Consider the following 115343-nt stretch of genomic DNA (forward strand, 5'->3'; position numbering starts at 1 on the left):
CAGCTGAAGAGCAATTTCCACCTTTTCTGTGCTGGTTAAGCTAACTCCTGGTGATTGCTCTCCATCTCTTAACGTTGTGTCCAACACCCATATTTTGCGCATACAGATACCACCTTTGGTTTGATTTTAGGAGATGCTCAAGTAAAAGGTTCAAAGATCATTATATTCATCTGATCATCTGATGTTTAAGGATAAAAAAATTATGAACTTCCCATATGCTTTTGCAGCTCCAGCTTGGTGCCGTCCAAATGTTGAATGCTATAAAGTTCGGCAGCCTTGCCATCCTGATCCCGGATTGCTTCATATATTTTTTCGTGCTGCAGAGTAAAATGATTTTGCATCGCTGGATCGGTAATGAGATTGTTCAATGCCTTGCGAATGGCCTCTACAAAGCTGCCATATACGTCTGTAAGCACCTTATTGCGTGTAGCTCCGGCAACAGCCAAGTGAAAAGTGATATCCGCATCTAGGTACCCAGTCAAATCTCCAGCGGCCAAAGTTGCAGCACGACGGTCCAACGCCGCACGCATTAAGCGTAAATCCTCGTCATTACGACGTAATGCAGCCAATCTGGCAATCTCTAGTTCCAACACACTCCGCACTTCATAAACCTCAATAATTTCAGCACGGCTTAGACGGTAATCCAATGGCTCTTGAGAAGTCGTCGGTTGGCAGACAAAAGTTCCGTGTCCTTGCTTTTTCTCTAATAGACCGGCATGCACCAGAACGCTAACCGCTTCACGTACTGTAGATCGCCCGACTCCGAATAGCTTCATGAGCTCAGGCTCGGTTGGAATCTTAGTGCCCACATTCCATTCACCAGCAGCAATTTTTCGTTGCAGCTGTTCAGCCACTTCATCGGCGATTTGCTTGCGTTTGACGGCTTGAAAAGGAAAATTCATCTGATCATCTCCTGTTTCGTATCATACTACGACTGCTTGTCATTCTGCAACCTTTTTCGTCCTCCTTCCCCATTGGTCCTTACCTATGCTTACATACCCAAATAAAGCCTGCACCGTTGGACACGATGCAGGCCTATAAGGATAAATTTAAATGTTAGGATTTCGATTTATTAGGTGTAATACAATACAAACGACTGGTTGCTTCAAAAATATGGCCTGGAGCCAGTGCAATCAATCCGATCTCCTCCGCTGGTAGGTCCGGACGATTCGGTGCATTGATCATGTTCATTTGCGGCTCAGGACAGATGAATTCCTTGTTCGCTTTGTTATTCCAGATCATCCAATGCTTATAAGCTGTGCCTACATCGTATACGAGGGTAGCACCTGTCTTACTGTGTGTCAGTTCCATGTAGTTGCGTCCATTTTGCGGAGCTGCCGTGTAATGATTATCCATAGAGGCAAAATAAGGACTAACTCCCGTCGTCTTAAGCAGTTCCTCTTCCGGAGATAAAGGCTGGAACTGACCTGTGGCCAACAACCGTTCCGTCAGCTCACGACGCTCACCGATTGTGACCTTAATCTTGTAATCCTCAGGCGAGCTATCGGGTACGAACGGAACGCGAATCGCTGTGTGAAAGGCAAATAAGTTGGGGATCGGTTGATCGCCCTCGTTATGGATCACATAACGCTGATGCAGGCCAAATTCGTCCAGGCTGTAGGTTAACTTCATGGTAAAGGTGAAGGGTAAATAGCGGAACATGGGATGTCCTTCCCTTACATGCTGATTCATTACCACATAGCTACCTTGCTCCCCAGAACCGTAGTCCTCAACCTCCCACCGAACAGTGTGTAAAAAGCCGTGCAGATGGTTGTGGGTCGCCTCTTCATTTATCGGCAGCTCATATGTAACACCATTCCACAGGAATTTTCCATCCTCATACCGATTCGGAGGGAACAGGAAAGGAATTCCGTAAACGGACGGGCTTTGCTTAAAAGCCTCTATGCTCTCAGCATCTGGCTCACGCAGAAAAGAATATCCCGTTTCATTGTCACGAAAAGAAATCAGATTTGCGCCGTTTCCCGGCAGGGCAACTGCTTCATATCGTCCAAATTTAAGACGAATCGCCGGTATTCCATAATAAAGATCACCAATTGCAGCATGTTGTTGTGTCATCAAAAAATCCTCCTTGATGAAATGACGATGTTTAATGAAAGCGTTTAGCTTTTGGCTTGACTATACCATGCTGAGCAAAAAAATTCCACGTCCACACAAAAAACGATGCCCCGCAAGGCATCGTCCTTCACACATTACTACACATAACGGCCCTGTTTGGGTACAGCCATGTGCTCAAAATCTCCCGCCAGTCGCTCCAGCTGATCTGTCAGCTCAGCACCATGCATGTAATGACCATGTCCTGTGACTGCAATCTCAGGCTTTAACTTGGCCAGCATTTCCACCGAACGCTGCGCAGCTTGCCAATCTGTCGTAAAATACGCAGGAGGCCCATGTATTTCTTTTTCCTGTAAAATAACGGCCAGTGCCGATTCCTGTTTCACCGTAATAAAAGCGTCACCGGCCACCATTAACCTTCTTCGCTCATGAAAAAGCGATACATGACCAGGTGTATGTCCTGGCGTATGCAGCCACTTCCAACCAGGGGCACCGGGGACACTGCCATCTAGGGGCAGTGATGTGATGCGATCATCGAGATCTATAGCATCATTAGGGTATAAGAAGGAAATGCCCGACATTAAACCTCCCCCTACACTAGGGTCAGGTTTTTGATAATCCTTCATTCCCGTCAAATAAGGTAATTCCAAAGGATGTGCATAAACAGGTGTACCCCAATGCTGTACCAACTCAATAACCGAACCTACATGATCAAAATGACCATGTGTAAGCACAATAGCGATCGGAGGGCCAGTGAACCGTTCCTCTGCCAGGCGTATAATCGAGTCTGTAAATCCTGTCATCCCCGTATCCACCAGCACCCAGGAACGGCTTCCCGGCTCCCCAATAAAACACATATTTACAAACAGCGTCCGTAAGCTCAGGAGATCGGGAGCAGCCTCTTCATTTGCCGTCATTCCTTCGGTGAACAGATGATTTGCCAAAGCTTCACCCTCCTATTCACATGGAATTTCCTGTTAACATCGACCTTTAGGCTTCCCCCATGTCAGCAGATTATGCGGACACTGCTAAATATAATCCGCTTGTCACGAAAATAGACCATGTTTACATTACTCGGGTAATTTGCTCCATGCCGTATCTAGCAAATAGTCGAACAAATCATCGTTCTCTTCAATCCAGCTATCCATTTGCAGCATCTCTTCCTCCACCCGTGGCTCTCCCGCAAAATGGAGACTGTAATCCCATTCCTTTCCCCTTTTGCTGTGGAATGTGATTTCATATACAGAACTCTGTCCCTCTACTTTAAATACCACTTGGCCCAGATAAGCACCATTCTCATCTTTTGTCATTTGTGCCTGTTGAATATGTACTTCTTTCACTTCCTGAGGTGAATTTTGCTCTGTCATTCATCTATCCGCCCTTTCATTTTCACTAAATAGTACCAAAACTGATTTGTGAACCTTTTCGTTACATTGTACAATATATAAGCTATGTGTGGAATTTGCAAAAAAACTGTGCAAGTTACCCAAGCCTTGTTTAAGGCTTTTCGTGAAATGGAGGAAAGTTACATGTCAGATTTTCAACAAAAATTGCAAAAATATGCCGAGTTAGCCGTTCGGGTTGGCGCCAATGTCCATCCTGGGCAGACACTCATCGTTCATGCACCAATTTTGTCCGCCGAACTCGTGAGACTTATCGTCAAATCAGCGTATACTGCTGGGGCCAAGCTAGTTACAGTAAAATGGAGTGATGAGACTATTACTCGATTACAGTATGAACTAGCTCCTGATGAAACTTTTAATATTGCTCCCAAATGGTACGCAGCCGAAATGACTGAAGAGGTCGAAAATGGCGCAGCAGTACTGCATGTCATTGCAGAAAATCCGGATTTGCTTCAGGGAATTCCGTCCAGCCGAATTACTGCTGCCCAGCGTGTGCGGTCACATGAATTACGTCAATATCGTGAGTATCAAATGGCCGACAAATTCAGTTGGTCTCTGATTGCTTATCCTTCAGCAGAGTGGGCTGCCAAAGTATTCCCTGATCTGCCAGCTTCAGAGCAAATGGATAAACTGTGGGATGCCATTTTCAGCACCGTGCGTGTGGATCTGGATAACCCTGTGGAGGCGTGGAAAGAGCATTTGAAAACCCTTTCCAGCAAAGCTGATATTTTAAATGCCAAACGCTATAAAAAGCTGCATTATCTGGCTCCAGGCACAGACCTCACCATCGAATTGGCAAAAGATCATCTGTGGGTAGCAGCCGAAAGCGTCAACCAACAGGGACATACTTTTGTAGCCAATATGCCTACCGAGGAAGTGTTTACAGCTCCGCTCAAAACGGGAGTGAACGGTAAGGTCAGCAGCACCAAGCCACTTAGCTACAGCGGAAATATCATCGACAACTTTTCATTGACTTTTGAAAATGGACGTATTGTCGATGTACAGGCAGAAACCGGTTTGGAAACTCTTCAGCATCTCGTAGAAATGGATGAAGGTTCACACTATCTGGGGGAGGTTGCTCTCGTACCTCACAAGTCACCTATCTCTGATAAAAATATTTTATTTTATAATACGTTGTTTGATGAAAATGCCTCTAACCACTTGGCCATCGGTAATGCTTATGCATTTAACCTTAAAGGCGGCAAGGATATGACTCAAGAGCAGTTGGCTGCCAACGGCCTGAATTCCAGCCTGACTCACGTCGACTTTATGATCGGTTCAGCTGAAATGGACATTAACGGCGTTACCGAGGACGGTACTGAGGAACCTATCTTCCGTAAAGGAAATTGGGCGATCTAACACGGCAAAAAAGGCTCCCACCGCTTTATGCGTGAGAGCCTTCTTGCTTCTTCCTATAGGCTATGTTAGATCTATTTTACAACGTGTTAATCCAAGAATTCGCTGCAATTCCAAAAACAATTTGTATCACGCTGATGATGAAAAAGACAATAAGACAATTTACAACTCTTCGATTGGTGGTTTGATGCATGGATAAAGATGATTTCACGTAAAACATGCTGCCCAATATTCCTATACACACACCGAAAATCCCCGAAAATAGCAATCCTATAACCAAGCTGACCACGACAAAAGCCCAACTCCAGCCCGGAACTTTACTCACAGGAACATAAGGTTGATTGGACCCAAGATATACACCTTATAACATAAGTTGCAAGTTAAAAAATGGAAAAAAGGTCGCTGATCAGCGACCTTTGAATCTACTTTATTTCGTATGAAGTTAGCTTTAATGTCCAATTTTAGCCTTGTAGGCAAGTGAATATTGGTCAGCCGCTAAAATCGCATCAAGCACATCATCCGCTGTGACAGCAAATGGTAGATTGTGAGCAGTTTCGCCTTCTTTGGTAGCAGCCTGGGCTACCCTGTACAAATCCTCTCGGGAAGCTTCCTGTAGCTTAATGTCTTCCAGCGTGACAGGCAGATCGAGTTTTAGATAAAAGTCAATATACCGCTCCATCTCGGACAAAGGTCTTTTTTCCAAAGCAAGCTGGACTAAGGTGCCAAAAGCTACCTTCTGACCATGTGTCAGGTGATGAATATCCCCTTCCAGAACGGTAAAACCATTGTGAATCGCATGTGCGCCTGCCAAACCGCCGCTTTCAAAGCCCAAACCGCTTAGCAACGTATTGGCTTCGACAACCGCTTCAAGCGCAGGCGTGACGACTTTGCGTTTCACGGATTCATAAGCCTGCAGACCGTAATCGAAAAGAACTTCCTCACACTTGGACGCAATGGCTTCTGCCGCCAAGGTTGGCAAACCACCAGCCATTGTCGTTGCGCGAGCTTCAATGACCGCACGGACCTCAATCCACGTTGCCATGGCATCTGCAATGCCTGAAGAGAGGAACAAGGGCGGCGCTTGAGAAATGACTTTCGTGTCCACCAGGATCAGGCTCGGATTTTTACTGAAAAAGGTATACGTATCAAATGCACCCTCATCGGTGTACAAAACAGATAATGCACTAGTAGGGGCATCTGTAGAAGCAGTCGTTGGAATAATCACAACTGAGGAACCGAGTAGTTCATTAACGGCTTTGGCCGTATCCAGCGTTTTACCACCACCTACACCAATGACAATATCGACCTGGGCGCTTCGTCCCTGATCCGCAATACGGTTGACTTCATTTTTCGATGCTTCCCCTTGAAACTCAATTTTAACCGCCGGAATATCAGCCTGTTCCAGACTTTTTACTACGCGGTCGGCTGCGATCTCCCAAACCAGCTTGTCCGCAATAACCAAGGCGGTATGACCTAATGGCTTAACATACTCACCTGTTTTATCAATCACATTTTTCCCTTGCACATATTTACCTGGACTAATAAATACTTTTTCGCTCATCGTTTAACTCTCCCTTCCAAGTTTGTACAATTTCTATTATACGGTTGAAAGGGCACACATCTCAATTTCGAAACCAAGATCTTCAATCATTTGATGATCAAATGTGACCTCCTGGCCTTCTGTCGTTAAATAATCTCCTACAAAAATTGAATTCGCTGCATACAGGCAGAGCGGTTGTAATGAGCGTAAATTCAACTCTCGTCCACCTGCAACGCGTATTTCTTTGGATGGACAGATGAAGCGGAACAGTGCCAGCACCTTCAAAGCTTGGATAGGTGATATTCGCTTTGCCCCTTCCAACGGGGTTCCAGGGACTGGATTCAAAAAGTTAACCGGAATAGAGTCAGCATCTAACTCCCGTAAGGCATAAGCCATTTGTACGATTTCCTCATTCGTTTCCCCCATCCCGATAATAACGCCAGAGCATGGAGACATTCCATGAGATTGAGCCATTTTCACAGTTTCGACGCGTTGATCGTATGTATGTGTGGTTGTTATCGAAGGATAGTTGGCCTTACTTGTATTTAAATTATGATTGTATCGATGTACCCCAGCCTCTGCCAACCGCCGTGCCTGATCTCCCTTGAGAATCCCTAAACAGGCGCAAATTTTGAGCGGCATCGTGCGATTAATTTCTTGTACTGCCTCAATCACCTGATCCAGCTCTCGATCTGTTGGACCTTTGCCGGAAGCTACGATGCAATACGTCCCTGCTCTCCGCGCTACTGCTTCCCTAGCTCCAGCCAACAGTGATTCCTTGTCCAGCATACTGTACTTGCTCACAGGCGCCGTGGATACGATAGATTGTGAGCAATAACCGCAATCCTCCGGGCACAGGCCACTTTTGGCATTGATGATCATGTTGAGCTTTACTTTTTTTTCATAAAAGTGATGTCGCACCTGAAATGCAGCTTGCATAATCGGTAATAATTCCTCATCGTCGGCTTCCAGTACCTCCATACCTTCTTCCAGCGATATACGGCTGCCTTGGATCGCTTTTTCAGCCAACAAGCCCCAATCTATAACCTCGTTTAGTAAATTCATACTTCTTGCCTCCCAAAATTTAATGATCATGTAAATGGATAAGATTTTCAACGTAGAGGAAGTTCTTTTTTTATTGTCAACCCAAGCGATTGTGTTTAGGTTGACAATAACACGAACATCATATCAATTCATGTCCTTTCTGTAAAGGAGGCAAATTAAAAAGCGACCCCACATCGTTCAAGGTCGCTCTCAAGATTTATTCCGTATTCCGTTATGAGACTCCTGCTTCTTCCAAGATAATAGGCTGTTTTGTCAGCCGAATACGTGAAATCCGCTTGTTTTCAACTTCTTCTACCGTGAACATACATCCCTCAAACACTACAGTCTGGCCAGGCTGTGGAGGAATAACCTCGACATGTGAGTATAGCCAGCCCCCTACCGTATCATAATCCTCATGATCCAGATCCAGTCCAAAGCGATCGTTCACTTCATCAATTAATAACATGCCGTCAATGGAAAATTCCTCGTCATTAATCTGCTCACAACTCGGACGTTCCTGATCGAACTCATCCTGAATTTCACCAACGATTTCTTCCATAATATCTTCCAGTGTTACCATACCCGATGTACCGCCATATTCATCAATCAAAATTGCGATTTGCGTCTTGCTACGCTGCATGCGTTTGAGCAGATCACTAATTTGCGTAGATTCCGGGACAGCAAGAATCGGTCGAATCATCGTACGGGTATCCAGTGTGTTCGCCCGTAGAAGGTCCTTAATATGGATAAAGCCGATAATATGGTCCTTATCTTCGGCGCAGATTGGATAACGGGTTCTCATGCTTTCCGTCGCAATCGCGAGATTTTCTTCTGTGGACTCATTACTGTATAAGCAGATCATCTCAGTTCGCGGAATCATGATTTCCCTGGCGGTCGTGTCGGTAAAATCAAATATATTATCAACAAGCGCCAATTCCGTATTATCAATTAGTCCGCTCTTATTGCTTTCTTTCATCAGAATGCGTATTTCATCTCCGGTATGCGCGGAATCGTCATTTTCAGATACCGGCTCCAGACGGAATAAACGCAGCAGGCTGTTCGCCATTCCATTTAACGCCCATATGAATGGATACATCAACTTGTAAAACCAAGTCATCAGCATGGCTGAATACAGCGTAATGGTCTCAGATTTACGAATAGCTATCGTTTTGGGCGCCAATTCACCCAACACAATATGCAGAATCGTAATAACAATAAATGCAATAACCACGGCAGTACCGTGCACGTATACCGCTCCTAATCCAGCGGCTGTAAATACAGGTTCGATCAAATGTGCGATGGCCGGCTCTCCGATCCATCCTAGTCCCAACGATGCTAGTGTAATACCCAACTGGCAGGCAGACAAATAAGCATCCAAGTTGTGTAACATATTGGCGGCGTACACGGCCTTTTTATTGCCCGCTTCCACCAATGTTTCAATACGGCTGCCTCTGACCTTCACCATGGCAAATTCCGCAGATACAAAAAAACCATTCAATAGTACTAATGCAAAAACAATAAATAAGTTAAACATACTCGGTAAAGGGTCACTCAATATGCTCCCCATCAGCCGTCATTACGGCAGACAGGCGCACCTCCTTCGGATAGTTTCATCATAGACAGAACGGTAACACATCATAAGCAGCGTCAACTTCCCAACACATTCACTCCCTCCGGCTTCCAAAGCCATATTCCGCATAAATGATTAGATCATTCATCAGCTTATATTTAATTATATAACTATACTCTATACAGTCAAACCACAAGCAATGTCAGAAAAAACAGCCCCCCTATCATTTAGGTCATAAAGCTCTCGTTTTCGCCGCTTACCATCAAGAAAGCTACTATATTTGAGAAAGATTATAAACAAAATACATCCCCTGCCGTCTGGCAGAGGATGTAGACTCATATATATGAAGGCATCAGCGAACCGGGGATGCACCCGGATTCCCGATGACGCCGGGATATTGGTACAACAATGGCTCATCAAACGTTGCATAGTCCAGGTTTAGCATCAGCAGAATGGTCCGTTTGCCTGTCGCCGGATCACTAATAATAATGTGATCCCGACCTGCTGCTTCCAGAATGCCTTTGAATATTTTCGCATTCCATTCCCGGTTATTTTCATAGGTCATATAAAAGGTTCCCGTTTTGCCTAAGTTCAAGCGTAAAATATTTTCGATGTATGATTGCTCGTATTGCGGAGTCTGAACCTGCACTACGGTACCCGTTGGTGTCATAGGGCTGCCACTACTTACTTGAGGTGGAAAGCCAGTCATAGGCTGCGGCTGCATGGTTCCCATTGGAGCCATCCCTCTTGGCCATTCGGGATATCCGTTGCCGGAAGCATAAGATACGGGACGGTAAGCTTGCTGTGAAATCATGTAAATTCCTCCTAAAATGGTTTTAATTTAATTCTTCAAGCCATTCTGTAAAGTGTCTAATATACATTAGGACAATCCTGTACAGACGGGCTAAAAAAGCAGTGGGCTTTAAAACGTCCGGTATTGGTCTGGTCATACCAAGTGCCCGGACAGTTTCCTGCTGGTCTAAAAAACCATAATGCATTGGATGCCGGATGTAGCTTTTCTCCATTGATTACACGCTGGGCAAGTCGAATGTCCCGATCACGGGCTTTCTGATAAAAATACCCCTTCTGAGTGGCTTCAAAACCTCCGGGGCTTTGAAACACCATGTCATTCATAAGACGTATCCCCCGGAAATCTAGGCAATTGGATAAAATTCGGTTCACACCGACATTGCCAACCATGAGCATACCCATCTCGCCTTCACCTTCAGCCTCAGCCCGCATCAGCCGGGCGAGGGTCCTTACATCTTCTGAGTTGGTCTTGATTACAGCCACCGCGTCCCCTCCTCGCTTCTCCATCACATACCCTATCGTATGGTACAAATGCCCAATGGGTGACAGTCCAGAAAAATAAAAAAATAGCCCCAAGACTGGGACTACTCATTCAGGCTTTTATTATGGCTCATAAATCATTTTACGCGTCATGCCACCATCTACTACCAGATTCGTGCCTGTTACAAAATCATTGCCGGGTTGTGTCAAATACAGACAAGCCCGTGCGGTGTCCTTAGGGGTTCCTACTCGCCCAGACGGATGCTGTTGATGGTCTTCTGCACGCAGTTGCTCATAATCCCCGGTTTCAATCCACCCTGGACTGATGCAATTGACCTGAATCCCGTCCTTTCCTAGCGATATGGCCATCGCGTGTGTAAGGGCCGCAATCGCTCCTTTGGATGCCGCGTAGGCTTCTGTATCCGGCTCTGACATGAAAGCTCGTGTAGAGGTCATATTGACCACAGAGCCACCTTCTGCGTTTCGTTTCATCACCTTAGCTGCTTCCCTAGTGGCAATAAAACAGCTGCGTACGTTTGTATTTAGAATGTCATCCCATTCTGCTATCGTTAACTCATAAGGAGATTTCCATTTGGACACGCCAGCGTTGTTAATTAGCGTATGAATCGTACCGTATTCTTCTTCCGTGGCACGGATTAGCGCTACAATATCTTCTTCCTTCCGCACATCACAAGGAATAAAAATGGCCTGATAGCCCTCGTTCCGGGCCGCTGCAGCGGCTGCTGCACCCTCCTCCTCATTGTGGTCGGCAAATACAACATGGGCACCCTGAGCAGCGTAGGCAAAAGCGACTTCTTTCCCGATGCCATGCGCCGCTCCTGTTACAATAACAACTTGTCCCTCAAATGACACAAATCATTCCTCCTCTGAACTACACTGTTCTAGTATATATGTACCAAAATGTGCTGTACAAGAAACATCTACAGCCCTCTACCCTGGCATCTCGCAGAAGGCTGTAAATGAATCCAAAAAATAATTAGACTGAATTCTACATTTTAACCTGTTCCAAGCTATAGCGATTAAGACGCTGAAACCCGATATACCTTGTACCCTGAAAAGTAAGCCGTCCCTCATCCCCTTCAGCGCATTGACCATATTCTTCCCCAGATACCTTAAACTCCATCCGGTCGCCACTTTCCACCTCGAAGGTTACGTAATAGAAAGTATAGGTACGAGTCCCTTGTTCCTCCTGCCGCCTCTGTTGGAGATGTGTCCTTCTGGCTGTAATTCGGGAACCGACCGTCAATACAGGCTGCCTTTTATTCCGACTCCATTCCATGACTTCCCTGCCTGCAGACAACACGACAATACCCAACACGACAACGAAAAATACGGGCAGTACCGTGCCCAGCCAATCGAACATCCATAATGACTCAAAACCCATGCACCGCACTCCTCTCCGCCAGGCATTTCACAGGGAAACTACCGGGCATCCTGACCTAACCTAAGCTTTCTATAACAGTATATGTATGTTCCTGCCCAAATTTGATAGCAACCCTTAAGAACGCCAAGAGCCCCCACGGAATTATCCGGGAGGGCTCAAGATATGGCGATATCAGAATGATGCATCGATTTACACATGTACAAGCTGGAGATAACGTTGTGTTTCATCCAGAACTTCATGATTTTCGTCTTCAGCGTAACGCTCTGCACACTGCTTGCAGTCCTCTTCAGTCGTGCAACCATAGGCATCCTGGCAAGTATAACAAAATTGAAGGTAGTATTGGGTTAACATATGATCCTGATTCGCTCTCATGATTATCACTCCTATCGTTGTTTACAGGTTTAGTATAACAGCGGCTTATTTGTTAGTTTGTGATTTTTTTCACATATAGTCGTATAAAATTTAAATTTTTTAAAAATAAAACGCCCTGGGAAAAACACCCCAGGGCAATCACCTTTATAGCGATTATAAAATTCTCCAGTTCGCACCGCCGTCCGTCGTTTTCAGCAGCAGTGACTTTTTGTCATCAAGGCGTTCCAAAAGAAGCCAACCCACCGAAGAAGAAGCGAAACGGAGCTTAACCGATCGTGGGTAGTCTTTTAGCTTCAAAGGTAGCATTTTGTTGCCTGTGAGACTTGTCCACGTCTTCCCCCCATCCATTGTACGGCTCATTCCGGTCTCGGTTATGATCCACCCTTCCTTTTCATTTAGAAACGTACGGCCAGGGATAATAGAATTAATGTTGCTACTCAGACCCAAAGGCACACCGTTCCATTGTGTCCCTGTATCGTTTGTAAACAGTCCGTTATATTTTATGGCCTTATCCCCATAGCAAAGAACCGGAATCCAGTACGAGGCACTGCTCCCTTTCAGAGACTGCTGGGCTTCTGCTTTTGCCTGAGGACAGCCCTGTATTCTGTTAGCTACCGGAGTCCAGGTTTTCCCTTGATTCAAAGTCTTGTACAACTTAACACTGTTATCCAGATTGATCGCTACAAACCCCTGATTGTTGGAAGAAAAGCTCATCCCCGCCAGGCTGCCCCGATCGGGTAAACCTGAGCCTGATTTGTTGGATGTCATACTCGAACTTTGCGCAACTTTATTCCATGTGGCTCCCCCGTCAGTGGTGTGATACAACAGTTTTTGTTGATCCTGCTCATTCAGATTTACATATGCCATGATCCAGCCAGTAGTTGGATTTACATATTGAATCGAGCTCACATGGTCCCCACTTGGAAGCGCTGAAACATCCCAGCTCTGTCCTCCATCTGCTGTTCTCAGAATGACGGTTGCTGTTTTGTCCAAATTTTGACGGACAACCCAACCGTGACGAGAATCAGTGAAACTGATGTCCTTTCCATATTCAAGCTTGTCTTGAAATTGGACGTTTTCGGAGGGGGAAATATTATTCCATGTCTTTCCGCCATCATGAGTATCATAAAGCCGAAGCTCATTATGGGTAACTCCCCAAACTAACCCTTTATTGTTATCAATTAAATGAAAATCCGCTATTCGCGTCTGTACTACATATTTGGCGTTGGGATCGCCCACCTTTGGAGTCACTGGTGGATTAATAGTAATCGTCTGACCCTGGTCATCAGGTTCCTCAATCGGAGGTTTAGTTAACGTATCTGGGGCTTCAGCAGAACAGGCAGTCAGTAGAATTCCCGTCAGCAGCAGTACTCCCCCCAAGAGCGCACGCCAGCGCAGTTTCATTTAAAATCCTCCCTCGATGGCATGCTGTAATCACGTGCCAAAAGCTTATCTGAAACAGAATTATACCATAAACGACTCTATGTGACACTTTTCGCGTAATGGCAAAAAAAACCGGACCCTTCACAAAAGTGCAGGATGCCGGCTCTTTTTATACTAGAATTTATTAAGATTTACGGTTTAACAAACTTTTGTGGTATCCATAGAAGAAATAGATCAACAATCCAAGCAGGAGCCACACAATGAATCCAATCCAGGTGCTAATATGAAGCTGAAGCATCAGACCGATGCAAACCAAAGCACTTAAAAGTGGGAGCAACGGAACCCACGGCACGGTAAAGCCTCTTTTCAAATCAGGGCGTTTCTTGCGCAGAACGATAACTCCTACCGATACCACAGCAAAAGCGAATAGGGTTCCAATACTCGTCAGATTGGTCAGTGCATGTAACGGGAACAATCCACTAGCCAATGCGATAATGCTGCCCACCAGCCAAGTGCTTCGAATTGGCGTTTGAGTTTTAGCATTTATTTTAGATAAAAAAACGGGTAAAAGGCCATCACGTGACATGGAGAAAATTAACCGCGTTTGACCATACAAGAGCACCAATAAAACGGTCGTCATCCCCGCAATCGCACCGACTGAAATCAATCCGGCTACGAAATCCTGATGAATAAAGCGGAGAGCAAACGCAACAGGATCACTTACCCCCAACTGCGTATAAGGTACCATTCCCGTTAGCACAACTGAAACCGCAATATACAGTACTGTGCAGATCGCTAGAGAAGAGATAATACCGATGGGCATATTCCGTTGCGGATTGCGAACCTCTTCGGCTGCAGTTGAGATGGCGTCGAAACCCAGATAAGCAAAAAATACGATTGCCGCAGCACTCAAAACACCAGAAAATCCATAAGGCAAAAATGGTGTCCAGTTGTCAGGCTTAACATAAAAGATACCGATCCCAATAAATAGCAATACAACTCCGACTTTAACACAAACCATTATTAAATTGAATCGGACCGTCTCCTTGGCTCCGAGACTCAGTAACAATGTGATGAGCATAATGATGCACACGGCTGGTAGATCAATAATGGTTCCCTTGGTCGAATCGAAGGCTGCGGTTAAAGCCAGCGGTAAATGTACATCAAATCCAGCCAGCAAGCCTTGAAAGTAAGCAGACCATCCACTACTCACAGAGGCGGCCGCCACTCCATATTCCAGAATTAGGTCCCACCCCAGTACCCAGGCCAAAATTTCTCCAAATACAATATAACTATACGCATAAGCGCTCCCAGCTGCGGGAACTGTAGATGAAAGCTCCGCATAGCACAAGGCTGCTAGTACGCAGGCAATACCTGCAATAACAAAGGAGAGCATCAATCCAGGACCTGCATTTTCTGCTGCTGCCTTGCCAGTAATAACAAAAATCCCGGTACCGATAATACATCCTACACCTAGCATGGTGAGATCAAAGGCACCCATTGTTCTCTTTAAGCGACCTGTAGATCCGCTTTCCTCATGCGGGAGCAGTCCTGTTTTTTTTCGAAATAAGTCCATATGCCGAATCCTCTTTCCATAATTTCATGCGTCAATATCGGTGCTGCAACGCTTTAGTGCGTGTTCTTATCATTCGATTAATTATTAGCGAGCTCGCCTTTGAAGTCAAGGAAAAATGTCATATTTCTTTGCGGTGGGTTAGTATATAGGGTACACTGAGTTGGAAAGATAAATTTTTAAGTAATATCCCAAAATGAAAAGGTATACAACCCGAGAAGGAGATGAGGATTTTATGAGCTTAAAACCTTACAAACGAAGTAGAGTGGCCATTGTCGGCATGGGAGCGGTTGGCACAACAACCGGCTATACCCTACTTCTGCGCCAACGCATGTCAGAACTTGTCTTTATTGATGTCAACGTCAAAAAGGCGAAGGGGGAAATGCTCGATATGAATCATGGGCTTCCCTTTCTCGGTGGTGTCAAAGTGTGGGCAGGTGATTATGAAGACTGCCGTGATGCAGATATCATTATTGTTACAGCGGGCGCTTCACAAAAGCCGGGAGAAACGCGCATTGATTTACTGAAGCGTAATGCCGAAATTTTTGAAAGTATTATTGATAATATCGTCAAGGTCAATACACATGGCATTTTGCTGATCGCAACCAATCCAGTGGACATTCTCTCCTACATCTCTTGGAAACGCAGTGGTTGGCCTTCAAGCAGAGTCATTGGATCAGGAACGTTGCTGGACAGCGCACGCTTCCGCTATCTGATCGGGAAGCAAAAGGGCATCGATCCACGAAGCATCCACGCCCATATTATTGGAGAACATGGTGACTCTGAGTTACCTGTATGGAGCACAGCCAACGTAGCTGGAACTCCGCTGGAACTGGGTGAAGAAACGAAAAATGAAATTTTTGAAAATACCAAGAATGCTGCCTATGAAATTATAGATGCTAAAGGCGCAACTTCTTATGCTATAGGGCTGGCTCTCGACCGAATCGTAGCCGCCATTCTCGGGGACGAGGGGTCGGTACTTAATGTGTCCACCTTGCTGGAAGATTATAACGGAGTATCTGACGTATATTTAGGTGTTCCAAGTATCGTAGATCACAATGGGGTACGTGAAATTTTGGATCTTCCGCTCAATGACGAGGAACGTGCCAGGTTGCTTCAATCTGCGGACAAGCTGAAAGATCAAATTAGCAAAGTTCATATGTAGATCGGGAACATAAAAGCTAAACAAAACTGGCCTCCACAGCGGTAATATCCGTTGAGAGGCCAGTTTTTTAGTCATTATAATGTAAAAGTTCAATTGGTCGTCTTGCTTTGCATTCGAATTACCAAGGTGGCGTATCGCCATCCTCATTTTCATGCTGGCGTTTCTCTTTTAGCCGCTCAGCCACCGTTTCAAACGATTCAGGTTGGAGCAGCTCAATCGGTGAAAATCCCTTTTCAAACGTAAATGCATCGCCTTCAATAATAAGTGCATATCTATCATGAAGTTTCGTGATGTGCAGCTTGGCGCCAAAGTCGGACAGTAGCCCACGCACGGCCGTATCATCTAGTTTGAAACGAACTTCAATTTCTGGTTTCAGCTCGACAATATGCTGTGCAGCCTCTACGACCTGAAGGGGTTCCCATTTCCCTTGCAAATCCCGTTTTTCGCTAGCCGCCCACAATTCCAGATCACGCTCTTCCTGTTGTCTTTCCTCATTAGATGCATCCGGCCATTTGGTTTCTACATAGTTCTGAACGAAGCCCATGACATGCTCATTGACAATTTCGGGCATGGATTGCTCATAGGTCACGAATTTCAAAAAATCTTCAAAATACCGGGCATGCGAAGACTGGTGAATTTTAAGCTCCCACTCATCGTTCATCCCCTCCTCAAGCATGTAAGGATACATGATGGATTTCATATTACGGGCAGAAATAGCCATTTCGACCTCACTCACCAGACTGCTTTCAGTAATTCTGGCAATTTTAGGTTCAAAATCACATTTAAGCACAAAAATAAACGGATCATCCGAGTGTGTATTCAAGGTAGCCTGTACAATGATCAGCGCTCCGCCGCGTACTGCGCTCGTATCCAGATACATCCGCACCAGATCGTCACAAGCATTTTTAAAATCTTCCTTATCCTCTGCTGCCCGCAGTCGGGCGAACATATTGAAATTCGGATTACTGCTCAATTCATGCTCCGGTTCGACGATAAAGCGGCCGATTTTGGTCGGTGCCTGCTCTGTGCTGGGATTTTTTTCAACCTTCCGCTTGCTAATACGAGTAAATTCCCCGTCCAAAAATTTTTTAACATCGCTTTCGTCATAATCGTAGTCGTCCATTGTAGCGTAATGCTTATAGGACTTACCACCCTGTCCTTCTTTTCCATCTACCTGAATTACAAAAAAAGATAAAAAATCCACTTGAAAGTTCATTTATGTTCCATTCGCTCCTTTTCAGGCATGTACGCGTAATTATATCACTATGATTTTAAAAGGTACATCGGATTCAGAGCCCTATTATTAGATAAGTATTTAGTTAACATAATATATATTATGTTAATATTTTTTTGATTAGATATTATTACCAACTCACAAGTTTAAAGTGAGTACTTTTATCACTATTCTAATTCACGTCCTTAAGGATCATTGGCCTCTTTTTTTCCATGCTCTACTTTCTTCTTGGTTTCAAAAAAACATTTGACTAAACAATAGTTAATTTATTATATTATCTATTATTATCTAGACAAAAATAAATTTTGTTTATTTAAAATGTTTTTCAAAGGGTTTGCGCCCTGAAAACAGGAAAGGAGAGTTTGTTGTTGTTTAAAAATCCATATATAAGGACCATTATCGCTTCCAATGCGCTGCTAAATTTGGGCATTTGGGTGCGCAACTTTGCCATACTGTTGTATGTAACAGATTTGACTCATAATGATCCCGTCTACGTATCGCTCATTTCGGTTGCTGAATTCATGCCTATTTTTCTGTTCGCTATCATTGGAGGAACATTTGCGGACCGTTGGCGGCCCAAACGGACTATGATTAGTTGCGATTTGCTATCCGCGGCCTCTATTTTTATTGTCTTGTTGGCATTATGGTACGGGTCATGGCAGATGCTTTTGCTGTCTACTTTCTTTTCGGCCATTCTATCTCAATTTTCTCAGCCGTCTGCAATGAAGATATTTAAGCAGCATGTAGCACCAGACCAGCTTCAGGGAGTGATGGCCCTTTTTCAATCTCTCATGGCATTATTTATGGTTATCGGTCCTGTTATCGGTACATTTATTTATCAACACTTTGGAATTTTCATTTCAATGTCTATAACCGGAATATTGTTTCTCATTTCGGCACTTGTCTTGACTCGTATTCCCCAAGATGAACAAGCACTTGAGATAGATGATCAACCCACTCATTTCATTCAAGAGCTTAAAGAAGGAATACGTTATGTATGGAATAACCGCACACTTCGCACGCTTGGGGGAACATTTACTGTAATTGGACTGGCGGTTGGACTTATTCAACCATTAATGATTTTTGTCGCCATCGAGAACCTTGGACAAAACAAGGAATTCCTGCAATGGCCATTAATGGCGAACGGAGCGGCTATGCTGGTGGGAGGCGGCCTGATTATGGGGGTTGCCAAAAAAGTACAGCCGCAATTGCTGCTGGTAGCCGGACTCTTGGTCAGCACACTGACAACCTGTGGTGTCGGATGGTCGCACAATATTGTGTTGACTATGGCACTACAAGTTTTCAGCGGCCTATTTTATCCTTGCATTCATATCGGTATCAACACGATGATGATGAAAAATGCCGAAGCTGCTTTTATCGGCCGCGTCGGTGGTGCCCTCTCTCCCCTGTTCTCCGGGATGATGGTCGTCGGTATGAGTATCGGCGGAACACTCAAACACGAATCCTCCCTGAACACTGTATATACCGTGAGCGCCGGTTTATTTTTGGTCGGAGCGATGCTGTTGTTACCATTGCTTCGTGACAGGCAGCCTGTACAAGCTGTCATAGCCGATGATTCTAAATAACAGCACAAGAAACCGCCCCTGGAGATATGATATGGCATCCTCCGGGGGCGGTTTCTTAATGTTTGTATCATGATTTCATACAGATTATGACTCTCTTTCTTCATGCTCTTGATTACAATTATAAGGATCATCATTCTCATTTAAAAAACATTGATACTGGGTATACATAATATACATTATGTTAATCTTATGATCCTCATTGTATCGAATTAAAGAAGTCGGCCTTGACTTCAACGCCTGTCCAATCGTATAGTATGGTTATATCTTCAATTAAGGGAGAGATTTTGATGTCGGTGAACGTTCTTAACTAAGCAATTGCATATTCAGGGAGTAACACCAGGCGCTTGCACCCTTCGGGGACAGGTTTGTTTCTTGCTGTGTTGTTATCCTGATATTAGTTAAGAACATGCGGATATCATAAATCGCCTTCGGGATTATCTTCATCCAGGCCTTATTCCGTGCTGTGTTCAGCACGGTTTTTTGTTTTCAGATTTTGTAACTTCCCTTTTAACGTTTCCATTCGATCCAAATAGCTTAGCAAAGAGCTGTTGCGTGAATGAATTGGAAACACGGAACTCGGAACTACAAAAGCTGTATTACAGGCTTATTTGTTGATAAATTCCCTCTTTCCTTAAGGGCGGAGAATGAACGTTTTGTTCATTCTCCGCCCTTTTTTATTTTAATAGCAAGTTTTCCAAAATCCTGACTACACAACTAAAGGAGAGATTTATTCATGAACGAAACTACAATGCTGCGTTTGGAATATGATCAAATTAAAACAAGAGTTTCCGAATGTGCTTTTTCTTACCTAGGTAAGCATCACGCTGCTTCTATGTGCCCAATTACTGATATCCGTACCATTAAGATTCGTCTTGACGAAACCAACGAAGCGTTACAGATCATTCGCCACGGAGCAAGCGTCCCTGTTCCTTCGTTGGAAGGAATGGAGCACATTCTTCAACTGCTCGGAACCGGGTATATGTTCAGCGAGCGTGATTTTTCTCATATGGCTCAATTCATTCGAAGCTGCATTCAACTCATAAAATATATGCATTCCAAGGCGGACGCTGCTCCAACCGTCAGCGCTTATGCATCTTCCATGTATAGCATGGAGCCACTTCTATCCGAAATCGAAAGATGTATTCATTCGGGACGTGTGACGGATATCGCCAGTAAAGAACTAGCTAAAATTCGCAAAAAAATTGCGGTTACTGAAGAACGCATCAAGAGAAAACTTGACTCTCTCACAAGCCGTCACCGATCCATTATGCAGGAAAATATGATTAGTCAGCGCAATGGCCGTTACGTGCTTCCAATCAAAAAAGAATTCCGTAAACAAGTGAAAGGCAATGTACTGGATGAATCGGGAAGTGGTCAGACGGTTTACGTTGAACCTGCCGAAATCACGAATCTGCAATTCGATCAGAGCGCAAACATGGCAGAAGAATCTAAAGAAGAAATGAAAGTGCTGGGAGACCTGACGGCAATGGCTGAGTCATACAACCGGGAACTAAGCATCAATACAGAGACTGTAGGTGTACTGGATTTTTTATTGGCAAAAGCCAAATACGCCATGACTCTGGATGCTGTCCCTGTCGAACTTAACCTTGACGGGATTATAGACATCCAAGGTGCACGTCACCCATTGATGTCCAATACTATGGTGCCGCTTGATTTCTCAATTGGTGAAGGATATTCCTCACTCATCATCACTGGACCGAACACAGGCGGAAAAACGATGGCCCTTAAAAGCGTCGGTCTATTAACACTAATGGTGCAATCTGGACTACTGGTACCTGTTTTGCATGGTAGCCGAATGGCTGTATTCGAGGAAATTGTGGTAGATATCGGGGATGGACAAAGCATTGAACATGCTTTGAGCACCTTTTCTGCACACATCCGCAACATGATTAGCATTTTAGAAACAACAGGCAACTCTACTCTGATTCTGATTGATGAAATGGCATCCGGCACCGATCCAGGAGAAGGAGTAGGCCTCTCTATCGCATTGCTAGAAGAATTCCATCGCCGCCGAGCGACAGTAGTGGCTACAACGCACTTTAGCGAAATCAAGCATTTTGCTGAAAACACACCGGGATTTCAGAATGCTCGTATGGAGTTTGATACCGAAACGCTACAACCTTTGTACCGACTTCGCATTGGAGAGGCCGGAGAAAGCTATGCATATGCAATTGCCTTGAAGCTGGGCATGTGGACACGTATTATCGAGCGTTCTGAGGCCATTTCTGCAGGCAGAGCGTCTCGGAATACACAGGAATCGTTTGTTATTCCCCCTTCTGTAGATAATGAAAAGTCTGATGATGCAAATAAGCCTTTCCCTAAAAAAGAGGCTTTAGACCAGACAGTCACAAAACGGGGTAAACAAGAAATTCCTCTCAAAACCAAGCCTTTTGCCCTTGGCGATAGTGTTTATGTAGGCTATCTGGATCGAACTGGAATTGTATACAAAACCGAGGATGAACGGGGTAATGTCGGGATTTTGATCCAAGGACAGAAGCTAACCATGAACAAAAAGAGGCTCGTCCTTCACATCGCTGCTACTGAATTGTATCCTGACGACTATGATCTGGATATTGTTTTAGAAACCAAGGAAAACCGCAAAAAACGAAAACTGCTGGGACGTAAGCATGTCGAAGGACTGATGATTGAATCTCCCCCGGAAAATGAAATATAGACGCATGCGTATATTCTCAACTGAAAAATAAGCTATTTTATATTGTCAGTGAAACTTGAATCTGCAAGTGGACACTTGATAAGAGTGATTCACTTGCAGATTTCACCACACTAAAAACATAATATATATTATGTAAACTATATGCTTCCTTATAGACAGGACAAGATAAATCAGACATCGAAATATAACTTTTGTTATCAATCAAGATGATAGGTTTGTTTGTAGTTATATATAGCACCTAGCAAATTCGCTTCATTGCCTAATTTACTTTGCTCAATATCTGCACGCACAAAATTTAAGATCGACTCTAGATAAAGTTGCTCTAGTTCTTCTTTAATAGTAATAACCAGCAAAGGATTTGCAGATATGCCTCCCCCAATTACAAACTTTTCAGGGTCAAGAATCGTTTGCAAATTAATAATTTGTGTTGCGATGTTCCTACAGTATTCTTGAAAAATCGCTTGGACCGTGTGATCACCTTCTTCAATGAGCTTGAATACTTTTTCACCTGTCATAGAATCTGCAGGAAGCCCTTTAGCTTTGGCAACAGTTTTAGATAATACAGAACTACTCCCTTGCATACCAAGCAAATAATCAACATTGTCTGCATACTCATTGTTAGTTCTGATGAAGGAGAATTCCCCAGCCGATAAATGATGGCCTTTCAGCAATTTACCTTGAGAGATGATTCCACCGCCCATTCCGGTTCCAACGACCAGAACAACACCATCAGCGATTCCCTGTAATGAACCACACCATGCTTCTCCCAGAGCAGCGCATTTTCCATCATTTTCAATTGCTACGGGTAAATGAAACGCTTTCTTAAAAACTTCGATCATATTTATATCATTTATATATCTTAATGAACCGCCATGCACCATGTGACCGCTTGCTGAATCCACAATACCTGGCATGCTGACAGCTATACCTTCACATTCATCTATAAACTGATTATGAATTTGCTTCAAAGCTACAAGTAGATTCTCAAGTGAGTCCAATGGAGTTTTAACTTTCCCCTTACACATAAACTCACCTTGAAAATACAAACTAAATTTAATAAAAGAGCCACCAATATCAAAAACCAGTATTTTATTTTTCATGCTACGTATAGTCCTTTCATGATGCAATTTGGGGTCTTCTCAATAACGATAATTAACATTATTGCTTTTGTAAATCCATCATTTTTTTATCGTTAATAAGACCCCGTTTTCTTCGTTGGATTTAGTGATAAAACTGGCTGCATTTTTAGTGTTCTCACATGCGTTTTTCATAGCAAAACTATATTTTGCTATAATCATAAGTTCCACATCATTTTCACCATCTCCAAATGACATGGTCTCATCCTCAGTAATCCCTAATATCTCTTGGAGTTTTCTTACCGTCTCCCCTTTATGGGTATGAAGTGCTGTAATATCCAGCCAATTTGCTTCAGAATCAACGATATAAATTTGACCCAGTAGAGTCTTTTCAACATGTTTTCTTAATAAGGGACTTCTTCCAGCTGGATCATATACAGTTATTTTAAGAAAGCTACTGTTGATTTGATCAAATGAATCAATCTTAACCACTTCTTTATACGAGCCTTTCACAATTTTATAGTATTCGTCTTGAATATGAGAATGAACAAATGCTGCTTCCGTTGTACATGCTATGATAATAAAATCATTGGAAAAACTTTCGATATCTCTTATCGCTTGTAATGCTAGATTGTGTTCAATCGTAAACTCTTTGACGACGACTCCATCCTTTTTAATCCGCGTAGCACTGTCCCCTAAGATCCAGATCCCTTTTCCGTGCTCGCCAAACAATTCTTCTACTCGTTCACATTGTTTACCTGTACAGGCTACAAAAGAAATATTATTTTCTTGCATTTCTCGATACACCTGATTAAATAATTCGACATCGAAAGTGCCACTATTATTCAGAAAAGTACCATCCAGATCACTTACCACCAGTTTAAACATATATAAATCCTCCCTTAATATATAAGCTCTTTATTAGCCAAGTTTAATTTACGGCTTTTCATTTTCTTTCCGTGGATCAACATCAAAATCTCTATTAAAATCTTCAAACATTCGTGCTGCAAGCTTTTGAACATGAGGAGAATGAGCCAAACTACTGATCATGAAGTACATAATAATTAAAATTATGATACATGAGATACCTTCTATCGCCCACACAGTCGCACCTCCTTTTTCCGTAAATCCAACTTAGTGCCAGAATTTGATCCATTTAATAGGTGCATTGCATATTCTGCATTCTGCACACTTATTAAATTAATTAATTAAACATGTTAATAAAGCGAGTAAAAAAAGCTTCTTTATTAAGTGGACATAGAAAGTTATTCAAAAAAATCATCGATGGAGCGGTAAGGTTTTACTTCCCTAGGCTGCCCGGATAATACTAAGCACCAATAAGTACCAACCCATATAACTGAGCAAAGTAAAATCAGTGAGATCATAGAGTGCCCTCGCTTTCTCTTTTAGGTTACACGTTTACTTTAGCTGATGAAACGCGTTTCAGGTCAAGTGATAATTTCTATTAACCCTTCATAATTCTCTTTTTCAATGTACGATTCACTTGCTAGGAACTGAACAGCATAAAAAGAAGGAAACAATGACGGCAATCGGGGAAAATCTATGCTTGCCTGAGAAGTTATAACCCCAAAAACGGGAGGGAGTAATGTTGTTCCTGCATAAGCAACTGCCATTTGATATCCCATGAGTTTGGAAGAACTCTCTTTACCAAACCGAGTTGGCGTTTCATGAAGAAGTCCAGGGTAAATCGGTGCAAGTCCTAACCCAATAAGAATAAACCCATTTCTCTCCTCCTCTCCTCTCTTCACTACACATATATACATTATTTAAAGACAATGATCGGACGTTCCAATTCTTTTAGAGTTAACCCTCTCAACCCTGTTTTAAAATCTTCATAAAATAAATCTGAGAGTATAACGTCAGGATACAAAGGCATCTTATGCTTAGATTTGTAGGATTCTAAAAAATGAAAGAAAGACACTTCTTCTGTATTCTCTCTATAGATCACAATTCGGTCAGGATCAAATACAGATTGTAATATTCGGATAATTTCACATATACTATTAAAGAAAACTTCCGTTCCTTTGCTTTCATCCCAAACTATCGACGGAATGAATTTGATTTCACCAGCCAATCCATGTTTGCCTTTTAACACCCCATTTCGCAAATAAATTCCCATCCCTGGTGGAGAATTCTCAGGAAAATAAATAGCCAGCACACATTGATCTTCTTCTATTTGTTCTCTATAGACGTATCCACATACAGCGGCATTTACGTCATTCTCCACAATAACCGGCAAACCAAATTTGCTTTGCACATCCTCTGCCAACCGAATTCCATTTAACCTTTCATGACTGCTGACTGTAATTTCTCCATTTACAGATTGTCCCGGGATTCCTATACCAATAACTTTGATGGAGGGATAGTGAGAAATGATGTCTTGAATCGTGGAATAAAATTGTGTAGGATTAAAAATTTGAAAGGGATGCTCTTCTTTCATTAGAACGTCCTCATTTAAATTAACTACCGTGGTATTGACAACATCCGTCCCTTGTTTTTCATTAATATGTATGATCAGTGCTAGACTATACTCATAATTAAAACGATAGGTTAACGCATGCCTGCCTCCGTTTGAAGGGACAATTTCATCTTCAAATATTTCTCCATTATTAAGCAATTCCTGCATAAGCGTATTGATAGTTACCACACTTAAATCAGTTAATGCGGCTAGTTGGGGTTTTGTTGTCTTATTGATCTGTTTCAATACTTTTCGAACCAGGTTCAGATTTATTTCTTTAATTAAATTTGTATTAGCTTTTTCCATACATAGCACCTTCTTTCTATAAAATCATGAAAGCACTTCATAAACCATGTTTATAAAGCACTTTTACTAATTTTGCAGCAAAATATTACCTTAGTCAAGGCAATATCGTACTAGCCTTTATTTCACCATTGCTTTCCAGCTTATTCTGAATTATTCTAATGCTAATCATAAGACGATCGCTAAAATAAGGAGGCTAATCAATTGAAGAATGCTGTTGAAGAACTGGCAAGGATCATCGAGGATTATGAAAAAGAATTTTTTTCGATCACAGAACATGAATTTAATGCCAAACCGTTCTCGGAGAAATGGTCCAAAAAAAGAAATACTGGGACATCTGTGCGACTCCGCTTCTAAAAATCAGCGAAGATTTATCATGATTAAGCATTCAACATCCCCTATCAAAATTGAATCGTATGCGCAAAATGAATGGGTGGCAGCTAATCAGTATCAGGAAGTGTTCTCTTACGTGGATGTCATACATCTATGGAAACTATTGAATAAGCAAATCATAAATGTATTAAACTCATGTACATCATTCGATTCTAAGAAAAGATTTCAAAAAGATGACCACTCCACCGAAACATTACAGTGGCTAGTCGACGATTATATTCAGCATTTGCGGCATCATTTGGAGAAAATCATTCAAAAACAAGACTAACGCTATGAAAAAGAATACTACGTTCATGATCGTAATGACCTAAAGCCGTTGATGTGATTTTCAAGTCAGGATGTAATTCTGCCCAATGAGTTTACATAATAATTATTATGTAAACTCATTTTTATTTAATCTCAACTTTCATGTTATACTCACAATCCTGATATTGGTATCTGAATATCCAGCTTATCCATTGCTTTTTCTTTTTCCCGATCAGTGACATGTGTATATACTGTGGTTGTCTGAATGGATGAATGCCCCAGTAGCTCCTGCACGGTACGCAGATCTGCTCCCTTACGTAATAGCATTGTCGCAAATGTATGTCTCAGCTTATGGCTGGAATATGCCTCCCGGCGTTCCATACTCTTATCTTGCTGGAATCGTTCGAACGTTTCTGTAGCGATCTGTTGAATGGTGCGCACTGCCAGACGGCGGCCTTTTTGGGATACGAACATCGCATCCTCTTTACCTCTCCACGGCGTCAATCTTTCCTCCAACGCATGCTCTACAAAATCACACACGGCTTCTGGTACCGGGAGAGTACGCCACTTACGTCCTTTACCGAACACATCTAAGGTACGTCTTTCTCGGCTGTAATCCGAGACATTCAATGAATGAACCTCCCCCACCCGCAATCCCATGTAGACCATCAGCAGAAAAATAGCCATATTACGATTTGCATATTTCCCCTCCACCGCGAGCAAAAACGGATGAATATCCTTTTCATCCAGATAGACGGGCATACGATTCTTTTCAGTCTTTGCTTTTTTAATTCCCGCTGCCGGATTTGTGCTGCATAACTCAAATTCCTGTAGCGCTTTAAAAAAACTATTCACCGCTGCATGCTTCCGGTTCCGCGTACTATCTCCGGCGCCTCCCTCCCGCGCTTTAGACAAATACGACATAACATGAATCTTCTTCACCTGATCGAGTGGTTTTTCACGCAACGTCCGTAAAAACTGCTTCACATCCCCCATATAATTTTTTTGCGTATGTATCGTATATCCTGCATCCTTCATCCAGATCAAAAAAGCTTCCAGCTCCTCAGTATATATTTCATCAATTTCTTCAGTTGTATCGAGCTCCACATGTCGCATCTCTTTTTTCATCTCGCTCGCCTCCAATTCAGTTCATATTCCGAAATATACTGTAAAACGATCATTTTCGTCTGATTTTTATCGACAATCCAATCGACATCTTATGCAGGAGGGATTCTAAAAGTCGTTTTAAACCTAAACAGCGTATAATTTATATTATACGCTGTTTTTTTAGTGCTTTTCAAGGGCAAATAGAGCGTTTTTCCTCTTGTCCAGCCTAGTATCGCCTTCAAGCAGACATTTCAAAGCACTTAACGGCGTGGCATAGGATCAGAGGGGGTCGATCCCACAATGTAGACAAATTAAAACACGCTCAAGAAAAGTTCACCTAATGTAATTCATTCATATCCAAAACAAAACTAAATAGCCAATAGTCTTGCATGCGGCACCATTTCTCCAAGTTGGGGGCGCTGCTCTCGATCGGTAGCAGTCAAAATCGCCATAGTGGCCAAAACATGAATATCATGCGCAGCTTCCAACTCGCTATCCGGATCACCTTCCGGTGCGTGCACCATCTCCATATGATAGCCTGCTAGCTGATTGTAATTTTCACCCACTAGCAGCAGTGGATCACCAAGAATTTCACCGATTTTCGAGATGATGACCGTGTGATCCAGCTTCTGGGCAAATTTCGAGCAGAGCGTATAAACAGTCTTGTTCACAGGAAAAGCATGAACTGGCCTGCCTGACGGCAAATTTCTGCTGGACGCCTACATGCCTTTTCATTTAAACTATTAAAAAATTAATTTTCGAAAGAGTGAGATTACAACGACAGCACGAGGCTTCAGCACCCGGAGCTTACAAACGAAAATACAAACATCACTTTCCGTCAGCCGAAACCTCGATTAATAACTACATAATAATTATTATGTAAACTACGATTGGAGGATGATTGTATGATTAACAAATTGTACTGGTTACCGATCGGTCAGCTTGATATTGATCGCTCCTCACTCAACCATCATGCACAGCCCGGGGCACTGGTGCGCCTGCAAATCTGGTCGTATCTACTGGAGACAGATCACGGTCCGATTCTCATTGATACCGGTATGCCGGATTCGTTTATCGACAATCCAAATTATTTTAAAAGCACACCGTTTGAAGGGCGCTTCATTCCCCATATGTCAGCCGATGATAGTATCGTGGCTGTACTGGATCGGATCGGCTATCACCCGGACGATATCCATGCCATCGTAATCTCTCATATGCATATGGATCATGCCGGAGGCAATCCGCATTTTCCGAATACACCGATTTATGTGCAGCAGACCGAAGCAGACGCTGCGATCGGTAATCTGGAGTATGCGCCACGGGAATGCGTGCAGGCGGACTTGAATTATCGACTGCTTCAAGGGGATCATGAGCTGGTTCCAGGTTTGCAACTGTTCTATACTCCGGGGCATTCGCCGGGTCATCAGTCCGCGCTGGTCACAACAAAGGAATCGGGTCCGGTCATGCTGACGATTGATGTTGCCTACACGCAGGAGAATTACGCAAACGACGTGCCGTTTGACGGTTTTAACCGTGAACAGGCACGCCAGTCAATCGCCCGCATTCAGCAGATTGTGCAGGAGGTTAAGCCGAATCTGTTGTTCTTCGGTCATGATCCTGAGCAGGTAGTCGTTCAGCCGGTATATCCACAATACAAATAATGTTGATAAAGCAGCTATTTCTCCACCATTCCGGATCTTTTCGGTCCGGGGTATGAAGAAATTGGTATTATGAATGCACACAAAATAGACGTATCCGGAGCCGTGCTTCATTCGGATCACGGCTTCCAGTATACGTCTACGGCGTACAACACACGACTTGAAAAGTTCGGCCTCAAAGGCAAGTGGTGCGGACTGGCAGAATAGTCGTAATTCGGCCAGTTCCCCCATGATCTCAATTTCTTCATTCGATTTTTAAATAATCATTATTGTATCTCCCCACTTCAAAAATGTTATAGCCTCTTAATCTTTTCTTTTCATTAGGTAGTTGTAATGACTCCGACATTTAGAACTGCAAAATTTGGTTAACTGAGCTCGCTAATATGGAATAAACCAATGATTGCATTGAATACAACTTTGCAGTTCTAGTTGCTCCCCCCCATAGCTTTCAGCAAACTGATAAGTGATTCCATATACATTCGCTTTAACTGTTCGGGTTCATCTATAAATTCAGTATGTAAATGCTGATCTTCAGAAATCCAGCTAACTTTTAAGCGCACAAATTGATTTTCTGCAAATACACAATTGATCCTTTGTATTAACTCGCTATTAAGCCCCTGCTTGTTCAGAACAGCCTGAGCAATATCCAATACGCTCCTTACTGACAAATATTCCAAATGGATTAATACACTTAATCCGTTTATATCAAAAAAACAATTATATACATGAAGTTAATTACGCCTAATCCCCTGTTATCGCTAGCATCAGGAAGTATATCTAAGAACTCATGGGGTGAGTCGCTGTCGACACGGCATGGATGATGAGAAAAAGCAATTTGCTGTCTCGCTCCGTTTTCCCTTGATCATCCAGCACGATATACTTAAAGAAGTCGAAAGGCAAACTTAAATTCAGCCTATGCTCATTTCAAAAATGTAGGTTTATTCATGACAAAGGGAGTGTTCATTTATTTATGAGTACCGAAATGCTGGAACGTCGAAGTGAAATTCTAAAACGAAACATCCATCAGTTGCTGGTTCAGGAAAATCAACACGGCGTGACACGTCAGGAAAATTACACGTTGCATAAAATGATCAGAGAGCTGCATCAAACCTCTCATGCCTTGAATACTTCCCGTTGAGATGAAAGGCTGCTAAATTAAATGAAACAAATAACCTTCAGCCCCACTTCCTTAGTGGTGTTGAAGGTTATTTGTTTGCGTAGCCTTTAATTGACAGGTGGTACTCTTTCGTGACGTTACCCTTTGGAGCGACTCAACAGGTATAAGAAGTATGGCGCACCAATGATGGCTACAATTAAACCTGTCGGGATTTCTTTCTGTAAAGGTAAGGATCGTGTGATCGTATCCGCTACAAGTACCAGGAGTGCTCCGACTAAAGCACAGGTTACCAGCAGCATTTTATGCTTCGGCCCCACCAGCTTTCTCGCCAAATGTGGAGCCACCAAACCTACAAAGCCGATACCGCCACTAACCGAAACACTAGAACTGGCCAATCCAACCGCAGCAGCGAGAAGGAGAATACGTTCCTTTTCGATAGCTGTACCCAACCCCGATGCCGTCTGATCTCCCAGATTAAGCACATTCATCACATTTGCTTTGTAGTATGCGAAAGGAAGCAATACAATCAGCCAAGGCAACAGAGCCATCACGAATTTCCAGTTTGAGCCCCAGATGCTTCCTGCTAACCAATTAGCTACAAACGTGTAACTTTCGGGTGTCAGCTTAAGAGTCATAATGATCATCGCAGCACTGATACCCGCCGCTACGCCAATTCCGCTCAGCAGTAGCCTTGTCGGAGAAATTCCTTCACCTTTCTTGTAAGAAAGCGCGTAGATGAGAATAGCAGCTGCTCCTGATCCAATCAGTGCAAGAGCGGGAAGTAAAAACAATGAATTCGTAGTTTGCATAGATGGAAAAAGCAATACAAACAGCATGACCATCAACCCGGCGCCTGCATTAATGCCTAGAATACCAGGGTCCGCTAGGCCGTTACGCGAAACCCCCTGCATGATGCAGCCAGAAACAGCGAGACCTGCACCGATAAGAAGGGAAATAACCATTCGTGGCAATCGGAATTCAAATAGGATTAATTCCTGCTGTGGAGTCCCTTGTCCAAACAAGGTTCTAAATAGCTCCATTGGCGAAAGCCGGATGGTTCCCGTATTCGCACTTATGGTGAACGCAGCAATGAGCAATACGAGTAGAATGACTACAACCATCCAATCATGGATTTTTTTACGATGACTAGCTTTGGCAATAGCCCCATTCGTAACGTTATTCATCTTACAGTGCCCTCCTTTCTTTACGCGCCAGATAAAGGAAGAACGGAACCCCAATTAAGGCAATAAGTACGCCCACCGGTGTTTCCTCAGGTGCGTTAATCATACGGGCTGCCAGATCGGCAAACACAATGAGTAAAGCTCCCATAATGGCCGAGCATGGAATAATCCAGCGATAATCGACGCCAACCAGCTTGCGGGTTATATGGGGAATAATCAATCCCACGAAACCTATAGAACCCACCAACGACACCGCTGCACCCGCCAAAATCAGAACAAGAATCATTCCAACTACCTTTACCACCCCAGTTCGCTGACCAAGGCTCAACGCAATTTCGTCTCCCAAACTGAGCAACGTAATGGAGCGCGACAACATGAGAGCACCGATAAAAGCTGCCACAACCCAAGGCAAAACTATACCGAGCTGAACCCACTTGGTTCCACTAAGCCCTCCGGCATACCAAAAGGCCAAATCCTGTCCAACATCAAAGTACAAACTGATCGCATCTCCTAAGGCAGACAGCAATGCTGTGACAGCTGCACCCGCCAATACAAGACGAACTGGCGTAAGACCTGATTTGGATATGGAGCTTGTACCATATACCATCACAACAGCCAGAGCTGCACCAACAAAGGAATACAACATTAACTGTAAAAAGGAAGAGCCAGGAAAAAGGGCAAAGCAAATTGCCATCGCCAAGCTGGCTCCCGAGTTCAGTCCAAGCAAGCCCGAGTCAGCAAGCGGATTCCGGGTCATTCCTTGCATAATTGCACCTGCAACAGCAAAGCAAACTCCGATTAGAACTCCACCCAGAATCCGAGGTAAACGGATTTCCCAAATAATCTGATGGTTTTGCAACTCGGGTTTAAAATGAAAAACGGCGTTCCATACCTCTTCCATCCTAATTGAGGCTGCACCAAAAGATAGGGATAGCGCGATACCGAACGCTAAAAGTCCAAGCCCAACTGTCAGGATAAGCGAAGCCGCCCAAGGTCGCGAGTGGAATTGAGTCGGCGACTGGTTATGATTACTTTGAGCGGGGCTATCCGATGATTCTGATAATTTCATAACTATTGTTCACCCTTACTGTTGAATAGTATGTAGCTATCACGAACTGTGTTGAAGATGATGTTGATAATGAGAATTATTATCATGCAATCTTTACTATTGTAAATTAATGTGGCAACGGCATCAATAGCAAATTTCGAGGAATGCCTAATACTCTGCCCTATTGTGAACAAATAAAGCCCTTCGGCATAAATACCAAAGGGCTGCCAACAACACCGAAGCGACTACTTCTGTGTGGCGTTCTCTTTATTCCGCTGGACGATCAAATCTGCGATTTCTTCAGCTTGCCCTACAATGGCAATGGGATCGAAGTACCAATATCGATCCTCCTGGAGCTCAAAAACCTTACCTTGCCGGACTGCATTCAGTGATTTCCATATGCTGTCTCCTTCGTAACCGCTCAAATCCTTGTTAACCGTCAGAAAGATATAAGAGCCAGCATATTGATTAATGACTTCTTTTGACACCGATTTCCATTGAGTCTCACCAAATAATTCTTTTTGGACAAGCGGCGGAGGTGTCAAATTCAGTCCTTTGTATACCGCCTGTCCTCCTCTGCCAAAATTATCGCCATATACATAGTATTCTTTTTCCGAAGCTTCCATTACGGTGAAAGTATCTCCAGGCTGAACAATTCCCTTTAGCTTGTCACGTGCAGCCTGCATCCGCTGATCGTATTGCGCAAGCCATGTTTTGGCTTCCTGTTCTTTTCCGAGCAGTTCACCAAAAGCTGTCAGTTCCTCATGCACATTCTTGTACGTTCCATATGGAATGACGATGGTCGGAGCAACTTTACTATATTTTTCATAATCAGAAGCATCTTTGGAACCAATCAGAATCAAATCAGGCTCCAGAGCCAATACTTTTTCAATGGATACGCTGCCGCGATCTCCAATGCTTGCAATGCCCTGCACAAGCTCCTTCGAAAACGGATTATCCAGATAATATTTAACACTTCCCACAGGTTTAATTCCTAGTGCTAATAAATCATTCTGGTACATATCTACTACAATCCGCTGAGGGTGAACCGGTATTTTAATATCTCCATGAATCGTTTTGACTGTTTTCATTTCCTCTGACTTTTGTTCGCTAGATATTTGATTCTGCTTTTCATCCGCTTGCTTTACATTTCCACCACAGGCGGTAAGAGCTAAAATGACTGACAGAAGCATCATTACAATCCACATTTTCTTTGTCAAACCTGTTCATTCCTCTCTCTATTTACGGTGTCATATTGGCCTATTTACGTTCCATATTGAGCTTGGTGCAGGCGGCTATATGCCCCTTTTACTGCCAATAACTCTTCATGTCTGCCTTGCTCGGCAATCCCTTGATCTGCAACTACGATAATGCGGTCAGCATTTTTGATCGTTGCCAGACGATGCGCGATAACGAGTGTCGTACGGCCTTGGGATAGCTCTGTCAGCGCTTGCTGAATCGCGGCTTCTGTCTCTGTATCCAATGCTGATGTTGCTTCATCTAAAATGAGAATTGGCGGATTTTTAAGGAACATCCGTGCAATAGACAAACGTTGCTTTTGACCACCAGAGAGCTTCACACCTCGCTCACCGATCATTGTATCCAGACCATCAGGATATGAGCGAACAAGGTCTTCAATCTGAGCTCGACGAGCAGCATCCCAGATTTCTTCTTCCGAAGCATCCAGCTTACCGTAAGCAATATTTTCACGAATCGTTCCATCAAAGAGGAATACATCCTGCTGAACAATTCCAATCATGGATCGCAGCGATTCCAGCTTCATTTCACGGATATCCATTCCATCAATAGTAATGCTACCTTCCTCGACATCGTAGAAGCGAGGCAACAAACTGCAAAGTGTCGTTTTACCTGCTCCTGAAGGACCCACAAGTGCTACGGTTTCACCCGCATGGATAGATAGGTCCACTTTGCGTAATACCTTATCTTTGTTTTCGTAACCAAACGTTACACCTGCAAATTGAATATCTCCATTAAGATGGCTAACCGCCTTGGCCCCAGGCAGATCTTCTACATCCGATTCACTTTCCAGCAAATCCAGGTACCGTCGGAAGCCAGCAATCCCTTTCGGATACGTTTCGATGACAGAATTAATTTGTTTAATCGGCCCCAGGAATACATTAGACAGCATCACAAATGCGATAAATTCCCCGTAGGTCATCTGTCCTTCGATAACAAACCATGTTCCACACACAAGCACAAACAATGAAACCAGCTTCATTAGTATAAAACTAATCGAGGAATTCCAGGCCATAATCCGGTACGCGATCAGCTTCGTTTTACGGAAACGCCCATTATTTTCAGCAAACCGTTCCATTTCATGTGCTTCGTTGGAGAACGCTTGAACAACACGAATCCCGCTTACATTATTTTCAATACGAGCGTTATAATCCGCAATATCAGAAAACATACGATGGAATGCAGCAGACATTTTACGGCTGAAATAAAGAGACAAGTAAATCATGAGGGGTACAATGATGAAAGTCAGTACAGCCAGCTTCCAGTTAATACCGAGCATGATACCAAAGGCTCCCCCCAGTGTCATCAACGCGATGAACAAATCTTCGGGTCCGTGGTGGGCAATTTCCCCAATATCCATTAGATCGTTGGTCATACGTGAAACGAGATGCCCTGTTTTGTTATTGTCAAAAAAACGAAAAGATTGCTTTTGTACCCGATCAAACAGCTTTTTACGCATGTCCGATTCGATGTTAATGCCCAGCTTGTGTCCCCAATAGGTGACCACGTAATTCAGTGCAGCACTTATGACATAAATACCGAGTAGAGCCAGACAGGCATATAAAATCCATTTCCAGTTCCCGCTGGGCAGCAAATCATCGACCACCCGGTTGACTGCAAGCGGAAAAGCCAACTCCAGCAGTGCAGCCAGCAAGGCACAAGAGAAATCAATGATGAACAAAGTCCGGTAAGGACGATAGTATTCAAAAAATCGTCTAAGCATGATTATGACTTCTCCTCTCTTATTTCAATTGAACTGATCACTTCGGATCAACGGAAAACATTTTAACAGCCTCATCGAGTGATTGGTCAACGGCTAGCGGTGAGTAGGTAAACCACGGATCGGCTTTGATGAAATACACTTTGTGGTTTTTGACAGCCGGGAGATTTCTCCACAATGCACTTTGCTCAATTTGCTTAAGCATTCCGTCCTTGCTCGCTTCATCATAAACCAGCATAATAATTCGGTCTCCGGATAGTTCAGGTAACTTTTCCATTGAAATAACATCATAGACATAATTAAATCTCGGGTCCTTCGCCAGCTTCTGACGTATGTACTCAGGAGGATTCAATTCCAGTGAACGGTAAATAACATGTCCTACATTCCGCGCTCCGTATACCCTTAACACATTCTTATCGTAGGCCATATAAATCGTAACCGTTTCATCTTTTTTGAATTTTCCAACCAGCTTCTTTCGGCCTTCCTCAGCCTTTTTGTTGAAACTAGCGATCCACTGCTCGGCTTCCTTGTCCTTACCCAGCACGGCTGCGACATTCCGCAGTTGCTCAAATACATCGCCTTCTCCAAACGAAACGACTACGGTTGGAGCAATTTTCTCTAGCTGCTCCTTCACTTCGGGCGTGGTATATTCTGTTGTGATGATCAGGTCCGGTTGTAACTCCAGCACCTTTTCTACATTTGTCGGGTTCCCAATATCCGCAACTCCGTCAATCTTGCCTTTTAAATAGTCGCCTTCCAACAAATGGGAAGCAGCGCCTGCAGGCTTAACTCCCAAGGCCAGCATAGCATCCAAATATTGTGTCGTGACAACTCGCTGTGGATTTGCAGGGATACTGATCTTATTGCCAGTGGCATCAGTATATTCGCGCATGACAACCGTCTTGGATTGCCCGGAAGGATCATTAGTGCTGGTCTTGTCGTTTGTCTGGTTGTTGCTAGCTGCGTTTCCACATGCACTCAATACAACCATCAAAAGAACCACAAGACAAAGCGTGGATTCCCATTTTAATCTGTACCTTTGTTGCACAATATACGTCCTCCTTAGATATATACAATTCATAATATGATAGTGATTCTCATTATCATACAATTGTTATTCTATCTTTTACTGTCTCTTCTTACAATACAAAAATAAAAAACTTCCATTTATGTGTATGTATCGTCATCGTAGAATAGCCAAAAAAAAAGGACTGATGCGCATTACAGCATCAGTCCGAATAGCTTAATATGTTGGGCCAAGCGCCCTTTTTATTTCGATTGATCCACTAACTCCAGCTTAGCGGGAATTGATGTTTTCACGGTTTTACCTTGAAGTACATCCTTGGCTGCCTGCACCGCCAATTGACCAATAAGCTCGGGTTGCTGAGCTACGGTGGCTGTCAGTTTCCCTTCCTTAATTGATTTAAGCGCATCCTCGTTACCGTCAAAACCGATGACTGGAATGTTCTTACCTGAGCTTTGGATTGCTTCGATCGCACCCAACGCCATTTCATCATTGTGGGCAAATACTGCCTGAACGTCCGGGTTGCCTTGCAGCAGATTTTCCATCACGTTCAAACCTTTGGTCCGATCAAAATCGGCCGATTGTTTGGCTATGACTTTCAGATCCTTATCTGCTACTTCATGAAATCCTTTTCCGCGTTCACGGGTAGCGGATGCTCCTGGAACACCTTCCAGCTCAATCACCTTGGCACCTTTTCCAACTTGATCAATCACATATCTGGCAGCCATTCGTCCTCCCTCTACGTTGTCTGAAGCGACGAGTGCTTTTACATCGCCTTTGTCAGCAGAACGATCCAGTGTAATAACCGGGATGTTCAATGCATTCGCTGATTGTACCACAGTGGAGATGGCCGACGAATCTGTCGGATTAATGAGCAACGCGTTCACTCCCTGTTGAATCAGATCATCTACGTCATTACTTTGTTTCGCCGAATCATTTTGTGCATCCACAACAATGACCTGCATTCCTTGTTTTTTGGCCTCTGCCACAACTCCGTCTTTGAGAGATACGAAGAATGGATTATTCAGTGTTGAGATCGACAAGCCGATTTTGATGTCCTTCAGGTTCGCGGCCGCTTTAGGCTTCGCCCATTCGGGCGGTTCCAAGGAACACCCTGTCATGAGCAGGAGCAGCAATGCAGTCATTATTAATGTAAGCTTTTTCATATTTTTGTGTCTCCTTCTACGCAGATTAGGTGTATTATGCGGATTTTTTACGGTCAATCAATACTGCAATAGCGATGACTATCCCTTTTACTACCATTTGATAAAATGAGTTAACCCCCAGCAAGTTCAAGCCATTGTTTAGTGTACCGATGATAAGCACACCAATTAACGTACCTACGATTCGTCCGCGTCCTCCTGAGAGACTTGTTCCACCTAATACGACAGCCGCAATGGCGTCCAATTCATAAGAAGTACCTGCTGTCGGTTGCGCCGAGTTCAAACGTGAAGTCAAGATAGCTCCCGCCAATGCGGAGAGCATTCCAGCCAGAGAGTAAATCCAAATTTTTACACGCGGTACTTTAATACCAGATACAATCGAAGCCTTCTCGTTACCACCAATGGCATACGTTTTACGTCCGAATGGTGTTTTATGCAAAATGATCCATAGGACAGCAAAGGTAATAAGCATCGTAATCGCTGGAACCGGAATACCGAACTGATAGCCACGACCGAACAATTGAAATACCAGACTGTCCCCGAGTCCTGTAATAGGGTTACCATTGGTATAAACGAGTGTCAATCCTCTGAAAATGGTCATGGTTGCTAGTGTAGCGATGAACGGAGCCATTTTACCCTTCGTAATCATCAAGCCGTTGACCATCCCCATCACGCCACCCAATGCACAGCCGATGATAATCGCCAAAATAGGATCGAACCCGGCCAGCATCATATTTGCGACAAACGCACTGGATAGTGCTAATATGGAGCCGACTGACAAATCTATTCCGCCTGTGAGAATAACGAAGGTCATACCGAACGCAATCAACGCATTAATGGATACCTGGCGCAATAAATTCAAAATATTAAGCGGTTCCAAAAAGCTGGGATTTAAGACCGATACGATAATCACCAAAATAATGAGTCCCAACAACGGACCAAGCTTCTGTGTGATTTGTGACATTTGAAAGCCTTTGCTGCTTTTTGATTCATTCATAGTTGTCATATTACTGTCCTCCTGTAGCTAGCGTCATAATATTTTCTTGTGTGGCTTCTTCCCTGCTCAGCTCTCCGCTGATCTTTCCCTCGTGCACCACGACAATACGATCGCTCATGCCGAGTACCTCAGGGAGTTCCGAGGATACCATGATAATCGCGACTCCACGTTCGGTCAGCTCGTTCATCAACTGGTAGATTTCCCGCTTGGCTCCCACATCCACACCTCTCGTCGGTTCGTCAAGAATGAGTACATTTGGACCAATACCTACCCATTTGGCAATAACCACCTTTTGCTGATTACCACCTGACAAACTGCGAACCGTTGTTTCACCCGATTGAGTTTTAATTTGTAAGCGCTTAATTACAGTGTTAACAAAATCCAACTCTTTTTTACCTGAAATAAATCCTTTTGAGGTAAAGCTAAAGAGATTTGGCAGCACCATATTTTCCCGAATGGAAAAATCCAGAACCAAGCCCTCATCTTTTCGGTCTTCTGTAATGAAGCCAATCCCTAGTTTCACCGCGTCATCCGGCTTGCGAATAGTCACCTTTTTTCCACGTACATGGATCTCACCACGATCCAAAGCATCCAGTCCAAATAACGCCCTCATGATCTCGGTTCGTCCCGAGCCCATCAAGCCTGAAAAACCTACAATTTCACCAGACCGCACAGTAAAATTCACATTTTCAAACAAGCCTTTATGCGTGGCATTTTTGACCTCCAGCACCACTTCTCCCAAAGCGGGCGTTCTTACCGGATAGCGTTCAGTCAGCTCTCTACCTACCATTTTCCGTACAACTTCATCAAAATTCGTATCGGGAATCGCCTGAGTATCCACCGTTTTCCCGTCACGCATGATGGTAATCCGATCACAGATCGCGAATATCTCCTCCATCCGATGTGAAATATACACGATCGAAACACCATCTTTTTTCAAAGAAGTAATAACCTCGAACAGCTTCTGAATTTCACGTTCGGTTAAGGCGGCTGTCGGCTCATCCATCACGATAACTTTAGCATCCGTCATGAGTGCTTTGGCTATTTCAATCATCTGCTGTTGACCCACTGAACACTCGCCTGCTTCACCGTTTAATGGAAGGTTTACCGAAAGCTTGCTGAATTGCTCATTTGCTAACGCTTTCATTTTAGAGCTGTCTAGTAAGCCCCACTTGGATGTCATTTCCTTGCCGATAAACAGATTTTCCAGCACGGTCATCTCCGGCCACACATTCAGTTCCTGGTGAATAAAAGCAATTCCTTTTTGCTCCGCTTCTTTGGGGTCGGCAAAATAGGTTTCCTGGCCGTCAATGATGATCGTTCCCTCATCTCGCCGATGCAGTCCGATTAAAATATTCATCAGCGTTGATTTTCCTGCACCATTTTCACCCATGAGGGCATGTACTTCTCCTTCACGAAGATCAAAGTCAACACCACTCAGTACCTGATTGGTTCCAAAGGCTTTGTGAATTCCTTTCATTTGAATCTGCATGCTGTACCCTCCTTTTTATTCAACATTGATTTATCCAAAATGAACTCCTGCCTGCAAAATACAATTGGCAAATGGCTTAGCCTCTCCTGTACGAATGACCGCCTTCGCATAACGGGTCAGCTCCTTGAATTGTTCATGAGAGCAAAACTCAATGACGGCAGTCTGCTTATTAATCTGTGGATGTTCTAATTGCTCCCCTGCAAAGTTGCGCATAATATACTGCAATGCTTGTTCATTTTCTTGTTTGATTTCTTCGGCCAGCGTTACTTTTTCGATCACCATATCTGCTGCAATGACATCAACAACGTCCTGAAAGGATGGAACACCCAGTTTAAGGGCCAAATCAATTTTGGTAACGCCTTCAGGAACAGGTAAGCCGGCATCAGCCACGACAATATAGTCTGTGTGGCCGAGATCCGCCAGTATTTTGGATATATGACTGTTTAGGATTCCATGTTTCTTCATATTATAATTGCTCCTCCACTTCACGACGGGTTGGCATTCCACCTTGGGCTCCAAATTTGGTTACGGACAATGACGCAGCACGATTAGCAAATTTCACACTGTCGGCCAGCGATTTTCCTTCGGCCAGTGCCACTGCAAAAGCAGCGTTAAACGTATCTCCTGCACCTGTTGTATCAACGGCTTCTACTTTATAAGTAGGAACCACGACTTCCTGTTCCCCGTCGAAAAATCGTACACCATTGCTGCCCTCAGTCACAAACAGCTTGTTGGGATATTTACGCAACGCTTCTTGCAGGCTCATATCCTTAAACATAATGGCAGCTTCATGCTCGTTTGGCGTAATGTAGGTCGCATTCGCAATTACGCTTTCTTCCACTTCACGAGCCGGGGCTGGATTCAGCAACAAGGGTACCTGGTACTTCGCACAAATTCCGCTTACATAAACAACCGTTTCCGACGGTATTTCCTGTTGAATTAGCACAATATCCGAACTTCGGATGACGTCAAGCGCTTCTTCCACATAGGCGGGTGTCACTTCATTATTTGCTGCTTTTACCACGACAATACTGTTATCACCTTCAGCGAGTACAATATGCGCTGTACCGCTTTCCATATGTGTAACCGGTTTCACATAACCAGTATGAACATGATTTTCTTCAAAATTTCGTAAAATCTGTTCTCCAAAATGGTCATCTCCTACACGTCCAATCATCGTAACGTCTGCTCCGAGTCGTGCTGCGGCTACTGCCTGATTGGCTCCTTTACCTCCAGGTACGGTTGTAAAGCTTTCACCCAATACCGTTTCACCAGCACCGGGACGTTTGGACGAAGTAACTACGAGATCCATAGAACTGCTTCCGATAATCGAAATTTTAGCCATCATAATCCACCTTTCTCGTCGTTTCCCGTTCTATAAATTTGACGGGCAATTGTATGCTTGAATAGGTAAGTACTTTCGAATGAAGATTAGGTACGCTTGACTTCGTTACTTGCGACTGCTCAATCAACTGAATGAGTAGTCCTGCTGCTTCCCAGCCCATTTCATAAGCAGGTTGTCGGATCGTTGACAAAGGCGGGAATAACAAACTGCTTAATGGTATATCATCAAACCCGATAATTTGAACATCATCTGGGATTTTCTTTCCTAATCTATGTGCCTCATGCATCACCGCTGTAGCCACGATATCGTTACTTGCGATAACTCCGTCCGTATCCGGGTACTTGCTAAACAGCTCTTTGGCCCACGACTCGGCCTCCTTGAATGAAAAGGAAGTTGTCTCGACCACATGGTAAGCAATTCCGGATTGCTGAAGCTCTTCAACCGCCCCGCGAAAACGGTCTTGTGCTGGACGAATATGTGCAGGGCCCTGCATGACTGTAATTTGTTTGCTGCCGCGGGCAACCATTTCTTGAGCAGCCAAGCAACCGCCATGGGCTCCATCCGCATATACGGAGAGACTGTCACTGGAAGTTCGATCGAGAAAAACGACCGGGATCTTCAGTTTGGCGTAACAGTCGGCATCGGGATCATTGGTAGAAGAAATAACACCAACGACATTATTTTGAACAAAAGTATCCATGTAATCCAATTCTTTTTGGCGATCTTCATCACTATTACCGAAAATAATCCGAAAATCATTTTCCTGCATTCGATCCTCCACCCCACGAGCTAACAAGGGAAAGTAAGGGTTCGTAATATCCGGCAGCAGCAGGCCGATTAATCTGGATTTCTTTTTATACAGAGAACGTGCAACTTCATTGGGCTTGTAATTTAACTTCTTCACAGCAGCCTCAACCTTTCGCCGTGTATCCTCATGTACATATCCAGTTTCATTAATAACTCTGGATACGGTCGCTACGGAAACACCTGCAAAGCTGGCGACTTCTTTAATTGTTGTCATAGTGTAGGTTCAACTCCAATGTGTAACCGGTTACACATATAAAATATCATAGCATTAATTTTTTGACAAGCATTAATTATTTGCACGTTGAATGCTTTAGCTTTATAATTCTTATTGTAACTAATGAAGTTCCACCTTTATGCACATTCTAAAGTGGGGAGCACCTCTCCCGGTTACTCAATAAAATACGTATACATGGAGGCTTTTTCCTGATGAATATTGAAGTATGGTCTGATTATATGTGCCCATTCTGTTATATTGGCAAACGCCGTTTGGAGCAAGTATTACAGCAATTTCCACATCGCAATGAGGTGCAATTGACATTCAAGAGTTTCGAATTGAACCCGGATGCTGTGAGAGATAGCGGTAAAACGATCAATGAAGAACTATCCGCTAAATATGGGGTCAGTCTGCAAGAGGCTCAGGCTATGAATGATCGAATGAACGAAAACGCACGCTCTGCGGGTCTTGATTATAATATTCATGCCATGGTGCCGACGAACTCTCTTGATGCTCACCGCTTAACACTTTGGGCTCAAACACAAGGCAAAATGCTGGAGCTGAGCGAGCGTTTATTCCAGGCTGTATTCATCGAAGGCAAGCATACAGGGGATCATGAAGTGCTGGTAGCGCTGGCTACTGAGGTTGGTTTGGATCAAAAGGAAGCGGCTGCTATATTAGCCAGTGATCGTTTTACCGACGAAGTTAGAGCTGATGAATCCGAAGGCGCTGAGTTAGGTGTTCAGGGTGTGCCATTCTTTGTATTTGATCGAAAATTTGCTGTTTCTGGTGCCCAGCCGGAGGAAGTATTCCATGATGCGCTTCAAAAAGCATGGGATGAACGCTCACCTTTCACCATGATAAGCGGCAGCTCGTCCAAACAAAATGAAGGTGGTATATGTACCGATGAGGGTTGTGAGCTTCCAGGCCGTGAGGGCTGAACAGTCCGTGAATAAAGATTTTCTACTTCCTAAATAAATTTTTAAAGAAGCGTGCCAGCACCCAATTAAACCTGAGGCTGGCACGCATCTTTATTTTATAACGATTTAATCATTCCGCCATCCACAAGGATGGTGCTCCCTGTCAAATAGGATGAAGCTGAAGACGCCAGAAAAGCAACAACTTTACCGAACTCTTCAGGCTCTCCATACCGCCCCAATGGAATGCCCTCTTCTGCTTGTTTACGAACCTGATCCGTCGTTTGCTGGGTTTTCTCAGCTCGATGCTCGTCCAAGCTACGCACGCGATCGGTTGCAATTCTCCCCGGTGCTACAGTATGTACCAGAATATTATGAGGAGCTAATTCCAGAGACAATGTTTTCGCCAATCCAGCGACTCCAGTACGTAGCGTATTTGAAATGATTAACCCCGGAATTGGCTGTTTAACTGAGGAAGAAGCAATATTTAAAATCCTACCGTTTTGTTGTTTTTTCATATAAGGTAACACCTCACGGATCAACCGGATATGACTAAGTAAATTTTGTTCAAAGGCCTGCATCCACACTTCATCTGTAAAATCATCAAAGGTACCGGCAGGAGGCCCACCCGCATTGTTAACCAAAATATCAACGGTGCCAAACAAGTCAGCTGTACGGCGGATGGCCTGGGAGATATGTTCTGGTTTTGTTACATCGCAAACTACATATTCAACGCGGCCACTCGCTGTTTCCAGTAATTCCGCCTGCGTCCGCTGAAGCTCTGCTTCGTTCCGTCCTGAAATGACGACATTCGCACCCTCGCGTGCCAGCTCCCGTGCGCTTGCCTTGCCGAGTCCTTTACTGGAACCTGCAACAAAGGCTATTTTTCCCGTTAATCCTAAATCCATCTATGACACTCCCTTTTCTCAGTGTTCTCTATTTAATTGTACACATGACCAACACATAATGCGAATAGCTTGGTAGTATCATGAATACGTAATCATTAATTGCAAGGTAAAACAAAAAAGGCCTGACATTTAGTCAGGGGCCCTTTTTGCTTTCAAAATTTTGTTTGTTTACAACACGTTATGATGTTGATGTAGTAGTTGTTGTTGGCTGCTCGTATACAACAACGGACTGGCTTTCAGGCTCCCATTTAACATTTGTCCCCAAGGCCTCTCCGATTACCCTTACAGGTACCATTGTCGTCCCATCCACTATGGATGCTGGCTGCTCGATAGAATACGGCTGACCGTTAATATATGCTTTCGGACTGTTAACAAATAATTTGACGGACACGCCGTTACGGGTGACTGTAACAGCCTTTTCTTTCGGATCCCAGGAAACCTTTGCATCCAAAGCTTCGGAAGCTGTTCTAAACGGAACAAGTGTGGTCCCCTTGCGGTTAATCGGTTTGGCATCGTATTCTTCACCATTCACGAACAGCTTCATACCCGACGGCCGTCCGGCCTTCTTCGAGAATTCACCCAGCTTTTTGTAGCTGTCCAGGTCGGACACATTAGCCAGTACCGCCTCCTCCTGCATGTATACGGCATCTGTCACATTTCCGTTTTCAGCCAGTAGCTCAGCTGCCTCAGTCAGTGCTTTACCAGAATTCCGGATCAATTCAAGTTCAGCAACCTGCTCTGGAGTCAAACGGTCCGGGTATTTCGTAAGCAGCAGATTCGCAATAACCGCTCCTGCCGGCTTATCCTTTGTATTTTCTACCGCGTGAAGCAGACCCTTGTAACCGTTGCGTCCCTTGTGACCATTATGGCCTTTGGACTCCTCGTACGTATCATCCGTTACTGCAACAGGTTCGGTTTTTCTGATTTCTGCGTGTTTTTCTTTTTTACTGTTTTCATCCTTTTTATCGGATGCTTTGTCCTTTTGTTTTTTGGACTGATCATTGTCTGAGTCATGGGGATTGATTAGCTCTTCCCCGCTCTTTTCATTCCCGTCTTTAACAGACGTCTTTGCTTCCTGTTTGCTCTCCTGATCATTTCCGCGTCCCTGCTTGGCCTCAGCGGTTCCCGCTGCCAATCCCAAGACCAGTATACACGCTAGTAAAGCTGTCCAAGTGTTTCTCATGATGCGATTCCTCCTTATAGTAAAAGACCGGGCTCAAATGTCCCTAGATGTATTAACGGCTTCTCTAAGCTGATTTTTTATCTTTTTTTACATAATGTGTGAAACACCACTATAACTGCAGTCCAGATTGCCAACATACTATAAAATTTTGTTATACGCCTAACCTATTTACACAGTATAATGAGAATTACACATGCATTTTTAAGTATCAGCCTTTACATTCGCATAATAGAAAGAAGATGAAACAGATATGTTCGGCACCATTCTTTTGGACGTTGTTTTACCTATTTTTGTACTTATCGGTTTTGGTTGTATCATGCAATATTATTTTCGACTGGATTTGTATACCTTAGCTAAAATCAATTTTTACTATATCACCCCCGCAGTTGTGTTTACGGGTCTTTATAACTCGGAAATTTCTTTAATGCTCATGGGTGAGGTTTCACTTTTTTATGCCTTGTACATAGCTATTCTGTACGTAATCAGCACTACCGTCGCCAGATCTCTGAAATACAGTCCCGGAATGCGTGGAGCTTTTACAAATAGTGTAATGCTAGATAATTCAGGAAATTATGGTCTGCCAATCAATCAGTTGGTGTTCAAAGGTGACCCTTTGGCCATTTCCGTTCAAGCTCTGATTATGACCTTTCAAAGCTTTGTCACATTTACATACGGCACTTTTGTTGTGCAAAACGGCAAGGCCAATACTCGAAAAATATTAATTAATTTTTTAAAAATGCCTGTTCCCTATGCGCTTGCGCTAGGTTTGCTCCTAAATCTGCTGCATAGTCCATTGCCTAATTTACTGGCTGAACCTTTGAGTTATATTAGTCAGTCGATGGTTGCCGTGGCTCTGCTTACTTTGGGAGCACAAATTGTGCAATATCCCTTTCGTTTGCGCCGGACAGCCGTGTACATCAGTATGGTACTACGCCTGATTGCTGGTCCAATAGTCGGTTTTATGCTCGTCTTGCTGCTGGGTCTTAAGGGGATTCCCGCTCAAGCTTTGCTCATTGCATCGGGTATGCCTACCGGTGTTAATACAAGTATTTTGGCGGAAGAATATAAAAATGAACCCGATTTTGCCGCACAAACAGTATTACTTTCCACGATTGTGAATGTCATTACGATGACCCTGTTAATTTCAGCATCCCGGCATCTTGTTTGAGGTGTATGATCAATATAAAAAATGGATTAGAGACGCTTTTTGTCTAAGGACAGGAGCGTTTCCTTTCAAGATAAAAGAACATATGTTCCTATTCAGTATTTCCTTTTTCTACTTACAGTGGTGTGTTTGTTTTGTGGATATCGTATGCGAGAAAGAGTTTTTAACTATTATGAATTTTTCATATAGTGAAATAATTATACTATTTAATTTGAATCTCTATTATCTGCCTGTTTTCAATTTGTCGTTACTTTTTCCCCAAAAAAAGAATGCGGGACAACAAGGTCATCAAAAATAAAGCCAGCTCACTCATTAGAGTGGCTGACTTAGGATTATCCTTATTAAGGTTTAGGGCTCAATTCCCCATTGCTTGCTTCCAGACAGGTAAGCGGTTATTTTAGCAGAATCTTGTAAACTGTTTGCTGTGGGATTAAATGAATAATCATCGGTTTGTGTGTAACTGCTCCAGTCCTCTTTGGATATCCGGGTTTGCAACTCCATACTTTGACCGGGCTTTAAAGAACCCGCAGCCGATTTAAACCCGATTTCTGCATAAGAATCTGCCCCTGGCTTCGCATTGGATAATGTTTTGAAGCCAGCAATCACATTCCCTGTACCGACGCTCGACCAATCCGTGAAGAAATTTTGTGCTTTCTCCCCGTTAATGGTGTAATAATAACGCAATGTCACGTCTGCTAGGGAAATTGATGAGGTTCCCGTATTGGTTATTTTAAATTTGGAACTGATTGTATTGCTTGTGGCGGATACATTCCCATTGAAGGCTCGCACCTTCAGAACGCCCTCGCCTGTTCCCGGCTCACTTGGCGTATCCCCTTTCGCCGTAATCGTGAACAACGCATCAGTACCTGTACTAAAATGGAAGTTGAGCGTGGTCTCTCCTTTAGGAAGTTTCGATAAATACTTGTTAGTAAGAACGACCGTCTCTTCACTAACCAAATAATCTTCACCCTTGTTCAGCACCACGATCCCCTGCTTGATCGCTTCTAGCGTATTACCGTTAAGTGTAAGCTTGACAGTAATATCGGTATTGCTGTTATCTACTCCATAGGTTGCAGTCGTTGGTGTAATACTTGCTTGCCCGGTAGATGGCTGATCACCACCCACACGATCTGCCACCAGAATGCCGCGGCCATTCGTTCCCAGATAAGCACGTCCGTAAACCCGAGGGTCCCCAATAATTTTGGTCACTCGAGCATATTGATGCTTGTCATCATTAATGCGCGCCCAGTTTGCGCCAGCATCGTCCGAACGGTAAAATCCACGTGTACCATCAATTTTACCAACGATAAATACCGCTGCATTCGTACGGTTCGGCGCTGCCTTACCAAAGCCTACAAAATCCGCTTCCTGCACATTAGAGAGCTTGGTGAACGTAGCGCCAGAATCCTTGGAATGCCATAAGCCATATGGCCCTCCATCCTCGGAGCCTCCGGCGAACCATACATCTCCTTCTGCTCCTCGTACAGCATCAATATCAGTATTGCCTGCTGTCGGTAAGCCAGTTACCGCTGATGGCGTAAAGGATACGCCTCCATTGGTGCTCACATATATTTTCCCGGAGGCAAATGCGTAATATTTATTAGGGTTCACTCGATCAGAGACGATCTTTGCATTCGCTGGAATCCCTGTGCTTGCTGTCCATGCGTTGCCGCCAGTTTTGGAGTAGAACACACCTTTGTCCGATGTACTCCACAGCAAGCCATTCCCATCTGCCGCTACGGCGATGCTGCCTCCTCCTGCTGTACCGGAAGGCTCGCTATTTGCCTTATACCAGTTGGTTCCGCCATCATTAGAAAAACCGATGGATTTGGCATTTGGATCTTTTTTATAATCTGCTTTACCTACCCGGGCCATAAAAGAAGGACTCAACTCGGCATAATCGATGCTTTCGCTGCTTGTAAAGGTCGGATTATCCAGCATTTTAGCTGGAGCCTTGAACAGATCGTCATGCCTGAAACCAGAGACATCACCTACTGCGCTCACCAAAGGCGCGCCAACTGGAGGGCTCACCAAATCCAAAATCGCTGTTTCCTCTACCCCTTTAGCGGCTACCGAAATATCCAGTTTTCCACCTTTATCCCAATTGGTCAGATTTTTAGAGCCATAAATCGTAGCTCCCGTGCCGTACAGCATATGGTCTGAATTAAACGGATCTATCTCCAGATCTCCGATCATCCACCCTAGCTTGGGCGATACTTCCGGTGGAGCAGGATTGGCATTGAAAGTCAGCCAAGGCGCACCGCTTATATCCAGATTGTATTTCAGCTTGCGAGACGGATAACCATCGAACTCCCAAATAGGACTCCAGGTTGCCCCACTATCCGTGCTGCGGTAAATCGTTTCATCCGGCCACCAGGCATTCAAGGTAGCAACCATAAGTGTACCTGGCTTCTGGGCATCCACCGTCAGTCCACCATATCCAAAATGATTGTCCGCGCTGCTGCTACCAATAGGGCTAATGTTAGTCCACTGCCCGCTTGCTGTATTCAATTTCCACAGTTCACCCTTTGTTCCGTCATATGGACCAGCTCCATCGCTATAAGAAATATACAAGTTGCCGTCCGCTGATAAAACGCCGTGATGTGGCAAATAGCCCGTAGGCTGTCCCGCTATAGCAGACCAGGTTGTCCCGCCATCTGTACTGCGATAGACACTTTGCTTTTTATCTGCAACACCTACATAGATCGTCTGCGTTGCTTTACTGGAAGATCCTGTTTTTTTATCAAAGGTAATCCAGGCCAAACCGACAATGTCGCTGGTATATTCATTGGAAGGGTCCTGTACATACGTCCCTGGATTCGGGAAACTGCTAACCTTGCTCCAAGTTGCTCCGAAGTCAGAGCTTTTCCATAGTCCATTACCACTTCGAGCTCCAAAGAACAAAATATTATTCTTATTTGGATCAATCGTCAGACGTTCACCCATTGAACGCCCCGGCATATTGCCCCCCACCTTAAAAGGAAGCTTGGTTGTCTGCCACGTATTGCCCCTGTCCGTGGAACGCATAATTTGCCCGTTTTGTTTATCCCATGAATTAGTATACGTACCTGTAGCTATATATACACGATTCGGATCAACAGGATCGGTCGCCAGTGCATCGACACCATTTTTGTTCCAATCCTCCCAGCCCACAGAATCCGTCAGCGGAATCCAGCTCTCATTGGCAGCATTCCAGCGGTAAGCTCCTCCAATATCTGTACGGGCATAGATTAGGTCTTTTTCCGTTTCATTAAAAATAATGCCAGGTACAAAACCACCACCTCCACCCGTAACGACACTTTTCCAACTGTAATCGTCACTTGGAGCAGCATGAGCCGGTGCTATCATTCCTGTCCAGGAAGCACCCGCTACCACAAGCGCCAAACAAGCAATTCTCAACCTGTTTTTTGCCTTAGTCAATGAATTCAACCTCCTTCTTCAATATCATTTGAATATGCGAGTCATTTTGAAATCAAAGTAATCAGCCGATTCTGAATACGTTCCTATCGTTATCGTTGCCTCTCACAAATCTGACAAATGTTTTCTCAGGCTCACCCCCATTCAACCAATATATACGGTGCGATACTCGTTTTGTTAGCGCTTACATTGGTGTCTTGCTCAATAGATTCGTCATCTTTTTCTCATTTCCTTGTGCGAAAAATCAAGATAATGCAATATTATCTCCTGCTCCTCAGCTTATAATATGAGGTTTGGACTTCCTTCAGAGTTAACATCTTTTATTTAATTCTATTATGAATTTTTCATATAATGAATTAATTACTTCATTTTCATTCTTTATGGATGTCAAAATACTTTGATTTACAACAAAAAACCGCGCTATGCGCGGTTCCAGCTTAAATTGCTTCCGTTAATACTGTCGTCAGTCATAAACATATGCATATTATTGCAAGTATTCAAGCGCCAGAGCTAAAAAAATATGTCCTGAGACGAGCAATGCTCGCTCATCAAAATCAAAGTGAGGATGGTGATGAGCAAAATGCGTTCGTTCATCCTCATTGCGTGCACCCACATGAATGAATGCTCCCGGTCGCTGCTCCAAATAATAAGCAAAATCCTCTGCTCCCATGACCGGCTTCAAATTCAAAAAAGCGTCTGCTCCATACAGTCTGCCAATGAGCTCGCGTACACGTTCCGTTTCGGCTTCGGCATTCACCAAAGAAGGATAGCCATTCAAATAGTCAATTTCGTATCCGGCATGATAAGCCTCAGTCAATCCCTTGACGATACTGCGAATTTCATTCTCGACTTCCTTACGCACTTCCTTATTGAACGTACGTACAGTCCCTTCAATTTTGGCCTTATCTGCAATCACATTAAAAGCAGTTCCAGCTTGAAATACCCCAATCGTTAACACTGCTGATTCAATAGGGTCCACCCTGCGACTAACCACCTGCTGCAACCCGTTCACAATTTGACTGCCGATAACAATAGAGTCCACCGTCTGATGCGGTCGTGCACCATGCCCGCCTTTACCGTTGATCTGGATCGTAAACGCGTCGACAGCCGCCATCGCAGGCCCACTCTTTAATCCAATTTTACCAAGCGGAATTTCAGAGGCGAGGTGAATACCGTATACCGCCTCTACCCCATCCAGACAGCCATCCTCAATCATAAACTTGGCTCCACCAGGCGGTTTTTCTTCTGCATGTTGAAAAATAAACACAAGCTTTCCCTTCAACGCCTCACGGTTATGGCTCAATACGCGTGCCACTCCAAGTAACGCAGCCGTGTGACCATCATGTCCGCAGGCATGCATAACACCCGGAACGGTCGATTTATAAGGCACATCCTTTTCATCCTGAATGGGAAGCGCATCAAAATCAGCACGAAATGCAATCGTTCTACCTGGCTGACCGCCTTCTAAAAACCCGAGCACACCGTTTCCACCCACATTCGTTCTTACCTCAATGCCAAAAGAGCGCAATTGATCGGCGATAAATGCAGACGTATTCGTTTCTTCAAAAGAAAGCTCGGGATGCTGATGTAGATGTCTTCTCCATGCAATCAGCTCTTGTTCACCATCTTTTAATTCCTGAACCCATTTTTCTAGCATAATACCCTCTTTTCCTATTGAATTTATATACTTCTTCCTTATCTTACCATGAACGGCCTATAGAATGTAGTTCTCTTATCATGCCGATAGTAGATCAAAGGGGTGTCTTGAACCTAGGACGGGTAATGACAAGCGGCATAATGTCCTGTGCTAATCGCTGTCAGTTCAGGTACTTCCTCACGGCAACGCGAGGTCGCTAGTGGACAGCGGGTATGAAAACGACAGCCGGATGGAGGCTTCGCAGGCGAAGGAATCTCACCTTGTATCGTAATTAGCTCCCGGCGGTTTTTCGGATTTGGATTAGGTATCGAGGCAACAAGCCCTCGGGTATACGGATGGGCAGGATGCCTGAACAACTCATCACTTGGCGCAATTTCTACAAGTTTTCCCAAGTACATAACCCCTATCCGATCTGAAATATGGCGGACTATATGCAATCCGTGTGCGATAAACAAATAGGTCGTATCCAGCTTACGCTGTAAGTCCTGAAGCAGATTGACAATTTGCGCCTGAACGGAAACATCTAAAGCCGACACTGCCTCATCCGCCAAAATAAACTGCGGTTGCAGAGCAATGGCACGGGCTATCCCGATTCGTTGGCGCTGTCCTCCCGAAAATTCATGCGGAAATCGCGTAACTAGCGAAGGTGATAATCCAACAGCGCTCAAGAGTTCCTCCACCCGTTCCTGCTTTGCCTTGCCATTCAGCCCTTCATGAACTGCAAGCGGCTCTCCTATGATATCTCCTACACTCCACCGTGGATCAAGAGATCCGTAGGGGTCTTGAAAAATCATCTGCATATCACGACGAACGGATCGCAACTCAGAATTTCCTAAACGTGTTAGCTCCTGATTCTGGAACCATACCTGCCCCGAGGTCGGACGTTCCAGCTGCATCAGCATCCGGCCTAAAGTAGACTTACCACTGCCGGATTCTCCGACCAAACCAAAGGTTTCGCCCTTTCGAATTAAAAACGATACATCATCCACCGCCCGGATCGAAGCACCAATCCGACCGGGAAAGCCTTTTTTCACCGGATAATACTTGCGAAGTCCATCCACCCGAAACAAGTCCTGCTTGTTCTGAACACTTTCCGTGATAGTCTCATTGGATTCAGGGGAGTTCTTTACCTGTATGCCATAAATGCTCACCTTAGCCCCGTCAACAGCAGATACGTTCGTCACTTCTTCCTTTACTTCGGTTGCCTTTGCAACAGCATCTGCTGTGATCTGCCCTTTCACAGATAGCTCTGTAATACGCCAATCACCGGACGTAGCCAATTGCTCGGAATGCCAGCAAGCTACCTCGCGTTCATCCTTGGCTGCCAGCGGTGGCGCTTCGTTTTTACAATGATCCGTCGCGTGCGGACAACGCGGGTGAAACAAGCAACCTGAAGGCAATGCACTCAGGCTGGGAATTGCCCCTGGGATCGAAAACAACTTGCTGCTGCGATCTGTATCCAGTGTTGCCACCGAACCAAGCAACCCTCTAGTGTAAGGGTGCAATGGCAGCTCGAACAGTTCTTCCGTTGCTGCCTGCTCCACGACTCGACCGGCATACATCACAACAATTCGATCCGCTACCTCTGCCGCAATACCCAAATCATGCGTAATCAACAGAATCGACATGTTGAATTCTGCCTTTAATTCCTGAAGCAATTGCAAAATTTGTGACTGAATCGTTACATCCAACGCCGTTGTTGGTTCATCCGCTATTAGCAGCTCAGGGCCACATGAAAGTGCCATTGCAATCATTGCCCGTTGTAGCATCCCACCGGACAGTTCTCCGGGGTACTGCTTCATACGAATTTCTGGCTCAGGAATCCCTACCCTGTTCAGCAAATGAACCGCATGAGTCCATGCTTGCTTTCGTGTCTTCCGGTCATGCTCCATGATGATTTCTATCAGCTGATACCCGATAGTGTACACCGGATCAAACGCCGACATCGGCTCCTGAAATACCATCGCCATCTTTTTGCCGCGAAGTGAGCGTAATTCCTGCTGCGACAAAACGGTCAAATCTATGCCCTGCAACCGTATTTGTCCTTGGGCAATTCGTCCGTTTTCATAATCGATTAGCCGCATAATCGCCTTGGAGGTAATCGTTTTTCCGCTGCCGGATTCACCGACGAGGCAGACCGTTTCTCCCGCCCCGATCGTTAGTGATACGTTGTCGAGTGCTTGCAGCAAACCTTTTTTAGTGTGAAAATCGACCGACAAATGTTCAATCTCCAGCAATGATGACAAACGAACTCCCTCCTTCTATAGCACTTAAGAATAGGCTGCCTGATGCTAGTTTGCATTCTTTTTCGGGTCCAACTGGTCTCTCAGCTTGTCGCCCAAAATATTGACTGACAACACAAATAACGTAATGGCTAGGCCAGGAAAGGTACATATCCACCAAGCTACTGTCAAATATCCTCGTCCTTGAGACAATACTGTTCCCCAATCCGGAATTTCCTTTACTGTGCCAAGTCCCAGAAAGCTTAATCCCGATCCGGCCAAAATAGCGCTACCGATGCCAAGCGTCGCCATCACGAGCAAAGGGGACAAGGAATTAGGAAGCACATGACGCCAAAAGATCCCGAAGGGTGTAACTCCGATGGAACGTGAAGCCGTGACGTAAGAACGTCCTTTTATACTCATAATTTGACCGCGCATAACTCTTGCATAACCGGGGACAGCAGATATGGCTACGGCCAGCACAATATTGAACAAACTTGGGCCAAGAGCCGCCGCAATCGCCAAAGCCAGCAAAATGCCAGGAATAGTCATCAAAATATCAATAAATCGCATCAGTATCGAATCCACTGTACCGCCAATGTAACCTGAGAGCGCACCAATAATTCCACCCATCAGACCGCCGACGAGTACCGACATAAAGCCAATAAACAGAGAATCCCGACTTCCGTGAACAACCAGACTGAATACATCCCGCCCAAAATAGTCCGTTCCGAACCAGTGAGTAGCACTTGGGCCTTGTAAAATATGGTCGCTTAACATTTCTGTGGGTGCATAAGAAGCAATCCATTGTGGAAACGCCGCACAGGCGATTACGAACACAATAATTAGTCCCGCCGCATATACGAACCCATCCGACACTCCACCGAACCGCAACTTTCCAGTTTGCCGAGCTACCCGCAGCTTTCTTTCTTTCCAAATTGTTTTGGCAGCCATTGTTTCTCTCAACCGTCTTCCTCCTCCCTGAATCCTTCCGGCTTACGCCGAGCGTCTAACCCTTGGATCAATGAACGTATACGATATATCCACCAGCAGATTTACGATCACATACATGATGGCAGAGAACAATACAACTCCCTGCACAACTGGTAAGTCTTTAGCCATAATTGCATCCGCAATTAAACGCCCCATGCCTTGCCGCGAAAATACCGTCTCACTCACAACTGCTCCGGCCAGCATTTCTCCCATCAGCATCCCGATCATCGTTATCGCTGGAATCAACGCATTGCGTAGCGCATGGCGATACATAATAACCTTCTCAGACAAACCCTTGGAACGGAGCGTTACGATGAACTGCTCATTAATGACCTCCAGCATACTGTTGCGCACCATTCTGACAATGAACCCTGCACCGACAATGCCCAAAGTGAGAGACGGAAGCACAAGGGTTTTCCAACCATCCGAGCCCATAGCAGGCAGCCATCCCAAGTGAATGGAGAAAATAAGCAACAGCAGAATGCCTGACCAGAATGTGGGCATAGAAATGCCGAACAATCCAACGATTCGTGCGATGATATCAATCGGCTTATCCCGATGAATGGCTGACAGCACTCCAAGCAGGACACCGATAATGACCGAAATAGCAGAACCGGCAAGCGTCAGCGCCAGTGTAGGCGGGAGATTGACCCATATTTTAGGCAGCACCGGATCAGCATTGAGCAGTGATTTTCCAAAATCACCTTGTAGCAGATTTCCGAAATAGTTCAAAAACTGAACATGAAAAGGCTGATCCACTCCCAGCTTATGACGCAAATTGGCGATCATCTCTGGCGTGGCCGTTGAAGGGTCCAGAATCGAATCCACCGGGTCCCCCGGAAGCAGATACAAAATACTGAATACCAAAATACAGGAACCCAGAATGACCAACAAAGAAGTAACCAGTCTTGCTGCAACAGCTCTGATCATAGCCCACACTCCTTCCCGTCTGAATGGTCCCCAGAAACTATTTAGCAATACTATTTTTGAATACGCACATCGTTAAAGAGCGGATAACCCACTACATCGAATTTGAGACCCTGCACAGACTTGGCGGCTCCAACCGTATAAGGGAAAACATAAATAGGAATGATGACGGCCTGATCGCGGATTAGCTGTTGCACCTTTTTGTAAATCTCCTCCCGATTGGCATCATCCTTTTCAATAGCTCCCTGCTCCAACAGCTTGTCGACTTCTGGATTGGAGAAGTTAGGCAGTGTAGGCCGCTGATTTGGTGCCGCTGTGTGGTAAAAAGCATATAATGCGTTCGGGTCCACATTGACCTGGCTATTTCCGTAGAAATCATAGTTTCCGTTCGTATATACAACTGTTGCAATATCCTTGGTAATTTCAATCTTCACATCAACACCGATTTTCTTCAGCTGCTGCTGAATAATGGCTGCAATGTCGTTCCGTTTTTCACGGTTCGGAGTGCCGTCTACATAATGTAGCGTCAGGCGTTGTCCATCCTTCACCCGGAAACCATCAGTACCCTTAACCCAACCCAACTCATCCAGTAACTGATTGGCCTTGTTAAGATCAGGCTGCAAACCGTTTTCCAGTGATTTATCATATCCAAAAATACCTGGAGTGAGTGGCGACCAAGCCTGTTCATAAGTTCCTAGATACAGTGTTTTGACGATCGTCTCCACATCAATACCATATTGCAATGCCTGCCTCGCCTTCAATTCATTCCACGGTGTCTTCTTTTGGTTAATGAACAGCGTGTATGGCAAGCCTAGAGTATTGACCTGCAACAATTGGAAATTAGGGTCACTCTTCAACGTTAAAATATTCTGCGGTGGGACGGTTTCAGCGGCCAAAGCCTGCCCACTCTGCACACTGCCGATCCTGGTTGCCTCCTCCGGAACAATTTTAAAGGTCACGCTGTCCAAATACGGCGCTCCCTGATTTTCAATAGTTTCCGGTGCCCATTTGTAATCCGGGTTACGTTCGATTTTGATTTCTGCATTTTCGTCCCATTTTACAAACTTAAAAGGGCCTGTACCCACAGGATGCTTACCGAATTGATCTCCATATTTTTTAACTCCTGCCGGAGAAACAATGGCTACAGCCGGAACACTTAAATTACTCAAAAATGCTTGCGATGGTCGTTTCAGATTCAATTTAATCGTGTATTCGTCAATCACCTGTGAGGACTCATAGGGAGCCAGCAAGTTAGCGGCATTACCTACTACGGCTTGCGGATCAATAATCCGATCATAGCTAAATTTAACAGCTTCCGCATTGAACGGAGTTCCGTCATGGAACTTAATGTCCTTGCGCAGCTTGAATGTATAGCTTTTGCCATCCTCGGAAACGCTCCATTCGGTTGCCAGCCAAGGCTTAATCGTATTGTCCGGCAGCTTTACCACCAAGTTATCGAATATCGCACGATATACCCGAGATGCTACTGCCAATCCACTCTTATGTGGGTCAAGTGAATCCGGCGATGTTGCCAGGGCATAGGTAAGATCTCCACCTTCTGCAGCTTGCCCGTCTACTGCTGCATTTGCATCGGTATTCGTAGAATTGGCTCCGCTATTACCCGAGCATGCTGATAAGACTAGCACCATCGACAGGGTTAAAGCTGCCATTTTTGCAAATCGACTTGTTCGTTTCACGAAAAACACTCTCCGATCTGATGGATGATGTTATGATTACATTGCATTTGGGGAGCCGATGTTCCATTGTTGATAATTCCAATCTGATATATATGAATTATGTTAATAACTGTATACCTGCGTTTTTCTAGTGTCAATGCAGGTTCTAATTGGAATGATCTATAGATGGATAGAAGACTTGAATTGACAACAAAAAAGAGCCGACAGGATATTCTCCCCGACTCTTTTTCATTACTGATTTTTCTATTATGAATTTTTCAGGTATTGAAAAACTGACTTATATTCCCTCTTACCGGATGTGTTTGTTCCCTGTACTCACCTTTCGTATAGCTTCCAATCACCTTACGCCAAAAGGATTGTGCCGGCCTATTGGTGCTCATTTGGGTCACCTTCCAACGTCCGTTAAAACGTCCAAACAGCTCATGAGCCGCCCAAGTCCCAACCCCATTATGCCGATAAGGACGAAGTACAAAGAACTCAGCCATGTAGTAGTCAGCTTCTCGATTGCTGGACATTCGATCAACGAGTGCAAAGCCCACAGGAATATCCTGTCTCCAAATCAGAAAAGGTAGCTTCTGTTCACCGCTCGTCCAATATTGATACAAGTCTGGATAAGCCGGGAATGTCCCCTTCTCAGTGACATCAATTCGAAGATAGGCTGTAAAATCGTATAAATAAAATTGCATGAGCTGTACAATAATGTCCTTTTGCGACTCCGGTACACTCTTAATAGACAGCTTCAGTTCCGATTTGATATTATACCCCATACATTCACCTCTCTTGGCGGTTCAATCTGTTCTTTAACTTCGAATTACATCCCATCCAGTGCTGTTCAAAATATGCTAAAATACATATATATTATGACCGGACGAGGTGGAACCCAATGAATATACAAAAGATCATCGACCGGCGCAAACTAGATGAAAAAATGCCGGGATTACCATGGTACGTGCAGCAATTTATGGATTACAAGCTGCCCGACTTGTCCCCTTCCACATTACTAGAATATGTGCGGGATTACGAAGCTTTCTTTTCATGGCTTCGCTCGGAAGGCTTGTCTACTGGAGAAACAAATGCCCAAGTTACACTGGAAGAATTGGAGACACTTCATATGGACAGTATTACAGGCTTTCGATTATTCCTGTCTACGAAGCGCGAAGGCTCCAACTCCCGTATTACCATTTCACGTAAGCTATCGTCCCTGCGTTCGCTTTTTCATTATTTGAGTCAGATCGCTGAGGATGAAAATTTTTATCCATTGCTCAAACGCAACATTATGGCCAAGGTCGAAATCAAGCGCATACATAAACCCAAGGATACGGCGGCCAAGCTTAAAGGTAAAATACTGGAAGAGGAAGAACTGCTTGAATTCATCGGTTATATTTATGAAGGCTATGGTCAGGATTTGGCCGATAACAAGCAGGCGTTATACTCCTATGAACTAAATAAGGAACGGGATGCCTGCATCGCCAGCCTCATTTTGAACTCAGGCCTGCGCGTATCTGAAATCGTCAATCTGAATCAAGATGATTTAGACATAAATAATAAATTATTATATGTGTACCGCAAAGGCAATAACGACGAAACCTTTAAAACGCCGGTGTATTTCCGCGAGCAATCCAAAGATGATCTCATACTTTATTTGTCCCTAAGACATACCCGCTACCGCGCCCCAAAAAAAGAAAAAGCTCTCTTTGTCGCACGTCCTAACGGCAGTACAGAAGGCAAACGAATGACCAAAAGAGCGATTCAGGCAATGATCATCAAGTACGCCAAGCGTTTCGGCAAGCCTTACCTTACCGTGCATAAGCTTCGTCATTCCTTTGCTACTGATTATTATTTACAAAATGATATTTACAAAACAAAGGAACAACTGGGGCACGCTTCGACAGAAACAACAGAAGTGTATGCCCACCTGACTGACAAAACCATGTCCCAGGCGATCGAACGGCGGGTAGAGACTCTAACCGACTCAGCCGATTGATGTCTCACCCCTGCTTATTCCTCATTCCTTCTATCTGCTTTTGAATCTGTTCGAGTAGCCAGCGGCCTGCAGGTCCGTTGGCCTCGGCAGGAAATATCTGTATCATTTCATCTGAGTAGTGACCTTGAGCCCAATCCATTTGATGCTCCCAAACCGCTACCCCCTGTACATTTGTCAGCTTATCGGTAAGCTGAGCATCCAATTGTTCCTTCACCATGACCAGCTTTGGATAATCCTCCTGCTTGAAGCCTTCCAGCAACACACAATCATAGGCCTGAAAATGCCGGATCAGACTGGTGACAGGCTGACTATGCTCCTCTAAAATGGCTGTTCTTCCAGCCGAAACAATAGCTACGCCTTCAGCACCCGCCTGTCGGTGCTTGTACGTATCTGTACCCTCATGATCCATTTCAAATTCATGTCCATCATGCTTGATCACTGCTACGCGTAGACCTGACTTCTGCACATAACGAATCAACCCTCCGAGAAAGGTCGTTTTCCCCGTATTTTTGAATCCGACGATTTGACATACAAATGGATGTTTCGTATTCACGTTACCTGTCCACCTTGTAATACCAGTACACGCACCTCTTCACCTTCGCGTAATCCTTCTGTTGTAGGAGGAATTACGATCAGACAGTCGCTGTCCTTAATGGTCACCATGACACTAGATTCATCTGCTCTCGCAGGAATCGCGTATACTTGCCCACCACGTATCTCCAAAGAGCTGCGTACAAAGCGTGTATAATTGTTTACCTTCGTATAATCTGCGCCTAACTTCGCCGTCCAGGTTTGTAAATATGGATGTGCCGAAGATAACATCATTTGGATCGTCGGCCGTACAAACAGCTCACAGCCTACAAAGCACGCACCGGGGTTGCCTGAAAGCGCAAATAACAGCTTGCCGTCAATCACTGCGGCTGTGGTCACACTTCCTGGACGCATCGTAACCTTGTTGAACAGCATATTCACATCTTCCTGTCGTACCAGGTCACCCATAATATCAAAATCCCCCACCGATACTCCTCCACTCGTGACCACGATATCATAGGCAGCTATCGCTTCACGTACAGAGGTACGGGCAAGGCTCAAATCATCATGAATGGCTTGTAAAATGAACGGCTCTCCTCCTGCCTCTCTAATTTGAGAAGCCAGCATATATGTATTACTGTTTCGAATTTTCCCCGGTTGTAACGGCTCATCCACTGCAAGTAATTCCGATCCTGTAGAAAAAACGGCCACCCTGGGCTTTCTGTAAACAGGTACCTGATGTACTCCAAAAGTAGCCAGTACCGAGATGTGCCCTGCTCCCAGGCAGGTTCCCTTACTAAGCAAAAGCTGACCTTCCTGAATCTCATGACCAACATGTGTTACATTTTTGCCAATCTCCATACGCTTCTTCAAGCCGACATATGTCTGTCCGTTTTCCTCACGCAGCTGTGTTGCTTCCAGCATGACAACTGTGTCCGCCCCTTCAGGTAATTGCGCTCCTGTCATGATACGGGCAGCCATTCCAGTCTCCACCCGCTTGTCCGATACGGTGCCACATGGAATTTCATCAATCACATGTAACCAGATTTTCTGACCGGACGAGCAGACTTCGGTGTCCGAGCCAAGGATCGCATAACCGTCCATACCTGAGCGACGAAAACGGGGATACGGGTGTGGTGCGGTCAAATCCATTGCCAAAGAACGTCCATGCGCCTGCTCCAGCTCTACGTCTTCCCTTTCACCCTGTTTAACATGACTAGCTATCCTGCTTTGCGCCTCTTCCACCTGAACTGCTTTACGCTGGAATTTTTCTGCGTTTAATGATGTATGATTCATAATCTCACTCCGTTCTTCTAAAATGCCCTCTTTCTGTTATAACGCTAAAACCGTTATCTGGCAAATCGGGGGGTGTCTAAGTATGTATGGCAATAAAAATAACCCGTGAATTCCACGGGTCATTTCCATAACTTTTTAAGTGCTTCAAGCTTATTATGAGAAATAGAGCAAGTGAAGCTTCGAATCGTACCAGGCCTTCAATCTCACAGCTAAAAAGCTTCCTTACAAGCCTGTGCGGTTAGCCCGATCGTATAAAAACAATGTCTAGAGTAACGCGGTACATAATCAGTTCTTTTCTTTTTTCTTGAGCTCTGCCGGTATCGGTTTAGCGCCAAATACTGTTTTTTCGTTTTTGGTAGATTCGTTAGCATATTTTCCCAGTCTTAAATTTAAAGCTCTCGCCAATTTCTTATCCATTTTCGTTCACCTCCTTTCCATAAAGGAAGAATACTGAATGCTTGAATAGCTAAAGCTAAGCATATTATGTGGGATTGTACTAAAAAATTCACCGCACAAATCAAAACACATACCGTTTTATAATATTTGTGGTTATTGGTCTTATGAATATAAATAAAATGATTGGGTGCATAAACTAAAAACACTAATACTGAACAAGCATTAATAATCAAAATCGTTGATAAATTTAAAGTGACGAGAGGTATAGTTACACATATTGCCGTTGTAAAACAGACACAAAATGTAAGATTACTGAAGTGTGCCCCTCCTGAAAATTTTCTTACAAACATGATAGTTACTAGAGCTAATAACGCCCCCCAAAAATGCCCAGTCATCCAAGCAATAATCGCAACCATTAGTATCGAAGATACTTCGGTAATTTTTATACCAAGCGCATATTCCATCACTTCTACACTTGTTGGACCATCAGGATCAGCTTTTTTTATTTCCGTTGCGATGTACCGTGATAGCGCTTCTAGCATCCTCATAATCTCCTCTCTCTGAAAAGAAATACGACACGCCGAAAGTAAGCAATGAAATGGATAGCAATCCTATGGTGTTTGAACTATAGAGCATATACAAAGTAATAAAAATGGTGACAGCTGAAATTATAGCACCTAGAATCAACAGCTTATTTAGGGATGATAAGTAATTTTCAACTCTTAAAAAATCATGTGGAGGCTGAATTATAAACGAGAAACCAAAGTTATATTTTCCCATTATATAAGAAATAAAACACGCAATAATAATAGAAGATAACTGAATAACGTAAATAGAAGAGCCAGAAGTATGATTAATAGCACCTGGTTCTGCTACTCCAAAAAAATACGCAAACAGAAATACAAAAAGTTGTAGGTTAATGTAGGCCGTTAGACCTGAACCAGCAGAAAAAGCTGCTAGATGGGTTTTGATCCCTAAACCGAATCTAAAAAAGATAACCATTAACAAATACTGAAGCGGCAAATCTAATTTAGGCAAGCCTATAACTTCCCTCATTAGAAAGGAAAACAAAGCTATGCCAATTGCATAGAATAATATTTTTGTGCGATATTCCCTCACGGGAAGCATATAAAGCCTTAAGACCAAAATAACAGCGGCCAAAGCATCGAATACACCAAGTAATATATATAAAAAAGCAGATAACACAGATACACCATCCTCTTATTTCGCCTGTTGTAATTGTATATTTTACTAATAGATGTGGCAATGAAATAATCTAGTAAACTGGTAATATTTGTTTTTATGTAAGGTAAATATTTATTTTTATCGTCAAAAAATATGGAAAGAACGATTTTAAAATCGCCCTCTTGTTGCAATTTTAGCCTGTAACCTTCTGAATTATCTATCTGGCATCATCCTTTTGTCGAGCTGCTCAATTACAAGCGGCCAAGCTGCTCATGTTGGTTCCTTGAATTCTCATCTGGAAAACCTGCATGCGTTAAGTAAAGATGCGTGCCATTACCGCGAGGTTTAAGCTCAACGGTGACCACTGTTTCAGCTCCCTTGGTGCCGCCTTCGCCAGTAACCCAAGTCAGCTCAATAAGTCTGTTTTGCTCAAGTCTTAGAAATCTTCCGTAATGTGGATGACGCTTCCCTTCAAAATGCGTTTCGAAAAAGAAGGTCGTGTTCACTTCAGCCTCCATTAATACTGATCCTGGGGCTGCAAACCAACTGTCAAACTGCTTCGTCCACGCCTGATACAGGACATTCGGAGAACACTCCATTTTTCGTTCCACCATTAGATTAAATGGTCTTTGTGAAAGATCTGGCCAAGAAATAGATAGTACCATTTAAATTTTAATCCCTTCAATCAAACAGAGTTTTGATTATCTCTACATTATTATATCCATAAAGGTGTAGGTTGCGGCTGCTTTCCCTTATCTGTCCACTTCTACTTGATGGCTGTGCCGCTAGATGATCACCAACGTCATCTCTAAAAATAAAAAAAGGAACTGTGCATCAGTACCACAGTTCCGCGAATCTTTTGTTTTCAAATAAATTGACGATACCCGTCATCGTCGACTTCGTCGGCTGATTTTACCTGAACCGCTACGTGTTTTGGGCTTACTATAAGATCTACGCGGCGAATCGAATATGCTGGAACCGCCGCTGTCGCTCCGGTCACGTGAAATCGAGCCTCTGCTCGGTGAACTGCTGGACCCTCTGTCGAACAAACTTCCGCTTGACCCAACGCTAGAATCCGAGTTCTTTCCTCTACGAGTAACCGAACCTTTCCGCTCCACCGTAATCGGCGGAATCGCCTTTTTCTCCTGCACCGTAGGAGCACGATACTGACCCTGAGAAGGTCGGTATACATCTCTGCTGGAGTAGCCTCGATAGGAGCCTGAACCACGCAACGAATCAAACAGAGCATCCAGCACAGTTGCGGTTAAGTATCCTTTTAGAAAGCTTGAACTGTAATTTTGTTCGACATACTTTTTACTGTCAATTTCAATGAGTGTATCTTCCTTCTTAGCTGGATCTTGCTGCAAATGGTACCACTCATCGCTATATACCAGAAACATCCGCTCATTGCTCTGCGGTGACATTTGTTCCGGTGTACGCTGTTCTTTCAATTCCTCCGCTACTTCCGGGACTGTCTTACCAGCTGCCCGGTATACATACGAGGTCGAGTCTCCGCTGCCACTAACCGATTCCAGCGGATACGTATCTTTTACACTTGGCGCGCCGCAGCCGCTTAATACGGATACGAACAAGCTCAGCGCCACCATGATCTTTAATGCATACTGCCAGGTGCGTTTGCTCATGTGTAACCCTCTCCTAGCTTGCCCGAATAACCTTGACGTCTCCGGTAATCACTTCTTCTCCTTCATAAAGCATAAAGCGACCGTCCTGCCACTCTACCCGCAACCGATGATAATCATCAGACTGGTACTGCCAAACATGCTGCTCTCCACCCTGTCGGAAAGGAGTACGGCCAATGACGGTAACATGCCCAGAATACTGCTCCTCCAAATGGTACGTTGTATCATCCAGCTCTAAAATGGTCGGCACTTCCTCGGGGTTGTCAAGTCTGCCGTCGATGGCCTGATATAGTCCGAATTGCAGTGTTTCCCGTTCCTCAATATGAAGATAACTGACTTGATTACCATCCTGAAGCGTCAAAACAACGGCATTCCGGGCACGATTATGTACACGACCTACCACTTCATAGGTAACAAGCGACACTTCACAGATATCACCTGGATTTAAGTGAAGCATGCTTTTCTCTGCTTTTGGCGGCTCCGGCTTAGCAAATAGATTTGAAATTCGTTTCCACACACCCATGGTTATATTCCTGCCTTTCTTAGCCTAGAAGCATGCTGTAATGATCAAGGCGCCAACCAGATGAAGCGCTCCTGAAAACAGACCGAAACCAATTTTACCTTCCTGTGTACCTTTATCCAGATCAAACTGAGCCCAGTACCGCAACAGCAGACGTACAATAACTTCCAAAACAAGCAGGATGACAAAGGCGATCACAGAATACACAAGCGCTTCGAGCAAATTATTAGCTGTAGCGATAGAGCCCGACAAAATATAGCCTTGTGCAACCAGCTTCATAATCATTCGTACCGTTACGGCCATATTTCCAGCTTTCACTTCGGCAAAATCCTTATACTTCGTAAATAAAGAGTCGATATACATTAATGCGAAAATCAAAATAGCCCCCGCACCAGTCCATACAAGCATTGCTTTCATCGTTTCTAAAAAATGCATTTCATACCATCCTCCACATCTTCTTGACCTTCATATAATGTTTTGCGCCTCCAGGCAGGGAAAAGCGAAGGAGAAACGTTTCTCCTTCGCTTCCTGAGCAATCACACTTGGTGGCATTGCTAAATGTTCTTATTTATTTTCGTATTGCTTTAACAAAGCGGCAAGCTCATCGTCCACGGCGCTTTTCTTATCCAGCTCTTTGAACTCCTCATCCAACGATTTTTCCTTAGAGGACATTTCGTTGCTCGCTTCGGCACGTGCTTCTGCTTGCAGCATTTTTTCTTCCATACGCTTCAATCCGGCAGTTGCCGTATCAGAGCTAAAACCGTTCATAGCTTTGTTAATTTCGGTTTGCGCTTTAGCTGCATTATAACGGGCAACCAGTGTTTCGCGCTTGTTTTTCATTTCTGTCAGCTGTCTGCGCATTTCATCCAGCTTGCCACGTAGATTATCGGCTGCAGCTTTGTTCTGTTCGTAACCAGCTTTGAACTCGTTCATTTTTTGTTCAGCAGATTTCTTTTCTTCCAGCGCACGACGGGCCAGATCTACATTTTGTGCTTTTGCAGCGGTATGTGCCTGTTCTTCACGTTTCTTTACCAAAGCAGCCTGTTCTTCGTATTGCTGTTTGAACCTCTTTTCAATAGCAATTTGAGCGGCTACCGCTTTCTCTGCATCTTCCAGGTCCTCTTGCATATCACGAATGTATTGATCCGTCATTTTAATTGGATCTTCTGCCTTGTCGATAATGGCGTTAATGTTGGACATCGTAAGATCTCTTAATCGTTTGAAAATAGACATGTGAAGTTCCTCCTAGAGTTGAATGCTTAAATTTTAAGCTCTGTACACATGTTTACGCAAGCTTTGCAAAGAGGGTTTCAAAAATATCTAAAAACCGCGCAAGTAAGGCTCTGGGATGTCGGCCTGTACTTTTAGCTCCCGCGATGCATGCAGCGCCCAATAGGGATCACGCAGCATGGCACGGCCTATTGCTACCAGATCAGCTTCTTTCTGCTGAACAACCCGGCGGGCGTCCTCATAATCATCCAGTAAGCCAACAGCAATCACAGGTACATTCAGCTTTTCACGGATGGTATGAGCCAAATCCACCTGATAGCCGGCACGCGCAGACGGGCCTCCGCCAGAACCAATCGGACCCTCACCACCAGAAGAGATATGGAAAATATCCACACCTGCATCACGATATCGTTCCCCTACGCCTGTTATGTATTCCACGTTATATCCATCTTCGACGTATTCTTTGGCAGATATCCGCATAAGCACAGGCATGTCAGCAGGAAGAACCTCTTTAACAGCATGTATGACCTCAACACCGAACAGTGACAAATCCTGTCCATATTCATCTTCTCTGGTATTTGTTAAAGGCGAATGAAATTGATGGATCAGATAGCCGTGAGCGCCATGTATCTCAACCGTATCAAAACCGGCTTCCATCGCGCGGCGTGCGCCTTCTTTGTATGCCTGAACCAGTTCCCTGACTTCAACTGTCTTTAAGGCGTGCGGCTTTTTAAAGCGTTCGCTAAAAGGAATCGTGGACGGACCCACAGGTTGCTCAGCATCTTCAGCCTTGCGTCCAGCGTGGCCTAGTTGAATACCAATCTTGGCACCATACTTGTGGACTTCCTCTACAATCTTACGATATGCAGAAATATGTTCGTCACTCCAAATACCCAAATCACGATCCGTAATACGTCCATCTGGATGGACCGCTGTCATTTCCACAATAATAAGTCCAGTGCCTCCTACTGCCCGGCTCACATAATGGACATGATGCCATTCCGTTGGATTTCCGTCCTTGGCCTCCACGCTGTATTGGCACATCGGGGGCATGACAATCCGATTTTTTAAAGAAAGCCCCTTTAATTGATAAGGAGTAAACAAGTCGGTCACTTTTATCCATCCTTCCTTCAATTCCATGTCTGTATAATTATGAATTGCATCCCCATTATACACCAGCTGTCACTAGTATACCGAATTCGTTGTAAGGCTAAAACTTGCGAAAATGCTCCTGTTATCGGTCATGTTTAAGAGAATATGTACGTTTAGCTCCATCATCTTCATTGATAATCGTTTCATCGTGGGCTTCTTTCCATTCGTTTATGAGCCGAACTTGGTTAACAGCATATTTTTAATAGGACAGGTACATAATAGTCGAGAGCACCACTAGGTACCACTGCACGGGAAAGGGGGGATACATATGCCGTACAGGGGAGTGTTGCCATGCTTGGCACTGTTACTAGCATTCTCAAGTTTACCCGTTCACGCGGATGCGCCTCCCAACACCGGAACGCCCCATCCCAAGGAAACAGCTGTTGCTTCTTCTGTACATCAGAGCACAGATCGAGCAACTCCTACATTAGCAATGCTGCGAAAAAAACATGCGGACATTTTTAAAATGTGCGGCCCACACACCCGCCAAATTGCCCTAACCTTTGATGATGTGCCCGATTCTAGGTATACGCCGCAGGTTTTGGACGTATTACACGCCAATGGCATCAAAGCCACCTTTTTCATCGTCGGTCACCGTGCGGAAAAGCATCCGGGGATCATACGCCGTATTATCCGTGAAGGCCATGCTATAGGAAACCATTCCTATACTCATCCGGATTTTAGGAAGGCCACACCCGAACGATTTCGCAACCAGATTACAAAAACAGAACGTATTTTACAGGCCAGCGCAGGTTTTCGCCCCAAGTTGATCCGTCCACCCTACGGCGAAATCACGGAGCCTCAAATCCAATGGGCACGTCGTCATGGCTATATGATTGTCAATTGGAATGTAGACTCTCTCGATTGGAAGGGATTAAGTAAAACACAAATTCAACGCAATGTGATCCCAGCTACCGGGCCTGGCTCTATTATTTTAATGCACGCAGGTGGAGGTCAAAGTTCCAACTTGCAAGGCACTGTCCAAGCTCTGCCGGGTCTAATTCACTCTCTAAAAGCTAAGGGCTACAAATTTGTGACAGTCCCCCGGCTACTCCACACATCGGAACGGAAATAACCATATGTTTATGATTGAGCTACAAGCTAAAGCAACGTAAAAAGGCTGTCTTACCAGCAGAAGTTTTCTGCTCGTCAAGACAGCCTTTTTTTATGGATAAGACCTGATAAGAGTCCGACCTAGTTATATGCGGTAGGATACAGGCATTAAGTTTACATAATATATATTATGTTTAATTAAATCGTATATACGTACAATGCTATTTATCAATAACGTACAGCTTCACATTTTGAAATCCAAAGTCGTTCACAAATGATTTGTTGCCTGGAATAAAGATATCAATCCGCTTTCCTGTAATGGCGCTGCCCTGATCGCGAGCGACAGCTACAAAAGAATGATCCGGCAAACCTGGGTGGGAATAGCCTGTAACCAGCACTTTCGTGCCCATCGGAATGACGTTCGGGTCTACCGCAATTGTACCTAGTTTAAGCGGATTGCCGTAGTAGTCCACTGCTCCCCATTTACCATTCTCGTCGGCTGCGGCAGAATACGCTGAAGCCTTAACGTCAACTATTTTGCTATAGTTGAATGTTTTGCCCCACGCTTCAATCGTTGGCCCCTCATTCGCTGGTGCTTTCTCCGTAAGAAGCTGCGGCTTCGAATCCGAAGCTGCCTTCACACTTTTTTCGCCAGGCACCTTAATTTGCAGACCTGCATATATATTGTTGGAAGCAATGTTTGGGTTCGCCTTCGTTAGCTCGTCTACCGATACCCCATAACGTTGAGCAAGCAAAAAGAAGGTATCGCCCTCTTTGGCAGTGTGAAGCGAAGCAGCAGCCGCTACTCCAGCTGTCTGTGTCAGCCCTGCAATAGCTGCGGCAAGCACCGCAAATTTCATCGTTTTACCAATATGTTTTAGATGTTTCAAAGATATGTACCTCCTCTGTTATGCCTGCGAAGTTAGCTGTCGGATTCGGACTCAGGAGAAGCCCTATGCTTGTGCAATTCACCCCTAGGCATATTCCACATCGTCTTATGACGTATCGGAATGACTGCCGTTGTTACGTCCCCCGCACTTCCCATAGTTTGGACCCAGCATTCAGTGTTTGTCTTAACCGCATGCTGTCCCGGTAAGTTTTGGCTTACTGCATAATATCACAATTTTGTAACCTTATCCGCATGAAAATGTTGGTAACCTTGAATATCATACTATACTCATTACAATTTTGTCATCAAGAAATCGATATTTGTTACGAAAGTATGGGGAAATGGTGACAAAAAGAAAAAAGGCTCTCCGTCAAACGGAGGGCCTTTTTTTATAGATTATATCAGCACTTTCTTACAATACTTTGGCAAGAAAATCACGGGTGCGATCATGGCTTGGAGTGCCAAATACCTGCTCTGGTGTACCTTGCTCTACAATTTGACCGTTATCCATAAAGATAATTCGATCGCCTACCTCGCGGGCAAAGCCCATTTCATGCGTCACGATTACCATTGTCATGCCGCCTTCGGCGAGCTTCTTCATTACATCCAGAACCTCTCCAACCATTTCAGGGTCCAATGCAGAAGTCGGCTCATCGAACAGCATTACGTGCGGCTGCATGGCCAAAGCACGCGCAATCGCAATACGTTGCTTCTGTCCTCCGGATAGCTGGTTCGGATAGGTATTCTTCTTATCCTCAAGCCCTACGGTACGCAAGAGTTCTAGCGAAATTTTTTCCGCTTCCTTCCCTGACTGTCTTCTAACCTGTGTTGGGGCAAGTGTCAGGTTCTGCAACACTGTTTTATGCGGGAAAAGATTAAAATGCTGGAACACCATCCCCATCTTCTCCCGGGTTACATTAATATTATGGCCACGAGCTGTAATCGGCTCGCCCTCAAATAAAATCTCCCCGTCTGTAGGCTGTTCCAACAGATTCATACAACGCAAAAACGTACTCTTCCCCGAACCACTGGGGCCGATGATGACGACAACTTCACCTTTGGCAATATCTATATCAATGCCTTTTAAAATTTCATTCTTACCGAACGATTTACGCAGTTGTTTAACGGTGATCACTGGCTCTCAACTTCCTTTCCCATAAACCCAGCAGCTTAGACAAGCTGAATGTCATTACAAAATAAATAGCGGCTGCGATTACGAACGGACTTAATCCTTCGTAGGTGATGTTCTTAATGACCTGGGCCTGATACATAATATCCACCATCCCAATGGTCGAAATAATGGAGGATTCTTTAATGATCGTAATAAACTCATTACCGATAGCAGGCAAAATAGATTTAAACGCTTGCGGCAAAATGACATGACGCATAGCTTTACCGCGTCCCATACCCAACGAACGAGCAGCCTCCATCTGTCCACGGTCTACTGCCTGGATACCTGCCCGGAAAATTTCAGCCAGATATGCTGAACTATTCAGAGACAATGTGATTATACCAGACTGGAGTGGGGTAAAATTGACACCCAGCGTCAAAGCAACCCCGTAGTGAATGATCATAAGTTGTACCAGCATAGGTGTGCCACGCAGGATCTCCACATAAGTGGTACCTAACCACTCAATGATGCGTATACCGCTCATCCGCAGCAAGGATACGATCAGACCAATGATAAATCCAAACAGTACTCCGAGTGCAGACAGCAACAGAGTGTAGCCGATACCCGTAGCGTAAAAACTGCGGTATTTCCAAAAAATATCTACGATGTTATTAGAAGAAACCTGTCGATCTGCAGAGAGCGCGCTCGCTTCTGTGGAAAACTTCTCAATCGACCCGTCCGCTTTCAGGCGAGCCAACGTTTTATTTACAGAGGCAAGCAATTCTGCGTTCCCCTTGCGTATACCTACTGCTGTTTCTGCTCCGGCATCCTCAGGCACCGCCTTGGCAAGTGTTACGGTACCATCTAACGTGTATCCTTTAGCAACCGTATCTTCGATCACAACAGCGTTGATACGCTGGGTCCGCAGCTGGAGTACCAGATCGGATATTTTGTCCAGTGAGGTTACAGTGGCATTGGGTACTTTTTGAGCAATTTCTTCCTGAATACTCCCTTTTTGTGCACCAATCTTCTCGCCTTTCAAAGTATCCATCGTAGGATATTTGTCTTTATCCTCTGGACGTACCATAATGACTTGCTTGGAGCGATAATATACATCTGAAAAATCAATGCTCTTTCTCCGCTCATCCGTCGGTGTCATACCGGACAGTACCAAGTCTACACGACCACTTTGCAAAGCAGGCAGCAAAGAGTCAAAACTCATGTCCTCAGGGACCATCTCCGCATCCAAATCTTTGGCGATTTCTTTGGCGATATCCACATCGAACCCAACAATGGTATCCTTACCGTTAATGACTTTATGAAACTCATACGGCGGAAAGTCGGCACTCATGCCCACTACAAGTTTTTTCTGTGGCTTTGCTTCCGTTCCGTATGCAGTGAGCATGGGAAGGCCAGTCAACAGCAAGATAACCGCCGACAAAACCAGGGCGGTAAAACGATATGCCTTTTTCAATCTTTTTTTCTCTCCTTAAATTCTTTATAATAAATAAGATTGTGTCATTATAAATGAATATGCATGATTATGCAATGAATGTTATAGTACAATTTCAGCATACCTAACGCAGTACCTACATTACAGTTTATATAAAGGAGTTTTCAGCATGGATTTTAAGCAGACCATTCAAAAGACAATTGAGCAGCATGCCCCACGGTTTAAGGACATTTCGTTATATATTGGCGCAAATCCTGAACTTGGTAACGAGGAATTTCTGGCCGCTGCCCGTTTAAAAGAAGAACTGGTTTTTCACGGTTTTGAGGTCCAGGCACCCGTATTGGGCATAGAAACAGCCTTTATTGCAACTTACAAATCTGCAAAACCCGGACCGGTTGTCGCTTTTCTGGCAGAATATGACGCTCTGAAAGGTCTAGGACACGCCTGTGGGCACCATTTGATATGTATGATGAGTACAGGTGCTGCCGTCGGCCTCAAGTCGATCATCGACGAAACCGGTGGAGAAGTACGGGTATATGGCACACCTGCCGAAGAAACACGCGGTGCAAAGGTCCCGATGGCCGCTGCCGGGTTGTTTGATGATTGCGACATAGCACTTATGACGCATCCTTATGACTGTTACGAAAAATCAGGCAAATCGCTGGCGATTGATGCTGTACAATTCGAATTTTTTGGTCAATCCGCCCACGCGGCTGCCAGCCCGCACGAGGGCATTAACGCGCTGGACGCTGTAATTCAAACGTTCAATGGCATCAATGCGTTCCGTCAACAAGTAAAAAGTACAGTGCGTATCCATGGGATCATTAATCAGGGTGGGCAAGCAGCCAATATTATTCCTGATTACGCCTCAGCCCAATTTTATGTGAGGGCCGCTACACGTCAAGAACTGAACCCGCTGACTCGCCGTGTTATTCAAATTGCTGAAGGAGCTGCTTTACAGGCCGGGTGTCGTTTGGAGACCTCCAATTATGAGACATCTTATGATGAAATGGTCACGAACCGTGTACTTTCCGATGCATTTACCGCAAATTTGGTGCAGGCTGGCATTTCGCAAGAAGATATAACGGAAGGTGAAGATCACGGTTCCATGGATATCGGAAATGTATCGCTTCATTGCCCTGCTATCCATCCGTACATTCAAGTTATTGACGAGAAGCATGCCTTGCATACACCAGAATTCCGCGATTTGGCGATGCAGGACCGGGCCATGGAAGGAATGCTGCTGGCTGCGAGAACCTTGGCATGGACTGCTTGCGATGTAATCACGAATCCTGAACTGCTAGCCCAAATAAAAAAAGAATTCTCTCTGCTGAATAACGAAAGCTAAATCTTAATTCCGTGTTCTTTCAGAAAGGAGCAGCCAGCCATCATGGATAGTATGAGCAGCTTTTGGACGTTGTTTATTGTGGTGGACCTCATCATTTTTTGGTTTATATTCCGTGCAATACGCAGGAACCGGGGAAACAGAAAAACACGGCGCCGGAATGCTTTTTTCCTCAGTTCCCCTTCTCCTTCGTCCATTGCGCAGGAGCGTCATCCAGAGATTACAGAGCTGATGCAGCTACTGGAGCAATCCATTCCCGCCTCCTATGCTCATTGCGTAAGGAGTCGTGTAATGGAAGCCCACCCAGAGCTGACGGACCAAGAATATGATTGGCGCTGGCATGAGCTAAAACGATATTTTATGCTATGCGCGATTATGAATAGAGTGCCTATGTTCAGTAGTGATGTGGATGAATTATGGCACGAAATGTTGATGTTTACCCGCGAATATCAGCAATTCTCGGAAGCTTTTTTTGGTCGTATGCTTCACCATGTGCCCCATTCCGGCGGCTCTAAGCCGATGCCTGAGGAGCGGGCGTGGTTTGACTGGTTGTATGTGGAATGCTTTGGCTGGAACCGCTATAGCGCCAGTTTGTGGGGTACTTTTTTTAATCATCCATTACCGAACGACGAGCTTTCGCGCTATTATAAACTCGCAACTTCGGCGCAGCCAGCAGGTGACCGCTGGAATACACAGGAGAATACAGCCATTTCACAGCAGGCCCAACAAGCGGTTCATAAGATTGTACAACATCTGCGCGACCGGGTGAATAAAGCGGTGGATGATCCTGAGGGGAAGCAATTGCCTAAGGTCAACTATTTACAGGTCGACTATTTATTATTAGCTGTTGTGTGGTATTCATGGTATCAACCTGAACAATTTGCCGTACACATGCACCCTGATGCTACAGGTAATGCCGCATTAGCTAGCTCATCCGGCTGTAGCTCGGCAAGCGGTTGCTCGAACTGGGATACACATCACTCGCACCATCATTCCTCCCATGACAGTTCTCATCATGGAGGCTCTTCTCACCATGATTCAGGCGATTCTGGTAGTCATTCTTCGTGTAGCAGCGGCTCTTCATGTGGAAGCAGCTGTGGTGGCGGGGGCGACTGATCATAGCAAAAAGGGAATTCCTCAGCCAAACACTGGCTAAAGGGATTCCCTTTTTCATTAACATGACTATGGTGTTCCTACTCTGTTCAGTCCGTCTTTGTTAGCAAATGGTAAATATCCATATACGCTTTAGCTGAAACATCCCAACTATATTCTCCTGCAAAAGCCGTCTGTGTAAGTTTCGACCAATGCTCAGATTGGCGATAAAAATGAACAGCACGACGAATAGTGTTCAGCATATCATGTGCATTGTAGTTCGTGAAACTAAATCCGTTTCCTTCCCCTGTGGACTCATTGTAAGTCTGCACAGTATCGTTAAGACCCCCTGTTTCTCGCACAATAGGGATACTTCCATAACGAAGCGCCAGCAGTTGGCTGATCCCGCAAGGCTCAAACCTTGATGGCATAAGATACATATCACTTGCCGCATATATTTTTCGTGACAGAGGTTCGCTAAAAGCGAGCTGCGCCGACATTTTCAGTGGATAGCGTCCCGCTGCCTCACGAAACCAATGCTCAAAAGCCGGATCCCCTGTTCCCAGCACGACAAACTGGATATCATCATAATACAGGATTTCATCAAGCACTCTCGTTACCAGATCTAGCCCCTTCATATCTACAAGCCGGGTTACCATGGCAATCATAGGTACGTCTGGCCGCACCGGCAGACCCAACTCCTTTTGCAGGCCAATTTTGTTTTCCTTTTTCTTTGTCAGACTCGTGCGGTACTTCGTATAAATACGATTGTCCGTGGCAGGATTGTAGCTTTTGGTGTCAATTCCGTTCACAATCCCTGTTAAGCGACCCTGATCTCCCAATTTACGAAGCAGACCCTCCAGCCCGTATCCGTAAAATTCTGTTTGAATCTCCTCTGCATAGGTTGGACTCACGGTCGTGACATGATCCGAGTACGTAAGCCCACCTTTCATAAAATTCAGTCTGCCATGATACTCCACACCCTCGGGGGTGAAATAGCTTCCATCCAGGTTGAGCAGCTCAGTTAAGACCTCATATGGAAAATCCCCTTGATACAGCAGATTATGTATCGTAAACACCGTGCGAATATCGCTGTAGAAGGGCAAATGTCGATAATCGGCATTCAGAAGCAGCGGAACCATTGCCGTATGCCAATCATGACAATGCAAAATATCCGGCCGAAAGTTCAGTTCAGGCAGCATTTCTAAAATCGCCCGGTTAAAAAAGGAAAAACGTTCGCCATCATCCATATAACCGTAAATACCGTCACGACCGAAGTAATACTCATTGTCTATAAAATAAACCTTGATTCCGTCTAATGTCAGTTCCTCTATTCCGCAATATTGATTACGCCAGCCTACGGCTACTTGCTTCACCGCTACCGGACGCAGAGACTTTTTATAAGTATCGGGAATCCCCGCATATTTAGGTAAAATGATTCGGACGTCGCACCCCGCCTGACGAAGTGCCTTCGGCAATGCGCCAATGACATCAGCCAACCCGCCTGTTTTAATAAATGGATGTGCTTCTGCTGCCGCAAACAAAATGTTCATATGTGCTTCCTCCTTATGTGTTTAATCTGCTTTTTTAGGCCTCCGAGGCGCTTTCTTGAGTACAACGATGCTTAAGGGTGGTATGGTCACCTCCAAGCTGTGAAGCTGTCCGTGGCAAGGAATGGAGGCGGTCCGTATCACTCCGGTATTTAGCTGGCCATTTCCCCCAAAGTCCTTATGATCACTGTTCAGCAGTTCGATATAACTCCCGGCCTTTTCCAGCCCAATTCGGTAGTTCTCTCTGGGCACGGGCTGAAAGTTAATTAGCACGACCAGTGTATCTCCCGGCTTTTTACCTTTACGTAAATACGTAATTACGCTCTGCCCACGGTCCTCCGCTTCAATCCACTGATATCCATCCCACGAATGATCCAGTTCCCATAACGCCTTTTCCTGAATATACAAATGATTCAGCGCTTTCGTATAAGCGTGCAGCGAACGGTGACTGTCATAATCCAGCAGAAACCAGTCAAGCTGCTCTTCATCCTTCCATTCGATGAATTGGCCGAATTCCCCTCCCATAAATAAGAGCTTTTTGCCCGGTGAGGTGATTTGGTAACCGAGAAGCGCTCGAAGCCCGGAAAATTTTTGCTCATAGCTACCTGGCATTTTATCAAGCAGCGACTTCTTACCATGAACAACCTCATCGTGCGACAACGGCAGTGTAAAATTCTCGCTGTACGCATAAGCTATGGGGAATGTCAGCAAATTATGGCGCTCTGGCCTTTGATCGAAATCCGTTTCGATATAATCAAGCGTATCGTTCATCCAGCCCATATTCCATTTGTAATTAAAACCGAGTCCTCCATCGCTTACCGGGGAAGTCACCATCGGCCAGGCACTGGACTCCTCTGCCATCATCAGAGCATACGGATAATAGCGGAATACTGTTTCATTCAGTTGTTGAAGGAAGGCAATAGCCTCCTCATTTTCAATGCCTCCTTTAGAGTTAAAACGATATTGACCGTCCTGCTTTTCAAAATCCAGCCGTAGCATACTTGTCACAGCATCTACGCGCAGGCCGTCAATATGGTACACATCCATCCAGAATAGCGCATTAGATATCAGGAAAGAACGCACCTCCGGCTTACTGTAATCAAACGTCAGCGTTCCCCAGCCGGGCTTTTCCGCAATCAGCGGATCCGCGTATTCGAACAGGGGCGATCCGTCAAACAGCCTTAATCCATGAGCATCTTTTGCAAAATGGGCTGGAACCCAATCCATCAGCACTCCGATTCCGGCCTGATGGCAACGATCCACCAAATACATAAAATCATGTGGTTCTCCATAACGGCTTGTGAGTGCAAAATATCCGGTAAGCTGGTAGCCCCAGGAAAGATCATACGGATGCTCACTCAGCGGCATCAGCTCAATATGTGTATACCCCATATCGGTCACATAAGGCACAAGAAGCTCAGCTATTTCCCTGTATGTATAAAACGTACCATCTTCTTTTTGCTTCCAAGTGCCCAGATGAAGCTCGTATATGTGCAGAGGCTTTCCATAAGGTGCTCTACGTTTTCGGCGCCAAATCGCATCGTTCCAAGCATAACCATCTATAGAAGCTACCACAGAAGCCGTTGCTGGCCTCACTTCAGCACGTACCGCGTAAGGGTCTGCTTTCAGAAATCGTTCACCGTTTGCACCCGTAATGTCGTATTTGTAAAAAGTTCCTTGGGATATCCCCGAAAAAAAACGACTCCAAAAACCGGATTTGGGAACCCTATATAAGGAATCCTGTTCCCCATTCCAGTTGTTGCGATCTGTAGCAAGCCCGACATGGAGAGCATGAGGAGCCCAGACCGTAAAGCGGACGCCCTGTTCTCCGTTCTCCACAGTAAGGTGGGAACCCAAAGATCGGTAGCTGTGATAAAGCGTTCCTTCATGAAACAAATAAATATCTTCCGATGAAATAGCCTGTTGCGGAAGAGTTTGGTCTGTCATCACGTCACCACCCTTATATGTTTTGTAAGTAAAAATGTATGAATCGGTAATGCATTCGCTTTTGGGTCAAAGCTGACTTGAGTTATTACCCCATTCTAGCCACATTGAACAGAAAAATGACTAGGAAAAAAATAAACCTTAGTTTTGGGGGAATCTTATATACCTTATGGTTTCAAGAGTACCCCATACCGTTTATGTATGTACTACACTGACAACTAAACCGGGAGGGAAACGAAATGTTTAATAAAGAATGCATTGCCATGCTGCTGGCAGGCGGAGAGGGACGCCGTCTTGCTCCCCTTACTTCAACGATTGCAAAACCCGCCGTACCTTTTGGCGGTCATTACCGGATCATCGATTTTCCTCTCAGTAACTGCGTAAATTCAGACATTGATACTGTAGGTGTCTTGACGCAATATGAGGCAGAATCCTTGCACGAACATATCGGGGATGGAACACCATGGGGTCTTACAAAAACAGATGACAAGGGAATTACCCTGCTTCCATCTTATAACACAGGTAACGCTGAATACTTAGGAACGGCAGATGCTATTCATAAGAATATCGAATATATTGACAGCCAAAATCCGGAGCATGTGCTTATTTTATCCGGTGATCATATCTACTATATGAATTATCGTGAAATGCTGAACTACCATAAGGAAAAAGGAGCTGCGGCTACCATTTCTGTCATGGAGGTACCTTGGGATGAAGCACACCGTTTTGGTGTTATGAGTGCCGATGAAGATCTGCGTGTCACAGAATTTGCAGAGAAGCCGGAGAAACCGGAAAGTAATTTGGCCTCAATGGGGATTTACCTTTTCAAATGGGATTACTTGAGAAATTACCTGTTAGAAGATGCACAGGATGCTCAATCCAGTCATGATTTTGGTAAAGATATCATCCCTAAAATGTTGGCGGACCAAGAATCCTTGTACGTTTATGAATTCCAGGGCTACTGGAAGGACGTAGGTACCGTTAAAAGCCTATGGGATTCACACATGGATTTGTTACACGAAGATTGTGCGATCGACCTTCAACGCAAGGACTGGCCGATGTATACACGTGAACGCCGCACGAGGTTGAGCGCACAAAAGGTACCTAACCGTCAAACACAACCATTGGGCAGCTTGTTGCATGATTCCTGCCAAGTAGAGGGCCAGATAGAACGCTCCGTTGTATTTAGTGGTGTCGAGGTAGGTAAAGGTTCAGCCATTAAAGAAAGTATCGTTATGCCTGACACACGCATTGGACGTAACGTCCATATTGAACATGCGATTATCGGTGAAGGTGCTGTGATTCGCGATGGTGCTGTCATTAAAGGTAAACCGGGCGAAATTATGGTCATCGGACCCAATGAAACGGTATTTGGTAAAATGGCGGTACGACCGCAAACTACACGTATGCTGAAAGAAGCTTACGAGCGCAATACACGCTTGCGTGCCGAAGGTTTTACTTCATAACGTTACCCCAAATTAAAAACAGCCAGCCCTCCCGATTTGAGAGGACTGGCTGTTTTTCTAATTACACCTATAAGTAGGCTTTAAATCTGTCCTTCAGTAAGTTGTGATGGTTCCACGGATTGCTCTGCTTGCAGAGCAGGTAATGAAACCGTAATGGTAGTTCCAGCCCCCAGTTCACTTCTGATGAGCATCTGACCATGATGGCGCTCGATAAACTGTTGCGAGATTGCCAATCCCAGTCCAGTACCACCGTTTTGGTGGTCTACCTGGAAAAAGCGGTCTCTGACTCTGGCAAGGTTTTCAGCACTAATTCCAATCCCTGTATCTTGTACGGATATCTCGATATTGCCATCAATCCGTTGTAGAGACAGAAAAATAATCGAACTTTCATGCGAAAACTTGATAGCATTATCCACAATGTTCAAAAACACCTGTTTTAGACGGTTACCGTCTCCATGGACGAGATATGCCGTTTCCTCCGAATCCAGCTGAAGTTTTATCTGCTTCATTTCTGCCTTGGCCCATACGTTCAGCATAATTTCCTGTAAAAGCTCCCGTAGATCCACCGTTCCCATCACAAGCTTCATGGCATTTTGTTCCAACTTGGAAAAATCGAGAATTTCCTCCACCAAGCCAATCAGCCGATCGGTCTCCTTAGAAATAATCTTCATCCCGATTTTCGTCTCTTCCGGGTCATATCCGCCAGAATTTAACGTTTCACTCCAACCCTTAATAGATGTAAGTGGAGTACGCAATTCATGAGATATGGATGAAATAAAATCATCCTTGATTTGATTTGTTCTGACAATTTCCTGTGCCATATAGTTCAGAGTCGAAGCCAGTTCACCCAACTCATAACGATAATCGCCTTCAATGCGTGCATCAAACCTCCCCTGAGCCATCTGAGCAGATACATCGCGGATATTATTAATCGGTCTAACAATGGAATTCGCGAGCCCTGTGCTGACTACAAATACAATAACCAGCACAGCTGCCATGATGCCAAGAGAAAACAGCGTAATCGTAAACAGCTTATCATTTACCAATTCCAGCGAAGTCGTATACCGAATAACATACACCTGGTCTCCGACGATATTGTCCAGTTTTTGAGATACCGCCATCACCTGCTGCCCCGTACTCGGTTGCTTTCCGATCCATTTGCCTGTATCTCCAGCTAATGCTTGTGTGACATCACTTGTTTGCACACTTAGATCTGCTGCAAAATTCGTCGAGTTATCAATTACATTTCCCTGTTCATCGAGCAATTGCAGTTCAGTGAAGGGCAGAGAAAATGTATTTAACAAATACGATTGCAAAGACTGTTCCGGCTCTTTGAATTTGGGTGCAAATTCACTTACCGATTCGATACGGCTTTCGATATGTTTGTAAATGGAGTCGTAATAGTACGACCGGAGTGCAAACATAAAAATGACTTCTACTAACAGAAGCGCCAAGAACACTACGAAAAAATAGTGAAGCACAATCTGTCGGCGAATCCCCTTTTTGATCATTGAGACTGACCTTTCCATTTATATCCATGTCCCCAGACTGTTTGTAAAAAAGCTGGCTCGGAAGGATTGTTTTCAATTTTCTGCCGCAGACGTCGGATGTTCACATCCACAATTTTCGGATCGCCCATATATTCCTTGCCCCATACGTGGTCAAGTAGAACATCTCGGCTGAGCGGCGTGTTTTCTTTTTCGAGAAAAAATTGAATCAAGGAAAACTCAGTCGGTGTCAACTCGATCAGCTGCCCGTTCTTCTTAAATTGCTTAGCAATCAAATCTAGCGTGAACGGTCCGGATTGGAAGGATACTTTGGCTGCTGTTTCACGATGTACATTCACCCGACGCAATAACGATTGAATACGTGCAATCAGCTCCGTCGGGCTAAAAGGCTTGCTCACATGATCATCGGCCCCTACAGACAAGGCATACACCTTATCCTGCTCCTGTACCTTCGCTGTGAGAAAAATAATGCCGATGCGCTCATTCGTTTCCCGGATTCTCCGACAGACCTCAAAACCATCCATACCAGGTACCATTACGTCGAGCAGTGCAATATCAATATCCCGCACCGTGTTCAAAATATTCAGAGCCTCATGCCCTTCCGACGCCTCCAACACCTCAAAACCGTTACGCTTCAAGTTAATGACGATAAAGCTGCGAATGGATTCCTCGTCTTCCATGATTAAAACTTTACTCACTCTACTCTACCTGCCTTTCCCCCATCTTGTTTTTAATGGTTTTACGCGGTTCCAGCTCACTGGATCGCTTAATGCCAATGACCTGCGCATTCGTTCTCCACAGTTGGCTATAACCTTCGTTGTTTCGCTCCCATTGTGACAACGAGAAAAATTTAATTTCCGCTATCGTTTTGTCTGTATCATCCAAAATGAAGCGCAAATAACTGTCCTTCTTCGAAACTTTCGGATCAATAGTCACCTTGCCATGCAGCTCTTTCGGTAATCTGAAGTAGACCTGTTCATTAGAATCACGATACTGCTGCTGCTTAAAAAGCGTCCCTTTCGCCCCGTCCCACTGATAGAACGACACAAAATATGGAACCTCATCCAGCGGCTTGTTACTCCAACCTTTAGGCTTCTCCAAATTACCAAATTCCAGAATGCCGTCACCATCCACATCACCACTGGCGATGGTCGCATCCTTGAAGGTGACATCCATAAGATTAAGCTTCCTGAGCTTGCCGTGATCCATCACAATAACATTGGAAACGGTAGTGGTCTGGGCAATTTTGGTGTCTATAATAATCCCCTGCCTACCCTCGGCTACCTTGCCAGCAACGACATTATAGACACTTAAGACCTGACTGTCCAAATCCAACGATCCGATTTCCTTAAAGGTTCCCCCACTGAATTGAAACGTTTTAACAGTAAAGAATTCATTACGTCGCAGCGTGATAATCGTCAAATCATTCAAATTATCCCCGTTCAAGTCCATCTTGTTATGGTTAAAATCATCTACGACGAAGTCCGTATAACCTGTAGCATATATTTTCTCCAGAGTTCCTCCGGTATAGGAATACACGATGAGTCCCTTCTGATCCCCGCCATCGCCACTATCTCCGCTGGAAAAACCCGCTACAATATCGAGTGTTCCATCATTCGTTAAATCCACGAGCTTAAATGACTCCAGCACAGTGCCTTCCCCATCAAACGTCAGCTTCTTTACCCACGTTCCGCCCTGATCTTCAAACAAGGCACCATGTATTTTTACGCTCTCATCTGGTGTTTCATAAAAGAGCACTGCTTCGTCTGTGCCATCATTGTTCAGATCACCCGTCCGAATTGGTGTCGGGTCATCTGGGTCATTCGGCCTTAAAGGCTGTACCGCCCCTAGCTGCGTATTCACTGCACCATTCAACTGCTGTTTCTCGTCAGACATCGTCGGTGTCTCCATCAGCGAAATGGGATCGCTAATAACATTACAGCCGCTTAAAAATCCAGCAAGGAGCAGCAAGGAACAGCAGCCAGCCACCATTCTTAACAGCATTATATTCACTTCTCTTGCCGTCCCCTTCACAATTTGTTCTTTTCTGCTTGTGTCAATCGTCTTCCCTGAATATCAAACACCAATTCACCATCATTCAACCCCCATATACGGGAAGCAAAGCGTTCAGCCATTTCCAGCGGCAATACAGTCATGATCGTCACCCGCTCGTCAGAACACAGCTTGCGAAAGGTCTCCAATACATGCGCTGCCGAAGCTGGATCAAGTCCATTTACAGGCTCATCAGCTAAAATAACTTTAGCTCCGTGCACGAGAGCACGCGCAGTCGCTACCCGCTGCCGCTCGCCACCGCTGAGCTTGTCACATTTATCATGCGCCTTATCCAGCAGACCCAGATCCTCCAGTACGTCCATCGCTCCCATATAATCGTCGGAACGCACCATACCCGTCACCATTCTCCACATTGGAGTTTGACCGGATCTGCCAATGAGCACATTTTTAAGAGCGGTTCGATTCATATTTAGATGCGGGTTTTGCTCCAGGTATGCCCATTCCCGCTTTATTTTCTTCTTGCCCGTCCACCCGGATTTCAGCACATCATTGCCACCTACAATTAAACTGCCTTCATCCCATGGCTCTTGTAAAGCAAGACAGCGAAGCAGCGTTGTTTTGCCGCTTCCACTTGGCCCCACTATGGCAATGAATTCGCCCTGATGAATTTCAGCATCAATTCCTCGAAGTAGCTGGGTCCGTTCAGGCCCCACTTGCTTGGTCAGCTTCCGAATTTTAATCATCTAAGTGATTCCCCTTTGCGCGCCATCAATACTGTTTATATTTTATAGTAAATGTGAAACAAATACCATGCAAACCGCAGTTTTAAACCGCCGTTACTCTTTTTCTGGAAAACAAACCTAACAATCCGAAAACAACGTAACTACCTCCAAGGACAAGAAACATACTGCCTTGAGTTCCAAAGTCCAGCAACCCTCCGCTAATATTAGGTCCGATCACACTTCCCAGATTAAAATGAAAGGATGCCAGTACATTCGCGGCTGCTAAAAATGATTTGGGCAACAGATCAGCGGCGTAGGCCAAACCGAGGGAGAAAAAGGAGCCTACTAAACCACCTGCTAGAGTCAGCAATATCAAAGTGAACATAAAATGATTGCCGCTCCAAGGTAGCAACATAAAGGTCATTCCCCCTGCTATACCTACGCTCATTAGCACCTTTTTACGTCCCCAACGGTCACTCAATATCCCTAGCGGTAGCTGCAGCACTAACCCTCCCAAACTGACGAACGGCAGCAAGGCGGCGATTTCATCGGTATGAAAGCCAATACGCAGGCCATAGACTGGAAAGTTACTGTTCAGGCTCGCTTCCATATAGCCGTATAGAAATGCAGGTAAAAGAGCGTACCATGCCCAGCTGTAGCTGCGACGAAATCTTTGAGTGGGACGAGCCTCGGACTCCAGCCTCTCCGGTCTGGAGTCCGGCAGCTTAATTAACACCAACAGCAAAACAAGCAAGCATAATAAGGCCAACGCAGCGAATGGAACCAGCATTCCATAATCGAGTAGCCATAATCCCAATGGTCCTAATGCAAAACCCAGACCGTATGACATACCATAAAAGGAAATGTTGCGGCCTCGCTTCTCTGCTGGAGTCACCAGCAATATCCATAGCTGCGCAGAGTAGTGTAACGCACTGTCACCAATACCTACTAGCAGACGCAGTATGAACCATACCCGAATATCAGGGATTAGCGGGAATAGCAGCAGCGTAACGAGCACTAGCACAAGCCCTCCGGCCATCAGCTTTTTGAACCCTAACCACCCCAATGTCCGTTCTGCCACCAACGTCATTGCGAATGAACCAATATACAGGGCAGCCGCATTCATTCCGTTTAGTGAAGATGAAACTCCCATTTGTTCCAACGAGATAGACAGAATAGGTAATAATAAACCTTGGCATAATCCGGCAACAATAATAACAGCAATTAAAATAAAATAATGAACCCGTAACGACGACGACATCCTAGCTCCTCCTGATCGGACAAATAAAATAATTAAAATCAATGTTAAGAAATGATTTGCATTTGATTCCATAATCAATAATAATTCTTATCACTATGTATTCCATGCTGTCCTGCAAAACCGGCAAATCACATATACAAATTCAGGTGTAATTAGTGTATTAAAGAATAGAAGAAAAAAATCGCCATCTGAGATGACGATTTTACGGAAAGAGCTTGTCTGGTATGTATCCGACTCCTTCGGTTAAGGAGCCTCGTATGTTCAATCCGAACCCATTCACGTCACAACGCACTATTTCATATTATAGTGGACAATCTCTGGCAGAACAAGCCATAATAAATAAGTGAGCAATTATTAAAATGCTCATGTTTTGCTTATGGACGGGCTTAATTACGTTCACCGCTCTGGGCTAGAAGACAGAATAGGAGGCATTGGTTCCATGAGTTATCAAATTAAAATAGACACTTCTCCAATTTATGAATTGCTCGGCAGCTTCATGGCCTATGTGACTAAAAAGTGGGTCCAAGATATGGACTTGGGCCATGAATGGATCGACAAGGTAGATGCACGACTACAACATGAAGTTCGTACTGAGCTTGCTACAGCTCAGGATTGCCCTTTTAGCGATTATGACGCACTCTATGCCTGGGCGTTACTTCGACCGGCATCGGATGAAATATCTGATTATATCTCTTATTTGGACCACGGTCCGGATAAAGATATGTTTGAGCTGCTCGTTCCGCATATCCCTTTTTTAACCTTTGAAGAATCTTTACGCATTCGTAAGGTATACGCACCACTCCTTAGATTGTGGGATCGTGATTATTTTCGGGCCTTGGAAGGCGAACTACGTGTGTTGGCAGAAGAAGACGCTGCGGAAAAGCGCATGCTGCTGAGTAAGATGGAACCGGAAGCACTGGTTGAATATGCGACAGCTGGACTAGTCGTGCCACACGTGGAAGACCTGGATACAGTAGTCCTATTTCCGGTAGTCCATAATCGCCCGATTAATTCATACTGTTTTTATACCCGCACACTTCTGATCCAGTATCCGGTAGATATCCCCGAGGAGAGCGAGGAAGAACCGCCTACGCTTCTGCTACGGCTAACTCGTGCGGTCAATGATCCGCAGCGGCTGCGAATTCTACGTTATGTAGCTCAAGGTCCTAAGTCTCTCGAAGATATGCGCCACGATTTGAGCCGTTTGGAAGATACACTCATGTCTGATATGATGATTTTACGAGTGGCTGGTCTGCTCCGTATTCACATCGGACGTTATCATAAGGAAAAATTCAGCATCCGTCCCGATGGCGCGGCTGATTTACAGGTATTTTTGGAATCCTATATTGGATTGTAATTTGAATTGTACTTTTAGTTATAACCGAAGCAGCGTTAAAGCTTTGGCTTGGAAGGAGTATGCATCATGTCGTATCCGAAGCAGCACATTTTATTTGATCTTGATGACACCTTAGTCCACTGCAACAAGTATTTTGACCTTATCCTCAACCACTTTTTCGATTTGCTTCAGGAATGGTTTGCAACTCATAACCTAACGAAAAATACGATTCGTGAAAAACAAATCGAAATTGATGTGGCTGGAGTTCATCAGGTGGGCTTTGCCAGCGAGCATTTCCCACAATCTCTGATAGATACGTACCAATTTTTCTCGGAACAATTCGGACGCCGTCTCGATTCACGGGAAGAGCAGGAGCTTCGCTCTCTTGGCCGAAGTGTATACGAACAGGAAATCGAACCGTATCCAGGCATGGTCGAAACGCTGAACTCCCTCCAAAAAGCAGGGCATTCCCTTCATCTTTATACTGGTGGTGAGCAGATCATTCAAGAAAGAAAGATTGAACAAATGAAACTGGCTACCTACTTTGATGACCGCATCTACATTCGTCAGCATAAAAATGTTGATGCACTGGAAGAAATCATCCAGATGAATCGCTTGGACCGAAGCATCACCTGGATGATCGGGAATTCTCTGCGCACTGATGTATCTCCAGCCCTTGCCGCAGGTATTCATGCTGTCTATCTCAAGCAGCCTAAGGAATGGATTTACAATATGGTTGAATTGCAAAAAAACGTGAACTCCGTGATGTATACGATACAGAAGCTGACGGAAGTACCACGGGTTATCCACGAAAGCATACAATTACATCAACAAAAAAGGACCCTCGGATAGGGTCCCTTTTTTGTATTTAAATTGTTATTCAACCTTTGATTCAGCCAAAATAGTAGTCTAAACCCTGTCTCAGGATTCCTCTCGAACGCTAAGTTGTCCTGTACCTGGTTCATTCAGAATAATTCGCGCTTTGACGGTCGATCCATCTTTACGCTTAAAAGACAACAATTGCGTCTGTCCCTTTGTCAACAGAGACTTGAGCATCGTTTCGGTAATCTGCTTGCCAGCATATTCCTTCCAGACGACAAAACCACAGCCCTGCTTGTAGTGGCTGCACCCATACCCTTTACGCCCTTCAATAATGCTTCCGCCACAATTAGAGCATGGGCAGCTACCCAAAGCTTGCCTTTGGCTCACTGAAATGCCTGAGGGTCCGTCAGAAGAGCTGCGTGCAGCGGAACCTGCTGTTCCCGCAGCACGACTTGCTGGTGGTGCTGCTTGCTCCAGCGTTGCGCTTCCAGCGTTGCCACCGCGTCCTGATGTAGCACGCCCCACCCCCTTGGCGGCGGTGCGTCCACTCGCACGTGCACTACGTGCGCCTTCTTTTCCAGCCGCACGCTTCCCCCTTGCTTCCTCGCCAAAGGCATCTGCCGGAGCTGGTGGCTGCTGCCTCACCTTGTCAATGATGGACAACGTAAATCTTTTAACGTTATCCATAAATTTCTCCTGAGCCGCCTCACCCTTGGAAATTTGATGTAGACGACGTTCCCATTGACCTGTCATCTCCGGCGAGGCTAATAGATCAACCCCGGCATGACGGATCAGATCAATAGCCATCTTTCCCTTTTCCGTAATAAGAATCTTTTTGCCCTTCATTTCAATATAGCCAACCTTTTTCAATCGTTCAATTGTGGCGGCCCGTGTGGCAGGTGTGCCTAAGCCGGCATCCTTCATGACCTCACGTAATTCCTCATTCTCCATCTGTTTGCCCGCGCTTTCCATCGCCTTGAGCAATGTACCCTCCGTGTAGCTTTTGGGGGGCTGAGTTGCCTTTTCTTTCATCTCAGCGCGAACACACTCCACCGGACGCCCCGCATCAATCTCAAACTTCTTGTCCGTCCACTCGTCCGTTTCCTCTTCATCCTCTTTTTTCGATGATTTGCTCTTTTTACCTTTATCCTGGTCAACCTTACTTAAAACCACTTTCCATCCCAAGGAAAGAAGCTCTTTGATATTTGTTTTAAACAGATGCTTGTCCACTTGCGTCATTACGGTATGCATTTTATATTCAGCAGGCGGAAAAAAATGCGACAAAAACCTACGAATAACCAGGTCATATACATTTTGCTCCTCCTTGCTTAGCGTACCTGGTCTTTTTAACGTTGGCAGAATAGCATGGTGATCCTCAACACGAGATGGATTGCAGACCGATTTATTCTGTTTATGGACCAAGTTGGGGTTGGCTTGTTGTACCAGATCAGCATAAGGACCTGTCCCCAGCATCCGTAGCGCCTTGTGCATGCCGTCTATATTTTGCTCTGTCACATAGTTAGAATTAGTACGCGGATAAGAAATGACCTTGTGACGCTCATAAAGCGCTTGGGCCACATCTAGTGTTTTTTTGGCCGAATAACCGTACTTGGCATTCGCCTCGCGTTGAAGCAGCGTTAAATCGTACAATTTAAAAGGATACTCTTTTGTCTGCTTCGTGTCATATTTGGTGATTTTACCCGTTTTTCCGCGAACGGCTGCAGCGATCTCCTCAGCTTCCTCTGGCTTCGTCAGCCGATCCCCCTGCCACGCACCTTTGTACTTGATCTGATCTTGCTTAAATTCAGCCCACACATCATAGAAGGTTTGAGACTGAAATGCCTCAATTTCCTTTTCCCGGTCATGAATCAATGCCAGCACGGGAGTCTGCACCCGCCCTACTGACAGCAGTGTATTATGTCGTGTTGTGAACGCTCTGGAAGCATTCATTCCGATCAGCCAATCCGCTTCACTTCGTGCCCTCGCAGCTTGAGTCAGAAATTCAAACTCTGAAGCATCTCGTAATCGTTCAAAGCCTTTCGCAATACTCTCCGCTGTCAAATCTGAAATCCACAGTCGCTTAACTGGCTGATGCAACTTCAATTGCTGTTGAATCAACGCAAAAATATATTGCCCTTCCCGTCCAGCATCACAAGCATTTACGATGGCATTGCAGCGTTTAGCCAGTTCACCAATTATTTTCAGCTGATCCTTTGTTTTCGGATTCGGTACAATTTTGAACTGCTCAGGGATAATAGGAAGATCCTTAATATTCCATCGTTTGTACTTAGTATCGTATGCATCCGGCTCAGCCAAACCCAGCAAATGTCCGATCGCCCAGGTTACAATGTATTTCTCCCCTTCCAAATAGGTACGGTTATTTTTTGCCCGCGGCTCCATAACGGCGGCAATCGTCCGTCCCATATCTGGTTTCTCAGCAATAATCAACGTCTTCATTCATACTCCATTCCTTCCTGACGGCCTTCTGTTTCTCCTCCATGAATCATACATATACATGGAATGTTAATGAAAACACAGGTATCCCGGCCTCATGCAAAAGGAGCCTTCTCCCGACGAAAGCTCCTTTGTAAATTCATTTAGTCAAACGCTTCAACAATATACGTGTATTATACCATAGATACCATGGTTCTCTCAGGTCATGATTTTATACAGTCAACAAAAGTTATGTATATGTTAATTTATATTACATAAGAATCGACTTTTATTTAATTTTCTTGTGAAATAATCCTTTTTTCTATAAAAAAATCTACACTAAACACCCATTTTTATGTTATGATCAATTTAGATAAGAAATATATGGTGATACGATTAAATTTAAGTTATATTATATAACATATATTTCACAATGTTTCACAGCTCAATAATCATTTATTCATTTTTCGCTTCTGGCAGACTCAGCTTGAAATACAATAAAGCCCCATCCGAAGGATGGAGCTTTGACTGATCCGTAACATGAAATTTATAATTACACCAAAACGGTAGCGCCCATGAGGTATTTATCAACTTCTCGTGCAGCTTCTCGACCTTCATTAATAGCCCACACGACAAGACTTTGTCCGCGACGCATATCACCTGCAGCAAAAACCTTATCCACATTAGTAACATATTTTCCATAACGTGCTTTAACGTTGGAACGACGGTCCGTCTCCAAACCAATTTGCTCTACAATCGTTTGCTCAGGACCATCAAATCCAATGGCAATAAGAGCAATTTGTGCAGGGAATACGCGCTCCGTACCTGGAATCGGTTGATAGATTTTGCGCCCTGTTTCATCAACAATCCGTTGAATTTGAATGGTGTGCAGCTCTTTCAGATTACCGTTCTCATCACCTACAAATTTGGTCGTCATGATGGAGAACTCACGTGGATCTTCTCCGAACAACGCCTTAGCTTCTTCCTGTGCATAATCGAGAGAATACACGTTTGGAAATTGCGGCCAAGGATTGGCAATCGGGTCACGCTCCATAGGCGCTTTGGTGTGTGTGCCAAATTGAGTGACACTCCGACATCCATGACGCAAAGAAGTAGCTACACAGTCCGAACCCGTATCACCGCCACCGATTACAATAACGTCCTTACCTTGGGAAGACAAATAGTTGCCATCTTCCAGATTGGAGTCCAAGTAACTTTTGATGGTACCATTCAGATAATCCATCGCATAATGAACACCCTTCAAATCGCTACCTTCAATGTTGAATTCTCTTGGCTTAGTAGAACCACCGCATAGGACAACAGCATCATATTCAGCAATCAACTGATCGGTAGGGATATCTTTGCCGATTTCCGTATTTGTGATGAATTGAATACCTTCAGCCTCCAGCAAATCCACACGCCGCTGAACAACCTTCTTATCCAATTTCATGGACGGTATGCCATACATCAATAATCCACCCACACGATCTGCACGCTCATACACAGTCACGCTGTGCCCTGCTTTGTTAAGCTGTGCAGCCGCAGCCAAACCTGCCGGACCCGAACCGACAACAGCCACTCGTTTGCCTGTACGCTTTTCTGGCGGATTAGGGACAACCCAGCCTTCCTCAAAACCCTTTTCGATAATAGCTTCCTCAATGGTTTTAATTGTAACAGACTGTCCGATCAGGCCGACTGTACACGAACCTTCACATGGCGCAGGACAGACACGACCTGTAAATTCCGGGAAGTTATTCGTTTTGTGCAGCCGCTCTAGCGCTTCCTTCCACAAACCACGATATACGAGATTGTTCCATTCCGGAATGAGATTATGAACCGGGCAGCCTAAAGTTGCTCCCATGATATCCATCCCCGTATGACAATAAGGAGTTCCGCAGTCCATACAACGCGCCCCTTGGGTACGCAGCTCTTCTTCAGACATATGCTTATGGAATTCTTCCCAATCCTTTATACGCTCTGCCGGGTCCCGGTCTGTAGGAAGCTGTCGTGTGTATTCCATAAATCCAGTTGGTGTAGACATGTTACGTTCCCCCATCTCTTCGCTTATGAACCCCGATCATCCATTCAGAATTTAAGTCAAATTCGAATTTGTCTGTTGTATTATGAAAGGGTCTGTTCTCGTTGAATTTGATTTATTGTATCACAATACAGCGTAAAAGTAATGAAAACTTATGCAACTTTTTGCATCAACACCAAAAGGATTTTTTATATGGTTTATTAATTTTTCAAATGAGTGGGGTCGGCTACAGTCTATTCTTATTCCGTTTTCTCGTAAACAACAAAACGGTACTCATATGGATTTCTGTCATCCTTGATACCCGGAGTCTCACTAAGTATATTCCAACCGTTCCAATCCAGCTCAGGGAACGTTGTATCACCTTCAAAAGTCTCCTCAATCCGAGTCACAATCAGCCGATCGGCATGTGGCCAAAACAGTGCATAAATCTCTGCTCCTCCAATGACCATTAGCTCCTCCTGCTTTGCTAATTGGAGCCCTTCTTCCAGTGAATGAATCACTTCCGCACCTTCCACCTGATAACACTGATCTCGAGTTAAGACGACGTTACGTCGGTTTGGCAGGCTTTTTCCTCCAAAGGATTCCCACGTCTTGCGCCCCATGAGTACCGTTTTATTAATCGTCTGCTCTTTGAAAAAGGCCATGTCTCTAGGGAGGCGCCAGGGAAGTTTGTTATCCTGGCCAATCACACCATTTTGTGCCATAGCCCATATCATTGAAATGCCCATTTTTCCACCTCCTCTAATCAGATGGCGACAGGCGCCTTAATCCCTGGATGATACTCGTAATTTTCAAAAGCAAAATCGTCATAGGTATAATCAAAAATCGAATCCGGTTTGCGCAGAATTTTTAACTGAGGCAACGGATAAGGATCACGTTCCAGCTGTGTATGCACTTGTTGCATATGATTTGAATAAATATGCACATCGCCGCCTGACCAAATAAATTCGCCGGGCTCCAAACCACACTGCTGTGCAACCATATGCGTAAGCAATGCATAACTCGCGATGTTGAACGGCAGCCCTAGAAAGGTATCCACAGAACGCATTGTTAGCATACAGGAAAGCTTTCCTCCAGCTACATAGAACTGAAATACAAAGTGACATGGCGGCAACTTCATGGATTCGATTTCTGCCACATTCCAAGCACTGACGATGTGTCGACGTGAGTCTGGATTGTTTTTAATAGCCTCTATGACATTCGCAATTTGATCAATATGTTGCCCGTCTGTTGTTTCCCACGAGCGCCATTGCGATCCATATACAGGCCCCAGATTCCCCTGCTCGTCCGCCCACTCATCCCAAATGGTAACTCCGTTCTCCTTGAGATAAGAAATGTTGGTATCTCCCCGCAAAAACCATAACAGCTCATGAATAACGGATTTCAAATGAACTCTTTTGGTGGTCACCAAGGGGAAGCCCTTGGCCAGATCAAAACGGAGTTGTCTTCCGAAAACAGATAGTGTACCCGTTCCTGTACGATCCTCTTTTTTTACTCCATTCTCTAAAATATCCTCCAGCAGTTCCAAATAGTTGCGCACGTTATTCCTCTCCTTTGAGCATGAATAAAAACCTGGCATCGCCAGATTCTAATCTTTAAAATTCTTTTTCTGCACCAATATCTATATTTAGTTTATCATGTACGGTGCTTCGTTGACTATGTACTGTGTGAATTTTCATAGTAGTCCTGAAAATCCTAAAGTTTGAAAAAAAGAGACAAAGAGCGCAAATATAGCGCTCCTTGCCTCTCTTTGTCATGTATGAAAACCAAAAACGAGATAATGAAAAATGGTATTAGCGACGTGGTGCCAATGCATGGATCGGATGACCCAGCACGACTTCCGCTGCTTCCATAACGATTTCGCCCAATGTAGGGTGAGCATGAATAGTCAAGGAGATATCTTCGAGTGTAGCACCCATTTCAATCGCCAGACCCAGCTCAGCAATAAGGTTGGAAGCTTCCAGACCTACGATTTGCGTACCCAGTACCAGACCTGTGTCAGCGTCAGCTACGATTTTCACAAAACCTTCAGCAGCGTTCAGGGAAACCGCACGACCGTTTGCTCCATAAGAGAACTTGCCAACTTTGACATTGTAGCCTTTTTCTTTGGCTTCTGTCTCTGTGTAGCCTACGCTGGAGCATTCTGGATCTGTGAAAACGACAGCCGGCATACATTTGTAATCTACTACAGACGGCTCGCCTGCGATTGCTTCAGCAGCCACTTTACCTTCGTAAGAAGCTTTGTGTGCCAGAGCAAGACCAGCTACGATATCGCCGATTGCAAAGATGTGAGGAATGCTAGTACGTCCTTGGTGATCAACTTTCACCATTCCGCGCTCATCCAGTTCTACGCCGATCAGATCCAGACCCAGTTCACCGTCTGTGTTTGGACGACGTCCAACAGTTACAAGCAGATAATCAGCAGTTACTTCTTTACTTTCGCCGTTAACGGAGAATTTCACCGTTACGTCTTTATCTGTTTGCTCTGCACTTTCCGCTTTAGCACCAGTGAAGATTTCGATACCAGTTTTCTTCATGCTTTTCGCAACGATCGAAGTCATATCTTTGTCGAAACCAGGAAGCACTGTATCCATACCTTCAATGATCGTTACTTTGGAACCGAATTTGGAGTACATTTGTCCAAGCTCTGCACCAATGTATCCACCACCGATTACGATCAGGCTTTTTGGAATTTCAGGCAGGTTCAATGCTTCTGTAGAAGACAGAATGCGTCCGCCAAATGGGAATGGTTTCAGTTCGATTGGACGGGAACCTGTTGCGATAATTGCATTTTTAAAACGGTAACGTGGTGATTCATGTTCGTTGAATACACGCGCTTCGTTTTCGTTGATGAACATGCACTCGCCATTGAAAACTTCAACTTTGTTGCCTTTGAGCAAGCCGCTTACGCCGCCTGTCATTTTTTTAACAACGCCGTTTTTGAATTCTTGTGTTTTAGCAAAGTCTACTTTTACATTTTCAGCTGTAATACCGAAGGACTCGCCATGTTTAGCTGCTTCGTATTGGTGAGCTGCAGAGATCAAAGCTTTGGATGGAATACATCCACGGTTCAGACAGACACCGCCCAGCTCAGATTTGTCAACGATCAATACGCTTTGTCCCAATTGTGCGGCACGGATGGCAGCTACATAGCCGCCAGGACCCGCACCGATAACCAATGTGTCAATATCCAGAGAAGCGTCTCCTACTACCATTGATTACACCTCCATAACAAGCAACTCAGGGTTAGCGAGCAGCTGTTTGATATAGTTCATGAAGTTTTGAGCAGTTGCACCGTCAATAATACGGTGGTCAAAGCTCAAGGAAAGAGCCATTACTGGAGCGGCTACAATTTCACCGTTTTTCACGACTGCTTTTTCACTGATGCGGCCAGTACCCAAAATCGCAACTTCAGGGAAGTTAATGATTGGAGTAAAGAACATACCGCCTGCAGAACCGATGTTAGTGATGGAAATTGTACTTCCTCTCATTTCGTTCGCAGCCAATTTTCCATCACGACCGCGCACAGCCAGATCACGAATGGAATCAGCAATCATCCAGATACTCTTACGATCAGCATCTTTGATAACAGGAACGATCAAGCCGTTGTCTGTATCTGTAGCGATACCGATGTTGTAGTATTTTTTGTAGACAATTTCGTTTGCTTCTTCGTCGATTGTGGCATTCAGAGCCGGGAATTGACGGGAAGCAGCAACCAAAGCTTTTACGATGAATGGCAGGTATGTTACTTTTGTGCCTTTCTTCTCAGCAATTGGTTTGATACGAGTACGGAAAGCAACCAGTTCAGTTACATCTACTTCATCCATAATCGTAACGTGCGGAGCCGTATAAGCCGATTTAACCATAGCATTGGAAATAGCCTTGCGGATACCTTTAAATGGTACGCGCTCTTCCTCAGCACGTGGATCTGCTGCTGGTGCGGATGCTGCTGCAGCTTTCGCTTCTTTCTTAGCAGGCTCTTGTGCTTTTGCAGCTTCTTTCGCTACTGGTGCAGCCGCTTGACCTCCACCATTTTTGAAAGCTTCTACATCTTCTTTGGTGATTTTACCATTTTTGCCGGAGCCACTCACTTGAGCGATGTTTACACCTTGCTCACGAGCAAATTTGCGGACACTAGGTGTAGCTAGTACATCTTTGTTAGAAGCAGCAGGAGTTGCAGCTGGTTTAGTGTTAGCTCCGCCTTGTGCAGCATCCTGTTCTTGTTTAGCAGCAGCTGGTGCTTCTTCTTGTTCAGGAAGTTCACCCTCTGCAGCGATTACAGCTACGACTTGACCTACGTTAAAGATGTCGCCGTCTTTGGCAAATACCTCTTGTACTGTGCCATTGACCGGACAAGGAACTTCAACTACAGCCTTATCGTTTTGTACTTCCATGATGATATCTTCATCTGTTACTTTGTCGCCGGGCTTGATGTGCATCTTGATGATTTCGCCTTCGTGAAGACCTTCACCCAGCTCTGGGAATTTATATTCAAATCTAGCTGTACCTGCAGCTCCGCTTTGTGCAGCAGCACTTGGCTCAGGGCTAGCAGCTGGTGCTTCTGGTGCTTCTTCTTGTTCAGGAAGTTCACCTTCTGCATCAATTACAGCTACGACTTGACCTACGTTAAAGATGTCACCGTCTTTGGCAAATACTTCTTGTACTGTACCATTAACCGGACAAGGAACTTCAACTACAGCCTTATCGTTTTGTACTTCCATGATGATATCTTCATCTGTTACTTTGTCGCCGGGCTTGATGTGCATCTTGATGATTTCGCCTTCGTGAAGACCTTCACCTAGCTCCGGGAATTTATATTCAAATTTAGCCACGTTTAAAACCTCCCAAATTTACGGTGTGCTTTAATTAAAATTCCAATACTTTATTAACCGCATCAATGATACGTGTTGGCGTTGGCAACCAAGTATCTTCAATTTGAGCAAAAGGATAAACGGTATCCGGGCCTGCTACACGCAGAACAGGTGCTTCCAGATGCAGGATTGCTTTTTCGTTAATTTGTGCAATAACTTCAGCAGCTACACCGGAGCTCTTTTGCGCTTCTTGAACCACGATAGCACGGTTGGTCTTTTGAATAGAAGCAACAACGGTATCAATGTCAATCGGACTAATGGTACGCAAATCAATGATTTCCACTTTGATACCTTTTGTTTTTTCCAGCTCATCAGCAGCTTTAACCGAAGTGTGCACCATCATACCGTAAGTAATGATCGTCACATCGGAACCTTCACGAACTACGTTAGCTTTGCCCAGTTCAACTGTGTAATCATTCTCAGGAACTTCAGCGCGGAATGCATGATACAAGTTCAAATGCTCCATGAAAAATACTGGATCATTGTCGCGAATAGACGCGATCATAAGACCTTTTGCATCGTAAGGGTTGGAAGGAACAACAACCTTGATACCAGGTGTTTGAGCCAGAAGGCCTTCCAAGGAATCTGTATGCAGCTCGGCTGCCTTAACACCGCCACCAAAAGGTGTACGGAATACGATTGGAGAATTGTAACGTCCACCGGAACGGTAGCGCATACGGGATGCTTGAATTGCCATTTGATCGAGTGCTTCAAAGATAAAGCCTACGAACTGGATTTCAGCTACAGGGCGGAAGCCTTGGATACCCAGACCCACAGCAAGACCCCCGATTGCGGATTCCGCCAGCGGAGTATCGAATACACGTTCTTCGCCAAATTCTTTTTGCAGACCTTCTGTAGCGCGGAATACGCCACCTACATGACCTACGTCTTCACCGAAAAGCAGGACGTTAGGGTCGCGTTTCAACTCTACGCGCAGTGCGTCACGAATCGCTTCTTTCATGTTCATTTGTGCCATTTGCTTCATTTCCTCCTTAAACATTGACAGATCAATTTCAGTTCAGGTCAATCGAAAAGCAGACCGGATCGGGTTACCGCCCGGTCTCTTTCAAGTTCAATTATTTAAAATCAGCTTTTTGTTCTTCCAAGTGCTTAGGCGTTGTTTCGAACATGCTATCGATCAGGCCAGGAATTGTCATTTTCTCTGTTTTCTCGGCTTTTTTGATCTCTTCGTTCACTTTTGCCTTAGCTTCTTCTTTTACGCGAGCTGTATCTTCTTCAGTCCAAAGGCCTTTTTTCTCAAGGTATTTCGCAAAGCGGGCAATTGGATCTTTCGCATTCCATTCGCCTTCTTCTTCTTTAGAACGATATTTTGTTGCATCATCAGAAAGGGAATGCGGACGGAAACGGTACGTTACGGCTTCAATCAAAGTAGCACCTTCACCATTACGTCCACGCTCTGCAGCTTCTTGAACGGCTTTAATAACTGCAAGCACGTCCATGCCATCAATTTTCACGCCTTTAATACCAGCAGCTACTGCTTTATGAGCGATCGAAAGAGCAGCCGTTTGTTTTGAAAATGGAGTCGTGATCGCGTAACCATTGTTTTGCACAAAGAAAATAACTGGCAACTTGTATACACCAGCATAGTTCAGGCCTTCGTAGAAATCACCTTCGGAAGAACCGCCGTCACCTGTATATGTAATGGCGACTTGTTTTTGCTTTTTCAGTTTGTAACCCATAGCAATACCCATAGCATGCAAAATTTGCGCGCCAATGATGATTTGCGGCATCAGTACATTAACACCGTCCGGCACTTGGCCGCCGTGTTGATGACCACGGGAATACAAGAAAGCTTGGTATAATGGCAGGCCATGCCAAACGATTTGCGGAATATCGCGGTAGCCTGGAGCAATAAAGTCTTCTTTTTGGAGCGCATATTCGCTACCAATCATGGTTGCTTCTTGTCCGGATACCGGAGCGTAGAAACCGAGACGTCCTTGACGACCTAAGTTAACGGCACGGTCATCCCAAGTACGTGTAAATACCATTCGATACATAATTTCTTTCAATTGATCATCTGTAAGTTTAGGCAACATATCTTTATTGATAATTTCACCATCCGGAGAAAGTACGGACAGCGCCTCAACTTCCTCTGTGTAAACTTCATAAGGAACCTTGCTCATTTTCTTCACCTCAACAAAAAAATTTGAATATCAAGTTCCGCTGTTATAGGATTATTATACACCTGTTATATCGCTCGCGTCAAAGATTTAGTTATTTTTTTTGAGTTTACCACATTTTTGTGTATGTAACAGGGTATGTTTTTTACTATAACAGCTTAGTACATGATTGAAATTTTAAACATCTATTGCAATCAGGGTAATCTTAACTTATTGTGATCCCGAATGCAAAATAATACCCAAGAAAGGTGACGAAAAATGACGGATTCTCGGTATTTAAAACGAACCATCCTTAAAGACGAAGTAAACAGCCGCTTTCTTAGCGAGACCAGAACTCTCCGGATATATTTGCCGCCCGGCTATAATGAAATATTGAGCTACCCGGTCGTATACTGTCAGGACGGAGAAGAATTTTTCAATTTTGGCCGCATTGCAACTCACGCCAACCGCCTCATTCTAGATGAGGGCGTCGAACCCTTCATTATTGTAGGTGTGGAAGTGAATACCAAAATCAGAACTCAGGAGTACGCTCCCTTTGGCAATCGTTTTGAGGCGTATACCACCTGTTTTGCAGAAGAGATTATTCCCTATGTGGAGCAAAAGTATCCTATAAGAAAAGATGCAGCGACCCGCATTTTGGCGGGGGATTCACTGGGAGGCAGTGTGTCTCTGCATTTGGCTTTGATGTATCCTCAGCTGTTCAACCGCATTATCAGCCTCTCAGGTGCTTACTATGAAGCTTCGCAGGAAATCATCGCCCGTGAGAAAGATCTGTCTCATTTGCGGGTGTGGATGACGGTTGGCCTTCAGGAAGATGCATTTGAGAGTGATATTGGCATTTACAACTTTGTAGAACTTAACCGTCAATGTGCAGATTTGCTGCGCGAACGGAACGCTGAAGTTTCTTACCGTGAAAAGGATGGCAAACATTTGTGGGGCTTTTGGCAAAACGAGTTGCCTGACGCGCTAATGTATTTTTTGGATCGCGCCTGAGTAAAAATTCTTCTATAGGGAATGGAGCATTGACCTACTAGGTCATAAAGCTCCTTCCTCATTTTTTAATGCAATTTGGTTGCGCTTTCAAAAAAGTATAACGAAAAACGGCAATTATTGCCGTCATCTGTCGTTCACATTATAGCTTTTCTTCTACGATCTTGTCCAGCAAGGCGTCGCAGCCTGCGTCCATTAATCGATAGGTCTCTTCAAAATTCCCTGTAAAATATGGATCGGGTACTTCTCTTAATTTTTCTCGAGGAAGCAAATCCATAAATTTTAGAATATCAGCCTCCGCTCCACCTGCAATCTTTCGCATGTTTCGTTCATTAGAGTCATCCATGCACACAATATAATCAAACGCATCAAAATCACGGCCCGTTATTTGCCGCGCCTGTATGCCTTGTTCGCTGATTCCATGCAGTTTAAGTTGCTTTAATGTTCCCTCATGCGGGGGATTTCCGATGTGCCAGTCGCCTGTCCCGGCCGAGTCCACCCCGATTTCTTCGCCCAATCCCCGTTCCTGGGCTTTATGTCTCAGTATTGCCTCCCCCATCGGAGAGCGGCAAATATTGCCCAAACACACAAACAAAACGTTAATCATTTCGTTCTCCTTCCTATTACCCGTTACACTTCCTTTTTTTCTGTTTCATTGTAGCCATGTCCTCCAAAATTGTGCAAGCCATATTTAACGCGGTATACTTAAAAACGATGGTATATATAGGATCGTATCAGAAAGAAAGGATGTTGATTATGACAAAAAAACGAGCGATTGTATTTTCAGGCGGTCGTCTTAATGAAGAAGATTTACATCAAATACAACCCGATGATTTTATTATAGGTGCAGATAAAGGTGCTCTTTTCCTGATCGAGCACGGTATTACACCACATATCTCTGTAGGAGATTTTGATTCGATCACACTAGAGGAAAAAGAAAAGGTAGAATCAGCAAGCCAACGTATGATTGCGTGCGATCCAGTACTTAAAGACTTAACAGATACTGAGCTTGCTTTGGAAATCGCTATGGACGAACAGGCAGATCATGTACTGCTGCTTGGTGTGACTGGCACCCGGATGGACCACACATTGGCTAATGTTCAAATATTGGTACGTGCAATGCAGCATCATATTAGTTGCGCTATTATGGACGCACATAATTATATTGAGCTCACCGGATCAACGCTTGAGATCCAGCCTATGGGTTATACATATACATCGCTGCTTCCTATGACTGCCGAAGTAACAGGCATACAACTGGAAGGATTTATGTATCCGCTACATAATGCCACCCTCAAAATGGGACAATCACGTGCTGTCAGTAATAAACTAACGGCTCCAAAAGGTACGATTTCCATCAAAAGCGGTCTACTACTCGTTATTCAAAGCAAGGATTAATTATGACATTGTTGTAACCATTATTTAAATTGTTTTTTCACTCAAAACCCTTTATTAATAAGGGTTTTTCCGTTTGTAGAGATCTATGAATCGATATATTTTTAACAAATTGTAATTTTTAATCGTTTTTTAATAATCACTGTGTAAGTCTTGTCCCTCAAGCATTTGAGAGTTCTTTTCCAACTATTAGGCGGCTTCAAAACTGTTATACTCAACGCTGTCAGTTAGTTAGCAACTCAGCAAAATATTGCACAAATCAATTTCTGGAGGTATTTACAACATGAATATGCAGAAAATCATAAAAAAGGTAATTATCGCAGGAGTCGCAGCCACTATCGGCTTTGGTACTTTTGCAATTGAGGGAACAAATACGGCACAGGCTGCCACTACTACTTCTGTTGGCCAAAAAGTAATTAACTACGGTGAAAAATATATGGGCACTCCCTATAAGTTTGGAGCTTCCACAAGCACGACGCGCAATTTTGACTGTTCTTCTTTCATGAAGCACATATTCAAAAAATACGGAGTGAATTTGCCGCGTACTTCTGTTCAACAGTCCAAAGTTGGACATGCCGTATCCAAGTCCAATTTGAAAAAAGGGGACTTAGTGTTCTTTTCAAGCGGTAGCCGTGCCACGGGTCGCAACATTACCCACGTAGCAGTCTATATGGGCGGGGGTAAAATTCTACACACTTACGGCGGACCTGGCGTGACTATCTCCGATTTGAACTCTAGCAACTGGAAAAGAACATACATTAAAGCACGCCGCGTGCTGTAGTTTGAAACTCATTATGAAATATGCGAGCCGGGACGAAAGTTCCGGCTTTTTTTTATGCCTTATGCTATTCTGATACGGTTGGTGTTCTGAGTGAATAGCCAATTCCTCGTTCCGTACGGATCATTTTAAACTTATATCCTTTATCTACTTTAACCCTCAAATGTCTGATATAGACGTCTACTACGTTCGTATCAACGATATAATCATGTTTCCAAACATCCTTCAGAATTTGCTGTCTGCTACAAACTTGGTTAAGATGTATCGCCAGGTGAAGCAAAAGATCAAATTCTTTCGGAGTTAATTCCAGCTTTTTCCCCCCTCTGCTCACCATTCTGCTTGCATTGTCTATATGTAAATCCCCCGCCTCGATTGCCCTTTTCACATCACGTTCAATACCAAAAATCCGCAATAAATTAGCCACCCTAGCCTGAAAAACTCTAGGATAAAAGGGCCGAACGATCACGTCATGTGCTCCTTGTTCAAAGCAGGAAACAATATGGTCCTCCTCATCTGATGAAGTCATAACAAATAGCGGAACATGAGGATGGTATTGCTGCAATGTGCGAAGCAAGCCATGTGAATCCGTCGGTTCATCTTCTATATTGAGCAGTAGCAAATCCACAGGATTATGGGCTACATAAGAGCTTGCATCTGTCGTATTGCTAACATGAACCACCTGATAACCTGCCTGCTCCAATGGATGAACAAATACGGGAGACGCTTCATTTACATCCACAAGTAAAATTAACGGGCCCATCTTTTCACCCACCTGGTTTGGACATAGCATTACATATTGGATACGAACAAGTTTGTTATAAGCCATTAAAGCATATTAATATTATTGTAACAAAAAAGCAGAAAATCATTCTCCAAAGAATGGCTTTCTGCTTTTATAGTTTAACCCAAATAGCGATGATACAGACTTCTTGCTTTTGCCACGTCCTTTGTCCCATGAATCAACGCTCTGCCATCTGCAAAAACAACTAAGCGATGCTCGCTTGTACTAAAGGAAACCAAAAACGGATTCCGCTCTACTTTTCCTTCTTCCAAAGAAGCAAATCTATCTGCTGTTTCTGCAAGATTCAGATGTGTCGGGTTTGCTGGTCTAATTTGAACGGTATCCCTACCGCACAAAACATCTGTCTTCTGCCGATGAGAGGCCGACAAATAGGGATATGTCGGTTGGCTGCCGCAAGAAGGACAGTTCTCCTTTTTAACGCTATCTACCGCTATTGCTACATACTCATTTTTCCACAAATCAAACGAAAGCAGCTTTCCTCTCAAATCTTCTGGATATCCACCAAGAAGTTTGAAAGCTTCCGTAGTTTGGTTAGCCGTGACCATCTGTACGGCCTGCGGAATAATCCCGGCGGTATCACAGGTTTCTCCACCAAACGGTACAGTTTCCAGCAGACAGTGAAGACAAGGCGTTTGACCCGGTAAGATGGTATAGGTTACACCATAGCTGCCCACACATCCCCCATAAATCCAAGGTATCCGATGCTTGAGTGCCATGTCGTTCATAAGAAGTCGGGTATCGAAATTATCGGTTGCATCCATCATGAGATCTACCCCCTGGATCAACTCTTCCAGCTCTTCCACCCCGACATCCAGTACATGTCCATGTATAACCGTTTCCGAATTAATATCCTTTAATCTTCGCTGAGCAGCTACTGCTTTGGGATATCTTTGCGCAGCATCACTTTCCTGAAAAAGCTGCTGGCGCTGCAAATTGCTCCATTCCACATAATCCCGGTCTACGAGGCTCACTGTACCTACGCCCCCGCGAACGAGTGTTTCCGCAATACCTGTACCTAACGCTCCGACACCTATGATTAGTACGTGGGAAGAAGCAAGCCGGCGTTGTCCTGTCGGTCCAAAGGGCGCGAATCTTTCCTGTCTGGAATAACGGTCACTTGGATGTGTTTCTCCTGCACCGGATTTGTCAGTTACCTTCATGCCTGAACCATACCTTCTGTCGGACTGCTTGCTGAAGCGTAACGTTTTACAGGAATCATCCCCGCCTCAAAACCATACCTTCCAGCACGAACAGCCAGTTTCATGGCCTCGGCCATTTTTACTGGGTCCTTCGCTCCTGATACGGCTGTGTTCAACAAAACAGCATCTGCCCCTAACTGCATCGCCATTGCCGCGTCACCGGGTGAGCGAATACCCGCATCGACAATAACCGGAACCTCCGCCTGTTCAATAATTAGCTCTAATGAAAACGGATTGAGCAAACCATGTCCTGTACCAATCGGTGAGGCTCCAGGCATAACGGCGTGTACTCCAAGCTCTTGTAGCCTCTTTGCTAGAATCACATCGTCCGATATGTAGGGCAGCACGATAAAGCCTTCTTCTAACAGCTTATCACTAGCTTTCAACGTTTCAAAAGGGTCAGGGAGCAGTGTCTTGCTATCCCCAATGACTTCCACCTTAATCATATCGCACAGGCCGGAGGCTTTTGCCAATTTGGCAATACGAATCGCCTCCTCTGCTGTTGTAGCCCCTGCTGTGTTGGGAAGAAGTGTATACCGGCTCAAATCCAGCATATCGAGAAAATGCTGCTTATCCCGTTCCTCCAAGTTCAATCTCCGTACAGCAAACGTCAATATTTCCGTCTCAGCAGCCTCTACGGCTTGGGATTGAATATCCAGATCAGAGAATTTTCCTGTTCCCAACAACAACCTCGACGTAAAAGATGCTTTTCCAATGGTTAACATGATCAACCGCCTCCCACAAAATGTACAATTTCTAGGCAATCTCCATCCTTCAGTACCGCTTCATCATGATCTTCACGGCTCAATATATGCCGATTCAGCTCCACCACTACGGTTTTCACCTTTACATCAAGCTCATGTAGCAATTGATTCACATGAGTGATTCGATTAGAAAAGGTCATGCTCTGGCCGTTAATCGTCAGCTTCATATGCTTTTCTCCTTGAGGAGCTCAGAAGAAAAACTACTTATCCCAAGTTCTGCTGCACCAGCCCCATTAAGCATAGCTGCCATCGCACGCCCGGTAGCATCACTCAGCAGGACACCGTTGCGATAATGCCCGACTGCAGCATATACGCCCTCGACCCCAGGAACAGTGCCTATAAAAGGGTGACCTGATGCAGCCTGCGGACGTAAGCCCGCCCAAGCGCGTATAAAAGAAGCTTCACGGACGCGCGGCAGCCAGGCAGAGGCACGTGCCAGCAACCCCTCCAAGCCTCCTACGGTCACTTCTTCGTCATATTGATGCGGAAGGCTCGTTGCCCCAATCCAAAGCTCGTTATTCTGTTTAGGCACGAGGTAAATATCATCAGCATAAATGGTGTATTCTAATGGGTGATCCTTCAAGGAGACCGCTACCGCTTCGCCCTTGACCGGATAAAGTGGATATTCAAACCCAACCTGCGCCAGTAATTTCATGCTATCCAAGCCTCCAGCAATAATGACCTGATCGCAGGAAAAAAAGCCGCTATCTGTTCGGACACCGCAAACTCGACCATCCTGTATGACCAGTTGCTCTGCCCGTGTACCAGACCATACCGTTGCTCCCAGCACCGCAGCAGCACCTGCATAAGCACGACAAAGCTGGACAGGAGCCACTTGTGTCTCCTTTGAACGATATATTGCTCCGATCGCTTGTTCATCCAAACCTGGAATTCGTCGGGCCAATTCCCTCGCATCCCACCAGATAGGACAATCATCCTCTCGCGTTTTAGCAGCTTTCCAGCGTTTTTGGCCTTCAGTTTCCGTACGGAAAGGGGTCACAAATCCTTCTGTACGGAATTCCACCGAAATACCCGACAAACGCTCCAGATCACAGACAAGCTCAGGGAATGCATCTCGACTTCTGCGAGCAAATCGTGCCAGCTCAGAGTCGGTGAACTCTTCACTTTCCGCTGCCAGCATTCCAACCGCTGCTCCTGAGGCTCCCTCACCCGGGATCAATCGTTCCAGCATGATCGTACTTCTTCCCTCCTTGGCCACATGATAAGCAATGGAACTGCCGATGACACCTCCACCTATGACCAAGCATTCAGCATGTCCTATCGCTCTTGCCTCTGTGTGTATCTTTAGCATTTGTTCCGTGTCTCCTCTCCATCAACCATTCTGCTTTCAGCTTGCCTCTACTCTCGTTTTCTCGCTACAAGCTGTGAACTACAAGATCTGCCATTCGCCTATATTCCATCGCAGCTGCAACGGGCGACTCAGCCTCCCATATACCAGACATCACCGCAATTCCGCTTGCTCCGGCCATATAAAGCTCCGGGATATGGTGCGGTTGTATGCCGCCCAGCGCGATCACCGGAATGTTCGACAGCCTGCAAATATGTTCAAGCTGAGCTAAACCCCGCGGTACAATACCGGGCTTACAATGGGTCTCATATACGTGACCATAAAGTACATAGTCTGCTCCTGCCTGCTCGGCAGTCTGCGCCTCCTCCAAGGAATGCACAGACACTCCACAGCGTGTACTCTTTGAAAGTAGGCTTTTCACATCCACAACAGGTAATCCATTAGCTGGTAGCTGGACGGTTCCAACCAAAGTAAGTAAAGCTACATCCACACGATCATTTACTACAATTTGTTGCAAAGGAACTTCCTGCTCCACCATGCTGCGAGTCAAAGAAAGCAATGCAGAGGCACCATTCTGTTTTAAACGTGCGTGTACATAATGAACATACGGACAAATCATAGCAGCCACTCGGGCGGCTTGTGCAAAAGTGCCCTTTTCCATTGAAATTGCGTGTAATTCGATTTTGTCTTCACCTCACATTGGATTAAAGGATCTAAGCTTAGCAGCCACGTCTACCAGCAGTAATGAAAGGGGATTGTATGTGAATCCGTCTACGGAAGCTCGAACAACTTAAAATGAACGAAACGCAAAAAAACCACTTCCCCAAGGAAGTGGTTTAACGAACGTCCAATAATCGAACGGACCATGATATCCGTATACGTGTATCGTCCCACGCACAAACAAAATAAAGATGGTGTTGCCTTGTTTGTACGGCGCTCACTTCCCTACGCTGGCATAACCCAGATCAGGTGCAAAGGGTCCGAAATCCATTTATTCCGTCTCAGCCGCATGGGCGGCTCCCCTAGTGTGACTATTTTATTGTATAAGCTATAGATAGCTTAGCATATTTTCCTAATTCTGCAAACCCCACTTCGTGTGAAATATGCAGAACTGGATTTAACTGATTTTAGTTAACTTTACTTGACCACTCTTCCACATTCCACGTTTTGGTTACCCAATCCTCGTAAAAGTCCGGTTCGTGAGATACAAGCAATACCGTCCCTTTGTATTCCTTCAAGGCACGTTTCAGCTCATCCTTTGCTTTAACATCCAAGTGGTTGGTAGGCTCATCGAACAATACCCAGTTGCTTTCACGCATTAACAGTTTGCAAAGACGGACTTTAGCCTGTTCTCCACCACTAAGCGCAGATAGCGGACGTGTGATATGCTCATTTTTCAAACCGCAGCGCGCCAAATGCGCTCGTACTTCATGCTGGTTCAAATGCGGAAATTCATTCCACACATCGTCAATCGGTGTAATTTTCTCTGCCTTTACTTCCTGCTCAAAATAAGCGGGCTGCAAAAAATCACCTTGATAGGTTTTTCCACTGATTGGCGGAATTTTTCCCAATATGGTTTTGAGCAATGTCGATTTACCGACACCGTTGTAGCCGACAATTGCAATTTTTTCGCCACGTTCAATCGTCATGGACATCTTAGGCAAAAGGGCATGTGTATAACCAATCTCAAAATCAATACCCTCAAATACCGTCTTTCCGCTTGCACGTGCCTCTTTGAATTGAAAGGTTGGTTTTGCGGCTTCTTCAGGCTTATCAATACGTTCGATCCGATCAAGCTGCTTTTCACGGCTCTTTGCTCTGCCTGAGGTAGAAGCACGCGCTTTATTACGCTGAATAAAATCTTCTTGTTTCTTAATAAAGTCCTGTTGCTTCTCATAAGCATCAATATGCTGAGCTTTGTTCAGATCCGCCATTTCAAGAAACTTTTCATAGTTAGCTGAATAACGGGTCATCTTGGCAAATTCAAGATGGTAAATAACATTAACGACCTGGTTCATAAACTCAGTATCATGTGAAATAAGGATAAAAGCATAGGGATAATCCTTCAAATAGCGCGTAAGCCATTCAATATGCTCTACATCCAAGTAGTTGGTAGGCTCATCCAGCAGCAGGACATTCGGTTTTTCCAGCAGCAACTTAGCAAGAAGCACCTTTGTCCGTTGCCCGCCGCTAAGTGCAGATACATCCCGATCCAGTCCTATGGCCGACAGACCTAGTCCATTCGCCATTTCTTCAACCTTCACATCAATGAGGTAAAAATCCCCCATATCCAGTTGCTCCTGAATTTCACCCATCTGTTCCAGCAACACTTCCAACTCTTCAGGAGAAGCATCCCCCATTTTGTCAGTAATCTGCATCATTTCCTTTTCCAATTCCAACAAAGGAAGAAAAGCGTCTTTTAATACATCACGTACCGTTTTGCCCGGTGTCAGCTTGGTGTGCTGATCCAGATAACCGTAACGTACACGTGGAGTCCATTCCACTTTACCCTCATCCTTAAGCAATTTTCCAGTGAGAATGTTCATGAGTGTCGATTTACCAACACCGTTAGCTCCTACCAAACCTACACGTTCCCCCGCAAGCAATCGAAAGGAAACATTTTTAAATAATGCGCGGTCCCCAAAGTTGTGGGATACATTTTCTACAGTCAATAAACTCATAAGCTGTTTTTGGCTCCTTATTGTCATCGGCGCTGCCGACTGTTCTTATTTCATATGCATTTCGTTTCTTTCAAAGCTTTATTGTAGCACATTCTACAACCATATCGGAATATTGAAAACAGTGAATTTTAAGGTTTTTTGGTATGGATCTGCCTAAAAAAACAAAAACCACCCATGAGGGTGATCAGAGTGTCGAGAAAGTCTAGAGGACTTTTCGACACTTCTATTTTTATATGGGGAGACGCATCTTTTAAAATAAAAATCGATTTAAAACGATCTGAGGACCCTAGTTTTTAGACCACTAAGACAGTTTTAAACCCCCTGCAAAAAAACAGGGGGTTTCTCGACAGCCTGACCACCCATGAGGGTGATTATTTTAAGCCATTATAACATTTGTACTCAAAGTATCCCGCAGCTGCTGCAGATTTTTCATCCGTAAAACGTTCACTCGCTTTAAAGGGAGCTGGACATGAATCTCTATAAAAATATTTCATTCTAGTTTCTGGTTCTATGCCACCGATAATGTCTTGCTTTCTGACGACTCTCCCACCACCAAATCCATAGTTATTGTAATACCTGTCTCCGACCGGAATGCCTTGGATAAACGCGATCAGACCCACATCATCTATCGTGTTGTACCACTCCTCTTGCGGAATGATCGGTAGTGTGAATGTATAGGATATGCCGTTACGTGCAGCTTTTTCATTATGGACATTAATCATTCGCGCCAGGTCCTCTTGAACGCTGCCAACAATAGTGGAACGACGTATTTGCTCAAAAGCTTCTGAATTATTCAGTAAAGATATAGGAGTCTGATCCTGAAGTTCCTTTTGAAAACCCTCCACCCACCTGTGATTCCGCGCATCGTATGCGTGCACATAATTATCCAAGCTGAACCCCACACTGTTGCCTACTGAATCAACATAGGCATATGGCTTTTTTTCGCTCCATTTGTGGGCAATAGCAGCTTGTCCACGCTCGTCTGTATAGGCTTCTGAAGTGAACGCATAATAACCGTCATAATCCAGAATTACAATGGCTGGTATATAATCCAATAATGCACGTTGTGCTACTATATCCTCATCAATGCCTACATTAAGAAAAAGGGTATGCAGGAACGTGTTCAGCGCTGCTTCTTTATCTACACGAAAAAACTTATCCGATCCGTATCCGGCCTCGCGTTCCTGACGTTCATTCTGTGAGAGCACGACCCCTGCATCCTGAACTGCGGTACGGAGAGCCGACGTATATTTCATTTCTAGCTGCTGCACTTCACGCTGATTCTGCACCCGTAAGTCACTAACTACACCAAAGGGCAAAAACAAAAGTATAAATATGACTGCAAAATCAGTAATCTTCATTCAGAACCATGCCCCCGTAAGAAGCTGTAACTGCCGGCTTGCCGCTATCTGCCTCACCGAGAAGCCATGATTTGTACAAGTTCGCAGGAGTCCGATTCGTATTATGTAACCGGACCGTAAAATAATCCCCGGCCATCAAGGTATACCGACGTGTCTGATCTGATTTTGGCTGCTGATTGTCAGGAAACAGTACAGGCAAGATTTGCGGATTATAGTACCCATCATATACAGTTTCATAGTTGCCTAGAAAACTGTCTGGCTTCGCGGCATCTGCATAGTCCGGTACATACTTTTTGTGCATATGCTCCAAGTCAACTTCGTACGTATTGCCTGTCAATTCCAGATCACGCATAAAATCGTTATACATCGTCGGTGTAATGTAACCTTTGGTTCTTACCATATCAACAAAACGTACAGTTGAATGATATGTATTTAACCCGGATATATCATCCTGCCGTTCAGCAGCTTGAACTGCGGGTACGATGTACAAAAGCAATACAGCGAGCAGCGTCCCCAACAACTTGGATATTGTTTGAACCACTTCAGTCTTCCCCCAATTTCTCAAAACGTACAGATGTTATGTCCCCATTCCCATTACGCTGTGGATACATGGAATATAAAGAGGAAGTATCCAGGGCAGATACATCAGGCTCAAATGGTTCAGAATACACATCGTACTCTGTCCCGTCGACTTGAACCGAAATCCCCTCCTGTAAGTTCATGCGAATTGCCTGTATGACCTGTGTTCCTTTAATCCGTTCCGGCAATCCCACCCCAGCAGTACGGGCTATTCGCCCTTCAGAATGCTCCTCTTGCTGTGATCTTAATTCCAGTGCACCATCCAGCTGGCTGGACAAGTCTGCTGCCGTTACACATGCGGTTATGAACAGAATAACTGACACACCAAGCCTCAGCATACTTGAAGCGTGATCAGACATACTCTCATCCCCCTTATGATTATTATCTTTGCTGTAGTGCTTAGGACTGGGTAAACAACAACCCACGGACAACGTTCGATTTGTCCTTTACGATTTCAGCCTTGAATTTGCCACTTGGATTTACGTATTCATTCTCTTTCTCATTAAGCGTATTCGTGATTTTCCCAGTCTTATCACTGCCACCATTCACTGCGCCATACTGTTCACTGTCTGGGCTAATGTTCAGAGCATTACCGTACCACTGGCCTGCCATATTTTTACCGGTTTTAATCTGAATGCCGAATTGGTCCTTCCCCTGAAACTTCCGTAGCGCGTTGGTCACCTGGGAACCACTAATCGTTGTGCCGTCATATACCGTAAAAGAGGCTTGAGACAATTCGGTCTGGATATCAGCAAAATTGTTTTGTGCCGTTTTAGTCGCCTCCTGGGCTGAAATAAACAGTATAACTACAATCGTAATTAGAGCGATGGTCAAAAATATCCCAGCGGCTACCTTTAAAGCTGTTGATGCGTTATTCATTATTTTTCTCTCCTTAGCTTGTTATTTTGTATTAGTCATAATAGAACTTTCTTACTGAATTTTTTGTATTTGCTCATAATAGTTATCCATTTGAATAAAGCTCATGCCGATCAACGGAATCACCAAATATAAAAAGATAAGACCATACATCGGGGCAAAACCAATCATCCTTCCCCAGATAGCCTTGCTGTCTATTATTTTTTCATACTCCTGTTTTCTTTGTTCGAAATAGTAGGACATATGGGATTCCAAATCATCAAAGGCCTCTCGAATCGTAATTTTACCCAAAGACAAATGGAGCTTGTCCACTAGACGCTGAAACTCCGGCAAAGGTGCCTCTTCTTTTAATAAGTCGAGAGCTGCCTCTGGCCCATGTTCATAATGAAGCAAACATTTTTGTAGAGGTCTTTTGAATATAACTGAAAATCTGTTCAGCCACTCCAATATTTCTTCGACAGACATTCGTTCCATAACCCGCAAAATGGAAATAACTGTTTGAAATTGATACACCTCGTGCCTCATGTCCAACCGACGCATTTTTCGTTGCAAATATAATAAAAGCATAGGCATTTGATAGGCTACATACCCAACAATCAAACTAATCAGCACTTCCCACCACTTGATGTATTCATCATTCCAATCTTTCAGCTTTTGGAGAATACGCCGAGTATTTGTGGATAGCTGTTCAGGAGTAACAGTTCCATTGGCATTATGTTCTAAAGCAGCGTACGTTCGTTCGTATGTGCTGTCCGCTCTCATGTTCAGCAAATGCATGATTTTGCGATCAATCCCACTCTGCTTCAATGCTTCTTTTTGCTCCATCGGACTTAAATGTCCAAACATTTGACCCGATTGTACCGGGGCGTGAAGGATATGCGTTTTCTCAGCTTGATGTAAAAAAAATATCGTACTAATACTGAGCACCAAACCTACGATAAAAAGAGCCATTCTGCGTATGTAGAGCCACTCCAGCTTTATCTCCGCACCACTTTCTTTTAATAGACGGGTTATCTGGAAATAAGAAGATATATGTTGACGCGGAATTAAAGAATCCACCACATTACGCATGATGGGAAAACGGTATAGCTTCTGTTCCCAAACCCTCCGTCCTCTACCCGCACGATATCCTGTTTCATCGGTCTGTTGAAGCTTCTGTAACAGAAAATAAGATACGATTATCACAATATAAACGGACAATTTCGTGATATAACCCAATTTTCCCTGATAAAACTCATCCATGGATGGAAAGCTGGATCTCGCCCATGTCTCGATTGGGGTGGTAAAGAAAACAGGTGCCAGTGCGATCACGTTTAGACTTTTTAATAGATAGTCCAGTTTATTTCTTCGCAGCAATTCCAACTGGATTTCGCGTGCGAGACTGCCGAGCCCCTTCAAATAAATGGAGCCCCCCTCCTCAATCCGATCACCAAACTCCATTACCATATACGAGATACCGGCAAATGCTTTTAAAAATCGATTAGGAGCCGACTCATAGTATCTTTCCAATGCTTCGTGCGGATCAACATCTGTTAGCGCCTCATGGATGAGTCGTGCGTGTCTCCCAGCCTCTGCCTCCGCCAAATCGGCCGCTTTGGATATGGCTTCCTCCACCATACCGTGCTGATGGTAATAATGACGTACATTGGCGAATAATTCGATCATCTGTGCAAGTAGCCTTTTTTCCATCCGGCTAATGGCCATATCCAAAATAAGACTGTTGATTACCACTCCGCATAAAACGGCCAATATAGCAAACTCTATTCCTGGCTTCATCATGACCAGTACAACGCCACTGCAAGCAAAAGCCCCCCAGATGAACAGTGTCATCTTCATAGTCTGTAGGCGAAGCTTGTACTCATCGTAGGCATGCTGACCAGCTAATCGCTTACGTACACTCGTGATGTATCCAGATAAGAAAGGGACCTTCATACACAGCGTGTACAACTTATGCAGTAAGGCTTGCAGCTCACGTTGCAGTACCGCTTTTCCCTTGCGTCCTTCCTGCACAGAATAAATTCGTCCTCTGCGAACTGCATGACTACTGCACTTACGCAACCCCCACAAAACTATATATAGAAGCGCAAAGCTCCCACCTGATATAAGTAAAATCCATAATGAAATTTCTTTAAGACTCATAGTCTTCCTCCCAATAGCGGGTCAAAAAACTGCGGAAATCTCTGGCATCCTTTACATTCATCTGCTCACACATTTCTTTTGCACTTTTGGCTGTTAAGGGCTCCATCGGTATATAGCTTCCGTTCCGATATTCCATAACGTGGCGATAACTGTAGCTCGATGAAGCATTGGTGCCTGCATCCGTATGATCCGGGTCACACGGCACACATTCTGTGATCCGTTCGATGTAGCGTCGCCCCTCCGCATCACGTTTGAGATGCACATCAAAGTTAATGACATGAACTACCTGTTCCTCAGCGATGCCTTCATGCTGAAATACTCCTGTTTTGAGCAATGAATTACGAAGTGAAAACACGAGATCACGAAATGTTTTGGCATGATGAGTAAAAATGGTGAACAGACTGGCAACCTGCGACATTTGAATCATCCAAGCAGCTACTTCATCACTTGCTACTTCGCCTAGGATATTGACGGTTCCATCTGTTTTTTTCTGCAAGTCAAGCCCTTGTTGTCCTGAAATATGGTCCGTTTCTCGAAAGGTAAGAATGTTACGGCGACTGTAAATGCTGCGTAGATGTAGTTCAAAGGCCATTTCCTGAACACGAAGCGTATACGAAGCATAAATATGTTTGACCATCGCCATTAACAACGTCGTCTTACCTGAACCCTGCGCGCCTGTAATAGCAGTAATCCGGCTGCCTTTCATCAAATAAGAAAGTAGTTGGATTGGAAAATCAGCATTCTGACCCTTAATTAACTGTTCCAGCGATGCGCTTTGAATATCGAATTTACGAACAAAGAAAGCCCACGATTCTGAGAAAGGAGGACGCACCACCACTACCCGTGACCCATCCTTCATTTCGTTGACCTTATAACCATTCGCTTCGGAAAGCTGTCCCGGGTAATTGTATTTGTAAATATTTTGGCACACCCTTTTAAGTTCACGCTCAGATCCGAAGGAAAGGAACGAAAGATGGATCGTTTTACCTTTATAAAAAATCCACACGCTCTCATAACCATTGGCAGTAGACGCAGATGTTTGTTCAAATGCATACCCATCCGAAGGCCAGTCTGATGATGCAGGAATCCCACCTTCCGGCATACCACTGACACCCCCACTTACACCGTCGATCCGCTGGTCACGAATATCATCAATGACGGAAAAGCCTTTGTAATGCTGATAAATGCGCTGGACAATAATATCCACTTTCTCCAAAAATGAAAGAGGGCGGTACTCACAGTCATAGATATAACGAATATCCTCTGCGGTAACGAGATAACTTCCATCTTCTTCACCTTGCTGTGAATACCTCATTTCGGCCAAGTCATAAGTATCCAATAAACGTGATAGTGCATCAGCGCCAAACTTCTGCTGGTATTGGTAAAATATAATTTCGAATTGATCCTGTATGCTAAACAACTCAGGTCTGGAGAATGGCATAACAGTATCGACGATTTTCTCGTTCAAGCCGTAACCGTTAATCAGAAGCTCAGCCATCAGATTTTTAACAAAACGTTTATCTCCAATGCTGCCATTGGCACAGTCCTTTAACGCCCTGCGTAGTTCCGCCCTTTGATGGATACGCCGTCTATATTCCTCTTCATGCAATCCGGCATCCGCCATCTGGCTATGACTCAGTTCATGAAGTGCATTTTTGATATACTCTATTAATGTTTCGAATGTGGCATCTTCGTTCTTTTTTTCTACCCGAAGGGTTGAATGTCGCGAGTGAAGATTCCCTCGATATTTAACAATAATCAGTACGATGCACATCAGTACTATGCAGGTAAGAATCAATCCGTTGATCATTTGAGCGGACAGCATTTAAGCGCCCCTCTCCAAAGCCTTGAGCCGAAGATCGGACTCTGCCGCCTCCAGAATAGCTTTGCTGATATGTCGTATACTCTGCGCCCATCCTACGGGCATAAAAAGCTTGCGATGCTGCTCTTTTCCACTTCGTACCTCACGTTGCACATGGCCGATCACATCCCTGCGGTTCCATGCGTCCATAAATCCGGTGCTATAAGGGACTGTATACAAAGCACCTTTGTAGCCATATCTCCTGCGAATATTCGTTTCATTCAC

107 protein-coding genes, 2 pseudogenes and 2 riboswitches (2 of these 111 running past the window's edge) are annotated in these 115343 nt (G+C 44.5%); of the genes and pseudogenes, 21 read left to right on the top strand and 88 right to left on the bottom strand.

The window, feature by feature from the left end; genetic code table 11:
* From NLX78_RS03325 to NLX78_RS03345, 5 genes are all read right to left on the bottom strand, one after another.
* On the bottom strand, positions 1-102 hold the start of the coding sequence (locus tag NLX78_RS03325) for a 2-isopropylmalate synthase (protein ID WP_254349604.1). It extends 1443 nt beyond the left edge of the window; 102 of the gene's 1545 nt are visible here — the first part of the coding sequence; it begins with the start codon at positions 100-102; its stop codon lies off the left edge, out of view.
* A 98-nt stretch (positions 103-200) separates the two neighbouring features.
* Positions 201-902 (bottom strand): FadR/GntR family transcriptional regulator, encoded by a 702-nt coding sequence (locus NLX78_RS03330; protein ID WP_061828291.1) that lies wholly within the window; start codon positions 900-902, stop codon positions 201-203.
* A 154-nt stretch (positions 903-1056) separates the two neighbouring features.
* A complete protein-coding gene (locus NLX78_RS03335) occupies positions 1057-2076 on the bottom strand; it encodes an aldose 1-epimerase (RefSeq protein ID WP_013310435.1) in 1020 nt (339 codons plus the stop codon).
* Between the two features lie 137 nt (positions 2077-2213).
* Positions 2214-3017 (bottom strand): MBL fold metallo-hydrolase, encoded by an 804-nt coding sequence (locus NLX78_RS03340; protein ID WP_254349605.1) that lies wholly within the window; start codon positions 3015-3017, stop codon positions 2214-2216.
* Between the two features lie 126 nt (positions 3018-3143).
* Entirely contained in the window at positions 3144-3440 is a 297-nt protein-coding gene (locus NLX78_RS03345; RefSeq protein ID WP_061828288.1) for a hypothetical protein, read from the bottom strand.
* A 162-nt stretch (positions 3441-3602) separates the two neighbouring features.
* Here NLX78_RS03345 and NLX78_RS03350 point away from each other — a divergent pair, with 162 nt between their 5' ends.
* The gene (locus NLX78_RS03350; RefSeq protein WP_069289646.1) at positions 3603-4835 is read left to right on the top strand and encodes an aminopeptidase; all 1233 of its coding nucleotides are present in this window, start codon (positions 3603-3605) and stop codon (positions 4833-4835) included.
* 445 nt (positions 4836-5280) lie between these two features.
* On the opposite strand, the gene NLX78_RS03355 is transcribed toward NLX78_RS03350, so the two are convergent.
* The 10 genes from NLX78_RS03355 to bcaP all read right to left on the bottom strand — a co-directional run bounded on the left by NLX78_RS03355 (position 5281) and on the right by bcaP (position 15012).
* Positions 5281-6393 carry a glycerol dehydrogenase gene (locus NLX78_RS03355; protein ID WP_254349606.1) on the bottom strand — a complete coding sequence of 371 codons (1113 nt, stop codon included), beginning with the start codon at positions 6391-6393 and terminating at the stop codon, positions 5281-5283.
* Positions 6394-6429: 36 nt separating this feature from the next.
* Complete coding sequence (gene bioB / locus NLX78_RS03360; RefSeq protein ID WP_061828285.1) at positions 6430-7437, bottom strand: biotin synthase BioB; 1008 nt, start codon at positions 7435-7437, stop codon at positions 6430-6432.
* Positions 7438-7648: 211 nt separating this feature from the next.
* Positions 7649-8950 carry a hemolysin family protein gene (locus tag NLX78_RS03365; RefSeq protein WP_235309727.1) on the bottom strand — a complete coding sequence of 434 codons (1302 nt, stop codon included), beginning with the start codon at positions 8948-8950 and terminating at the stop codon, positions 7649-7651.
* Between the two features lie 388 nt (positions 8951-9338).
* The gene (gene gerQ / locus NLX78_RS03370; RefSeq protein ID WP_235309726.1) at positions 9339-9800 is read right to left on the bottom strand and encodes a spore coat protein GerQ; all 462 of its coding nucleotides are present in this window, start codon (positions 9798-9800) and stop codon (positions 9339-9341) included.
* A gap of 56 nt (positions 9801-9856) precedes the next feature.
* Positions 9857-10279, bottom strand: coding sequence for a cell wall hydrolase (locus NLX78_RS03375; RefSeq protein WP_061828283.1), 423 nt, complete (start codon positions 10277-10279; stop codon positions 9857-9859).
* A 120-nt stretch (positions 10280-10399) separates the two neighbouring features.
* Entirely contained in the window at positions 10400-11149 is a 750-nt protein-coding gene (locus NLX78_RS03380) for an SDR family NAD(P)-dependent oxidoreductase (RefSeq protein ID WP_254349607.1), read from the bottom strand.
* A 136-nt stretch (positions 11150-11285) separates the two neighbouring features.
* Positions 11286-11681 carry a DUF2500 domain-containing protein gene (locus NLX78_RS03385; protein ID WP_013371386.1) on the bottom strand — a complete coding sequence of 132 codons (396 nt, stop codon included), beginning with the start codon at positions 11679-11681 and terminating at the stop codon, positions 11286-11288.
* A 189-nt stretch (positions 11682-11870) separates the two neighbouring features.
* Entirely contained in the window at positions 11871-12053 is a 183-nt protein-coding gene (locus NLX78_RS03390; protein WP_061828281.1) for a hypothetical protein, read from the bottom strand.
* Positions 12054-12206: 153 nt separating this feature from the next.
* Positions 12207-13457: a WD40/YVTN/BNR-like repeat-containing protein gene (locus NLX78_RS03395; RefSeq protein ID WP_254349608.1), complete on the bottom strand. Its 1251-nt coding sequence runs from the start codon at positions 13455-13457 to the stop codon at positions 12207-12209.
* Between the two features lie 163 nt (positions 13458-13620).
* On the bottom strand, positions 13621-15012 hold the full coding sequence (gene bcaP, locus NLX78_RS03400) for a branched-chain amino acid transporter BcaP (RefSeq protein WP_076295092.1): 1392 nt from the start codon (positions 15010-15012) through the stop codon (positions 13621-13623).
* Between the two features lie 232 nt (positions 15013-15244).
* On the opposite strand from bcaP, the gene NLX78_RS03405 reads away from it, so the two are divergent.
* Positions 15245-16174, top strand: a complete 930-nt coding sequence (locus NLX78_RS03405) for an L-lactate dehydrogenase (RefSeq protein ID WP_013310450.1) — start codon at positions 15245-15247, stop codon at positions 16172-16174.
* A 118-nt stretch (positions 16175-16292) separates the two neighbouring features.
* Here the strand turns inward: NLX78_RS03405 and NLX78_RS03410 are convergent, their stop codons facing one another.
* Complete coding sequence (locus tag NLX78_RS03410; protein ID WP_069289650.1) at positions 16293-17390, bottom strand: DUF3900 domain-containing protein; 1098 nt, start codon at positions 17388-17390, stop codon at positions 16293-16295.
* 386 nt (positions 17391-17776) lie between these two features.
* Here NLX78_RS03410 and NLX78_RS03415 point away from each other — a divergent pair, with 386 nt between their 5' ends.
* Positions 17777-18994 carry an MFS transporter gene (locus NLX78_RS03415; RefSeq protein ID WP_254349609.1) on the top strand — a complete coding sequence of 406 codons (1218 nt, stop codon included), beginning with the start codon at positions 17777-17779 and terminating at the stop codon, positions 18992-18994.
* A 733-nt stretch (positions 18995-19727) separates the two neighbouring features.
* Positions 19728-21689 carry an endonuclease MutS2 gene (locus NLX78_RS03420; RefSeq protein ID WP_254349610.1) on the top strand — a complete coding sequence of 654 codons (1962 nt, stop codon included), beginning with the start codon at positions 19728-19730 and terminating at the stop codon, positions 21687-21689.
* A gap of 197 nt (positions 21690-21886) precedes the next feature.
* On the opposite strand, the gene NLX78_RS03425 is transcribed toward NLX78_RS03420, so the two are convergent.
* The 5 genes and pseudogenes from NLX78_RS03425 to NLX78_RS03445 form a co-directional block, all read right to left on the bottom strand.
* A complete protein-coding gene (locus tag NLX78_RS03425; RefSeq protein WP_254349611.1) occupies positions 21887-22789 on the bottom strand; it encodes an ROK family protein in 903 nt (300 codons plus the stop codon).
* Between the two features lie 78 nt (positions 22790-22867).
* Positions 22868-23653: an HAD-IIB family hydrolase gene (locus tag NLX78_RS03430; protein ID WP_254349612.1), complete on the bottom strand. Its 786-nt coding sequence runs from the start codon at positions 23651-23653 to the stop codon at positions 22868-22870.
* Between the two features lie 48 nt (positions 23654-23701).
* The gene (locus NLX78_RS03435) at positions 23702-23869 is read right to left on the bottom strand and encodes a hypothetical protein (protein ID WP_254349613.1); all 168 of its coding nucleotides are present in this window, start codon (positions 23867-23869) and stop codon (positions 23702-23704) included.
* 403 nt (positions 23870-24272) lie between these two features.
* Positions 24273-24507, bottom strand: a pseudogene (locus tag NLX78_RS03440) (MFS transporter); the annotation flags it as partial.
* Positions 24508-24548: 41 nt separating this feature from the next.
* On the bottom strand, positions 24549-25550 hold the full coding sequence (locus tag NLX78_RS03445; protein WP_254349614.1) for an ROK family protein: 1002 nt from the start codon (positions 25548-25550) through the stop codon (positions 24549-24551).
* Between the two features lie 201 nt (positions 25551-25751).
* Between NLX78_RS03445 and NLX78_RS03450 the strand changes: the two genes are divergently transcribed.
* Both NLX78_RS03450 and NLX78_RS03455 read left to right on the top strand, forming a co-directional pair.
* Complete coding sequence (locus tag NLX78_RS03450; RefSeq protein ID WP_250268474.1) at positions 25752-25904, top strand: hypothetical protein; 153 nt, start codon at positions 25752-25754, stop codon at positions 25902-25904.
* A 19-nt stretch (positions 25905-25923) separates the two neighbouring features.
* Complete coding sequence (locus NLX78_RS03455; RefSeq protein WP_254349615.1) at positions 25924-26208, top strand: hypothetical protein; 285 nt, start codon at positions 25924-25926, stop codon at positions 26206-26208.
* Between the two features lie 149 nt (positions 26209-26357).
* Here the strand turns inward: NLX78_RS03455 and NLX78_RS03460 are convergent, their stop codons facing one another.
* Positions 26358-27314: a tyrosine-type recombinase/integrase gene (locus NLX78_RS03460; RefSeq protein ID WP_061828272.1), complete on the bottom strand. Its 957-nt coding sequence runs from the start codon at positions 27312-27314 to the stop codon at positions 26358-26360.
* A gap of 347 nt (positions 27315-27661) precedes the next feature.
* Positions 27662-27964: a hypothetical protein gene (locus tag NLX78_RS03465; RefSeq protein WP_254349616.1), complete on the bottom strand. Its 303-nt coding sequence runs from the start codon at positions 27962-27964 to the stop codon at positions 27662-27664.
* 234 nt (positions 27965-28198) lie between these two features.
* Here NLX78_RS03465 and aiiA point away from each other — a divergent pair, with 234 nt between their 5' ends.
* Both aiiA and NLX78_RS26425 read left to right on the top strand, forming a co-directional pair.
* Complete coding sequence (gene aiiA, locus NLX78_RS03470) at positions 28199-28954, top strand: quorum-quenching N-acyl homoserine lactonase AiiA (RefSeq protein WP_254349617.1); 756 nt, start codon at positions 28199-28201, stop codon at positions 28952-28954.
* Positions 28955-29023: 69 nt separating this feature from the next.
* Positions 29024-29158: a hypothetical protein gene (locus tag NLX78_RS26425; RefSeq protein WP_302057257.1), complete on the top strand. Its 135-nt coding sequence runs from the start codon at positions 29024-29026 to the stop codon at positions 29156-29158.
* Between the two features lie 218 nt (positions 29159-29376).
* Here NLX78_RS26425 and NLX78_RS03475 read toward each other — a convergent pair whose 3' ends face one another.
* Positions 29377-29601: a hypothetical protein gene (locus NLX78_RS03475; RefSeq protein ID WP_254349618.1), complete on the bottom strand. Its 225-nt coding sequence runs from the start codon at positions 29599-29601 to the stop codon at positions 29377-29379.
* 320 nt (positions 29602-29921) lie between these two features.
* Between NLX78_RS03475 and NLX78_RS03480 the strand changes: the two genes are divergently transcribed.
* Positions 29922-30089 (top strand): hypothetical protein, encoded by a 168-nt coding sequence (locus NLX78_RS03480; RefSeq protein WP_007432475.1) that lies wholly within the window; start codon positions 29922-29924, stop codon positions 30087-30089.
* 116 nt (positions 30090-30205) lie between these two features.
* On the opposite strand, the gene NLX78_RS03485 is transcribed toward NLX78_RS03480, so the two are convergent.
* From NLX78_RS03485 to NLX78_RS03535, 11 genes are all read right to left on the bottom strand, one after another.
* Complete coding sequence (locus NLX78_RS03485) at positions 30206-31252, bottom strand: FecCD family ABC transporter permease (RefSeq protein WP_061828269.1); 1047 nt, start codon at positions 31250-31252, stop codon at positions 30206-30208.
* Between the two features lies 1 nt (position 31253).
* Positions 31254-32318, bottom strand: a complete 1065-nt coding sequence (locus NLX78_RS03490; RefSeq protein WP_254349619.1) for a FecCD family ABC transporter permease — start codon at positions 32316-32318, stop codon at positions 31254-31256.
* A gap of 224 nt (positions 32319-32542) precedes the next feature.
* The gene (locus tag NLX78_RS03495; protein WP_254349620.1) at positions 32543-33505 is read right to left on the bottom strand and encodes an ABC transporter substrate-binding protein; all 963 of its coding nucleotides are present in this window, start codon (positions 33503-33505) and stop codon (positions 32543-32545) included.
* A gap of 56 nt (positions 33506-33561) precedes the next feature.
* Positions 33562-35277, bottom strand: a complete 1716-nt coding sequence (locus NLX78_RS03500) for an ABC transporter ATP-binding protein (RefSeq protein ID WP_025720642.1) — start codon at positions 35275-35277, stop codon at positions 33562-33564.
* A 37-nt stretch (positions 35278-35314) separates the two neighbouring features.
* A complete protein-coding gene (locus tag NLX78_RS03505) occupies positions 35315-36322 on the bottom strand; it encodes an ABC transporter substrate-binding protein (protein ID WP_069289655.1) in 1008 nt (335 codons plus the stop codon).
* Positions 36323-36543: 221 nt separating this feature from the next.
* A complete protein-coding gene (gene rbsB / locus NLX78_RS03510; RefSeq protein WP_025720638.1) occupies positions 36544-37464 on the bottom strand; it encodes a ribose ABC transporter substrate-binding protein RbsB in 921 nt (306 codons plus the stop codon).
* Between the two features lie 34 nt (positions 37465-37498).
* A complete protein-coding gene (locus NLX78_RS03515) occupies positions 37499-38467 on the bottom strand; it encodes an ABC transporter permease subunit (protein WP_013310465.1) in 969 nt (322 codons plus the stop codon).
* A gap of 1 nt (position 38468) precedes the next feature.
* Positions 38469-39950, bottom strand: a complete 1482-nt coding sequence (locus tag NLX78_RS03520) for a sugar ABC transporter ATP-binding protein (RefSeq protein ID WP_254349621.1) — start codon at positions 39948-39950, stop codon at positions 38469-38471.
* A gap of 30 nt (positions 39951-39980) precedes the next feature.
* Positions 39981-40415 carry a D-ribose pyranase gene (gene rbsD, locus NLX78_RS03525; RefSeq protein ID WP_069289656.1) on the bottom strand — a complete coding sequence of 145 codons (435 nt, stop codon included), beginning with the start codon at positions 40413-40415 and terminating at the stop codon, positions 39981-39983.
* 1 nt (position 40416) lies between these two features.
* Positions 40417-41295 carry a ribokinase gene (gene rbsK / locus NLX78_RS03530; protein WP_250268926.1) on the bottom strand — a complete coding sequence of 293 codons (879 nt, stop codon included), beginning with the start codon at positions 41293-41295 and terminating at the stop codon, positions 40417-40419.
* Positions 41288-42316 (bottom strand): LacI family DNA-binding transcriptional regulator, encoded by a 1029-nt coding sequence (locus tag NLX78_RS03535; protein WP_039273211.1) that lies wholly within the window; start codon positions 42314-42316, stop codon positions 41288-41290. The genes rbsK and NLX78_RS03535 overlap by 8 nt, the downstream gene beginning before the upstream one ends.
* A gap of 212 nt (positions 42317-42528) precedes the next feature.
* Between NLX78_RS03535 and NLX78_RS03540 the strand changes: the two genes are divergently transcribed.
* A complete protein-coding gene (locus tag NLX78_RS03540) occupies positions 42529-43257 on the top strand; it encodes a DsbA family oxidoreductase (RefSeq protein ID WP_254349622.1) in 729 nt (242 codons plus the stop codon).
* A gap of 95 nt (positions 43258-43352) precedes the next feature.
* Here NLX78_RS03540 and NLX78_RS03545 read toward each other — a convergent pair whose 3' ends face one another.
* Together NLX78_RS03545 and NLX78_RS03550 are read right to left on the bottom strand one after the other, a co-directional pair.
* Positions 43353-44141: an SDR family oxidoreductase gene (locus NLX78_RS03545; protein ID WP_165176959.1), complete on the bottom strand. Its 789-nt coding sequence runs from the start codon at positions 44139-44141 to the stop codon at positions 43353-43355.
* Positions 44142-44319: 178 nt separating this feature from the next.
* The gene (locus tag NLX78_RS03550; RefSeq protein WP_254349623.1) at positions 44320-45324 is read right to left on the bottom strand and encodes a copper amine oxidase N-terminal domain-containing protein; all 1005 of its coding nucleotides are present in this window, start codon (positions 45322-45324) and stop codon (positions 44320-44322) included.
* 250 nt (positions 45325-45574) lie between these two features.
* Between NLX78_RS03550 and NLX78_RS03555 the strand changes: the two genes are divergently transcribed.
* A complete protein-coding gene (locus NLX78_RS03555) occupies positions 45575-46492 on the top strand; it encodes an AEC family transporter (RefSeq protein ID WP_254325528.1) in 918 nt (305 codons plus the stop codon).
* Between the two features lie 345 nt (positions 46493-46837).
* On the opposite strand, the gene NLX78_RS03560 is transcribed toward NLX78_RS03555, so the two are convergent.
* From NLX78_RS03560 to NLX78_RS03590, 7 genes are all read right to left on the bottom strand, one after another.
* Positions 46838-49909 carry a cellulose binding domain-containing protein gene (locus NLX78_RS03560; RefSeq protein WP_254349624.1) on the bottom strand — a complete coding sequence of 1024 codons (3072 nt, stop codon included), beginning with the start codon at positions 49907-49909 and terminating at the stop codon, positions 46838-46840.
* Positions 49910-50390: 481 nt separating this feature from the next.
* Positions 50391-51563, bottom strand: a complete 1173-nt coding sequence (locus tag NLX78_RS03565; protein WP_250261231.1) for a M20 metallopeptidase family protein — start codon at positions 51561-51563, stop codon at positions 50391-50393.
* Between the two features lie 113 nt (positions 51564-51676).
* The gene (locus NLX78_RS03570; protein WP_254349625.1) at positions 51677-53809 is read right to left on the bottom strand and encodes an ABC transporter ATP-binding protein; all 2133 of its coding nucleotides are present in this window, start codon (positions 53807-53809) and stop codon (positions 51677-51679) included.
* Positions 53810-53854: 45 nt separating this feature from the next.
* Positions 53855-54751, bottom strand: a complete 897-nt coding sequence (locus NLX78_RS03575; protein ID WP_250261229.1) for an ABC transporter permease — start codon at positions 54749-54751, stop codon at positions 53855-53857.
* A 30-nt stretch (positions 54752-54781) separates the two neighbouring features.
* Positions 54782-55708, bottom strand: coding sequence for an ABC transporter permease (locus NLX78_RS03580; protein ID WP_250261228.1), 927 nt, complete (start codon positions 55706-55708; stop codon positions 54782-54784).
* Between the two features lie 50 nt (positions 55709-55758).
* On the bottom strand, positions 55759-57402 hold the full coding sequence (locus NLX78_RS03585) for an ABC transporter substrate-binding protein (protein WP_416145794.1): 1644 nt from the start codon (positions 57400-57402) through the stop codon (positions 55759-55761).
* Positions 57403-57659: 257 nt separating this feature from the next.
* The gene (locus tag NLX78_RS03590; protein WP_023988942.1) at positions 57660-58169 is read right to left on the bottom strand and encodes a GNAT family N-acetyltransferase; all 510 of its coding nucleotides are present in this window, start codon (positions 58167-58169) and stop codon (positions 57660-57662) included.
* 116 nt (positions 58170-58285) lie between these two features.
* Between NLX78_RS03590 and xerS the strand changes: the two genes are divergently transcribed.
* Positions 58286-59386 carry a tyrosine recombinase XerS gene (gene xerS / locus NLX78_RS03595; RefSeq protein WP_254349626.1) on the top strand — a complete coding sequence of 367 codons (1101 nt, stop codon included), beginning with the start codon at positions 58286-58288 and terminating at the stop codon, positions 59384-59386.
* Positions 59387-59390: 4 nt separating this feature from the next.
* Here xerS and mobB read toward each other — a convergent pair whose 3' ends face one another.
* From mobB to NLX78_RS03645, 11 genes and pseudogenes are all read right to left on the bottom strand, one after another.
* Positions 59391-59939, bottom strand: coding sequence for a molybdopterin-guanine dinucleotide biosynthesis protein B (gene mobB / locus NLX78_RS03600; protein ID WP_254349627.1), 549 nt, complete (start codon positions 59937-59939; stop codon positions 59391-59393).
* On the bottom strand, positions 59936-61213 hold the full coding sequence (locus NLX78_RS03605) for a molybdopterin molybdotransferase MoeA (protein WP_254349628.1): 1278 nt from the start codon (positions 61211-61213) through the stop codon (positions 59936-59938). The genes mobB and NLX78_RS03605 overlap by 4 nt, the downstream gene beginning before the upstream one ends.
* Before the next feature lie 285 nt (positions 61214-61498).
* Positions 61499-61630 carry a hypothetical protein gene (locus NLX78_RS26430; RefSeq protein ID WP_023988946.1) on the bottom strand — a complete coding sequence of 44 codons (132 nt, stop codon included), beginning with the start codon at positions 61628-61630 and terminating at the stop codon, positions 61499-61501.
* The gene (locus NLX78_RS03610) at positions 61603-62151 is read right to left on the bottom strand and encodes an accessory gene regulator ArgB-like protein (protein ID WP_254349629.1); all 549 of its coding nucleotides are present in this window, start codon (positions 62149-62151) and stop codon (positions 61603-61605) included. Before NLX78_RS03610 ends, NLX78_RS26430 begins: the two co-directional genes overlap by 28 nt.
* Positions 62102-62815 (bottom strand): hypothetical protein, encoded by a 714-nt coding sequence (locus NLX78_RS03615; protein ID WP_254349630.1) that lies wholly within the window; start codon positions 62813-62815, stop codon positions 62102-62104. Before NLX78_RS03615 ends, NLX78_RS03610 begins: the two co-directional genes overlap by 50 nt.
* 192 nt (positions 62816-63007) lie before the next feature.
* Positions 63008-63459 (bottom strand): annotated as a pseudogene (locus tag NLX78_RS03620) (SRPBCC family protein).
* Between the two features lie 222 nt (positions 63460-63681).
* On the bottom strand, positions 63682-64437 hold the full coding sequence (locus NLX78_RS03625) for a DUF4247 domain-containing protein (protein ID WP_254349631.1): 756 nt from the start codon (positions 64435-64437) through the stop codon (positions 63682-63684).
* A gap of 13 nt (positions 64438-64450) precedes the next feature.
* Positions 64451-64957 carry a DUF4178 domain-containing protein gene (locus NLX78_RS03630; RefSeq protein ID WP_254349632.1) on the bottom strand — a complete coding sequence of 169 codons (507 nt, stop codon included), beginning with the start codon at positions 64955-64957 and terminating at the stop codon, positions 64451-64453.
* 24 nt (positions 64958-64981) lie between these two features.
* The gene (locus tag NLX78_RS03635) at positions 64982-65389 is read right to left on the bottom strand and encodes a DUF350 domain-containing protein (protein WP_254328511.1); all 408 of its coding nucleotides are present in this window, start codon (positions 65387-65389) and stop codon (positions 64982-64984) included.
* Between the two features lie 129 nt (positions 65390-65518).
* Positions 65519-66187, bottom strand: a complete 669-nt coding sequence (locus NLX78_RS03640) for a PspA/IM30 family protein (protein ID WP_013310486.1) — start codon at positions 66185-66187, stop codon at positions 65519-65521.
* Between the two features lie 87 nt (positions 66188-66274).
* Complete coding sequence (locus NLX78_RS03645; protein WP_254349755.1) at positions 66275-67297, bottom strand: NADH:flavin oxidoreductase/NADH oxidase; 1023 nt, start codon at positions 67295-67297, stop codon at positions 66275-66277.
* Between the two features lie 307 nt (positions 67298-67604).
* Between NLX78_RS03645 and NLX78_RS03650 the strand changes: the two genes are divergently transcribed.
* Entirely contained in the window at positions 67605-68411 is an 807-nt protein-coding gene (locus tag NLX78_RS03650) for a polysaccharide deacetylase family protein (protein ID WP_235309698.1), read from the top strand.
* Between the two features lie 199 nt (positions 68412-68610).
* Here NLX78_RS03650 and NLX78_RS03655 read toward each other — a convergent pair whose 3' ends face one another.
* The 3 genes from NLX78_RS03655 to NLX78_RS03665 all read right to left on the bottom strand — a co-directional run bounded on the left by NLX78_RS03655 (position 68611) and on the right by NLX78_RS03665 (position 71863).
* Entirely contained in the window at positions 68611-69279 is a 669-nt protein-coding gene (locus tag NLX78_RS03655; protein WP_254349633.1) for a 3D domain-containing protein, read from the bottom strand.
* A gap of 6 nt (positions 69280-69285) precedes the next feature.
* Positions 69286-69459, bottom strand: a riboswitch (cyclic di-AMP (ydaO/yuaA leader).
* A 231-nt stretch (positions 69460-69690) separates the two neighbouring features.
* Complete coding sequence (locus NLX78_RS03660) at positions 69691-70413, bottom strand: amino acid ABC transporter ATP-binding protein (protein ID WP_061828246.1); 723 nt, start codon at positions 70411-70413, stop codon at positions 69691-69693.
* On the bottom strand, positions 70400-71863 hold the full coding sequence (locus NLX78_RS03665; protein ID WP_165176986.1) for an ABC transporter substrate-binding protein/permease: 1464 nt from the start codon (positions 71861-71863) through the stop codon (positions 70400-70402). Before NLX78_RS03665 ends, NLX78_RS03660 begins: the two co-directional genes overlap by 14 nt.
* Positions 71864-72011: 148 nt before the next feature.
* Between NLX78_RS03665 and NLX78_RS03670 the strand changes: the two genes are divergently transcribed.
* Together NLX78_RS03670 and NLX78_RS03675 are read left to right on the top strand one after the other, a co-directional pair.
* A complete protein-coding gene (locus NLX78_RS03670; protein ID WP_250261217.1) occupies positions 72012-73190 on the top strand; it encodes a M20 family metallopeptidase in 1179 nt (392 codons plus the stop codon).
* A 51-nt stretch (positions 73191-73241) separates the two neighbouring features.
* Positions 73242-74303, top strand: a complete 1062-nt coding sequence (locus NLX78_RS03675) for a glycine-rich domain-containing protein (protein ID WP_254349634.1) — start codon at positions 73242-73244, stop codon at positions 74301-74303.
* A gap of 86 nt (positions 74304-74389) precedes the next feature.
* Here the strand turns inward: NLX78_RS03675 and glgA are convergent, their stop codons facing one another.
* A complete protein-coding gene (gene glgA, locus NLX78_RS03680; RefSeq protein WP_254349635.1) occupies positions 74390-75832 on the bottom strand; it encodes a glycogen synthase GlgA in 1443 nt (480 codons plus the stop codon).
* A 21-nt stretch (positions 75833-75853) separates the two neighbouring features.
* Complete coding sequence (glgB, locus tag NLX78_RS03685; protein WP_254349636.1) at positions 75854-77776, bottom strand: 1,4-alpha-glucan branching protein GlgB; 1923 nt, start codon at positions 77774-77776, stop codon at positions 75854-75856.
* A gap of 236 nt (positions 77777-78012) precedes the next feature.
* On the opposite strand from glgB, the gene NLX78_RS03690 reads away from it, so the two are divergent.
* Entirely contained in the window at positions 78013-79239 is a 1227-nt protein-coding gene (locus NLX78_RS03690; RefSeq protein ID WP_254349637.1) for a glucose-1-phosphate adenylyltransferase, read from the top strand.
* Positions 79240-79319: 80 nt separating this feature from the next.
* On the opposite strand, the gene NLX78_RS03695 is transcribed toward NLX78_RS03690, so the two are convergent.
* From NLX78_RS03695 to NLX78_RS03715, 5 genes are all read right to left on the bottom strand, one after another.
* Positions 79320-80750 (bottom strand): sensor histidine kinase, encoded by a 1431-nt coding sequence (locus NLX78_RS03695; protein WP_023988959.1) that lies wholly within the window; start codon positions 80748-80750, stop codon positions 79320-79322.
* Positions 80747-81445, bottom strand: coding sequence for a response regulator transcription factor (locus NLX78_RS03700; protein WP_007432526.1), 699 nt, complete (start codon positions 81443-81445; stop codon positions 80747-80749). The genes NLX78_RS03695 and NLX78_RS03700 overlap by 4 nt, the downstream gene beginning before the upstream one ends.
* Before the next feature lies 1 nt (position 81446).
* On the bottom strand, positions 81447-82781 hold the full coding sequence (locus tag NLX78_RS03705) for a hypothetical protein (protein ID WP_323873410.1): 1335 nt from the start codon (positions 82779-82781) through the stop codon (positions 81447-81449).
* Entirely contained in the window at positions 82778-83503 is a 726-nt protein-coding gene (locus tag NLX78_RS03710; RefSeq protein WP_254325511.1) for a phosphonate ABC transporter ATP-binding protein, read from the bottom strand. The genes NLX78_RS03705 and NLX78_RS03710 overlap by 4 nt, the downstream gene beginning before the upstream one ends.
* Positions 83504-83585: 82 nt before the next feature.
* Positions 83586-84743 carry an MFS transporter gene (locus tag NLX78_RS03715; protein WP_254349638.1) on the bottom strand — a complete coding sequence of 386 codons (1158 nt, stop codon included), beginning with the start codon at positions 84741-84743 and terminating at the stop codon, positions 83586-83588.
* Between the two features lie 439 nt (positions 84744-85182).
* On the opposite strand from NLX78_RS03715, the gene NLX78_RS03720 reads away from it, so the two are divergent.
* The gene (locus tag NLX78_RS03720; protein ID WP_254349639.1) at positions 85183-86100 is read left to right on the top strand and encodes an ArsR family transcriptional regulator; all 918 of its coding nucleotides are present in this window, start codon (positions 85183-85185) and stop codon (positions 86098-86100) included.
* A gap of 66 nt (positions 86101-86166) precedes the next feature.
* A complete protein-coding gene (locus NLX78_RS03725; protein WP_254349640.1) occupies positions 86167-86931 on the top strand; it encodes an HAD family hydrolase in 765 nt (254 codons plus the stop codon).
* 69 nt (positions 86932-87000) lie between these two features.
* Here NLX78_RS03725 and NLX78_RS03730 read toward each other — a convergent pair whose 3' ends face one another.
* From NLX78_RS03730 to pdhA, 8 genes are all read right to left on the bottom strand, one after another.
* Entirely contained in the window at positions 87001-89358 is a 2358-nt protein-coding gene (locus tag NLX78_RS03730; protein WP_254349641.1) for a type IA DNA topoisomerase, read from the bottom strand.
* Between the two features lie 529 nt (positions 89359-89887).
* Entirely contained in the window at positions 89888-91375 is a 1488-nt protein-coding gene (locus NLX78_RS03735; protein WP_061831490.1) for a glutamate synthase subunit beta, read from the bottom strand.
* 236 nt (positions 91376-91611) lie between these two features.
* Positions 91612-92100, bottom strand: a complete 489-nt coding sequence (locus NLX78_RS03740; RefSeq protein ID WP_254349642.1) for a dihydrofolate reductase — start codon at positions 92098-92100, stop codon at positions 91612-91614.
* A gap of 17 nt (positions 92101-92117) precedes the next feature.
* On the bottom strand, positions 92118-92912 hold the full coding sequence (thyA, locus tag NLX78_RS03745; RefSeq protein WP_013310507.1) for a thymidylate synthase: 795 nt from the start codon (positions 92910-92912) through the stop codon (positions 92118-92120).
* A gap of 253 nt (positions 92913-93165) precedes the next feature.
* Entirely contained in the window at positions 93166-94587 is a 1422-nt protein-coding gene (gene lpdA, locus NLX78_RS03750; protein ID WP_061831492.1) for a dihydrolipoyl dehydrogenase, read from the bottom strand.
* 3 nt (positions 94588-94590) lie between these two features.
* Positions 94591-96204 (bottom strand): 2-oxo acid dehydrogenase subunit E2, encoded by a 1614-nt coding sequence (locus NLX78_RS03755; protein WP_165177008.1) that lies wholly within the window; start codon positions 96202-96204, stop codon positions 94591-94593.
* A gap of 34 nt (positions 96205-96238) precedes the next feature.
* A complete protein-coding gene (locus tag NLX78_RS03765; protein WP_039271308.1) occupies positions 96239-97219 on the bottom strand; it encodes an alpha-ketoacid dehydrogenase subunit beta in 981 nt (326 codons plus the stop codon).
* Positions 97220-97319: 100 nt separating this feature from the next.
* Positions 97320-98387 carry a pyruvate dehydrogenase (acetyl-transferring) E1 component subunit alpha gene (gene pdhA, locus NLX78_RS03770; protein WP_013310511.1) on the bottom strand — a complete coding sequence of 356 codons (1068 nt, stop codon included), beginning with the start codon at positions 98385-98387 and terminating at the stop codon, positions 97320-97322.
* Positions 98388-98642: 255 nt separating this feature from the next.
* On the opposite strand from pdhA, the gene NLX78_RS03775 reads away from it, so the two are divergent.
* Entirely contained in the window at positions 98643-99377 is a 735-nt protein-coding gene (locus NLX78_RS03775) for an alpha/beta hydrolase (RefSeq protein ID WP_254349643.1), read from the top strand.
* Between the two features lie 139 nt (positions 99378-99516).
* Here the strand turns inward: NLX78_RS03775 and NLX78_RS03780 are convergent, their stop codons facing one another.
* Positions 99517-99981 (bottom strand): low molecular weight protein-tyrosine-phosphatase, encoded by a 465-nt coding sequence (locus NLX78_RS03780; RefSeq protein ID WP_254349644.1) that lies wholly within the window; start codon positions 99979-99981, stop codon positions 99517-99519.
* A gap of 149 nt (positions 99982-100130) precedes the next feature.
* Here NLX78_RS03780 and NLX78_RS03785 point away from each other — a divergent pair, with 149 nt between their 5' ends.
* Both NLX78_RS03785 and NLX78_RS03790 read left to right on the top strand, forming a co-directional pair.
* Positions 100131-100772 carry a thiamine diphosphokinase gene (locus NLX78_RS03785; RefSeq protein ID WP_165177014.1) on the top strand — a complete coding sequence of 214 codons (642 nt, stop codon included), beginning with the start codon at positions 100131-100133 and terminating at the stop codon, positions 100770-100772.
* Between the two features lie 280 nt (positions 100773-101052).
* The gene (locus tag NLX78_RS03790; protein WP_025724146.1) at positions 101053-101550 is read left to right on the top strand and encodes a C40 family peptidase; all 498 of its coding nucleotides are present in this window, start codon (positions 101053-101055) and stop codon (positions 101548-101550) included.
* Between the two features lie 64 nt (positions 101551-101614).
* Here NLX78_RS03790 and NLX78_RS03795 read toward each other — a convergent pair whose 3' ends face one another.
* The 14 genes from NLX78_RS03795 to NLX78_RS03860 form a co-directional block, all read right to left on the bottom strand.
* Positions 101615-102307 carry a response regulator transcription factor gene (locus NLX78_RS03795; protein WP_254349645.1) on the bottom strand — a complete coding sequence of 231 codons (693 nt, stop codon included), beginning with the start codon at positions 102305-102307 and terminating at the stop codon, positions 101615-101617.
* Positions 102308-102447: 140 nt separating this feature from the next.
* Complete coding sequence (locus NLX78_RS03800) at positions 102448-103509, bottom strand: ThiF family adenylyltransferase (RefSeq protein ID WP_254349646.1); 1062 nt, start codon at positions 103507-103509, stop codon at positions 102448-102450.
* Positions 103506-104273, bottom strand: coding sequence for a thiazole synthase (locus NLX78_RS03805; protein WP_254349647.1), 768 nt, complete (start codon positions 104271-104273; stop codon positions 103506-103508). The genes NLX78_RS03800 and NLX78_RS03805 overlap by 4 nt, the downstream gene beginning before the upstream one ends.
* A 2-nt stretch (positions 104274-104275) precedes the next feature.
* Positions 104276-104479 (bottom strand): sulfur carrier protein ThiS, encoded by a 204-nt coding sequence (gene thiS, locus NLX78_RS03810; protein ID WP_061831499.1) that lies wholly within the window; start codon positions 104477-104479, stop codon positions 104276-104278.
* Positions 104476-105624: a glycine oxidase ThiO gene (gene thiO / locus NLX78_RS03815; protein WP_254349648.1), complete on the bottom strand. Its 1149-nt coding sequence runs from the start codon at positions 105622-105624 to the stop codon at positions 104476-104478. The genes thiS and thiO overlap by 4 nt, the downstream gene beginning before the upstream one ends.
* Before the next feature lie 64 nt (positions 105625-105688).
* Positions 105689-106282, bottom strand: a complete 594-nt coding sequence (locus tag NLX78_RS03820; RefSeq protein ID WP_061831501.1) for a thiamine phosphate synthase — start codon at positions 106280-106282, stop codon at positions 105689-105691.
* A gap of 264 nt (positions 106283-106546) precedes the next feature.
* Positions 106547-106655, bottom strand: a riboswitch (TPP riboswitch).
* A 93-nt stretch (positions 106656-106748) separates the two neighbouring features.
* The gene (locus NLX78_RS03825) at positions 106749-108302 is read right to left on the bottom strand and encodes an ABC-F family ATP-binding cassette domain-containing protein (protein ID WP_023988981.1); all 1554 of its coding nucleotides are present in this window, start codon (positions 108300-108302) and stop codon (positions 106749-106751) included.
* 371 nt (positions 108303-108673) lie between these two features.
* Entirely contained in the window at positions 108674-109663 is a 990-nt protein-coding gene (locus NLX78_RS03830; RefSeq protein WP_254349649.1) for a hypothetical protein, read from the bottom strand.
* Positions 109650-110204 (bottom strand): hypothetical protein, encoded by a 555-nt coding sequence (locus NLX78_RS03835; RefSeq protein ID WP_250268505.1) that lies wholly within the window; start codon positions 110202-110204, stop codon positions 109650-109652. The genes NLX78_RS03830 and NLX78_RS03835 overlap by 14 nt, the downstream gene beginning before the upstream one ends.
* Position 110205: 1 nt before the next feature.
* Positions 110206-110601 (bottom strand): hypothetical protein, encoded by a 396-nt coding sequence (locus tag NLX78_RS03840; protein ID WP_061831504.1) that lies wholly within the window; start codon positions 110599-110601, stop codon positions 110206-110208.
* 40 nt (positions 110602-110641) lie between these two features.
* A complete protein-coding gene (locus tag NLX78_RS03845) occupies positions 110642-111121 on the bottom strand; it encodes a hypothetical protein (RefSeq protein WP_023988985.1) in 480 nt (159 codons plus the stop codon).
* Positions 111122-111172: 51 nt separating this feature from the next.
* Positions 111173-113257, bottom strand: coding sequence for a hypothetical protein (locus NLX78_RS03850; protein WP_254349650.1), 2085 nt, complete (start codon positions 113255-113257; stop codon positions 111173-111175).
* Positions 113247-115082, bottom strand: a complete 1836-nt coding sequence (locus NLX78_RS03855; RefSeq protein ID WP_250261198.1) for an ATPase, T2SS/T4P/T4SS family — start codon at positions 115080-115082, stop codon at positions 113247-113249. Before NLX78_RS03855 ends, NLX78_RS03850 begins: the two co-directional genes overlap by 11 nt.
* Positions 115083-115343, bottom strand: the end of a protein-coding gene (locus NLX78_RS03860; protein WP_250261197.1) for a hypothetical protein. The gene runs 597 nt beyond the window's last position; 261 of the gene's 858 nt are visible here — the last part of the coding sequence; its start codon lies off the right edge, out of view — the gene reads right to left on this strand; it ends in the stop codon at positions 115083-115085. It lies immediately after the preceding gene.

The organism is Paenibacillus sp. Lou8.1 (genome assembly GCF_024213565.1).
Lineage (GTDB): Bacteria > Bacillota > Bacilli > Paenibacillales > Paenibacillaceae > Paenibacillus > Paenibacillus polymyxa_B.

Coding starts and splice junctions, on each gene's coding strand:
- NLX78_RS03345 (WP_061828288.1), bottom strand. CDS start 3,440: ATGACAGAGCAAAATTCACCTCAGGAAGTGAAAGAAGTACATATTCAA.
- NLX78_RS26430 (WP_023988946.1), bottom strand. CDS start 61,630: ATGGATAAGAAATTGGCGAGAGCTTTAAATTTAAGACTGGGAAAATAT.
- NLX78_RS03485 (WP_061828269.1), bottom strand. CDS start 31,252: ATGAATAACGTTACGAATGGGGCTATTGCCAAAGCTAGTCATCGTAAA.
- NLX78_RS03775 (WP_254349643.1), top strand. CDS start 98,643: ATGACGGATTCTCGGTATTTAAAACGAACCATCCTTAAAGACGAAGTA.
- NLX78_RS03445 (WP_254349614.1), bottom strand. CDS start 25,550: ATGGAAAAAGCTAATACAAATTTAATTAAAGAAATAAATCTGAACCTG.
- NLX78_RS26425 (WP_302057257.1), top strand. CDS start 29,024: ATGAATGCACACAAAATAGACGTATCCGGAGCCGTGCTTCATTCGGAT.
- NLX78_RS03825 (WP_023988981.1), bottom strand. CDS start 108,302: ATGAGTTTATTGACTGTAGAAAATGTATCCCACAACTTTGGGGACCGC.
- NLX78_RS03365 (WP_235309727.1), bottom strand. CDS start 8,950: ATGTTTAACTTATTTATTGTTTTTGCATTAGTACTATTGAATGGTTTT.
- NLX78_RS03800 (WP_254349646.1), bottom strand. CDS start 103,509: ATGAAGGTAACTGACAAATCCGGTGCAGGAGAAACACATCCAAGTGAC.
- NLX78_RS03460 (WP_061828272.1), bottom strand. CDS start 27,314: ATGAAAAAAGAGATGCGACATGTGGAGCTCGATACAACTGAAGAAATT.
- NLX78_RS03605 (WP_254349628.1), bottom strand. CDS start 61,213: ATGAATCATACATCATTAAACGCAGAAAAATTCCAGCGTAAAGCAGTT.
- NLX78_RS03690 (WP_254349637.1), top strand. CDS start 78,013: ATGTTTAATAAAGAATGCATTGCCATGCTGCTGGCAGGCGGAGAGGGA.
- NLX78_RS03495 (WP_254349620.1), bottom strand. CDS start 33,505: ATGTGGATTGTAATGATGCTTCTGTCAGTCATTTTAGCTCTTACCGCC.
- NLX78_RS03790 (WP_025724146.1), top strand. CDS start 101,053: ATGAATATGCAGAAAATCATAAAAAAGGTAATTATCGCAGGAGTCGCA.
- NLX78_RS03395 (WP_254349608.1), bottom strand. CDS start 13,457: ATGAAACTGCGCTGGCGTGCGCTCTTGGGGGGAGTACTGCTGCTGACG.
- glgA (WP_254349635.1), bottom strand. CDS start 75,832: ATGAACATTTTGTTTGCGGCAGCAGAAGCACATCCATTTATTAAAACA.
- NLX78_RS03725 (WP_254349640.1), top strand. CDS start 86,167: ATGTCGTATCCGAAGCAGCACATTTTATTTGATCTTGATGACACCTTA.
- NLX78_RS03855 (WP_250261198.1), bottom strand. CDS start 115,082: ATGCTGTCCGCTCAAATGATCAACGGATTGATTCTTACCTGCATAGTA.
- NLX78_RS03430 (WP_254349612.1), bottom strand. CDS start 23,653: ATGTTTAAACTGGTGGTAAGTGATCTGGATGGTACTTTTCTGAATAAT.
- NLX78_RS03715 (WP_254349638.1), bottom strand. CDS start 84,743: ATGTCGTCGTCGTTACGGGTTCATTATTTTATTTTAATTGCTGTTATT.
- rbsD (WP_069289656.1), bottom strand. CDS start 40,415: ATGAAGAAACATGGAATCCTAAACAGTCATATATCCAAAATACTGGCG.
- NLX78_RS03515 (WP_013310465.1), bottom strand. CDS start 38,467: ATGACAACTATGAATGAATCAAAAAGCAGCAAAGGCTTTCAAATGTCA.
- NLX78_RS03730 (WP_254349641.1), bottom strand. CDS start 89,358: ATGAAGACGTTGATTATTGCTGAGAAACCAGATATGGGACGGACGATT.
- NLX78_RS03670 (WP_250261217.1), top strand. CDS start 72,012: ATGGATTTTAAGCAGACCATTCAAAAGACAATTGAGCAGCATGCCCCA.
- NLX78_RS03580 (WP_250261228.1), bottom strand. CDS start 55,708: ATGATCAGAGCTGTTGCAGCAAGACTGGTTACTTCTTTGTTGGTCATT.
- thiO (WP_254349648.1), bottom strand. CDS start 105,624: ATGCTAAAGATACACACAGAGGCAAGAGCGATAGGACATGCTGAATGC.
- NLX78_RS03795 (WP_254349645.1), bottom strand. CDS start 102,307: ATGGGCCCGTTAATTTTACTTGTGGATGTAAATGAAGCGTCTCCCGTA.
- NLX78_RS03520 (WP_254349621.1), bottom strand. CDS start 39,950: ATGCAGATTCAAATGAAAGGAATTCACAAAGCCTTTGGAACCAATCAG.
- NLX78_RS03765 (WP_039271308.1), bottom strand. CDS start 97,219: ATGGCACAAATGAACATGAAAGAAGCGATTCGTGACGCACTGCGCGTA.
- NLX78_RS03410 (WP_069289650.1), bottom strand. CDS start 17,390: ATGAACTTTCAAGTGGATTTTTTATCTTTTTTTGTAATTCAGGTAGAT.
- NLX78_RS03355 (WP_254349606.1), bottom strand. CDS start 6,393: ATGAGCGAAAAAGTATTTATTAGTCCAGGTAAATATGTGCAAGGGAAA.
- NLX78_RS03480 (WP_007432475.1), top strand. CDS start 29,922: ATGAGTACCGAAATGCTGGAACGTCGAAGTGAAATTCTAAAACGAAAC.
- NLX78_RS03405 (WP_013310450.1), top strand. CDS start 15,245: ATGAGCTTAAAACCTTACAAACGAAGTAGAGTGGCCATTGTCGGCATG.
- NLX78_RS03840 (WP_061831504.1), bottom strand. CDS start 110,601: ATGTCTGATCACGCTTCAAGTATGCTGAGGCTTGGTGTGTCAGTTATT.
- NLX78_RS03500 (WP_025720642.1), bottom strand. CDS start 35,277: ATGCTTAGACGATTTTTTGAATACTATCGTCCTTACCGGACTTTGTTC.
- aiiA (WP_254349617.1), top strand. CDS start 28,199: ATGATTAACAAATTGTACTGGTTACCGATCGGTCAGCTTGATATTGAT.
- NLX78_RS03590 (WP_023988942.1), bottom strand. CDS start 58,169: ATGGGGTATAATATCAAATCGGAACTGAAGCTGTCTATTAAGAGTGTA.
- NLX78_RS03455 (WP_254349615.1), top strand. CDS start 25,924: ATGATTAAGCATTCAACATCCCCTATCAAAATTGAATCGTATGCGCAA.
- rbsB (WP_025720638.1), bottom strand. CDS start 37,464: ATGAAAAAGCTTACATTAATAATGACTGCATTGCTGCTCCTGCTCATG.
- NLX78_RS03540 (WP_254349622.1), top strand. CDS start 42,529: ATGAATATTGAAGTATGGTCTGATTATATGTGCCCATTCTGTTATATT.
- NLX78_RS03740 (WP_254349642.1), bottom strand. CDS start 92,100: ATGGGCATTTCAATGATATGGGCTATGGCACAAAATGGTGTGATTGGC.
- NLX78_RS03390 (WP_061828281.1), bottom strand. CDS start 12,053: ATGAGAGCGAATCAGGATCATATGTTAACCCAATACTACCTTCAATTT.
- NLX78_RS03535 (WP_039273211.1), bottom strand. CDS start 42,316: ATGACAACAATTAAAGAAGTCGCCAGCTTTGCAGGTGTTTCCGTAGCG.
- NLX78_RS03545 (WP_165176959.1), bottom strand. CDS start 44,141: ATGGATTTAGGATTAACGGGAAAAATAGCCTTTGTTGCAGGTTCCAGT.
- bcaP (WP_076295092.1), bottom strand. CDS start 15,012: ATGGACTTATTTCGAAAAAAAACAGGACTGCTCCCGCATGAGGAAAGC.
- NLX78_RS03720 (WP_254349639.1), top strand. CDS start 85,183: ATGAGTTATCAAATTAAAATAGACACTTCTCCAATTTATGAATTGCTC.
- NLX78_RS03710 (WP_254325511.1), bottom strand. CDS start 83,503: ATGATTAAAATTCGGAAGCTGACCAAGCAAGTGGGGCCTGAACGGACC.
- NLX78_RS03830 (WP_254349649.1), bottom strand. CDS start 109,663: ATGAAGATTACTGATTTTGCAGTCATATTTATACTTTTGTTTTTGCCC.
- xerS (WP_254349626.1), top strand. CDS start 58,286: ATGAATATACAAAAGATCATCGACCGGCGCAAACTAGATGAAAAAATG.
- NLX78_RS03805 (WP_254349647.1), bottom strand. CDS start 104,273: ATGTTAACCATTGGAAAAGCATCTTTTACGTCGAGGTTGTTGTTGGGA.
- NLX78_RS03625 (WP_254349631.1), bottom strand. CDS start 64,437: ATGAGCAAACGCACCTGGCAGTATGCATTAAAGATCATGGTGGCGCTG.
- NLX78_RS03565 (WP_250261231.1), bottom strand. CDS start 51,563: ATGCTAGAAAAATGGGTTCAGGAATTAAAAGATGGTGAACAAGAGCTG.
- bioB (WP_061828285.1), bottom strand. CDS start 7,437: ATGAATTTACTAAACGAGGTTATAGATTGGGGCTTGTTGGCTGAAAAA.
- NLX78_RS03550 (WP_254349623.1), bottom strand. CDS start 45,324: ATGAGAAACACTTGGACAGCTTTACTAGCGTGTATACTGGTCTTGGGA.
- NLX78_RS03350 (WP_069289646.1), top strand. CDS start 3,603: ATGTCAGATTTTCAACAAAAATTGCAAAAATATGCCGAGTTAGCCGTT.
- NLX78_RS03635 (WP_254328511.1), bottom strand. CDS start 65,389: ATGCATTTTTTAGAAACGATGAAAGCAATGCTTGTATGGACTGGTGCG.
- lpdA (WP_061831492.1), bottom strand. CDS start 94,587: ATGGTAGTAGGAGACGCTTCTCTGGATATTGACACATTGGTTATCGGT.
- NLX78_RS03695 (WP_023988959.1), bottom strand. CDS start 80,750: ATGATCAAAAAGGGGATTCGCCGACAGATTGTGCTTCACTATTTTTTC.
- thiS (WP_061831499.1), bottom strand. CDS start 104,479: ATGAAGCTGACGATTAACGGCCAGAGCATGACCTTTTCTAATCGAATC.
- NLX78_RS03780 (WP_254349644.1), bottom strand. CDS start 99,981: ATGATTAACGTTTTGTTTGTGTGTTTGGGCAATATTTGCCGCTCTCCG.
- NLX78_RS03650 (WP_235309698.1), top strand. CDS start 67,605: ATGCCGTACAGGGGAGTGTTGCCATGCTTGGCACTGTTACTAGCATTC.
- NLX78_RS03845 (WP_023988985.1), bottom strand. CDS start 111,121: ATGAATAACGCATCAACAGCTTTAAAGGTAGCCGCTGGGATATTTTTG.
- gerQ (WP_235309726.1), bottom strand. CDS start 9,800: ATGATTTCACAGCAAGCTTACCGTCCCGTATCTTATGCTTCCGGCAAC.
- NLX78_RS03335 (WP_013310435.1), bottom strand. CDS start 2,076: ATGACACAACAACATGCTGCAATTGGTGATCTTTATTATGGAATACCG.
- NLX78_RS03330 (WP_061828291.1), bottom strand. CDS start 902: ATGAATTTTCCTTTTCAAGCCGTCAAACGCAAGCAAATCGCCGATGAA.
- NLX78_RS03820 (WP_061831501.1), bottom strand. CDS start 106,282: ATGGAAAAGGGCACTTTTGCACAAGCCGCCCGAGTGGCTGCTATGATT.
- NLX78_RS03385 (WP_013371386.1), bottom strand. CDS start 11,681: ATGGGTTTTGAGTCATTATGGATGTTCGATTGGCTGGGCACGGTACTG.
- rbsK (WP_250268926.1), bottom strand. CDS start 41,295: ATGGCTAAAATTTCGATTATCGGAAGCAGTTCTATGGATCTCGTAGTT.
- NLX78_RS03490 (WP_254349619.1), bottom strand. CDS start 32,318: ATGAAATTATCAGAATCATCGGATAGCCCCGCTCAAAGTAATCATAAC.
- NLX78_RS03630 (WP_254349632.1), bottom strand. CDS start 64,957: ATGGGTGTGTGGAAACGAATTTCAAATCTATTTGCTAAGCCGGAGCCG.
- NLX78_RS03425 (WP_254349611.1), bottom strand. CDS start 22,789: ATGAAAAATAAAATACTGGTTTTTGATATTGGTGGCTCTTTTATTAAA.
- NLX78_RS03610 (WP_254349629.1), bottom strand. CDS start 62,151: ATGCTAGAAGCGCTATCACGGTACATCGCAACGGAAATAAAAAAAGCT.
- NLX78_RS03420 (WP_254349610.1), top strand. CDS start 19,728: ATGAACGAAACTACAATGCTGCGTTTGGAATATGATCAAATTAAAACA.
- glgB (WP_254349636.1), bottom strand. CDS start 77,776: ATGACAGACCAAACTCTTCCGCAACAGGCTATTTCATCGGAAGATATT.
- NLX78_RS03640 (WP_013310486.1), bottom strand. CDS start 66,187: ATGTCTATTTTCAAACGATTAAGAGATCTTACGATGTCCAACATTAAC.
- NLX78_RS03735 (WP_061831490.1), bottom strand. CDS start 91,375: ATGTCTACACCAACTGGATTTATGGAATACACACGACAGCTTCCTACA.
- NLX78_RS03785 (WP_165177014.1), top strand. CDS start 100,131: ATGACAAAAAAACGAGCGATTGTATTTTCAGGCGGTCGTCTTAATGAA.
- NLX78_RS03850 (WP_254349650.1), bottom strand. CDS start 113,257: ATGAGTCTTAAAGAAATTTCATTATGGATTTTACTTATATCAGGTGGG.
- NLX78_RS03675 (WP_254349634.1), top strand. CDS start 73,242: ATGAGCAGCTTTTGGACGTTGTTTATTGTGGTGGACCTCATCATTTTT.
- NLX78_RS03555 (WP_254325528.1), top strand. CDS start 45,575: ATGTTCGGCACCATTCTTTTGGACGTTGTTTTACCTATTTTTGTACTT.
- pdhA (WP_013310511.1), bottom strand. CDS start 98,387: ATGAGCAAGGTTCCTTATGAAGTTTACACAGAGGAAGTTGAGGCGCTG.